Source organism: Allobosea psychrotolerans, from assembly GCF_002917105.1.
In the GTDB taxonomy this organism is placed as follows: domain Bacteria; phylum Pseudomonadota; class Alphaproteobacteria; order Rhizobiales; family Beijerinckiaceae; genus Allobosea; species Allobosea psychrotolerans.
Genome location: NZ_PQFZ01000012.1, coordinates 1 through 113,735, shown reverse-complemented (window position 1 = coordinate 113,735; position 113,735 = coordinate 1). Strand labels below are relative to the sequence as shown.

The 113,735-nt window shown below is 66.5% G+C and carries 105 protein-coding genes and 2 tRNA genes (1 of these 107 running past the window's edge); 54 read left to right on the top strand and 53 right to left on the bottom strand.

All coding sequences use genetic code 11. From position 1 onward, the window contains the following. Both CYD53_RS19550 and CYD53_RS19545 read left to right on the top strand, forming a co-directional pair. Positions 1–1,076, top strand: partial view of an acetyl-CoA C-acetyltransferase gene (locus tag CYD53_RS19550; RefSeq protein WP_103719746.1) — the 3' portion only. Its footprint begins 97 nt before the window's first position; the window shows 1,076 of its 1,173 coding nt (coding positions 98–1,173); its start codon lies off the left edge, out of view; its stop codon occupies positions 1,074–1,076. Between the two features lie 228 nt (positions 1,077–1,304). Next, the gene (locus CYD53_RS19545; RefSeq protein ID WP_103719745.1) at positions 1,305–2,081 is read left to right on the top strand and encodes a DUF1499 domain-containing protein; all 777 of its coding nucleotides are present in this window, start codon (positions 1,305–1,307) and stop codon (positions 2,079–2,081) included. A 167-nt stretch (positions 2,082–2,248) separates the two neighbouring features. Here CYD53_RS19545 and CYD53_RS19540 read toward each other — a convergent pair whose 3' ends face one another. After that, the gene (locus tag CYD53_RS19540) at positions 2,249–3,163 is read right to left on the bottom strand and encodes an MBL fold metallo-hydrolase (protein ID WP_103719744.1); all 915 of its coding nucleotides are present in this window, start codon (positions 3,161–3,163) and stop codon (positions 2,249–2,251) included. Between the two features lie 147 nt (positions 3,164–3,310). On the opposite strand from CYD53_RS19540, the gene CYD53_RS19535 reads away from it, so the two are divergent. Next, the gene (locus tag CYD53_RS19535; protein ID WP_103719808.1) at positions 3,311–3,928 is read left to right on the top strand and encodes a biotin transporter BioY; all 618 of its coding nucleotides are present in this window, start codon (positions 3,311–3,313) and stop codon (positions 3,926–3,928) included. Positions 3,929–4,013: 85 nt separating this feature from the next. Here the strand turns inward: CYD53_RS19535 and CYD53_RS30375 are convergent, their stop codons facing one another. Together CYD53_RS30375 and CYD53_RS19530 are read right to left on the bottom strand one after the other, a co-directional pair. Beyond that, positions 4,014–4,151, bottom strand: coding sequence for a hypothetical protein (locus CYD53_RS30375; RefSeq protein WP_181011943.1), 138 nt, complete (start codon positions 4,149–4,151; stop codon positions 4,014–4,016). A 183-nt stretch (positions 4,152–4,334) separates the two neighbouring features. After that, positions 4,335–4,411 (bottom strand) — tRNA-Pro (locus tag CYD53_RS19530). Between the two features lie 147 nt (positions 4,412–4,558). On the opposite strand from CYD53_RS19530, the gene CYD53_RS19525 reads away from it, so the two are divergent. Then, positions 4,559–4,633, top strand: a tRNA-Gln gene (locus CYD53_RS19525). Between the two features lie 34 nt (positions 4,634–4,667). Here CYD53_RS19525 and CYD53_RS19520 read toward each other — a convergent pair. Then, positions 4,668–6,095, bottom strand: coding sequence for an ATP-binding protein (locus CYD53_RS19520; protein WP_103719743.1), 1,428 nt, complete (start codon positions 6,093–6,095; stop codon positions 4,668–4,670). A 5-nt stretch (positions 6,096–6,100) separates the two neighbouring features. Then, positions 6,101–6,865 carry a response regulator gene (locus CYD53_RS19515; protein WP_103719742.1) on the bottom strand — a complete coding sequence of 255 codons (765 nt, stop codon included), beginning with the start codon at positions 6,863–6,865 and terminating at the stop codon, positions 6,101–6,103. A gap of 285 nt (positions 6,866–7,150) precedes the next feature. Between CYD53_RS19515 and CYD53_RS19510 the strand changes: the two genes are divergently transcribed. From CYD53_RS19510 to CYD53_RS19490, 5 genes are all read left to right on the top strand, one after another. Then, a complete protein-coding gene (locus tag CYD53_RS19510; RefSeq protein WP_103719741.1) occupies positions 7,151–7,396 on the top strand; it encodes a hypothetical protein in 246 nt (81 codons plus the stop codon). An 11-nt stretch (positions 7,397–7,407) separates the two neighbouring features. Further along, entirely contained in the window at positions 7,408–8,874 is a 1,467-nt protein-coding gene (locus CYD53_RS19505; protein WP_245928336.1) for a TolC family protein, read from the top strand. 134 nt (positions 8,875–9,008) lie between these two features. Continuing rightward, positions 9,009–10,463, top strand: coding sequence for a multicopper oxidase family protein (locus CYD53_RS19500; protein WP_103719739.1), 1,455 nt, complete (start codon positions 9,009–9,011; stop codon positions 10,461–10,463). 27 nt (positions 10,464–10,490) lie between these two features. Beyond that, entirely contained in the window at positions 10,491–10,985 is a 495-nt protein-coding gene (locus tag CYD53_RS19495; RefSeq protein ID WP_103719738.1) for a cupredoxin domain-containing protein, read from the top strand. 32 nt (positions 10,986–11,017) lie between these two features. After that, on the top strand, positions 11,018–11,311 hold the full coding sequence (locus CYD53_RS19490) for a copper-binding protein (protein ID WP_103719807.1): 294 nt from the start codon (positions 11,018–11,020) through the stop codon (positions 11,309–11,311). A gap of 267 nt (positions 11,312–11,578) precedes the next feature. Here the strand turns inward: CYD53_RS19490 and cueR are convergent, their stop codons facing one another. The 4 genes from cueR to CYD53_RS19470 form a co-directional block, all read right to left on the bottom strand. After that, positions 11,579–12,061, bottom strand: coding sequence for a Cu(I)-responsive transcriptional regulator (gene cueR, locus CYD53_RS19485; RefSeq protein WP_103719737.1), 483 nt, complete (start codon positions 12,059–12,061; stop codon positions 11,579–11,581). Positions 12,062–12,093: 32 nt separating this feature from the next. Continuing rightward, the gene (locus CYD53_RS19480; protein ID WP_103719736.1) at positions 12,094–14,634 is read right to left on the bottom strand and encodes a heavy metal translocating P-type ATPase; all 2,541 of its coding nucleotides are present in this window, start codon (positions 14,632–14,634) and stop codon (positions 12,094–12,096) included. A gap of 184 nt (positions 14,635–14,818) precedes the next feature. Beyond that, the gene (locus tag CYD53_RS19475; RefSeq protein WP_103719735.1) at positions 14,819–15,466 is read right to left on the bottom strand and encodes a hypothetical protein; all 648 of its coding nucleotides are present in this window, start codon (positions 15,464–15,466) and stop codon (positions 14,819–14,821) included. An 88-nt stretch (positions 15,467–15,554) separates the two neighbouring features. Next, positions 15,555–15,845, bottom strand: a complete 291-nt coding sequence (locus CYD53_RS19470) for a metal-sensing transcriptional repressor (protein ID WP_092174564.1) — start codon at positions 15,843–15,845, stop codon at positions 15,555–15,557. A gap of 133 nt (positions 15,846–15,978) precedes the next feature. Here CYD53_RS19470 and CYD53_RS19465 point away from each other — a divergent pair, with 133 nt between their 5' ends. Then, positions 15,979–16,536 (top strand): GNAT family N-acetyltransferase, encoded by a 558-nt coding sequence (locus CYD53_RS19465; protein WP_181011942.1) that lies wholly within the window; start codon positions 15,979–15,981, stop codon positions 16,534–16,536. Between the two features lie 141 nt (positions 16,537–16,677). After that, a complete protein-coding gene (locus tag CYD53_RS19460; RefSeq protein ID WP_103719733.1) occupies positions 16,678–17,868 on the top strand; it encodes a nickel/cobalt efflux protein RcnA in 1,191 nt (396 codons plus the stop codon). 317 nt (positions 17,869–18,185) lie between these two features. Here CYD53_RS19460 and CYD53_RS19455 read toward each other — a convergent pair whose 3' ends face one another. The 18 genes from CYD53_RS19455 to CYD53_RS19370 form a co-directional block, all read right to left on the bottom strand. After that, positions 18,186–19,226, bottom strand: a complete 1,041-nt coding sequence (locus CYD53_RS19455) for an ABC transporter ATP-binding protein (RefSeq protein ID WP_103719732.1) — start codon at positions 19,224–19,226, stop codon at positions 18,186–18,188. Further along, on the bottom strand, positions 19,223–20,272 hold the full coding sequence (locus tag CYD53_RS19450) for an ABC transporter ATP-binding protein (RefSeq protein WP_103719806.1): 1,050 nt from the start codon (positions 20,270–20,272) through the stop codon (positions 19,223–19,225). The genes CYD53_RS19455 and CYD53_RS19450 overlap by 4 nt, the downstream gene beginning before the upstream one ends. 26 nt (positions 20,273–20,298) lie before the next feature. Beyond that, positions 20,299–21,201: an ABC transporter permease gene (locus tag CYD53_RS19445; protein WP_425428323.1), complete on the bottom strand. Its 903-nt coding sequence runs from the start codon at positions 21,199–21,201 to the stop codon at positions 20,299–20,301. After that, positions 21,194–22,141 carry an ABC transporter permease gene (locus CYD53_RS19440; RefSeq protein WP_103719731.1) on the bottom strand — a complete coding sequence of 316 codons (948 nt, stop codon included), beginning with the start codon at positions 22,139–22,141 and terminating at the stop codon, positions 21,194–21,196. Before CYD53_RS19440 ends, CYD53_RS19445 begins: the two co-directional genes overlap by 8 nt. Positions 22,142–22,289: 148 nt before the next feature. Beyond that, positions 22,290–23,795, bottom strand: coding sequence for an ABC transporter substrate-binding protein (locus tag CYD53_RS19435; RefSeq protein WP_103719730.1), 1,506 nt, complete (start codon positions 23,793–23,795; stop codon positions 22,290–22,292). 293 nt (positions 23,796–24,088) lie between these two features. Further along, positions 24,089–24,361, bottom strand: a complete 273-nt coding sequence (locus tag CYD53_RS19430; protein ID WP_092174549.1) for a heavy-metal-associated domain-containing protein — start codon at positions 24,359–24,361, stop codon at positions 24,089–24,091. 64 nt (positions 24,362–24,425) lie between these two features. After that, a complete protein-coding gene (locus CYD53_RS19425; RefSeq protein WP_342751716.1) occupies positions 24,426–27,395 on the bottom strand; it encodes a heavy metal translocating P-type ATPase in 2,970 nt (989 codons plus the stop codon). Between the two features lie 156 nt (positions 27,396–27,551). After that, a complete protein-coding gene (locus tag CYD53_RS19420; protein WP_103719803.1) occupies positions 27,552–28,583 on the bottom strand; it encodes an L-idonate 5-dehydrogenase in 1,032 nt (343 codons plus the stop codon). 14 nt (positions 28,584–28,597) lie between these two features. Further along, positions 28,598–29,785: an ABC transporter ATP-binding protein gene (locus CYD53_RS19415; protein ID WP_103719729.1), complete on the bottom strand. Its 1,188-nt coding sequence runs from the start codon at positions 29,783–29,785 to the stop codon at positions 28,598–28,600. 13 nt (positions 29,786–29,798) lie between these two features. After that, positions 29,799–30,626 (bottom strand): carbohydrate ABC transporter permease, encoded by an 828-nt coding sequence (locus tag CYD53_RS19410; RefSeq protein WP_103719728.1) that lies wholly within the window; start codon positions 30,624–30,626, stop codon positions 29,799–29,801. Further along, the gene (locus CYD53_RS19405) at positions 30,626–31,576 is read right to left on the bottom strand and encodes a carbohydrate ABC transporter permease (RefSeq protein WP_245928334.1); all 951 of its coding nucleotides are present in this window, start codon (positions 31,574–31,576) and stop codon (positions 30,626–30,628) included. Before CYD53_RS19405 ends, CYD53_RS19410 begins: the two co-directional genes overlap by 1 nt. Positions 31,577–31,580: 4 nt before the next feature. Next, the gene (locus tag CYD53_RS19400; protein ID WP_103719727.1) at positions 31,581–32,813 is read right to left on the bottom strand and encodes an ABC transporter substrate-binding protein; all 1,233 of its coding nucleotides are present in this window, start codon (positions 32,811–32,813) and stop codon (positions 31,581–31,583) included. A gap of 433 nt (positions 32,814–33,246) precedes the next feature. Further along, positions 33,247–33,978 carry an amino acid ABC transporter ATP-binding protein gene (locus CYD53_RS19395; protein WP_103719726.1) on the bottom strand — a complete coding sequence of 244 codons (732 nt, stop codon included), beginning with the start codon at positions 33,976–33,978 and terminating at the stop codon, positions 33,247–33,249. Beyond that, entirely contained in the window at positions 33,959–34,612 is a 654-nt protein-coding gene (locus tag CYD53_RS19390; RefSeq protein ID WP_103719801.1) for an amino acid ABC transporter permease, read from the bottom strand. Before CYD53_RS19390 ends, CYD53_RS19395 begins: the two co-directional genes overlap by 20 nt. Continuing rightward, complete coding sequence (locus tag CYD53_RS19385) at positions 34,612–35,271, bottom strand: amino acid ABC transporter permease (protein ID WP_103719800.1); 660 nt, start codon at positions 35,269–35,271, stop codon at positions 34,612–34,614. The genes CYD53_RS19390 and CYD53_RS19385 overlap by 1 nt, the downstream gene beginning before the upstream one ends. A 223-nt stretch (positions 35,272–35,494) precedes the next feature. Beyond that, positions 35,495–36,298, bottom strand: coding sequence for a transporter substrate-binding domain-containing protein (locus CYD53_RS19380; RefSeq protein ID WP_103719725.1), 804 nt, complete (start codon positions 36,296–36,298; stop codon positions 35,495–35,497). Positions 36,299–36,395: 97 nt separating this feature from the next. Further along, complete coding sequence (locus CYD53_RS19375) at positions 36,396–37,376, bottom strand: 2-hydroxyacid dehydrogenase (protein ID WP_103719724.1); 981 nt, start codon at positions 37,374–37,376, stop codon at positions 36,396–36,398. 41 nt (positions 37,377–37,417) lie between these two features. Then, positions 37,418–38,179, bottom strand: a complete 762-nt coding sequence (locus CYD53_RS19370; protein ID WP_103719723.1) for a GntR family transcriptional regulator — start codon at positions 38,177–38,179, stop codon at positions 37,418–37,420. Between the two features lie 208 nt (positions 38,180–38,387). On the opposite strand from CYD53_RS19370, the gene CYD53_RS19365 reads away from it, so the two are divergent. Together CYD53_RS19365 and CYD53_RS19360 are read left to right on the top strand one after the other, a co-directional pair. After that, entirely contained in the window at positions 38,388–39,587 is a 1,200-nt protein-coding gene (locus CYD53_RS19365; RefSeq protein ID WP_092174519.1) for a mandelate racemase/muconate lactonizing enzyme family protein, read from the top strand. 10 nt (positions 39,588–39,597) lie between these two features. Beyond that, positions 39,598–40,365, top strand: coding sequence for an SDR family oxidoreductase (locus CYD53_RS19360; protein ID WP_103719722.1), 768 nt, complete (start codon positions 39,598–39,600; stop codon positions 40,363–40,365). A 7-nt stretch (positions 40,366–40,372) separates the two neighbouring features. Here the strand turns inward: CYD53_RS19360 and CYD53_RS19355 are convergent, their stop codons facing one another. Then, positions 40,373–40,912 (bottom strand): MarR family winged helix-turn-helix transcriptional regulator, encoded by a 540-nt coding sequence (locus CYD53_RS19355; RefSeq protein WP_103719721.1) that lies wholly within the window; start codon positions 40,910–40,912, stop codon positions 40,373–40,375. A gap of 236 nt (positions 40,913–41,148) precedes the next feature. Here CYD53_RS19355 and CYD53_RS19350 point away from each other — a divergent pair, with 236 nt between their 5' ends. Genes CYD53_RS19350 through CYD53_RS19315 form a run of 8 tightly spaced genes read left to right on the top strand, consistent with a single transcriptional unit; the run spans position 41,149 to position 48,723 of the window. After that, positions 41,149–42,174: an ABC transporter substrate-binding protein gene (locus CYD53_RS19350; RefSeq protein WP_103719720.1), complete on the top strand. Its 1,026-nt coding sequence runs from the start codon at positions 41,149–41,151 to the stop codon at positions 42,172–42,174. A gap of 28 nt (positions 42,175–42,202) precedes the next feature. Then, positions 42,203–43,285: an ABC transporter ATP-binding protein gene (locus CYD53_RS19345; protein ID WP_103719719.1), complete on the top strand. Its 1,083-nt coding sequence runs from the start codon at positions 42,203–42,205 to the stop codon at positions 43,283–43,285. Next, the gene (locus CYD53_RS19340; RefSeq protein ID WP_210202378.1) at positions 43,282–44,133 is read left to right on the top strand and encodes an ABC transporter permease; all 852 of its coding nucleotides are present in this window, start codon (positions 43,282–43,284) and stop codon (positions 44,131–44,133) included. The genes CYD53_RS19345 and CYD53_RS19340 overlap by 4 nt, the downstream gene beginning before the upstream one ends. After that, the gene (locus tag CYD53_RS19335; protein ID WP_245928332.1) at positions 44,130–44,933 is read left to right on the top strand and encodes an ABC transporter permease; all 804 of its coding nucleotides are present in this window, start codon (positions 44,130–44,132) and stop codon (positions 44,931–44,933) included. The genes CYD53_RS19340 and CYD53_RS19335 overlap by 4 nt, the downstream gene beginning before the upstream one ends. An 18-nt stretch (positions 44,934–44,951) precedes the next feature. After that, the gene (locus CYD53_RS19330; RefSeq protein WP_103719716.1) at positions 44,952–45,785 is read left to right on the top strand and encodes a polysaccharide deacetylase family protein; all 834 of its coding nucleotides are present in this window, start codon (positions 44,952–44,954) and stop codon (positions 45,783–45,785) included. Beyond that, positions 45,782–46,543 (top strand): SDR family NAD(P)-dependent oxidoreductase, encoded by a 762-nt coding sequence (locus tag CYD53_RS19325; RefSeq protein ID WP_103719715.1) that lies wholly within the window; start codon positions 45,782–45,784, stop codon positions 46,541–46,543. Before CYD53_RS19330 ends, CYD53_RS19325 begins: the two co-directional genes overlap by 4 nt. A gap of 10 nt (positions 46,544–46,553) precedes the next feature. Beyond that, positions 46,554–47,312 (top strand): SDR family NAD(P)-dependent oxidoreductase, encoded by a 759-nt coding sequence (locus CYD53_RS19320; protein ID WP_103719799.1) that lies wholly within the window; start codon positions 46,554–46,556, stop codon positions 47,310–47,312. A gap of 13 nt (positions 47,313–47,325) precedes the next feature. After that, positions 47,326–48,723, top strand: a complete 1,398-nt coding sequence (locus tag CYD53_RS19315) for an amidase (protein WP_103719714.1) — start codon at positions 47,326–47,328, stop codon at positions 48,721–48,723. Here the strand turns inward: CYD53_RS19315 and CYD53_RS19310 are convergent. The 5 genes from CYD53_RS19310 to CYD53_RS19285 form a co-directional block, all read right to left on the bottom strand. Beyond that, positions 48,720–49,610: an ABC transporter permease gene (locus CYD53_RS19310; RefSeq protein ID WP_103719713.1), complete on the bottom strand. Its 891-nt coding sequence runs from the start codon at positions 49,608–49,610 to the stop codon at positions 48,720–48,722. The genes CYD53_RS19315 and CYD53_RS19310 overlap by 4 nt on opposite strands. Before the next feature lie 193 nt (positions 49,611–49,803). Beyond that, the gene (locus tag CYD53_RS19300; protein ID WP_210202377.1) at positions 49,804–50,691 is read right to left on the bottom strand and encodes an ABC transporter permease; all 888 of its coding nucleotides are present in this window, start codon (positions 50,689–50,691) and stop codon (positions 49,804–49,806) included. A gap of 192 nt (positions 50,692–50,883) precedes the next feature. Beyond that, the gene (locus tag CYD53_RS19295) at positions 50,884–52,176 is read right to left on the bottom strand and encodes an ABC transporter substrate-binding protein (protein ID WP_103719710.1); all 1,293 of its coding nucleotides are present in this window, start codon (positions 52,174–52,176) and stop codon (positions 50,884–50,886) included. A 41-nt stretch (positions 52,177–52,217) separates the two neighbouring features. Continuing rightward, the gene (locus CYD53_RS19290) at positions 52,218–53,228 is read right to left on the bottom strand and encodes an ABC transporter ATP-binding protein (protein WP_103719709.1); all 1,011 of its coding nucleotides are present in this window, start codon (positions 53,226–53,228) and stop codon (positions 52,218–52,220) included. A gap of 186 nt (positions 53,229–53,414) precedes the next feature. Continuing rightward, positions 53,415–54,845 (bottom strand): aldehyde dehydrogenase family protein, encoded by a 1,431-nt coding sequence (locus CYD53_RS19285; RefSeq protein ID WP_103719708.1) that lies wholly within the window; start codon positions 54,843–54,845, stop codon positions 53,415–53,417. 101 nt (positions 54,846–54,946) lie between these two features. Between CYD53_RS19285 and CYD53_RS19280 the strand changes: the two genes are divergently transcribed. The 6 genes from CYD53_RS19280 to CYD53_RS19255 all read left to right on the top strand — a co-directional run bounded on the left by CYD53_RS19280 (position 54,947) and on the right by CYD53_RS19255 (position 60,486). Further along, complete coding sequence (locus CYD53_RS19280; RefSeq protein WP_103719707.1) at positions 54,947–55,852, top strand: LysR family transcriptional regulator; 906 nt, start codon at positions 54,947–54,949, stop codon at positions 55,850–55,852. A gap of 203 nt (positions 55,853–56,055) precedes the next feature. Next, positions 56,056–56,910, top strand: coding sequence for a transporter substrate-binding domain-containing protein (locus CYD53_RS19275; protein WP_103719706.1), 855 nt, complete (start codon positions 56,056–56,058; stop codon positions 56,908–56,910). 212 nt (positions 56,911–57,122) lie between these two features. Then, positions 57,123–57,785: an amino acid ABC transporter permease gene (locus CYD53_RS19270; RefSeq protein ID WP_092174481.1), complete on the top strand. Its 663-nt coding sequence runs from the start codon at positions 57,123–57,125 to the stop codon at positions 57,783–57,785. Between the two features lie 9 nt (positions 57,786–57,794). After that, on the top strand, positions 57,795–58,607 hold the full coding sequence (locus CYD53_RS19265) for an amino acid ABC transporter ATP-binding protein (protein ID WP_103719705.1): 813 nt from the start codon (positions 57,795–57,797) through the stop codon (positions 58,605–58,607). Beyond that, on the top strand, positions 58,607–59,362 hold the full coding sequence (locus CYD53_RS19260) for an SDR family NAD(P)-dependent oxidoreductase (protein WP_103719704.1): 756 nt from the start codon (positions 58,607–58,609) through the stop codon (positions 59,360–59,362). The genes CYD53_RS19265 and CYD53_RS19260 overlap by 1 nt, the downstream gene beginning before the upstream one ends. Next, positions 59,359–60,486, top strand: coding sequence for an enolase C-terminal domain-like protein (locus CYD53_RS19255; protein WP_103719703.1), 1,128 nt, complete (start codon positions 59,359–59,361; stop codon positions 60,484–60,486). The genes CYD53_RS19260 and CYD53_RS19255 overlap by 4 nt, the downstream gene beginning before the upstream one ends. Positions 60,487–60,727: 241 nt before the next feature. Here CYD53_RS19255 and CYD53_RS19250 read toward each other — a convergent pair whose 3' ends face one another. From CYD53_RS19250 to CYD53_RS19210, 9 genes are all read right to left on the bottom strand, one after another. Further along, entirely contained in the window at positions 60,728–61,069 is a 342-nt protein-coding gene (locus CYD53_RS19250) for a DHCW motif cupin fold protein (RefSeq protein ID WP_069689482.1), read from the bottom strand. A gap of 60 nt (positions 61,070–61,129) precedes the next feature. Then, on the bottom strand, positions 61,130–61,873 hold the full coding sequence (locus CYD53_RS19245) for a transporter substrate-binding domain-containing protein (RefSeq protein ID WP_210202376.1): 744 nt from the start codon (positions 61,871–61,873) through the stop codon (positions 61,130–61,132). A gap of 146 nt (positions 61,874–62,019) precedes the next feature. Continuing rightward, positions 62,020–62,988 carry an ABC transporter ATP-binding protein gene (locus CYD53_RS19240; protein ID WP_103719702.1) on the bottom strand — a complete coding sequence of 323 codons (969 nt, stop codon included), beginning with the start codon at positions 62,986–62,988 and terminating at the stop codon, positions 62,020–62,022. Further along, positions 62,981–63,967 carry an ABC transporter ATP-binding protein gene (locus CYD53_RS19235; RefSeq protein ID WP_103719701.1) on the bottom strand — a complete coding sequence of 329 codons (987 nt, stop codon included), beginning with the start codon at positions 63,965–63,967 and terminating at the stop codon, positions 62,981–62,983. The genes CYD53_RS19240 and CYD53_RS19235 overlap by 8 nt, the downstream gene beginning before the upstream one ends. Further along, a complete protein-coding gene (locus CYD53_RS19230) occupies positions 63,964–65,469 on the bottom strand; it encodes an amidohydrolase family protein (protein ID WP_245928330.1) in 1,506 nt (501 codons plus the stop codon). Before CYD53_RS19230 ends, CYD53_RS19235 begins: the two co-directional genes overlap by 4 nt. Then, on the bottom strand, positions 65,466–66,662 hold the full coding sequence (locus tag CYD53_RS19225) for an amidohydrolase family protein (RefSeq protein ID WP_103719700.1): 1,197 nt from the start codon (positions 66,660–66,662) through the stop codon (positions 65,466–65,468). The genes CYD53_RS19230 and CYD53_RS19225 overlap by 4 nt, the downstream gene beginning before the upstream one ends. A 25-nt stretch (positions 66,663–66,687) precedes the next feature. Beyond that, positions 66,688–67,638 carry an ABC transporter permease gene (locus CYD53_RS19220; protein WP_103719699.1) on the bottom strand — a complete coding sequence of 317 codons (951 nt, stop codon included), beginning with the start codon at positions 67,636–67,638 and terminating at the stop codon, positions 66,688–66,690. Then, a complete protein-coding gene (locus CYD53_RS19215) occupies positions 67,628–68,620 on the bottom strand; it encodes an ABC transporter permease (protein ID WP_103719698.1) in 993 nt (330 codons plus the stop codon). Before CYD53_RS19215 ends, CYD53_RS19220 begins: the two co-directional genes overlap by 11 nt. Positions 68,621–68,792: 172 nt before the next feature. Continuing rightward, entirely contained in the window at positions 68,793–70,361 is a 1,569-nt protein-coding gene (locus CYD53_RS19210) for an ABC transporter substrate-binding protein (RefSeq protein WP_103719697.1), read from the bottom strand. Between the two features lie 255 nt (positions 70,362–70,616). Here CYD53_RS19210 and CYD53_RS19205 point away from each other — a divergent pair, with 255 nt between their 5' ends. The 12 genes from CYD53_RS19205 to CYD53_RS19150 all read left to right on the top strand — a co-directional run bounded on the left by CYD53_RS19205 (position 70,617) and on the right by CYD53_RS19150 (position 83,587). Continuing rightward, positions 70,617–71,324 (top strand): GntR family transcriptional regulator, encoded by a 708-nt coding sequence (locus CYD53_RS19205; protein WP_103719696.1) that lies wholly within the window; start codon positions 70,617–70,619, stop codon positions 71,322–71,324. After that, positions 71,321–72,019 carry a flavin reductase family protein gene (locus CYD53_RS19200; protein WP_245928329.1) on the top strand — a complete coding sequence of 233 codons (699 nt, stop codon included), beginning with the start codon at positions 71,321–71,323 and terminating at the stop codon, positions 72,017–72,019. The genes CYD53_RS19205 and CYD53_RS19200 overlap by 4 nt, the downstream gene beginning before the upstream one ends. 101 nt (positions 72,020–72,120) lie before the next feature. Further along, positions 72,121–73,017, top strand: a complete 897-nt coding sequence (locus tag CYD53_RS19195) for a LysR family transcriptional regulator (protein WP_103719695.1) — start codon at positions 72,121–72,123, stop codon at positions 73,015–73,017. 206 nt (positions 73,018–73,223) lie between these two features. Beyond that, on the top strand, positions 73,224–74,030 hold the full coding sequence (locus CYD53_RS19190) for a carbon-nitrogen hydrolase family protein (RefSeq protein ID WP_092174447.1): 807 nt from the start codon (positions 73,224–73,226) through the stop codon (positions 74,028–74,030). Between the two features lie 14 nt (positions 74,031–74,044). Further along, a complete protein-coding gene (locus tag CYD53_RS19185; protein WP_103719694.1) occupies positions 74,045–74,713 on the top strand; it encodes an RraA family protein in 669 nt (222 codons plus the stop codon). Positions 74,714–74,784: 71 nt separating this feature from the next. Continuing rightward, entirely contained in the window at positions 74,785–75,831 is a 1,047-nt protein-coding gene (locus tag CYD53_RS19180; RefSeq protein WP_103719693.1) for an ABC transporter substrate-binding protein, read from the top strand. 23 nt (positions 75,832–75,854) lie between these two features. Next, positions 75,855–76,952 (top strand): ABC transporter ATP-binding protein, encoded by a 1,098-nt coding sequence (locus CYD53_RS19175; protein WP_103719795.1) that lies wholly within the window; start codon positions 75,855–75,857, stop codon positions 76,950–76,952. Next, complete coding sequence (locus CYD53_RS19170; RefSeq protein ID WP_425428320.1) at positions 76,949–77,833, top strand: ABC transporter permease; 885 nt, start codon at positions 76,949–76,951, stop codon at positions 77,831–77,833. The genes CYD53_RS19175 and CYD53_RS19170 overlap by 4 nt, the downstream gene beginning before the upstream one ends. 12 nt (positions 77,834–77,845) lie before the next feature. After that, positions 77,846–78,640 (top strand): ABC transporter permease, encoded by a 795-nt coding sequence (locus CYD53_RS19165; RefSeq protein WP_103719692.1) that lies wholly within the window; start codon positions 77,846–77,848, stop codon positions 78,638–78,640. Positions 78,641–78,798: 158 nt separating this feature from the next. After that, positions 78,799–80,847: a hydantoinase/oxoprolinase family protein gene (locus CYD53_RS19160; RefSeq protein WP_103719691.1), complete on the top strand. Its 2,049-nt coding sequence runs from the start codon at positions 78,799–78,801 to the stop codon at positions 80,845–80,847. Between the two features lie 11 nt (positions 80,848–80,858). Further along, entirely contained in the window at positions 80,859–82,559 is a 1,701-nt protein-coding gene (locus tag CYD53_RS19155) for a hydantoinase B/oxoprolinase family protein (RefSeq protein WP_103719690.1), read from the top strand. Continuing rightward, the gene (locus CYD53_RS19150) at positions 82,556–83,587 is read left to right on the top strand and encodes an Ldh family oxidoreductase (RefSeq protein WP_103719689.1); all 1,032 of its coding nucleotides are present in this window, start codon (positions 82,556–82,558) and stop codon (positions 83,585–83,587) included. The genes CYD53_RS19155 and CYD53_RS19150 overlap by 4 nt, the downstream gene beginning before the upstream one ends. Before the next feature lie 41 nt (positions 83,588–83,628). Here CYD53_RS19150 and CYD53_RS19145 read toward each other — a convergent pair whose 3' ends face one another. Continuing rightward, positions 83,629–84,309 (bottom strand): GntR family transcriptional regulator, encoded by a 681-nt coding sequence (locus tag CYD53_RS19145; protein WP_103719793.1) that lies wholly within the window; start codon positions 84,307–84,309, stop codon positions 83,629–83,631. Positions 84,310–84,572: 263 nt separating this feature from the next. On the opposite strand from CYD53_RS19145, the gene CYD53_RS19140 reads away from it, so the two are divergent. From CYD53_RS19140 to CYD53_RS19090, 11 genes are all read left to right on the top strand, one after another. After that, positions 84,573–86,105 (top strand): ABC transporter substrate-binding protein, encoded by a 1,533-nt coding sequence (locus CYD53_RS19140; RefSeq protein ID WP_103719688.1) that lies wholly within the window; start codon positions 84,573–84,575, stop codon positions 86,103–86,105. Continuing rightward, positions 86,102–87,058: an ABC transporter permease gene (locus tag CYD53_RS19135; protein ID WP_103719687.1), complete on the top strand. Its 957-nt coding sequence runs from the start codon at positions 86,102–86,104 to the stop codon at positions 87,056–87,058. The genes CYD53_RS19140 and CYD53_RS19135 overlap by 4 nt, the downstream gene beginning before the upstream one ends. Beyond that, positions 87,055–87,858 carry an ABC transporter permease gene (locus CYD53_RS19130; RefSeq protein ID WP_103719686.1) on the top strand — a complete coding sequence of 268 codons (804 nt, stop codon included), beginning with the start codon at positions 87,055–87,057 and terminating at the stop codon, positions 87,856–87,858. The genes CYD53_RS19135 and CYD53_RS19130 overlap by 4 nt, the downstream gene beginning before the upstream one ends. A 47-nt stretch (positions 87,859–87,905) precedes the next feature. Beyond that, positions 87,906–88,730, top strand: a complete 825-nt coding sequence (locus tag CYD53_RS19125) for a creatininase family protein (protein ID WP_069689461.1) — start codon at positions 87,906–87,908, stop codon at positions 88,728–88,730. Positions 88,731–88,801: 71 nt separating this feature from the next. Next, positions 88,802–89,860 carry an extracellular solute-binding protein gene (locus tag CYD53_RS19120; RefSeq protein ID WP_103719685.1) on the top strand — a complete coding sequence of 353 codons (1,059 nt, stop codon included), beginning with the start codon at positions 88,802–88,804 and terminating at the stop codon, positions 89,858–89,860. A gap of 13 nt (positions 89,861–89,873) precedes the next feature. Continuing rightward, on the top strand, positions 89,874–90,929 hold the full coding sequence (locus tag CYD53_RS19115; RefSeq protein WP_103719684.1) for an ABC transporter ATP-binding protein: 1,056 nt from the start codon (positions 89,874–89,876) through the stop codon (positions 90,927–90,929). Next, positions 90,926–91,768, top strand: coding sequence for an ABC transporter permease (locus CYD53_RS19110; protein ID WP_103719683.1), 843 nt, complete (start codon positions 90,926–90,928; stop codon positions 91,766–91,768). The genes CYD53_RS19115 and CYD53_RS19110 overlap by 4 nt, the downstream gene beginning before the upstream one ends. Continuing rightward, entirely contained in the window at positions 91,765–92,553 is a 789-nt protein-coding gene (locus tag CYD53_RS19105) for an ABC transporter permease (RefSeq protein WP_103719682.1), read from the top strand. Before CYD53_RS19110 ends, CYD53_RS19105 begins: the two co-directional genes overlap by 4 nt. Positions 92,554–92,562: 9 nt before the next feature. After that, complete coding sequence (locus CYD53_RS19100) at positions 92,563–93,243, top strand: RraA family protein (protein ID WP_103719681.1); 681 nt, start codon at positions 92,563–92,565, stop codon at positions 93,241–93,243. Positions 93,244–93,327: 84 nt separating this feature from the next. Continuing rightward, a complete protein-coding gene (ggt, locus tag CYD53_RS19095; protein WP_103719792.1) occupies positions 93,328–94,929 on the top strand; it encodes a gamma-glutamyltransferase in 1,602 nt (533 codons plus the stop codon). Positions 94,930–94,954: 25 nt separating this feature from the next. After that, positions 94,955–95,920, top strand: coding sequence for a 2-hydroxyacid dehydrogenase (locus CYD53_RS19090; RefSeq protein ID WP_103719680.1), 966 nt, complete (start codon positions 94,955–94,957; stop codon positions 95,918–95,920). Between the two features lie 153 nt (positions 95,921–96,073). Here the strand turns inward: CYD53_RS19090 and CYD53_RS19085 are convergent, their stop codons facing one another. From CYD53_RS19085 to CYD53_RS19075, 3 genes are all read right to left on the bottom strand, one after another. Continuing rightward, a complete protein-coding gene (locus tag CYD53_RS19085) occupies positions 96,074–99,256 on the bottom strand; it encodes an efflux RND transporter permease subunit (protein ID WP_103719679.1) in 3,183 nt (1,060 codons plus the stop codon). Positions 99,257–99,346: 90 nt separating this feature from the next. Beyond that, positions 99,347–100,552, bottom strand: coding sequence for an efflux RND transporter periplasmic adaptor subunit (locus tag CYD53_RS19080; RefSeq protein ID WP_103719678.1), 1,206 nt, complete (start codon positions 100,550–100,552; stop codon positions 99,347–99,349). A gap of 52 nt (positions 100,553–100,604) precedes the next feature. Continuing rightward, positions 100,605–101,441: an alpha/beta hydrolase gene (locus CYD53_RS19075; protein WP_103719677.1), complete on the bottom strand. Its 837-nt coding sequence runs from the start codon at positions 101,439–101,441 to the stop codon at positions 100,605–100,607. A gap of 124 nt (positions 101,442–101,565) precedes the next feature. Between CYD53_RS19075 and CYD53_RS19070 the strand changes: the two genes are divergently transcribed. Then, entirely contained in the window at positions 101,566–102,516 is a 951-nt protein-coding gene (locus CYD53_RS19070) for a LysR family transcriptional regulator (protein WP_103719676.1), read from the top strand. 131 nt (positions 102,517–102,647) lie between these two features. On the opposite strand, the gene CYD53_RS19065 is transcribed toward CYD53_RS19070, so the two are convergent. The 4 genes from CYD53_RS19065 to CYD53_RS19050 all read right to left on the bottom strand — a co-directional run bounded on the left by CYD53_RS19065 (position 102,648) and on the right by CYD53_RS19050 (position 106,109). After that, the gene (locus CYD53_RS19065) at positions 102,648–103,340 is read right to left on the bottom strand and encodes an SDR family NAD(P)-dependent oxidoreductase (RefSeq protein ID WP_103719675.1); all 693 of its coding nucleotides are present in this window, start codon (positions 103,338–103,340) and stop codon (positions 102,648–102,650) included. A 30-nt stretch (positions 103,341–103,370) separates the two neighbouring features. Further along, positions 103,371–104,687, bottom strand: coding sequence for an MFS transporter (locus tag CYD53_RS19060; protein ID WP_103719674.1), 1,317 nt, complete (start codon positions 104,685–104,687; stop codon positions 103,371–103,373). 45 nt (positions 104,688–104,732) lie between these two features. Then, complete coding sequence (locus CYD53_RS19055; RefSeq protein ID WP_103719673.1) at positions 104,733–105,131, bottom strand: MarR family winged helix-turn-helix transcriptional regulator; 399 nt, start codon at positions 105,129–105,131, stop codon at positions 104,733–104,735. A 243-nt stretch (positions 105,132–105,374) separates the two neighbouring features. Next, a complete protein-coding gene (locus CYD53_RS19050) occupies positions 105,375–106,109 on the bottom strand; it encodes a metallophosphoesterase family protein (protein ID WP_103719672.1) in 735 nt (244 codons plus the stop codon). A 148-nt stretch (positions 106,110–106,257) separates the two neighbouring features. On the opposite strand from CYD53_RS19050, the gene CYD53_RS19045 reads away from it, so the two are divergent. The 3 genes from CYD53_RS19045 to CYD53_RS19035 all read left to right on the top strand — a co-directional run bounded on the left by CYD53_RS19045 (position 106,258) and on the right by CYD53_RS19035 (position 111,297). Then, entirely contained in the window at positions 106,258–107,160 is a 903-nt protein-coding gene (locus CYD53_RS19045) for a LysR family transcriptional regulator (RefSeq protein WP_103719671.1), read from the top strand. A gap of 100 nt (positions 107,161–107,260) precedes the next feature. Next, on the top strand, positions 107,261–109,312 hold the full coding sequence (locus tag CYD53_RS19040; protein WP_103719670.1) for a hydantoinase/oxoprolinase family protein: 2,052 nt from the start codon (positions 107,261–107,263) through the stop codon (positions 109,310–109,312). Positions 109,313–109,314: 2 nt separating this feature from the next. After that, positions 109,315–111,297, top strand: a complete 1,983-nt coding sequence (locus CYD53_RS19035) for a hydantoinase B/oxoprolinase family protein (RefSeq protein WP_103719669.1) — start codon at positions 109,315–109,317, stop codon at positions 111,295–111,297. A gap of 163 nt (positions 111,298–111,460) precedes the next feature. On the opposite strand, the gene CYD53_RS19030 is transcribed toward CYD53_RS19035, so the two are convergent. From CYD53_RS19030 to CYD53_RS19020, 3 genes are all read right to left on the bottom strand, one after another. Then, positions 111,461–112,564 carry an NAD(P)/FAD-dependent oxidoreductase gene (locus CYD53_RS19030; protein WP_103719668.1) on the bottom strand — a complete coding sequence of 368 codons (1,104 nt, stop codon included), beginning with the start codon at positions 112,562–112,564 and terminating at the stop codon, positions 111,461–111,463. Between the two features lie 29 nt (positions 112,565–112,593). After that, positions 112,594–113,322 carry an MOSC domain-containing protein gene (locus tag CYD53_RS19025; protein WP_103719667.1) on the bottom strand — a complete coding sequence of 243 codons (729 nt, stop codon included), beginning with the start codon at positions 113,320–113,322 and terminating at the stop codon, positions 112,594–112,596. Further along, the coding region (locus CYD53_RS19020; protein ID WP_146055955.1) for an ABC transporter permease at positions 113,319–113,735 on the bottom strand (417 nt) is incomplete at its 5' end. The genes CYD53_RS19020 and CYD53_RS19025, both read right to left, overlap by 4 nt.

Sequence of the window (113,735 nt, the reverse complement as noted above, 5' to 3'; positions counted from 1 at the left end):
TCCTCGACGCGCTGATCGCCCGCACAGGCGCCGATCCGGCGCTGGTCGAGGATGTGATCATGGGTTGCGTCGGCCAGGTCGGCGAGCAATCGACCAATATCGCGCGCGGCGCCGTGCTCGCCTCGCGCCTGCCCGAAAGCGTGCCGGGCGTCTCGATCGACCGGCAATGCGGCTCCTCGCAGCAGGCCCTGCATTTCGCCGCAGCCACCGTGATGTCGGGCCAGATGGATGTGGTGATCGCAGCCGGCGTCGAATGCATGACGCGGGTGCCGATGACGCTCTCCTCCGAATTTCTCGCCAAGGCGGGCTATGGCGAGGCCAAGAGCCCGCGACAGCAGGCGCGCTATCCCGACATCGTCTTCAGCCAGTTCACCGGCGCGGAAATGGTCGCGCAGAAGCACGGCTTCAGCAAGGACGCGCTCGACGCCTTCGGCTTCCAGAGCCAGCAAAAGGCGATCGCGGCGACCCAGGCCGGGTTGTTCGCCAGGGAGATCGTGCCGATCGAGGTCACCCTCCCCGATGGCAGCCGCGACACGCATGCGATCGACGAAGGCATCCGCTTCGACGTGACGCTGGAAGGCGTGAGATCGGTCAAGCTGATCCAGGACGGCGGGCGGCTCAGCGCCGCGACCGCGAGCCAGATCTGCGATGGGGCCTCGGGCGTGATGGTGGTCAATGAGCGCGGCCTGAAGGCGCTCGGCATCGCGCCGCTCGCGCGCATCCACACGATGACCGTCTCGGGCGGCGACCCGGTGATCATGCTGGAGGAGCCGCTCTTCGCCACCGACAAGGCGCTGAAGCGCTCCGGACTGCGCATCGACGAGATCGACCTCTACGAGGTCAACGAGGCCTTCGCCTCGATCCCGATGGCCTGGCTCAAGCACGTTGGCGCCGACCCCGACAGGCTCAATGTCAATGGCGGCGCGATCGCGCTCGGCCATCCGCTCGGCGCATCCGGCACGAAATTGATGACGACGCTGGTGCATGCGCTGCATCAGCGCGGCAAGCGCTACGGCCTCCAGACCATGTGCGAGGGCGGCGGCCTGGCGAACGTCACCATCATCGAGCGGCTCTGATCACGTTTGGAACCTCCAGCCCTCATCCTGAGGAGCAGCCTTCAGGCTGCGTCTCGAAGGATGCTCCAGCTTGCACGGGAGCCTCCTGGAGCATCCTTCGAGACGCCATTCCCAGAGGAATGGCTCCTCAGGATGAGGGCTCGCGGAGGTGCCAAACGGACTCTAGCCGGCGGACGGAGAATCATCGCCGGCCTTGCCTTCCGGCCGCCGTAGCGTCACCTAAAGGCGATGCATCGCCGTCTCGTCTTCGAGGAGCCTGTCTCGCGCGCCGCGCTGTGGAGCCGGCGGCTGGCCTGGTTCTCGCTCGCGGTCCTGCTGCTGGCGGTGCTGGTGTTCCGGGCGGGCGAGCCGAGCCTGCAGGGGCTCGCTCCGATTGCCGGCGCCTATGGCTTCGTGCTGCTCGCGCTGCTCCTGTCGGTCCTGGCCTTCATCCGCATCTGGCAGTCCGGCCATCGCGGCGTCGGCATGGCGGCGCAGGCTTTCGCCCTCGCCCTCCTGCTGCTCGTGCCGGCGGGCTATGTCGGCTTCGAGCTCGTCACGCTGCCGGCCCTGAACGACATCTCGACCGATATCGACGACCCGCCCGCCTTCAGCCGCTCGCGCGTCGCGCTCGATGCGCGCAAGGGCCGGGTGCCGCCCGATGTTTCGCCCGAGCAGCGGCGGGCCCAGCGCCAGGCCTATCCCAAGACCTTGCCGATCATCCTGGAGGTGCCGGCGGAGATGGCTTTCGACATCGCCCGGCGCGCGGCGCTCAACCGTGGCTGGCAGGTGCTCGAATCGGCGCGGCCGGGCGGGCGCAGCGGAGCCGGCCGCATCGAGGCGGTGGCGCGCACGCGCCTGCTGCGCTTCTCCGACGACATCAGCATCCGGGTGCGCCCCCGGGCCGATGGCAGCCGGATCGATATCCGCTCGGCCTCGCGCCTCGGCACGCATGATCTCGGCGCCAATGCCGCGCGCATCGCGGCCTTCGCCGAAGAGGTCGAGCTGCTGGTCGAGACCCGCTAGAGTCGCTTTGGAACCTCCAGCCCTCATCCTGAGGAGCAGCCTTCAGGCTGCGTCTCGAAGGATGTCCAGCTGGTTCCGGAACCATCTGGAACACCCTTCGAGACGCCATTCCCGCGGGAATGGCTCCTCAGAATGAGGGCTCGCGCGTTTCCAAACAGGCTCTGAACTCAGATTCGCCGGTAGCGGCTCGTCAGCAGCGGCAGGGCGTCGTCGCAGGAGACGGTGCCGCGCAGGACGAGATCCTCCAGCTGCGCCAGCACCGACAAGCCGGCCGCCCCGTGCAAGGCCGGGGCGAGGCCCTGATAGATCGCCGGCACCATCTCGGCGATGCGCTCGTCGCCCACGCTCAATCGGCTGAGGATCGCCGCCTCGCGCTGGCGGCGATGCTGCACCAGGCCGCGCAGGAGGCGTTGCGGCTCCATGACAGGGCCGCCATGGCCGGGCCAGTAGAGCCGGTGCTCCATGCCGCGTAGTTTCTCGATCGAAGCCATATAGGCCGCCATCGAGCCGTCGGGCGGGGCGACGATGCTCGTCGACCAGGCCATGACATGGTCGCCCGAGAACAGGCTCTCCTCCTCGGCAAGGGTGAAGGCGACATGGTTGGCGGTATGGCCGGGCGTATCGACCGCCGTCAGCGTCCAGCCCGGCCCGGAGACATGGTCGCCATCGCGCATCAGCAGCTCGGGCGCGTAAGCGCGGTCAGCCGCGGCATCGAGCGGGTTCGTCTCGCCCAGCGCCAATTCGCGCGCCGCGCGATGCGGGCCGCAGCCGACAATGCGCGCACCCGTCGCGGCCTTGACGGCGGGGACGGCGGGAGAATGGTCGCGATGGGTGTGGGTGACGACGATGTCGGTCACGGTCTCGCCGGCGACCGCCGCGAGCAGCCGCGCGACATGGGCGGGATCGTCGGGCCCCGGATCGATGATCGCGACCCGGCCGCGCCCGACGATATAGGTGCAGGTGCCGGTGAAGGTCATCGGCCCGCCATTGCCGGCGATGACGCGCCGGACCAGTGGCGAGAGCTCCGCGATCTCGCCCGGCGCGGTCGTGGCCGTCCTGTCGAATTCGATCTCGTCGCTCATGCCGCTGACTCTGCCTCGCCTTGCGATCCGGGCTGCCCATGCGCGCAACGTCCGCGCGCTTGTGAGGCTTTGCCGCATTTCCTATAGACGGGAAAGATGGTCGCGCGGCGCGGCCCTGCTGAACAGGATCCAACGCGGATGGCAGACATGCTCCCCCTTCAAGCTCCCACCCTCGTCAATGCGGCGCTCCCGGCGGTCTCGGGTCCGCGCGCCACGATCGCCCGCAACATCGCGCTCGCCGTCGCCGGCAGCCTGCTGCTGGTGCTCGCCGCCAAGATCAAGGTGCCGTTCTGGCCGGTGCCGATGACGCTGCAGACGCTGGCGGTGCTGGGCCTGGGCGCGGCCTATGGCTCGCGGCTCGGCGCCGCGACGGTTGCTCTCTACATCGCCTATGGCCTGGCCGGCCTGCCGGTCTTCACCAATACGCCCCCGGTCGCGGCGGGCCCGCTCTACCTGATGGGGCCGACCGGCGGCTTCCTCATCGGCTTCGTTCTGGCGGCGGCCGTCGCAGGCTGGGCTGCGGCGCGCGGCGCCTCCCTGACCCGTCTCGTCCTCGGCCTGCTCACGGCCGAGGCGCTGATGCTGGGCCTGGGCTGCCTGTGGCTGGCGCTCGGCGCGCAGATGGCTGGCGGCGCCACAGGCGTCGGTTTCGCCAAGGCGTTCGCCTTCGGCGTTCAGCCCTTCCTGCTCGGCGATGCGCTCAAGGTCGCGCTGGCGGCCTGTTTTGTCGGCACCGGCTGGTCGATGCTCCAGCGTCGCGGCTGAACCGCACGTAGCAACGCAATGCGAAGGCCGGGGGAAACCCCGGCCTTTTTTCATGTCGTGATGTCGAGGATCTGATCCGGAGCGCTCAACCGGCCGGGCGCGAATCGCCGCAGCTCTTGGGCATGTTGAACGGCCGCAACGGCTCGCCGCATTTGTCGCAGGCTGCCAGCATGGTCGCCAGGCCGAGAATGCCGATGATCTGGAAGAGACGCTTACGCTTCATGATGTCGAGACCGCTGCTGAATTGGCCCGCAGCCTACAGGGCCTGAACGCGCTTCGCCATCGCGGAAATGCGCGTAGGCCACTTCGGCGGCCGTGCGGTGCCGGACGTGACAGGAAAAGCTCGATGTTGCCTGGATCACTGTCGGGGCGCGCCGATCGGGATGCGCTAACCCCTTGAAACCAATGGTCGGAGTGGCAGGATTTGAACCTGCGACCCCCTCGTCCCGAACGAGGTGCTCTACCAGGCTGAGCCACACTCCGATCAACTGGTGCCGGGCTTATAGCCAGCGTGGAGCGCGGGCGCAACAGCATCAGAGGCATTGTGATGCCGATTTCTGCAAAGAGATATTCTGCGGCCCCGCGAATGGTTGCGCGCGGCTGCGCCGCGTTCTAGAAGGCGCGGCACGTTGGGGCGTCGCCAAGTGGTAAGGCAGCGGTTTTTGGTACCGCCATTCGGAGGTTCGAATCCTCCCGCCCCAGCCAATTCCCCGCAAAACCTCCAAATCGGTCGCCGAAGTCAAACTGATCGCGATTCAGTGGCGGCTCCGGATGGCGCAGGGCGATCCTGCGCCGCATCAGCCGCCACGCGCGTGGAAAAATCCAGTTTCGGCAGGGTGATCGTTACCCGCAGGCCGCCTTCGGGGCGATTCGCCAATGTGATCTCGCCACCATGCGAGGCGATGACGGCGCGGGCGATCGTCAGGCCCAGCCCGGAGCCACCGGTTTCGCGGCCGCGCGATTCCTCCAATCGCACGAAGGGCTGGAAGACGCGCTCCATCTGCGCCTCGGGAATGCCGGGGCCGTCATCCTCGAACGTGATCGTGAACCGGGTCGGCGTCTCCGCGATCACGACGACGGCGCTGTCGCCGTATTTCACCGCATTGCCGACGATGTTCCAGAAGGCCCGCTTCAGGGCGAGCAAGCGGCCGAGCACGCGGCCATGGGCGCGCGCATCGAGCGTGATCCGGCGGCCCTGATCGGCCTCGTCATCGACGATGGTTTCCAGCACCGAGACGATGTCGATCGGGCGGGCAGCCTCGCTCGTGTCACCACCGCGCAGGAATTCCAGCGTCGAGTCGATCATCCCCTCCATCTCGGAAAGGTCGGCGTCGACGAGATCGCGCGTCGCCTCGTCCTCGAGCAATTCGGAGCGCAGGCGCAAACGCGTGATCGGCGTGCGCAGATCATGCGAGACGGCGGCGAGCGCCTGGGTGCGCTCGGCGACGAGGCGCTGAATGCGCTCGCGCATGGTGTTGAAGGCACGCGCGGCGCGACGGACCTCGGCCGGACCGGATTCATCGAGCGGCTGAGGCCTCTGGTCGAGGCTGAAGCGCTCGGCCGCGATGGCGAGATCGCGCAAGGGCCGCGTCGCCCAGCGCAGCAGCAGCACGGCGACGACGATGATGCCGATGCCGAGGCAGATCATGACGGTCATCAGCCCGTCATCGCCATGCTGCGCCGCGCCTGCCGTCGACGAGAAATTCACCCAGGAGCCATCCTCGAGCCGGACCGAGACCAGCATCATGTGGCGATAGGCCTCGGCCTCGCCCGAACGGAGCGCGCCGTCATCGGCGAAGCCAAGGCGGAAGGATTCGGCTGCGAGATCAGGCACGAGCTCCTTGAGCCGGGCTTCCATCGCCTTCGTGCGCTCGGTCGCCGGCGCCGTGCCCAGAACGAGGCTGACCTTGCTCCAATGCACCTCGAGGCTCGCGCTCGACAGGTCATGGGCGACGCGGTCGCGCTCCGGCTCCTGCGGAATGCTGGCGATGGCGCGCTTGATCGAAACGATGCGCTCGGCGAGGCCGCGCGCGCTCTGCTGCGTCGCCTGGCTCTCGACGCCGATATGATAGGCCCAGTAGCCGGCGAGATGGAAAGCCAGCAGCGCCACGACAAGGACCAGGATGGCCCGGCTCGCCACCGTGTCGGGCAGACCCCGTTTCAGCATGTTCCTCACGCCGGCTGCCCTGCGCGCGACCTGACATCGGGCGTGAAGATATAGCCCGCTCCCCTGACCGTCTTGATCAACTGGCCGCCCTGGGCGTCGGCTTCCAGCTTGCGGCGCAAGCGGCTGATCTGGACGTCGATCGTCCGGTCGAAAGGATCGTCGCTGGTCCTGGCCTTGGCGTATTGCATCAGAACCTCGCGCGAGAGCACGCGGTTGGCATGCTCGACGAAGACGACGAGCAGGTCGAATTCGCCTGTTGAGAGATCGACCAGCGTGCCCGAGGGCGAGACCAGTTCGCGGCGACGCAGATCGACGCTCCAGCCGTCGAAGACCACGAACTGGCTGACTTGGCCGGCATCCGCCTTGCGCGTCGCCCGGGCGCGACGCAGCACGGCGCGCACCCGCGCCAGCAATTCGCGCGGGCTGAACGGCTTGGTGACGTAGTCATCCGCACCGACCTCCAGGCCCAGGATGCGGTCGCTCTCCTCGCTGCGGGCGGTCAGCATCACGATCGGCACCTGCGAGGTGGCGCGGATATCGCCGCAGAGTTCGATGCCGGAACGACCCGGCAGCATCAGATCGAGAATGACGAGATCGATCGCCGTATGCGCCAGGATTTCAAGCATCACGCGGCCATCCGGCGCGCCCGTCACCTGATAGCCGTGACGCTGCAGGAAGCGCGCGACCAGCAGGCGGATCTGCGGGTCGTCATCCACCACCAGGACATGGCCGTGGTCGTCGGCCGCTGCTGTGACGGGTGTCTGATCCAAATCCGGCTATCCCTGCCCTGGCGTCAGCTTCGCATGATCCGCCGGAAGCGAAGAGCTCCCGGCCTCACTTGCAGGATAGCGCTACTCGGCACCGCGCGCGCGGCCGGCATCGCAACAATTTGTAACGGACGCGGGCCGGGGCCGGTTGCTACCCAGAGCCATCGACGCTCAGGACATGCCACCCCGCGATGCGCCCGAGAGCCGGATGATTTCGGATGGGATCACAGAGTGACCCCATCCGAAATCTGAATCCGTCTCTCAATCTTAAGAGTGAGAGCAGGATCAATGCGAAAAACCGGTGCCCACTTTTTCGCTTCCTGCTCCGGACTGCTCCTCATCACTTCGCTCGGACTGGCGCTCGGCGCCTGCTCGGCGGCGCCTGTTCCGGCCTATCTGGCGCGCCCGGCCGATCCCGATATCCGCGTTCCGGCACTGGCCTATCAGAGCGTCAGTGCCGGGTCGGCCACGCTGCGTCCGGCAGAGCCCAAGGACTGGCGCGAACTGAACCGTCAGGTCGGTCCGCGACCATGACGAGAACCGCCTTGCCCATCCCTGCCCCCACCCATGCGAACCGGATTTCCCGCCTCGCCTTGCTGGCCGGCATCGCCGCCCTGCTCGGCGGCTGCGCCAGCTTCTCGCCCGATGGCGGCGTCGGTACGGCGCAAACGATCGCCTTTTCCGAATTGAACAAGGATGTCGTCAAGATCGGTGACGACGCCTCCGCCGGCAGCGCCAAGGCGCGGGTCGACAAGCTTATGAAGGCGCCATTGACGGCTGACAGCGCCGTCCAGATCGCGCTGCTCAACAATCGCGGCCTGCAAGCCGCCTTCAACGAACTCGGCATCGCCGAGGCGCAGATGGTCGCGGCCAGCCTGCCGCCCAATCCGCGCTTCGGCATCTCCAAGCTTTCCGGACGGTTCGAGATCGAGATCGAGCGCCAGGTCGCGGGAAGCCTGCTCGCGCTCGCCACCTTGCCGGCGCGGGCGGAGATCGCGCGTGATCGCTTTGGCGCAGCCCAATTGCGCGCGGCCGAGGCCGTGCTGAAGCTCGCCGCCGAGACGCGGCGGCAATATTATCGCGCTGTCGCAGCCAATGCCCAGGCAGCCTTCTTCCAGGAGGCCAAGGCCTCGTCCGATGCGGCCTCCGAATTGTTCAAACGGCTCGGCGAATCCGGCGGCATCAACAAGCTCAACCAGGCCCGCGAATTCGCCTTCGACGCCGAACTCGGCGCACAGCTCGCGCAAGCCAGGCTGCAGCAGCGCCAGGAGCGCGAACGGCTGGTGCGCCAGCTCGGCCTCTGGGGCGATGACCTCAGGTTCAAGCTGCCCGGAACCTTGCCGGCCCTGCCGCCGCTGAAGACCGTCAAGGCTGTTGAGGCCGAGGCGCTGCGCAAGCGCATCGATGTGCAGGTCGCGCGTGCGGAACTCGATCTCCTCGCCAAGTCGCTGGGATTGACGCAGGCGACCCGCTTCGTCAACGACATCGATCTTCTGGGGCGACGCACCTATGATCGCGGCCGCAGCGTCCTGGCCGATGGCGATGTCGAGCGCGAGGCCAAGCGCAGCCGCACGCTGGAGCTCGAAATCGAGATCCCGCTCTATGATTTCGGCCAGTCGCGCGTCGTCCAGGCCGAGCAGACCTATATGCAGGCCGCCAACAAGCTCGCCGAGAAAGCGGTCAATGTCCGCTCCGAGGCGCGCGAGGCCTACACCGCCTATCGCGGCTCCCATGAGATCGCCCGGCAGTACCAGAGCAATGTGCTGCCCTTGCGCAAGATCATCCAGGACGAGGCGCTGCTGCAGTATAATGGCATGCTGATCGACGTAACCCAGCTCATCGTCGATGCACGCGGCCGCATCCTCTCCAATGTCGCTGCGATCAACGCCCGGCGCGATGTCTGGATCGCGCATACCGACTTCAAGCACGCGATCATCGGCGGCGGGCTCGGCGCAGGCGGCGGCGCCGTCGTCGCCTCGGCCGGCGGCGGCGGCGATGCGCCGGCACACTGACCCTAGAGCCGGATCCGATCAGGTCGGAACGACCTGATCGGTGAATCCGTCTCTCATCAAGAAGTTAGAGCAGGATCAATGCGAAAAACCGGTTCCCACTTTTTCGCATCCTGCTCTAGCGATAGGACATCGACATGACCGCATTGTCACGCAGGGGGTTCATCGGCTCGTCGGGCCTCGTCCTCGCCGGCGCGGCCGCCGTCTCCGGGCGAACCGCCTTCGCCGCGGTGCCGGAAGCGCCGACCATGGCGGAAGCCTCGACGCAGGCGCCGCTCGTCCCGACATCGGGGCCGGACTACCAGCCGGTCGCGACGCTGAACGGCTGGACCTTGCCCTGGCGGATGAAGGAGGGCTGGAAGGAGTTCCATCTCGTCGCCGAGCCGGTCGAGCGCGAGCTGGCGCCCGGCATGAAGGCCTTCCTCTGGGGCTATAACGGCCAGTCGCCGGGACCGACGATCGAGGCGGTCGAGGGCGACAAGGTCCGCATCTTCGTCACCAACAAGCTGCCGGAGAACACCACCGTCCACTGGCACGGCCAGCGCCTGCCCAATGGCATGGACGGCGTCGGCGGCTTGACGCAGCCGCATATCCCGCCCGGCAAGACCTTCGTCTACGAGTTCGAGCTCCGGCGCTCGGGCACCTATATGTACCACCCCCATTCCGACGAGATGGTGCAGATGGCGATGGGCATGATGGGCTTCTTCGTGGTGCATCCGAAGGACCCGGCCTTCCGCCGCGTCGACCGCGACTTCGTCTTCCTGCTCAACGCCTTCGACATCGAGCCCGGCTCCTATGTGCCGAAGGTCAACACCATGCTCGATTTCAACCTGTGGTGCTGGAACAGCCGGGTCTTTCCCGGCATCGACCCTTTCGTCGTCGGCCTCAACGACAAGGTCCGCATCCGCTTCGGCAACCTGACCATGACCAACCACCCGGTCCATATGCATGGCTACGAGTTCAAGGTCTCCTGCACCGATGGCGGCTGGGTCGATCCTGCCGCCGCCTGGCCAGAAGTTTCGGTCGATTGCGCGGTCGGCCAGATGCGTGCCTTCGACTTCGTCGCCGACGAGCCCGGCGACTGGGCCATCCATTGCCACAAATCGCACCATACGATGAACGCCATGGGCCATTCGGTGAAGACCTATATCGGCGTCGGCAAGAAGGACCTGGCCAAGCGGATCGCCAAGATCGCGCCCGGCTACATGCCGATGGGCTCGAACGGCATGGGCGAGATGGGCGGCATGGAAATGCCGCTGCCCGACAACACCTTGCCGATGATGACCGGCTTCGCCCAGTTCGGCCCGGTCGAGATGGGCGGCATGTTCTCGGTGGTGAAGGTGCGCGAGGGGCTGGCGAAGGGCGACTACAAGGACCCCGGTTCGTACAAGAACCCGCAAGGCACCGTCGCCTATGAATATAGGGGCGCAGGCCTGACCGAGGCGCCGCGCGCGCAGCCGCTCGACGCCAAGGCCGTACCCGGCGCCAAGGTCGAGCCGGCGGAGTGGCGGGTCAAGGATCCGCGCAAGCCCAGGCTCGGCCCGGATGGCAAGCCGCTGTCCGCTGCAAAGAACCCGCATTCCAACCACTGACCCGAACCGCCGGACAGGAGCGAACGCATGAAGCCGATGATGCCGATACCGAAACTGGCCGCGCTGGCCCTGCTGCTCTCGGCCGGAGCGGCTCTGGCTGGTCCAGGCGCTGCCGGCCACGGCCATGGTCATGGCGACGAGGCCGCCTATGGCAAGCCCGGCGACCCGAAGAAGCCCGCCCGCCTCATCCAGATCTCGATGGGCGAGCGGGACGGCAAGATGCAGTTCATTCCCGACAAGATCGAGGTGCGCCGCGGCGAGCAGGTCAAATTCCAGCTGCGCAACAATGGCGAACTCGACCATGAACTCGTGCTGGCGACGCTCGAGGAGAATCTGAAGCACGCCATCGAGATGCAGAAGAACCCCGACATGGAGCATGACGACCCCAACGCCAAGCGCCTCGCGCCGAAGAAGACCGGCGAGATCGTCTGGCAGTTCACCAAGGCCGGCGAGTTCGATTTCTCCTGCCTGATCCCCGGTCATCGCGAGGCCGGCATGACCGGCAAGGTCGTCGTCAAGTGACGACTGCTGTTCCGAAACCAACCATGGAGACCATGATGCGCAGACTTCTCACGATCGCCTTCGTCAGCCTCGGCCTTGCCGGGGCGGCGCTTGCGCAGGACGCTCCGCTGGTGAGCGCGACGGTCAAGAAGGTCGATACCGCCCAGGGCAAGATCACCCTCGATCACGGCCCGATCAAGAACCTCGACATGGACGGCATGACGATGGTGTTCAAGGCCGCCGATCCCGCCATGCTCAAGGATGTGAAGGCCGGCCAGAAGGTGATGTTCAGCGCCGACCGGGTCAATGGCCAGATCACGGTGACGAAGCTGCAGAAGGCGAAGTAATACCAACGGGCTTTGGCGGGGACTCCGCCGTCATTCCGGGGCGATCCGAAGGATCGAAGAGGCGTCGCGGCTGTGGCGAAAGGCGCGGGGAACCCTTCTCCTGCATCGAAGTCGGGTATACCCGACTTCGATGCAGGAGAGGGTTCTCTGTCGAGGCTCCATCGCCATTCAAAATGAGAGAGGGTTCCCCGCGCCCGGCCGAAACACCGCAGCGCACAGTCGCGCTCGGGCGCTCGGGCAAGGGCTCGCGGAGTTTCCAAATAGTCCCTAGGCAGGCAGCGTCGCATCCTCGTGGCAGGCGCAGTCGGCTTCTTGCCGCGCCTTGCGCTTGGGCTTGCCGGGCACTGGCGCGAGCGACGCGGCCGGGTCGGCGAGATCGGCAAGGATCGGGCAGTCGGGGCGGCCGTCGCCATGGCAGGTCCGGGCGAGATGCGAGAGCGTGCGCGCCATCGCCTGGAGCTCGGCGATCTTGGTTTCAAGATCCTGGACATGCTTCATCGCGACGCTTTTCACATCGGCGCTGGCGCGGCTCTTGTCGCGCCAGAGCGCCAGCAGTTCGCGCACCTCCTCGATCGAGAAGCCCAGATTCCGCGCCCGCTTGACGAAGCGCAGCGCATGCACGTCCTCATTGGCATAGACGCGGTAATTGGCCTGGGTGCGGATCGGCGCCGTGATCAGCCCGATGCTCTCGTAATAGCGGATCATCTTGGCGGTCACATTCGAGGCCTTGGCGGCTTGTCCGATGTTCATGGCCCGTCTCCTTGCTATCCAAACCTCAAGCGTCACTCGGCCGGCGCGAGTTTCGCTGCGGTGTTTTGCAGCGGCGCCGCGGCTGCGCCACTGCCGAAGCGCCTCAGCCGCAGCGCGTTGGTCAGCACGCTGACGCTCGACAGCGCCATGGCAAAGCCTGCGAACATCGGCGACATCAGGATGCCGAAGGCCGGATAGAGCGCGCCGGCGGCGACCGGGATCAGCACGATGTTGTAGCCGAAGGCCCAGGCCAGATTCTGGCGGATATTGGCGATCGTCGCCTGCGACAGGGCGATCGCCTTGGCGACGCCGTTGAGATCGCCCGACATCAGCACGACATCGGCGCTCTCGATGGCGATGTCGGTCCCCGTGCCGATGGCAAGGCCGACATCGGCCTGGGCCAATGCAGGCGCGTCATTGATGCCGTCGCCGACGAAGGCGACCTTGGCGCCGCCGGCCTGGAGGGTCTTGACGACCTCGGACTTGCCGGTCGGCAGGACTTCCGCCACGACCTCGTCGATGCCGAGCCGTGTGGCGATGGCGTTGGCCGTGCCCTTGTTGTCACCGGTGATCATCACGACGCGCAGGCCGAGCGCGTGCAGCGCGGCGATGGCTGCGGGCGTGGTCTCCTTGATCGGATCGGCGACGGCGATGATCGCGGCGAGCTCGCCGTCGATCGCGGCATAGAGCGGCGTCTTGCCGGCGGCGGCCAATCGCCCGGCCTGATCGGCGAAGGCTGCGAGATCCAGGCCCAGGCGGCGCATCAGGCGGTCGGCGCCGACCTCGACCGCCCGGCCCTCGACCTTGGCCTTGACGCCGAAGCCGGGCTCGGCGGCGAACTCCGCCGGCTCCGCCAGCGCGAACCCGCGCAAACGAGCCGCTGCGACGATCGCCTCGGCGACCGGATGCTCGGAGCGCGCCTCGACCGAAGCGACCAGGCGCAGCACCTCGTCCTCCGCGAAGCCCGGCGCGACCGAAAGGTCGGTCAGTTCGGGCCGCCCCTTGGTCAGCGTGCCGGTCTTGTCCAGCGCCACGATCCTGGCGTCCTTCAGCGATTGCAGCGCCTCGCCCTGGCGGAACAGGATGCCGAGTTCGGCTCCCTTGCCGGTGCCGACCATGATCGAGGTCGGCGTCGCCAGCCCCATCGCACAGGGGCAGGCGATGATCAGGACCGCGACCGCGTTGACCAGTGCGAAGGCGAAAGCGGGACTTGGACCGAAAGCCAGCCAGGCGGCGAAGGTCAGCAGCGCCAATGCGATAACGGCGGGCACGAACCACATCGTCACCTTGTCGACGAGCGCCTGGATCGGCAGCTTCGAGCCCTGCGCGGCCTCGACGGTGCGCACGATCTGGGCGAGCAGCGTGTCGGCACCGACCTTGCGCGCAATGAAGCGGAACGCGCCGGTGCCGTTCACGGTGCCGCCGGTCACCGTCGCGCCCGGCTCCTTGCGCGCCGGGATCGGCTCGCCGGTGATCATCGCCTCATCGACATAGGAGAGGCCCTCGAGGACCTCGCCATCGACCGGAATACGCTCGCCCGGCCGCACGATGACGACGTCGCCCGGCACCACGGTCTCGATCGCGACATCGATCTCGGCGCCATCGCGCAGCACGCGGGCGGATTTCGCCTGCAGCGACATCAGGCGGCGAATGGCCTCGCTGGTCTGGCCCTTGGCGCGCGCCTCGAACCAGCGCCCGGTCAGGATCAGCGTGACGATGACCGCGCCGGCCTCGAAATAGGTGTAGTCCGTGCCGTCAGGCAGCCAGTCCGGCGCGAAGGTCGCCACGGTCGAGTAGAGATAGGCTGCACTGGTACCCAGCATCACCAGCGAGTTCATGTCGGGCGCGCCGCGCAGCAGCGCCGGCCAACCCTTGCGCAGGAAGCGCAGGCCCGGGCCGAACTGCACGAAGCTCGCGAGCAGGAACGAGATCACCTTGATGTTGAACTCGCCGACCTTCCCCGCCAGAAAATGATGCAGCGTCTCCGAGAGATGCATCCCCATCTCGAAGACGAGCAGTGGCAGGGTGGCGATGGCCGCCGCGATGACGGCACGACGCAGGCCCGTCTGCTCGATCTCACGCGCCTGGCGCTCGCGATCGGCCATGTCGATGCCGGCCTGGATCGGCTCGGCGGCATAGCCGGCGGCCGTCGCCGCAGCCGCGAGCCGGGAGGCGATGTCGGCTCCCCCCAGCACGCGCACGGAAGCCCGTTCGGTCGCCAGATTGACATTGGCATCGAGCACGCCGGGCACGGCCTTCAGCGCCTTCTCGACACGGCCGACGCAGGAGGCGCAGCTCATGCCGGCGACGCTCAGCTCGACCGTGTTCTCGGACGGCTCGTAGCCGGCCTTGCGGATGGCCGCGCCAATAGCTGCCGGATCGACCTTCGCCGAGGACAGGATGACATGGGCCCGTTCGGTCGCGAGATTGACCGCGACCGACTCCACGCCCTCCACGGCCGCGACCGCGCGCTCGACCCGGCCGACACAGGAGGCGCAGCTCATGCCGCCGACAGGAATGTCGAGCTGCGCGCTGCGCCCAGCCGTGGTCTTCAGAACCGTGTCAGTCGCCATGACGTCACTCCAGACTTATCTGGCGAGAGATATGCTCCTTCCCATAATGGGAAGGTCAAGAGCCTCTCGCCAGCCTAGAGCAGGATGCGAAAAAGTGGGCACCGGTTTTTCGCCTTGACCCTGCTCTCCCCCTTAGATGAGAGCCGGATGCCGCAGGCGCATGCGCGGTCGAGGTTTCGCCGCCTCAGGCTGCGCTGACGATTGGGAAACCGCGGATCTGCTCGCCGACTTCGCTCTTGATGGTCAGGCGCGCATGCGTCGCATCCTTGATCTTGCCGCTGGCGATCAGGGTCGCGGGCGCCTGGCCCGGCTCGGTCGTGAGGTTGCGGATCTGGTAGTCCTCGGCGCGCGGGCCGATCGCCTGCACGACCACGCTCTCAGCCGGAGGCGGCGCGACGACGGCCCCGCCTTTCAGGAAACTGATCTCCCAGCGCGTCTCGTCCAGGCGCTTGACCTCGACATCGAGCCCGCCATCGAGGGAGACCAGCGCGCCGCCCTGGCTGCCTAGCTTCGGCGGCAGCACTGCTGCGCCGGGCAGGAGCGACTCGCGGGTATGGAAATGCGTGCCGTGAACCACGCGCATGCGGACGCGATAGGCGCCTTCGACATGGCCGCTCGCCAGCACCGAGGAGGCGTTTCCGCTGGCCGAGATCGCGAGCGGATGAATCCGGCCCTGGGTGTCGATCGCATCGACTTCGACCTCGTTCAGCGGCGGCGCCTTGTAATCGGGCACGCCGGCCTCGCTGAAGACGATTTCCCACTGCCCGGCATCGCGCGCGACGATGTCCACCATCTGACCGTGGCCCATATGGATCGATGCTGGCTGCGACATGTTCGGTCTCCGCTTCATTCGCGCCGGCAGGCCCATCCCGCCGGCTTGGCTATCGCTCCGCGCCAGGGGCGTCGGAGGAATCGGGGCGTCAGAGGAATTTCGTGACCGCCTTGAACTCCTTCAGGAGCTCGCGCGCATCTGTGGGGATGTGGCCGGCCGCCTCTTCCAGGCAGTGGTCGATATGCTCCTGGATCAGGATCTTGCGCGCATTGGCGATGGCGTTTTCGACGGCCTGCAATTGCTGCGCGATCTCCAGACAGGAGCGCACATTCACCACCATCTCGATCGTCGAGCGCAGATGGCCCTCGGCCCGCTTCAACCGGGTGATGATCTCCGGATGGCGGTGATGGTGGATTTTTTCGTGCGGTTCGTTTTTCATATTGATCCTATCCCCCTGGAGGGGTTATAGCCAATCACAACGGCTGGCAAGTGGAAGCTGGATTCAAGCTCTCGCGAGCCTCAGCTGAAAGGCCAGCGCTCTCGCTGGCATGGCTTGAGCTGGATTGATGTCGATGACCGATGCTCCTCATGGCTTGACGCTCGCTTTGCTGCCCGACGAATCCGGCGAGCAGCATAAGGCCGCGCGCCAGTTCTGCCTCGACGTGATCAAGGAATTCTACGGCTTCGACTATCGGGCCGACTGGCATGCCGACCTCGACTCGCTGACGCTGGGGCCGGAGCAATCCTGGTTCAGCGCGCGCAACCGTGGCGCATTCTGGACATTGAGCGCCCCGGACGGGTCGCTGGTTGCGGCGGCCGGCCTGTATTGCCTGACATGGAAGCCGAAGCTGGCCGCAGCCTTCGCGGCGCGTTATCCTGACCCGGAACAGGTCACGCAGCTCGTTCGCGTCTATATCCGCAAGGACCAGCGCGGCCGCCAGATCGGACGCTGGCTCAACGCGCTCGCAGAAGCCGAAGCCAGGCGCCTGGGCTTTGCGACCCTCTATTTGCACGCCAGCGCCGACACGGCGGCGACGATCGGCTTCTGGCGGGGACGCGGTTATGCCGAGATCGCCAGCGACGAGGCCACAACCCATTTCGACAAGAGCTTGTCGAACACAGCAGCTTGATCGGGCAAGCGCCGGCACAGGTCCAGGCGCCTCCCCGGGATCAAGAAGACGAGGACAGGAGGCCAGGAGCCCTCGACCAGAGCCGGTTGGACCGGCCGGTGCGGCGGCGCAGCATCTTGTCCGGATCTGAGGAGCACTGTCGTGCCGTCATTCACCGAACTGCTGGCCCAGGGGGCCAGCAACGCCTGGCTGTTCATCCCGAGCGCGATCCTGCTCGGCGCGCTTCACGGCCTCGAACCCGGCCATTCCAAGACGATGATGGCGGCTTTCATCGTCGCCGTGCGCGGCACCGTGTTCCAGGCCGTGCTGCTCGGGCTCGCCGCGACCTTCTCGCACACGCTGGTTGTCTGGGGAGTGGCTCTGGGCGGCATGTACATCTTCAAGGGCCTCGATCCAGAGACCACGGAGCCCTATTTCCAGCTCGCCTCGGCGGTCATCATCATCGGCATCGCCTCCTGGATGTTCTGGCGAACCTGGCAGGACCAGCAGCGCGCCAAGCAATATGCGCGCGAGGTCGAGGCCTATGAAAAGAACAAGGCCAAGACCGCGCTGTCGCACCGCGTCGATACCGGCCACGGCTTCATGTCGCTGGAGATCCCGCCGGAGAAGCCGGCGCATTTCCGCCTGACCGTCATCAGCGGTGACAAATGGGCCGGCGAATACGTCAAGATCACCACCGAGCGACCCGACGGCACGAGCCAGGTCTTCAGCTTCCTCGACCGCGACGGCTATATGGAATCGGCCGAGACGATCGCCGAACCCTATGATTTCATGGTGCGGCTGAGCCTCGACCATGGCGACCACGAGCATGATTACGACGTCTCGTTCCTCCAGGGCATGGCGGGCGCCGATCCCCTGCACAGCCAGCAGAAGGGCCTCGCCGTCGCCACCGACGGCTATATGGACGCGCATGAGCTCTCCCATGCCAACGACATCCGCAAGCGCTTCACCAATCGCGAGGTGACGACCTGGCAGATCGTCATGTTCGGTTTGACCGGAGGCCTGATCCCCTGCCCGGCTGCGATCACGGTCCTGCTGCTCTGCGTCCAGATCAAGCAGTTCACCCTCGGCGCGGTTCTCGTGCTGTGCTTCTCGATCGGGCTTGCGATCACGCTGGTGACGGTCGGGGCGGTTGCCGCGATCAGCGTCCGGCAGGCGACGAAGCGGGTGAGCTGGCTCTCGACGGTGGCCGGCCGCGCGCCGTATTTCTCCAGCGCGCTGATCGTCCTCGTCGGGCTCTATACCGGCTATCACGGCTGGACGGGACTGCAGGCGCAGCATCAAGCTCCGGCCGCGCAAAGCACGCCAGCCGCCCAGCCTAAGGCAGGCTGAGCGACGCCAGACCGAGCGACGCATTGCATCAGGGGAGCGTCCAGGACGCTCTCCTGATTTTTATCTGGGCCAATACCAACGGCCTTTGATTCCGACTTATGGCTGAGGTTTTGTCGTCATTCCGGGGCGATCCGAAGGATCGAGCCCGGAACCCAGAACCGATGCCGCCGCTTGAAAAGGCGCGGGGAGCCAGCTCGCTTCACGACGACACGCATCGGTTCTGGGTTCCGGGCCCATGGCTGCGCCATGTCCCGGAATGACGGCAGTGAATAACGCCAGCGCTCAGCGCTCAAGGCCGTCAGTATAAGATCACCCGGTCAGGAAGCGGACGCAGCCGCCCGCTGTGCGATATGGCAGCGCACCAGGTACCCGTCCCCGAGCGGAACCAGGTCCGGCGGCTGCGCGTGGCACATCGGCTCGGCCTGGGGGCAGCGCCCATGGAAGCGGCAGCCATGCGGCGGGTTGATCGGGCTCGGCGGCTCCCCGCCCAGCGCGGCGGCGCCATAAAGCCCGTTCTCCTCCAGCATCGAGGCTGCGATCAGGGCCTTGGTGTAGGGGTGGCGGGGCCGCTCGAAAAGCTCGTCGCGCGGCGCCATCTCGACGATCTGGCCGAGATACATCACCGCGATCCGGTCGCAGAGATAGCGCACGACCCGCAGGTCATGCGAGATCATCAGCAGGGTCAGCGAGAAGCGTTTCCTGAGATCGAGCAGCAGGTTCAGGATCTGCGTCCGCATCGAGGCGTCGAGCGCCGAGGTCGGCTCGTCGCAGACCAGAAAGCGCGGCTTCAGGATCAGCGCGCGCGCGATCACGACGCGTTGGAGCTGTCCGCCGGAACACTCGCCGGGTACGCGGTCGTAGAAGCTCTCGTCGAGCCCGACCTCGCGCAGCATCTCCAGCACCATGGCCCGGCGCTGGCCGCGATCGCCCATGCCATGCGCGCTCAGCGGCGCATCGAGGCTGTGGCCGAGCCGCATGCGCGGATCGAGCGCTCCGAACGGATCCTGGAAGACGAGCTGCGCCAACTTCCTGAAATCGAGCAATTCATGGCCGCGCAGCTGCGCCACATCCTTCCCGGCGATCCTGATCGAGCCGCTGTCGGCACCGGTCATCCGAACCAGCAGCCGGGCAATCGTGCTCTTGCCGCAACCGGATTCGCCGACGAGGCCGAGCACCTCGCCCTCGGGAATCGACAGCGAGACATGATCGACCGAATTGACCACGCGCCGGCCGCCCGGCCCCCAGCCGGCGACAGGATAGGTCTTCACGAGATCGTCCACGACCACGAAGTGTGGCGGCTCCCGGTGCAAAGCCCCTTCCCCCTTCGGTGAAGCTTGAGCAAACGATGTCGCGCTCATGCCCTGTGCTCCACGACAGGCATCGCCGGAGCGGCATTGACGTTCCAGCAGCGCGCCTTGTGCTGGCCGCTGCAGCATTGCAGGCTCGGCTCGGCGCTGCAGCAGGCATGCGCGTGCTCGGACGTTGCCGCGACGCTGCAGCGAGGCTGGAAGCGGCAGCCGCTGGCGATGTCGCGTGCCGAGGCTCCGCCACCGGGGATCGAGATCAGCGCGCCGGTCTCGTCCCGCTGCAACAGGGAGCAGCGGATCAGCGCCTTGGTATAGGGGTGACGCGGGGCGTTCAGGACCTCGCGCGTCGGTCCTTCCTCGACGAGGCGTCCGGCATACATCACTGCGACCCGCTCCGAGAGCGCGGCCACCACGGCAAGATCATGCGTGATCAGAAGCACCGCCATGTCGCGCTTGCGGCGCTGCTCGTCGAGCAGGCGCAGGATCTGGGCCTGGACGGTGACGTCGAGCGCCGTGGTCGGCTCGTCGGCGATGAGCAAATCGGGATCGGCGCTGAGCGCGGCCGCGATCATCACGCGTTGCGCCATGCCGCCGGAAAGCTCATGCGCGTAGCAGCGCAGCCGCGTCTCCGGCGCAGGAATGCCGACCTCGCGGAAGAGCGCGACGACCCGCTCCAGCGCGGCCTCGCGGCTGAGACCGCGATGGATGCGCAGGCTTTCGGCGACCTGATCGCCGACGCGGCAGGTCGGATCGAGCATGGCAAGCGGCTGCTGGAAGATCATGCCGATGCGGCCGCCGCGCAGCGCATTGAGGGCGGCGGGCCGCATCGCGCCGACATCGTCGCCACCGAAGTGGACCGAGCCGCCCGTGATCGCAGCCGAGGGCGGCAGCAGCCGCAGCACCGACAAGGCGGTGAGGCTCTTGCCCGAACCGGATTCGCCGACGAGCGCCACGACCTCGCCGCGCCTGATCTCGAGGTCGAGGCCGTCGATGACGGGGCGGGTACCTGTCCCGATCCTGACCCGCAGCCCCTCGATCGCCAGCAGCGGCTCGACGCCGGGCGCAGCCACAGGCTGAAGATTCACGGCTGGACGCATCTCGGTCCCGATGGCGGCTGGTGCGATCATGCCTGGTCTCCCGCCGTCTTGCGCTTGGTCTCCAGGCCCTGGCCGATCCAGGTCACGCTGAGCGCGGTCAGGAAGATCGCGAGCCCCGGACAGATGACGAGCAGCGGCGCGCGCTCGAGATAGGGTTGGGAGCTCGCCATCATCGCCGCCCAGTCGGCATGGGGCGGCTGGACGCCGAGCCCGATGAATGACAGGCCGCCGACGGTGATGAGCTTGTGGCCGAAGCGCAGGAACCCCATCGCAGCCAAAGGCCGGATCGCATTGGGGATGATGTGGCGCAAGATGATGAAGCGGCGCGAGCAGCCCAGGATCTCGGCCGCCCGGATATAGGACTTGGCATTGATCTCGATGGCGAGCCCGCGCGCCAGCCGGGCGAAGGGCGTCCAGCTTACCACCGTCAGCGCCACGATCAGCGTGCCATAGCCCGGCCCCATCAGCGCGATCAGGAAGATCGCCACGACGACATCGGGAAAGGAGATCAAGAGATCGACGATCCGCATCGTCATCTCGTCGACGAGGCCGCCCTGGCGCGCGCTGATCACCCCGATCACCGTGCCGATCACCGCCGACAGGACCAGGGTCACAGCTGCGATGATGATGGCGAAATGGCCGCCGACCAGGAGGCGGCTGAGCTGGTCGCGGCCGAGATGGTCGGTGCCCAGCCAATGCCGGCTGCTCGGCCCCTGCAAGCGCTGCAGCAGGCTCTGTGCGGCAGGATCATAGGGCGTCAGCCAATGCGCGCAGCAGAGCAGCAGCAAGACGATGGCGAACATCACCACGCCGGCGGAGAAGACCCAGTGCCGCTGGCGCGCGAAGCCCAGCGCGCGGCGCATGATGGAGGGGCGCGAGGTAGCCCTGTTCGCGACCTCGAAGAGCGGTGCGGCCATGGCGTCAGGCATGCGCATGGGCCATCCTCACCATCGGATTGAGCACCGCATAGAGAATGTCGGCGAGCGTATTGATCAGCACCGACAAGGCAACGATCGCGACGAAACTCGCCTGCAGCACCGGAACGTCCTTGTTGATCACCGCCTCATAGATCAACCGGCCCATGCCGGGGATGGCGAAGATGACCTCGACCACGACCGAGCCACCCAGCAAGCCGGCAAGCCAGAGCGCGAACAATGTGACCACAGGAATGGCACCGTTGCGCACGCCATGGCGCAGCACCGTCTGCGTCATGCCCAGGCCCCGGCTGCGCGCCGCGGTGATGTAGGGCGCTTGCAGCACGTCGATCATCGCCGCGCGCGTCACGCGGGTGAAATAGGCCAAGGGCCGCAACGCCAGCACCAGTGCCGGGAGCACCAGCGACGACATGCCGTCCCAGCCGGCCGAGGGCAGCCAGCCGAGATAGAGCGCAAACACCAGGATGCCCATTGGCGCCATCCAGTATTCGGGGATCGCGACCAGCGTCTGGGTGATGAAGGTCGCGGCGGTGTCGATGGGCCCGCCCGGCCTCGTCGCCGCCGCCGTGCCCAGCGGCACCGCGATGACGATGGCGATGCCTAGCGCCGACATTGCAAGCGTGATCGAGACGAGCAGCGCGCGGCCGATCTGGTCGATCACCGGAGCGCGGCTGGTGTAGGAATAGCCGAAATCGCCATGCAGCGCCGCGTTGAGCCAGCCGAGATACTGCGCGAGCAAGGAGCGATCGAGCCCAAGCTGATGGCGCAGCGCCTCGACCGCGGCCTGGTCAACCTGGAAATCCGCCACGCGCGAGCGCAGGACCAGCACGGCCGGGTCACCGTCGCTGAGATAGGGGATCAGAAAGGCGAAGACCGACACCACCAGCAATGTCAGCAGGAGAACGGCCAGTCGGCGGGTAACGAAGAGCCACATGGCAGGTTCCTCTCCGCAGCGATGCTAAAAGTCCGGAGCATTGCTCCTGCGAAAAACCGGTGCCCGGCTTTTCGCGCGATGCCCTAGTGTTTGCAGCGGAGGCGTCCGCGAGAATCGCAAACGCCTCCAGCCTTGGCGAAGCGGCAGCTCACTCGAGTGCGAGTTCGGGCGTCAGCGTATACTGATACAGCGGATGGATCTTATAGTTGCGGACCTTCGTGCTGTAGGCGTCGTTGGCGGCCTCGTGGATGACGAAGATGTTCACCGCGTCGTTCTGCAAATCCTGAGCCAGTTCCGCATAAACGGCATAGCGCTTGGCGGGGTCGGCCTCGCCGGCGACCTTGGCGAGCTTTTCGTCGAACTTGGCGTTGCAGTAATGCGACAGGTTGTATCCGCCGCCGCAACCATAGTCCGATTGCAGATATCCCGCAGGATCGGCGACATCGACCAAGTGGCTGCGCGAGAGCAGCGCCAGGTCATACTTGCCCGCGATCATATCAGGCTCCAGCGCCTTGTATTCGGCGACGCGGATATTGGCCTTGACGCCGATCGCATTGAACTGGTCCTGGAGGATCGCCGCGAGATCCTTGAACTCGATCTTCTCGACATAGGCGAAGAGATCGAGCGTCAGCGAGCCCGGTTTGATGCCGGCTTCTGCCAGGAGGGCCTGCGCCTTCTTGGGATCATAGGCGGCAGGCTTGGCGCCCTTGGGAGCCCAGGGCTCGGCCGGTGCGAAGGGGCCGACAGCGGGCTGCACCGAGCCTTCATAGACGCTGGCCGCGATGCCCTGGAGATCGAGCGCCATCTGCAGGGCCCGGCGGACCTTGGGATTGTCGAGCGGCGCCTTCTTGGTGTTGATCAGCAAGGTGCTGGTGCGCGGCGTGGCGATGGTCTCGATCTTGAGGCCTGCGGTCGACTTCAGGGTAGCCAGCGTCGAGGCCGGGACCGCCCCGCCGACATGGGCCTCGCCGGTGCGCACCTGCGTGGCGCGGACATTGGCGTCAGGGATGAACTTGATCTCGACCTCCGCCAGCTTGACCGCCCCGCCCCAGTATTTGTCGTTGCGCTTCAGCGACATGCCTTGCTGGCCGTTGACGCGCGTGATGACGAAGGGGCCGGTGCAGGTGCCGACAGGGTCGATCTTGCCGTCCTTGTAGGCCGCCGGCGAGAGGATGCCGGTATTGGCCGCAGCCAACCGCAGCGGCGTCAGCACGGAGGCGACGGGCGTGGTCACGCGCACCGTATCCTCGTTGATCGCCTCGACCGACTTGATCAGCTTGGGCGAGAACGCGCGGGCCGGCGCGGTGACCTTGAGCACCGCATTGAGCGCGGCAGCGGCGTTTGCCGCCGTCAGCGGCTGGCCGTCCTGAAAGCTGACGCCCTTGCGCAGCGTGAAGTCCCAGGCGTCGGGAGCGGTTTGCGTCCACGAGGTCGCGAGCGCAGGTTTCAGCTTGCCGTCGAAATCGATGCGCGTCAGCATTTCCAGGCAGCCCGCCTTGGACAGCACGTTGGCGTCGTCGGTTTCGAGCGCGAAGCCGGCGCGCGGCGGGAAATTCTCGGCGATGACGAATTTGCCGCCGCTCTGCGCGAAAGCCGCACCCGCAACGCCCAGAGTGTAGAGGAAGGATGCAACAAGCCCTACTCGCGTGATCATGCTGACGACTCCGTTGTTGTTCGCTGTTCCCGTCTCGCCGACTTGCTCTCGCGATATCGAAGGAGCGCCCGCAAAGGTCGCCCGCCGAGTCTGCGATGCAGTCGATCTGATATGTTATAACATTAACGTACGATAGCTCTCCCGCATGTCTTGCCGGGCCGGCCCGCTCGTTTTCGTGGACGGCTCAGTCGTGCGAGCCGTCCGCCTTGTCGCAATTCGAAGCCCAGCCAGGGGCCCCGTATTGTATGGAATTTCCCGCCGACGCCCGAGATTCAGGCAGCGCCTGGCGGATTTCAGGCAGAAGCGCCTGCCAGCAGCGGCGTATAGCCGGCCTTGGTCACAATCGCCTGGATCGCGGCGCTGTCGCTGGCGCCAGTGATGGTGACACGCTTGGAGGCCGGGTCGGCGGTGACGGAGGAACCCGGCAGCGCCTGCTCGATCGCGCCCTTGATCGTGCCGGCGCAGTGGCCGCAGGTCATGTCGTCGACGAGGAGGATCACCGCCTGATCCGGCGTCGCGCCGGTCTCAGTCTTGGTGGGGGCGGCATGCTGGCTGCACGAACACATGAGAAGCGTCCTTTGTGGTTTGGCTGATGGTGAGATCAGGCTGCGCCTTGCCCTGATGGGAAGGTCAAGCGTGTTCCGGCGAAAAATTTCGGTTGGTGGGCGCCGCAGCCTGGGGGCTGTCCTCGCCCTTGAAGAAACCCAGCAACCTCAGCGCGTTGAGCGTGACCAGAACCGTCGCCCCCGTATCCGCCAGGACCGCGATCCAGAGCCCGGTCGCGCCGATGATCGTGGTGACGAGGAAGAGCAGCTTCAACCCGAGCGCGATGACGATGTTCTGGCGGATATTGGCCATGGTCGCGCGCGACAGCCGGATCAGCCTGACGACATCGCCGACGCGGCTCTTCAGCAAGGCGGCATCCGCGGCCTCGATGGCGACATCCGTGCCCGAGCCCATGGCGATGCCGGCATCGGCCGCGGCGAGCGCCGGCGCGTCGTTGATGCCGTCGCCGACCATCACGACATGCCCCGCCTGCCGCAAGGCGCGCACGGCCTCGACCTTTGCCTCGGGCATCATCTCCGCCTGGACCTCGATGCCGAGCTGCCCGCCGATGGCCTCGCCGGTGCGACGATTGTCGCCGGTCAGCATGACCGCGCGCAGGCCGAGCGCCTTGAGCTCCGCGATTGCGGAGCGGGCGTCCGGACGCGGCTCGTCGCGCAGGGCGATCAGGCCGGCGACGCTCTCGCCCTCGAGCACGACCACGACGGTCTTGCCCTGGGCCTCCAACGCCGCGATCCGCTCGGCCATCTCGGTGGGCAGCACCGCCCGCTCGCTCGCGAAGCGCGGCGCGCCGATGAAGATCGGGGTTTCACCCAAGAGCGCTTCCATGCCCTTGCCGGGGATAGCGCGCGTGGCCGAGACCACGAGCCTGGCAGCCCGGTCGTCCTGCGCTCGCGCCACGATGGCCTCCGCCAGCGGGTGGCTGGACTCGCGCTCGACCGCGCCGGCCAAAGCCAGCAGGCGGCCGGCATTGGCAGCGCCCGGCACGATGTCGGTCACGACCGGTCGGCCCCAGGTCAGCGTGCCCGTCTTGTCGAAGGCGACGATCTGGGTGCGGGCCAGCGTCTCGACCACAGCGCCGCCCTTGACCAGCAGGCCTCGCCTGGCCGCCATCGACAGGCTGGAAGCGATCGCAGCCGGCACCGAGATGACCAGCGCGCAGGGGCAGCCGATCAGCAGCAGCGTCAGGCCGCGATAGATCCAGACCGACCACTCCGCACCGGCGAACAGCGGCGGCAACACGGCGACGAGCAGCGACAGGCCGACGATGCAAGGCATATAGATGCGCGAGAAGCGGTCGATGAAGCGCTCGGTCGGAGCCTTGGCGTCCTGCGCCTCCTCGACCAGCGCCACGATACGGGCGATGGTGTTGTCCTCCGGCGCACGCTCGACCTTGATGCGCAGCGCCGCTTCCTGGTTGATCGAGCCGGCGAAGATCGCAGCGCCCGGCTCCTTGCCCTTGGGCACGGATTCGCCGGTGATCGGCGATTCATCGACGCTGGAGAAACCAGCGACCACGCTGCCATCGGCAGGGACACGGTCGCCCGGCCGCACCAGCGCGATCTGCCCGATCCGCAGCGAGGCGGCGGCGACCTCGCGCACGCTGCCGCCCTCATCGAGCAAAGCCGTCTTGGGCACCAGCGCCGCAAGCGCGCGAATGCCGGAGCGCGCCTTGTTGGCGGCAACGCCTTCGAGCACCTCGCCGACGGCGAAGAGGAAGACGACGACGGCCGCCTCCTCGATCGCCCCGATGAAGAGCGCGCCGGCGGCGGCGATCGTCATCAGCATCTCAATGGTGAAGGGAGCACCGGCAAGCGCGGCCATCACGGCCCGCTTGGCGATCGGCGCGACGGCAATCACCGTCGCGAGCGCGAAGACCGCGAAGGAGGCCTGCGGGAAAACCAGACCAACGGCATAGGCAGCGGCCAGAAGCAGGCCGGCCGTGATCGCCACCCTGCCCTTCGACGTGGTCCACCAGCGGCGCGGCCCCTCGGGAGGCGCAACCGGAGCGGCCTCGCTTACGGTCGAGGGCATGGTGAGCAGCGTCGGCTTGTAGCCGAGCCGGTTAAGCTGGGAATCGATCGCCGCGACCCCGGCGCCGTCCGCGGCGAGGCGCAAGGACAAGGTCTCGTTGGTGATCGAGATCTTCAGGTCGCTGACGCCCGGCATCTTTTCCAGAGCCGTCCGGATGGTCGCGGCGCAGCTGCCGCAATCCATGCCGGCGACTTTCCAGCTCAGCGCATCGACCGCGACGACTTCGGCAACCCGATTTTCCGAGGAGCCGGCATGGGCGGCCCTGGCCGGTTGAGCGTGATCGTGGTGATGGTCGTGATCATGCCCGCAAGCAGAATGGTCATGCGCATGCTGCTCGGCGGGCTTGCGAGCCGGCGCAGCATGGTCGTGGCCGCAGCCACACTCGTCCACGGCAGCTGGCGCGGGCGCATGGCTGTGAGCCTTGTGGTCATGCGCGTCGTGATCATGCCCGCAAGCGGAGTGGTCGTGAGCATGCTGTTCAGCAGGCTTTGGAGCCGGCGCGGCATGGTCATGGCCGCAACCGCACTCGTCCACGGCAGCTGGCGCGGGCGCATGGCCAAGAGCGTCGTGATCATGAGCCTTGTGGTCATGAGCGTCATGGTTATGGCCACAAGCGGAGTGGTCGTGAGCATGCTGTTCGGCATGCTTCTGAACCGGCGCAGCGTGGTCATGGCCGCAAGCCGAGTGGTCGTGATGCTCATGGCCAGCATGGTCGTGGCTGCGAACCTCTGCCGGCTTTGCCTTCGCGGCCTGCAATGTCGGCCCGAAGCCCAGCCGCTTCACGCGCGCCTCGATGGCGTCCGCAGTCGTGGTTCCCTCCGCCAAAGCCAGGCTCAGCGTCTCCTTGGTCACGGAAATCTTGATGTCGGAGACGCCCGGCAGCTTTTCGAGCGCCGTCCGGATGGTCGAGGCGCAGCTGCCGCAATCCATGCCATCGACCTTCCAGGTGACGGATTTCGACTGCGATTCCAGTCCCTTGAGGGCTTCCGCGGGCAGCGTCATCAGAGATCTCCTTGACCAGTGATGACGAGCTTAATTGCTCTAGTCACTAGAGGTTCAAGGGGTATTTTGCAGGCTATGCGGGATTTTCTTCGATCGGGAGACGGCGCGATCGCAGGCCCGACTTGAGGCCAACGACCGCTCCATTGCGAGATTGGATCAGAACGCCAACTGCACCTTCATCGCGCGCGAGCGGTCGGCGGCGAGCTCGAAAGCCTCAACCGCCCGCTCGAACGGCAAGGTGGCGCTGATCAGCGGCTTCAGATCGACGAGACCGTTGCTCATCAGATCGACGGCGAGCTGGAACTCTGCGTCAAAGCGGAAGGTGCCGTGCAGGCGCAGTTCCTTGGCGACGATAAGGTTCATCGGCAGGGTCATGTCGCCGCCGAGACCGACCTGCACGATGACGCCGCCAGGACGCATGGCATCGAGAGCGCCGGCCAAGGCGCGGCCATTGCCCGAGGCTTCGAACAGGACGTCGAAGCTGCCCTTGTCGGCGCCATAGGCCGCGAGCGCCTCAGGCTGCGCCGCGATGTTGACGGCCTGCGTGGCACCAAGTGCCCGGGCCGTCACTAGCGGCGCATCCGCAACATCGGTCGCGTGGATCTGGGCCGCTCCACCCAGGCGCGCGACCACGATGCAGAGCGCGCCGATCGGCCCGCAGCCCGTCACCAGCACGCGCTTGCCGAGCAGCGGCCCCGCCTGCTTGCCGGCATGGAGGCAGACGGCGAAGGGCTCGGCCATTGCGGCTTCGCCCATGCTGACAGTGTCGCCGATCGGCACCGCCTGATAGGCGTTGACGGTCAGGCTTTGCCGGAAGCCGCCCTGGGCATGGGGAAAGCGCATCGCACTGCCGATGAACTGCATGTTGAGGCATTCATGGCGCATGCCTTCATGGCAATAGCGGCAGGCATTGCAGGGCTGGCTCGGATTGACCGCGACGCGCATGCCGGGAACGAGATGCGAGACACCCTCGCCGATCTCCTCGATCACGCCGGCGATCTCGTGCCCGAGCGCCATCGGCTGCTTGATCCGCACCGTGCCGAAGCCGCCATGCTGGTAGTAATGCAGATCCGACCCGCAGATGCCGCCGGCAGCGATGCGGATGCGCACTTGGCCGACTTGGGGCGCAACGACGGCTATATCCTCGATCCTGAGATCGCGCGGGGCGTGAATGATGACGCCTTTCATCGGGATGGCCTCCTTCAAGCCGCCAAAGCGAGGCCGGCGCGCAACCGCTCGCCCGTGCTGCGGGAGAACAGCACGGCCTCGGACAGATCCGGCACCACCGAGACCGGATCGCCCGCCTTGAGCTCGCTATACCCTTGCGTGGTGATCATGATCTCGCCTGGCACCGCGCCCTCCTCGTCATGGGCGGTCGCCGCATGGCTCAGCTTGACGGCGACGACCGATTCCGCACCGACATGCTCGACGAGGCTGACCGTGCCGGTGAGCTGGCCCTGCCCGCCGGGTGCAGCCAGCGTCAGCGCGTTGGGCCGGATGCCGAGCAGGACCGGGTCGCGCCCGGCTCCGCGGGCGGCCGCAGCCAAGGCATGCGGCAAGGGCAAGCTCACCTCGCCGAGCATGATCATGCCGCCTTCGATGCGGCCCTCGATCAGGTTCATCGGCGGGGTGCCGATGAAGCGCGCGACATAGGTATTGGCGGGCGAGGTGTAGATCTCGCGCGGCGTGCCGAATTGCTGGATCACGCCGTCGCGCATCAGGGCGATACGCGTGCCCATGGTCATGGCCTCGACCTGATCATGCGTCACATAGACGAAGGTGCCGCCGACGCGCTGGTGCAGCCGCGTGATTTCCGCCCGCATCGCCGAGCGCAGCTTGGCGTCGAGATTGGAGAGCGGCTCGTCCATCAGGAAGACCTCGGGCTGGCGCACCATGGCGCGCCCCAGCGCGACGCGCTGGCGCTGCCCACCCGAGAGCGTGCGCGGGTAGCGGTCGAGCATCTCCGTCAGGGACAGCGTCCGCGCCGTCTTCTCGACGAGTTCGCTGACGGCCGGCGAGCGCTCGATGCGGCGCTTGGCAAGCCCGCCCAGGAGCGGGATGTGGAACCACCATTTGAACTGCCGCATGATCAGCGGGAAGGCGATGTTCCGCCGCACCGTCATATGCGGATAGAGCGCATAGGACTGGAAGACGAAGGCCATGTCGCGGGCGCTGGGCGGCAATTGGTCGACGCGCCGACCGCCGACATGGATTTCACCGCTGGTTGCGGTCTCCAGTCCAGCCAGCATGCGCAGCAGCGTGGACTTGCCGCAGCCGGAGGGCCCAAGCAGCACAAGGAACTCGCCGTCCTCGACCTTCATGTCGATGTCGGAGATCGCGACCTTGTTGCCGAAATGCTTGGCGACGTGGTTGAGCGTGATCGAGGCCATTTATGTTTCTTTCTCAGCCCTTGACGCTGCCGGCGGTCATGCCGGCGACGACATAGCGCTGGACCATCAGGTAAAAGGCGACGGCCGGCAGCGTGTACATCACGCCGATGGCCATGACGGTGTGGATCGGGGTCGAAAGCTCGCCGACGAAGCTGGCGAGGCCGACCGAAGCGGTGCGCAGCTCCTGGCTCAGCACCAGCGTCTGCGCGAAGACGTACTCGTTCCAGCCGTGGAAGAATGCGATCACCGATGCCGCGGCAAGCGTCGGCGCCACCACCGGCAGGACGATGCCGAGCACGATGTCGATGCGCGAGCAGCCGTCGATGCGCGCCGCTTCCTCGATCTCCAGCGGCACGCCGTCGATCGCGCCCTTCAGAATCCAGGTGATGACCGGGACGGTGAAGGCGGCATTGGCGAGGATCAGCCCGCCGAGCGTGTCGAGCAGCAGGAGCTTGGCGAAGATCGCGTAGAGCGGCACCACCAGCATCGCCTCCGGCAGCATCTGCGTGGCGAACAGCACGAAGCCAAGCAGGCCCTTGCCGCGGAATGTGAAGCGCGACAGCGCATAGGCCGGCAGGATCGCCAGCAGGATCGACAATACCATTGTCCCGACCGCGACGATGGCGCTGTTCTTCAGCCAGAGCAGCACGCCCGTCTTGGCAAAGGTCTCGGCGTAGTTGAACGCCTGGCTCGGATCGGGGAGCATCTGCGGCCGGTCGGCGAAGAGGTTCGCCGACGAGGTCAGCGAGGTGACCACCATCCAGTAGATCGGGAACAGCGCGGCGCTGAGCAGCACCATGATCAGCGCCATGCGCACGGCGTGGGAGGCGGGCGTTTTCATCAGCGGCGCCCCTGCGCGCGCTCGGTGCGCTGCGTGTACCAGAAGTAGACGAAGGTCACGACGAGGGCGATCGTGAGACCGATCATGCCGACCGCAGCGGCCTCGCCGAGCTCGCGGGTGACGAAGCCGCGCGTATAGAGTTCGATGACGAGCGTCTTGGTCGCGCCGATCGGCCCGCCCTGCGTCATCACCCAGATCAGGTCGAAGCGGCGCAGCGACCAGATCGTGACGAAGAGCGCGAGCAGCGCGACGGTCGGCTGGATCGTCGGCCAGACGGCGACCTTGAAGACGCTGAGCCGGTCCGCCCCGTCCATCGTCGCCGCTTCCCGCACCTCCTCCGAGACGCCCTGCAGAGCCGCGAGCAGCACGACCGAAGCGAAGGGAAAGATCTGCCAGACCGTGGTGAACAGGATCGCCGGCAGGGCGAGCTTGGGATTGTCGAGCCAGCTCTCATAGCCGATCTCGAAGTCCATCAGCTTCAGGACGTGGTTGAAGATGCCGTACTGCGCGTTGAGCATCCAGGCGAAGATGGTGGCGACGGCCACGGGCGGCGCCGCCCAGGGCACGGTGACGAGGGCTCGCGCCAGCCCGCGCCCGCGGAACGGCCGGTCGAGCAGCAGCGCCGCACCGAGACCCAGCGCGATCGCGCAGACGACGCAGGCGAGCGTATAGAGCGCCGTGATCCAGAGCACCGAGGCGAAATCGCTGGAGGTTGCGAGGTCGCGATAATTGCGCAGGCCGACATAACGGGCATCCTGCGGCGCCAGCAGCGAGGTCTGGGTGAAGCTGAGCACGAATTCGCTCAGCAGCGGATAGCCCTGGAACACCGCCAGATAAAGCGCGACCGGCGCGATGAAGAGATAAGGCGTCCAGCGGTTCTCCCGGTCTCGCCCCCCGCTTCGCGGGGAGCGGCCGGCCATCGCCGTGCCGAGCTTGGCGGCGTCGGTCATGGCTTCACTGCCGCTCGATGCGCTTCAGCGCCAGCGACTGCGCCTCGTCCAGCGTCTTCTGGACATCGGCGTTGCCGACCAGGATCTTCAGCACCTGCTCGACGACAACCTGCTGGATTTCCAGCGTCTTGGTCTCGAAGCCGAGCACGAGTTGCGGCAGCGCGTAGGGTGTCTGCGCATCGTAGACGCCGAGCCACGGCGAACGCTCCAGATCCGCCTTCGGCCGCTCGACCGGGGTCGCGACGCTCGCGGCGCCGAGGATACCCTGCAGCTCGGACTGCGCGGCCTGCTGCAGCATCCAGTTGATGAAGACGCCGCAGGCTTTCTTGTTCTTGGTGTTGGCGTTGACCGACAATGCGGTCAGGATCAGGCCCTGCTGGCGGTTCGGGAAGGGCGAAGGGGCGGCCGCGAACTTCAGGTTCGGGTTCTGCGCGGCGAAGATGCCGGCGACGCCGCCATTGTCGATGTTCATGGCGATCTTGCCTTCCCAGAACATGCGCCGATAGGTCGCCGCATCGGCGCCCTTCGGGATCACGCCGGCATCGTAGACCTGCTTGTAAGCGGTGATGGCCTCGACGACCTTGGGGCTGTTGAGGGTGAGCTGCTTGCCGTCGGCCCAGTTGCCGCCGAAGCCGTAGACGTAGTTCGTCAGGTCCTGCCAGAAGCCGGAACGCTCGGGCATCGTCGCGCGGAAGGCATAGCCGAACTGGCCCTTGCCCGTCGCCTCCTTCGCCGCGGCGAGGAACTCGGGGAAGGTCTTCGGCGGCTCGCCGCCCTTGAGCAGCGCCGGGTTGTAGATGAGCTGGTAGTTGGCCAGCTCGAACACGACGCCGTAGCGCTTGCCCTCGACGTTGAGGAACTTGTCCGGCGCCTGGAAGGTGTACTTGCTCGCATCGACGATGTCGTCGATCGGCAGGATCCGCTTGGCGGGGAGGGCCGCGAAGAAGTCAGTCTGGTCGAAGCGCACGAGGTCCGGCCCGCCACCGCCGCCCATCTGCGTGAAGACGGTATTGGCGAGCTGGGAGAACGGGATCGCGACCGGCTGGACCTCGACCTTGTCCTGCGAGGCGTTGAACTTCTCGATCCAGGCCTTCAGCTTGTCGCCGCGGCCGGCTTCCGCGAAGGTCGCGGCCGCGAAGGTCACGGTCTCCTTGGCCTGCGCGAAGCTGCGCGTCGCGTTCAGGACTGCGGCGCCCGAAGCGGCCTGCAGCAATGTGCGTCTCGAAATCCCAGTCATGGCGTTCCTCCGATAGGCCCCGCAGGGCGAAAGCGCCCGGTTTTCCGGGTCGCGATGGTTGAAGCAGCTCGCTCAGCCGCGGATATTTTGTCTCTCGCCACGTCAAACGGCATTCCAAATGCCGCTGCCCGCCAGATCCATGGCTTCCAGCCGGGATGACAGGCCGCATCTCCAGCCGGCGAAGGTGGGAAGGAGCGCTCGCTCCCCTCGGTGCCCCTGAATTCTCTGCGGGACATGCCGCCTGACTTTCCTCCGCTCCGGAACTTCTTAAGCCTGGTTCCGTCGCGAGCGATGATAGACATATCGTGATATTTTACAATATGAGCCACCCCACCATCATCGCGAAGTGCAGAGCCACGCAGCAATCCAGAGCGCCGTGCCCGGCGTCTCCCTGGATCGCTTCCCTTCGTTCCCGATGACGCTCGAAAACGCCCTAATGCGCGCCGGCGCTGACGAAGTTGCGCAGCTCCGGCGTCTGCGGATCCGCGAACAACGTCTTCGACGGCCCGCTTTCCCAGATCTTGCCCTGGTGCATGAACACCGTCGTGCTCGCCACGGTGCGGGCGAAATTCATTTCATGCGTCACCAGCAGCATGGTCATGCCGCCCTTGGCGAGCTTCTCCATCACCAGCAGCACCTCGCCCGTCAGCTCCGGGTCGAGCGCCGAGGTGACCTCGTCGAACAGCATCACCTTCGGGCGCATCGCCAGCGAACGGGCGATGGCGACGCGCTGCTGCTGCCCGCCCGAGAGATTGTCGGGATAGCTGTCGAACTTCTCGGAGAGGCCGACCTGCGCCAGCACGTCGCGCGCCAGCGTCGTCGCCTCGGCCGTCGAGACGCCCTGGGTGATGCGCGGCGAGAGCATGATGTTCTGCCCGACAGTCAGATGCGGAAAGAGGTTGTAGCTCTGGAAGACGATGCCGACATCCTTGCGCAATTCGCGCAGGCGCTTGGGATCCTGGTCGACGGTATGGCCGGCGACCTCGATGCGGCCGGCCTGGAAGACCTCGAGCCCGTTGATGCAGCGCAGCAGCGTGCTCTTGCCCGAGCCGGAGCGGCCGATGATCGCAACGACCTGGCCTGTGTCGACGTTGAGCGAGACGCCCTTCAGGACCTCGAGCGCGCCGAATTTCTTGTAGACGTCGTCAATGACTACGGCTGGCATTCATCACCTTTTCGAGATGGCGGCTGAGCCTGGAAAGCGGGAAGCAGATGGCGAAGTAGATCGCTCCCACCAGGGTGAAGATCTGGAAGGCCTGATAGGTCGCATTGTTGACCAGCATGCCGGCGCGCATCAGGTCGACGAAGCCGACGACCTGGACGATCGAGGTGTTCTTCACGAGCTGGACGAGGAAGCCGACCGTCGGTGGCAGCGAGATGCGCGCGGCCTGGGGCAGGATGATGTAGCGGTATTGCTGGCCGCGCGTCAGCGCCAGCGAGGCCGATGCCTCCCATTGCTGGCGCGGCACGGATTCGATCGAGCCACGCCAGATCTCGGCGAGATAGGCGGAGACGTAGATCGCGAGCGAGGCGGAGGCCGCGAAGAAGGGCGGCAATTCGATGCCGATTGCCGAGAGCCCGTAATAGCTCATGAACAGCACCATGAGCACGGGGATGGACTGGATCACCAGGATGTAGCCGGCAGCAAAACGGCGCAGCAGCTTCACCCGCGACAGCCGCATGATGGCAAGAACGCCGCCGAAGATGCCGCCGATGATGAAGGCGATGGCGGTGAGCGCGATCGTCCAGCTCGCGGCGCGGAGGATGAAATAGGCCTCAGGCCAACCGAAGGTCTGCATCAGGCGGCCTCCCCATGCGCTTCGGCGACACGGGCAAGCCCGGAGACCTGGGGGAAGATCCTGCGGCCGAGCCAGTTCAGGAAGAGCTTCAGCGAGAGCGCCAGCACGAGGTAGATCACGGTGACGATGATGTAGGTCTCGAAGCTGCGGAACGTGTCCTGCTCGATGATCGCGGCCGTACCCGAAAGCTCCTGCACCGAGACGAAGGAGCAGATGCTGGAGGCCAGCATCATCAGCACGAACTGGCTCGACAGCGCCGGCCAGACGCGGGCGAAGGCGGGCTGCAGCACGACATATTGGAAGACCTGGCGCCGGCTCATCGCCAGGGCGAGCCCGGCCTCGATCTGCGATTTGTGGATCGAGTCGACGCCGGCGCGGATGATCTCGGTCGCGTAGGCGGCAAGATTGAGCGTCATCGCCAGCATGGAGGCCTCGAGGCCGTTCATGCGGATGCCGATCTGGGGCAAACCGAAGAAGATCATGAAGAGCTGCACCAGGAAGGGCGTGTTGCGCATCAACTCGACATAGGCGTCGACGATGTAGCCGGCCCAGCTGCCTGCGAGACTGCGCAGCGCGCTCATCAGCGTCGCCAGCACGAGGCCGAGCGCGATCGCGACGAAGGACAGCGCGATGGTGAGCATGACCCCGTTCAGGATCATGGGCCATTTGGAAATGACGTCTTGGAAGAGCAACCGCGCGCTCCTTCGGCAGCGATCACGCCGCAATCGGACAAAATCATCCGATGGCGGAAAGCGTGACCGTCAGGAAAAATGGAGCATGGCCTGTGCGAAAACCGGTTCCCGTTTTTCGCGCCGTGCTCCCGAGGTCGAGCTATTCCGGCGCGCTACGCGAGGCAGCGCGCCGATACTCGGATCAAGCGGATCAGAAGGTCGGGAGCGCCGGCAGCGGGCCGCCGACCCACTTCTGCGAGATCGCGTCGAGCTCGCCGTTCTGCTTGACGTAGTAGATGAAGTTGTTGAGCCACTGACGCAGCTCATAGGCGTCCTTGCGCATGGTCATCGAGTTGGGCTGCATGCCGAAGACGAACTTCAGCTCGGTCTCGGTCTCGCCGCGCGCCTTCATGGCCGCGTTGGCCTGGGCGTCGGGACCGGCGATCGCCTCGACCTGGCCGGAGAACAGCGCCTGCATGGTGGTGGCGTCGTCCTCGAAGCGCAGGATGGTGAGGTTCAACTCCTTCTCACGGCTGGTGAATTCGCGCTCGACGCTCGAGCCGCGGTTGACGCCGACCTTCTTGCCCTTGAGGTCGTTCCAGGTCTTGATGACGACGTTCTTCTTGGCGTAGATGCCGGTCTGGAAGGCGCTGTAGGGGATCGAGAACATCACCGCCTTGGCGCGCTCGGGCGTCGGCGCCAACGTGGCGACGAGGAAGTCGACCTTGTTGGCTTCCAGTGCCGGAATGCGGGCCGGCGGGGTCAGCTGCACCATCTCGACCTTGACGCCGAGATATTTGCCGATCAGCGCGATGACATCGGCATCATAGCCGACCGCATTGCCCTGTGAGTCGACGGAGCCATAGGGCGGGGCGCCGATCAGCACGCCGATCTTGACCGAGCCGCGCTTGATGATGTCGGTGATCGTCTGGGCCGAGGCCTGGCTCGCCGCCAGCATGCCGGCGCCGAACGCGAGCAGCGTCCCGGCGACCTTGAGATGTTTCATCAGGTTCATTGGTTGCGTTTCCTTGGGCTTCGCGGATGGGTTTGCTTTTTTGCCCCGGCTTCGTTCGGCCGGTTGCCTGATCGTCAGGTCGCGGAACGTCCTTCTCTCACGACATTCCTGCTCTCACGACATTCTCGAGCGAGGAGCCGGAGAAGCACCGCTTGATGTTGTCAGCCATGGTCTGCTGGCGACGGCGGATGGTTCCGCTGGTCCAGCCGGACATGTGCGGCGTCATTAAAACGTTTGAAAGCTCGTGGAAAGGTTGTTTCGACGGCAAGGTTTCGGCCTGGTCCGGGCCGGGATACTGATACCAAGTGTCGATGATCGCGCCGCCGATCCGACCGCCCTTGAGCGCCTCGAACAGCGCCGTCTCATCGATGGTCGGCCCCCGCCCGACATTGACGATGACAGCGTCAGGCTTCATCGCGGCGAAGGCTGCGGCCCCGACGATGCCCCTGGTCTCCTCGGTCAGCGGCACCGAGACGATGATGGCGTCGGCCGAGCCCCAGAAGGCGTCGAGCCGGTCGAGCGTGAAGGCGCGATCGACGAGATCCGAGGTCGGCACGGCGCTGCGGTTGGCGACGTGGACCTGCATCTCGAAGGCCTTGGCGCGCCTTGCGATCGCCTTGCCGATATGGCCGAAGCCGAGCAGGCCAATGGTCTTGCCCGCGATCTCGCCATGGACCCGCTCGGGAGAGCCGGCCCAATAGGCCCAGTCGCCCCGGCGCAGACGCTGGTCGGCATCGGCGAGCGGAATGCTGCGGGCGAGCAACGCGCTCATCACATATTCGGCGATCGCCTGCTCATGGCCGAAGCAGTTGCAGACGCTCGCCGAGGCCGGGAGCAGACCGAGATCGACCGCATCATAGCCGGCGCCGGGCACATGGAAGAGCTTCAATCGCGCCGGAACCGGCAGGCTGGCGCCGAACTTCGTGCCGATGATGACATCGGCATCGGCATAAGCGCGCTGATCGGCGCCGACGCCGAGGACATCCGGCAGGATGCGGATATCGGCCTGCGGGCCGACGAGATCGGCGAAACCGCTGCTGAAGGAGGCGGCGTTCTCGCCGTGAAAGATGATGCGCATGGGCGGACAGGACTTTTCGCGGTTGAAGGGCTTCTTGCGGTTCAGGCGCCGAGCAGGGGCTCGATGCTGCAATCCAGGAGAGAAGGGTCGATACGGCTCTCCATCTCGTCGAACATGCCGTCGACGAAGGCGATCAGCGCATCCGAGGCCGCGACCGCGCGGTCGACATGCTTGGTGGCGACGGCGTTGAGCACGGCGAGATGGTGGTCGATCGTGCCGTCGAGATTGGTCTTCTCGGCCATATAGCTGTGATGGATGAAGCCGATGCGGCGGAAGATGGTGTGGAGCGGCCGCAACGTGTGCTCCAGGAAGGGCTCGCCGGCGGCGGCCAGCACCATCTGGTCGATGCGGCGGTCGAGCGTGTTGAACTCGGCCAGCGTCAAGCCATCGCGCTTCTCGCGCAGCAAACGCTCCATATGCAGCATCTGGTTGCGGTGCGAAGGTCCGGCACGCTCGGCGGCAAGCCTGATGACGAAGCGCTCGATATCGCGGCGCAGATGCAACAGCACGCGCTCGCGGGCGAGATCGATCGGCGCGATCTGCAGGCCGTGACGCGGGCGGATGATGATCAGCGTGTCGGCGGCGAGACGGTTCACCGCGTGATGGACCGGCGTCCGTCCGAAACCGGTCATGTCCTGGAGATCCTGCATGGCAAGGAAGCGCCCGGGCGCAAGCTCGCACTTCACCAGCAATTCCTCGATGCGGTGATAGGCCAGTTCGAACAGATTGACGCGGTTGCGGCGCGGCGGAGCGCCCGCTTCTCCCACCTCGACCAGGGCCGGCCGGCTCGCGCGCTTGGCCATCTCGCATCTCCTCCGCCGTGGAGCTCGTTCGTGCGGCTCCATCTTGGCATCGACCATAAACATGTTGTGATATTTTACAAGCGCTCCTATGGTCGCCCTGCTTTGACCTGATGCCTCCGCCTGGAGCTATGGTCGACACGACAATCAACCAAGGCGTTCCCCGGCGCGCAAGCCGGCGAAGAACGCCAGTCGCCATGGGAGGCAGGCCTTGAAGATCACCGCCATCGAAACGCTGCGGACGGAAGAGTTCGCCAATGTCCTGTGGGTGCGCGTGCATACCGATGCCGGCGTGATCGGGCTCGGCGAGACGTTCTACGGTGCCGGCGCGGTCGAATCCCATTTGCACGACACGCTTGCCATGCGCCTGCTCGGCAAGAACCCGCTGCATATCGAGGCGCTGCATCGCGAGATGTCGAACCTGCCGATGGCGCAGGCCTCGACTGGCGTCGAATCGCGGGCGACCTCGGCGGTCGACATCGCGCTCTGGGACGTCTTCGGCAAGGTCTGCGGCCAGCCTGTGCACCAGATGCTCGGCGGCCTCTGCCGCGACAAGCAGCGCATCTACAACACCTGCGCCGGCTACAAATATGTCCGCTCGCACAACATCAAGCCGGTCTCGACCTGGAACCTCGGCGAAACCTCCGGCCCCTATGAGGATCTCGACGGCTTCATGAACCGCGCCGATGCGGTGGCCGAGAGCCTGCTGGAAAGCGGCATCACGGCGATGAAGATCTGGCCGTTCGACCCGCCGGCGATCGAGAACCAGGGCCTCTACATCACGCCCGCGCAGATGCGGAAGGCGGTCGAGCCCTTCGAGAAGATCCGCAAGGCCGTCGGCGACAAGATCGAGATCATGGTCGAGTTCCACTCGCTCTGGAACCTGCCGACCGCGATCAAGATCGCCCGCGAGCTCGAGCAGTACAGCCCGACCTGGTACGAGGATCCGATCCGGATGAACTCGCCGCAGGCGCTGGCCGAATACGCCCGCTCGACGACGGTCTCGGTCTGCGCCAGCGAGACCCTGGGCTCGCGCTTCCCCTATAAGGACATGCTCGACCGCGATGCCATGCACATCGTCATGGCCGATCTGTGCTGGACCGGCGGCCTGACCGAGGGGCGCAAGATCGCGGCGATGGCGGAAACCTATCACCGCCCCTTCGCGCCGCATGACTGCATCGGCCCGGTCGGCTTCATCGCCGCCATCCACGCCTCCTTCAGCCAGCCCAACACGCTGATCCAGGAATCGGTGCGCGCCTTCTACACCGGCTGGTACAATGAGCTCGTCACCACCATGCCGGTGATCAAGGACGGCTATGTCCTGCCGATGGAAGGTCCGGGGCTGGGCGTCGAACTCCTGCCCGCCGTCTTCGAGCGTTCGGACCTCACCGTCCGCCGCACCAGCCTCTGATGGGGCCCAGATGAGCAATCCCCTCTTCGACCTCACCGGTAAGACCGCTCTCGTCACTGGCTCGTCGCGCGGGCTCGGTCGCGCCATGGCGGAAGGGCTGGCCGTCGCCGGCGCCCGCATCCTGATCAACGGCACGGATCCGGTTCGTGTAGCGGAAACCGTGGCGGAGTTTCGTACGCTCGGCCATCAGGCCGAACCGGCCCCCTTCAATGTCACCGACGAGGCCGAAATCCTGCGCGCCTTCGAGGTCTTCGACACAGCGGGCATCGCGATCGACATCCTCGTCAACAATGCCGGCATCCAGTTCCGCAAGCCGATGGTCGAGATCGCCACGGCCGACTGGCAGCGCGTGATCGACACCAACCTGACCTCGGCCTTCATGATCGGGCGCGAGGCGGCCAAGCGGATGATCGCACGCGGCCACGGCAAGGTCATCAATATCGGCTCGCTGACCAGCGAGCTCGCCCGCGCCACGGTCGCGCCCTATACGGTCGCCAAGGGCGGCATCAAGATGCTGACCAGGGCCATGGCGGCGGAATGGGCCGAGCACGGCATCCAGGCCAATGCGATCGGGCCCGGCTACATGATCACCGACATGAACCAGGCATTGATCGACAATCCGAGCTTCGACGCCTGGGTCAAGGGCCGCACGCCGGCCAGGCGCTGGGGCAAGCCCGGAGAGCTTGTCGGCACCGCCGTGTTCCTGGCCTCCGATGCCTCGAACTATGTCAACGGCCAGATCATCTATGTCGATGGCGGGATGTCGTCGGTCCTCTAGTTAGAGGCTATGGCGCGCCGAGCATCATCTGTCCGAGCGCGCGGGCGGTCGCGCTCTGCTCCTCCGGCGAGAGCGCGCTGAGCAATCTGCGCTCCGTCTCGGCATGGTCGCGCATCGCCGGCTCGACCAGCCGGCGGCCCGCTTCGGTCAATTCGACGATGACGCCGCGCCCATCGGTCTCGTCGGCCATGCGGCGGATATGGCCGGCCTTCTCGAGCTTGCGCAGCAGGTTCGACAAGCCGCCCGAGGTCAGGATCAGCGAGTCGAGCAGGGCCTTGGGCGACATCCGATAGGGCGCTCCCTCGACGCGCAAGGTCGCGAGCACGGCGAAGGCGGGATATTTCAGGCGGTGCTTGGCCAGCGTGCGGTTGACCGCCGTCAGGAAGACCTCGTGCAGATGCAGCAGGCGGCCGACCACGGCCTTGCCGGAACAGTCGATCTCGGGGAACTCGCGGCGCCAGCGCTGCATGCCCGCGCCGACGCGATCGTTCTCCCAGAGCGCAACCGGCTCTTCGGTCTCGATGCGTCGCTGGGCGTCGTTGCGCATGCCGATCCTCCTGATCCTGCCTCCAGATCCCGCCCTTCCGACCATGCTACGCGTCGCGCCGCAAGGGCGATTGCAAGGGCTTGAGGCACCCAGAGTATCTTTCATTTATCTTTCTTGAAAGATAAATTGAGCCATGCCATGCTCCCCCTGGAATGGCGGGCGAAAGGCCCTGCCCTTCGCGCCGAGAAGCCGCGGAACAGCGGTTGGCGCCACGCAACAGACGGGGACCTGCAACCATGCGCCACAAGTTCTGCTTCGCGACCGCCACCGCCATCCTCTGCGCCGGCTTCTCGCTCTCCGCCCGGGCCGAGGAGCTCGTCGTCGGTTCCTTCGGCGGGTCCTTCGCCGACAACGTCAAGGCCTGCCATGTCGCCGCCTTCGAGAAGGCGACGGGGGCCACCGTCTCGCTCAAGCTCGGCAATTCATCGCAATTCGCCGCCGCGATCCGCGCGACCGCCGGCAAGCCCGATATGGACATCGTCTATATCGACAATTCGCTGGCCGCCCAGACCCAGGGCGAGAAGCTCAACGAGATCATCGACCGCAAGAAGCTCAAGAACGCCGGCGACGTCATCGCCTCGGCCTGGGGCAAGGACGACGCCTATGTCGTCGCCATGGTGAGCGCGACCGCGCTCGTCTACAATCCAAAGCTGGTCAAGACGCCGCCGACCTCCTGGCTCGACCTCGCCGACCCGGCCTATGCAGGCAAATATGCGATCGGCGACATCAGCGGCACGTCGGGCCTGCACTACCTGCTGGCGCTGAACAAGCTCAAGGGCGGTACGCTGGAGAACATCGATCCCGGCATCGAGGCGATCAAGCCGATCGCGAAGGGCTCGGCCGTGCTCTACACCCAGGCCGACCAGTTGCTCTCCTTGTTCGAGCGCGAAGAGATCGCGATCGCGCCCTGGTATCCCGACCGCGCCGGCGTCGCCATCGACAAGGGCCTGTCGCTCGCCGTCGCCTATCCCAAAGAGGGCGCCGTCGGCATCCTGCCGGCCGTGATCATCCCCAAGGGCACGGCCAAATCGGAGCTGGCGCATAAATTCCTCGACCAGATCCTTTCGGCCGAAGGCCAGGGCTGCTTCTCCGAACGAGCCTATATCGGCGCGGTCAACACCAAGGTGAAGCTCTCCGACAAGCTCCGGAAGATCGTCCCCAATGGCGAGAGCCTGGAGAAGGCCTGGTTCATCGATCCCGAAATCATCGCCAAGAACAGCGCCAACTGGACCCGCCGCTGGCAGCGCGAGGTGGCGCGCTGAGCTTGGCGCGGACAGAGGGGAGCAGCCGGTGAGCGCGCTGAGCTTCGAGCGGCTGGGCAAGTCCTATGGCGAGGCCGAGGTCGTCAGGGAGGTCTCCCTGACGATCGCGGAGGGCGAGTTCGTCTCGCTGCTGGGACCCTCCGGCTGCGGCAAGACCACGATCCTGCGCATGGTCGCAGGGCTTGTCGCACCGAGCCGCGGCCGCATCCTGATCGGCTCCGACGACGTCACGACGCTGCCGCCCAACAAGCGCGGCCTGGGGCTCGTCTTCCAGTCCTACGCGCTGTTTCCCCATCTCACCGTCTTCGAGAACGTCGCTTTCGGTCTGCGCCGCCGCAAGGTCTCCGGCGCGGAGCTCGAGCGGCGGGTCAAGGAAGCCCTCGCCCGCGTCAGGCTGGACGCCTATGGCGAGCGTTTTCCGCGCCAGCTCTCGGGCGGCCAGCAGCAGCGCGTCGCGATTGCACGCGCCATCGCGCCGCAGCCGCGCGTGCTGCTCTTCGACGAGCCCCTCTCCAATCTCGACGCGCAATTGCGCGACGAGATGCAGATCGAATTGAAGCGGCTGCAGCGCGGGCTCGGCATCACCACACTCTTCGTCACCCATGACCAGGGCGAAGCCCTGTCCATGTCGGACCGCGTCTGCGTGATGGCCAAGGGCGTGATGCAGCAATTCGCGACGCCGGAGGACATCTATCACCGGCCCGCCACCAGCTTCGTCGCGAGCTTCATCGGCAAGCCGAACCGGCTCCAGGGTATGGTCGCAACACGCGAGGGCCAGGGCGGCAGCCTGCGGCTCGGAACCGGCCTCACCCTGCAGGCGGCCCATATCGACGCAGCCCTCGGCGCCAAGGTCGATGTGGTCATTCGCCAGGAGGCGATCCGGCTGCGCAGCGGCCAGCCCGAGCCTGATGAGCTGGCCGGCACGATCGCGCTGCGCTCCTTCAGCGGCGCGCGCGTGCAATATGTCGTCAGGCTCGCTGAGGGCGTCGAGCTGATCGCCGAGACCCCATCCAGCGGCCCGGATTCGGCGCTCGACCCGGGCACGCCGGTGTCACTTGTGATCGATGCGGGCTCCGTCTTCGCGATGGCCTCAGAAGGAGCGGCCGCGTGATCGCGCCCCGGCACGGGTTGATGCTGCTGGCGCCGCTCGCGCTGGTGCTGGCGGGCTTCTTCCTGCTGCCCGTGCTGATGATGCTGCCGACGAGCTTTCGCGAATATGCGCCGGGAACGGGCATCGCGCCGGGCATCTGGACGCTCGAAAACTACACCCGCATCGTCACCGATGATTACTATCGCGAGGTGATCTGGCGCACGCTGGGGCTCGGGCTCTTCGTCACGCTCGCCTGCCTGCTGCTCGGCTACCCCCTCGCCTTCCTGATCGCGCGCGGGCCGGAGCGCTGGCGGGTGCCGCTGATCCTGCTCGTGATCTTCCCGATGATGCTCAACCTGGTGGTGCGCTCCTTCGGCTGGATCGCGCTGCTTTCCAATCGCGGGCTCGTCAACAACCTGCTGATCCAGCTCGGGCTGATCGCCACGCCGTTGAAGCTGATGTTCAACCTGACCGGGCTGATGATCGGGCTGACCCATATCTACCTGCCCTTCATGGTGCTGATGCTGGTCGCGGCGATCCGCAACGTGCCACGCGATGTCGAGGCGGCCGCCGCGACGCTGGGCTCCAGCCGCCTGCACGTCTTCGCCGCGGTGACACTGCCGCTCTCGGCGCCGGGCATCCTTGCCGGCTCGATCCTGGTCTTCGTGCTGACGATCAGCGCCTTGGTGACGCCGCGCATGCTGGGCGGCCCGACCTACAAGGTCATGGCGACGCTGATCTATGACGAGTACATGCAGCTTCTCGACTGGCCGAGCGGCTCGGCGCTCTCCTTCGCGCTCACCGCAATGGCGATCGGCGTGATCTGGCTCTCGAGCCGGCTGACCAAGCGCTGGGCGGGCATGGCATGATGGGCGCGAGCGACAGCGACGACCGTCCGGGCTCGGCCGTGACCATGGCGGCCCTCGCCGTCATCGTCTTCCTGCAGGTTCCGGTGATCGTCGTCGTGCTGGCCGCCTTCAGCACGACCTCCTATCTCACCATCCCGCCGCAAGGGCTGACGCTCGCCTGGTTCGGCAAGGTGCTGAGCGATCCGAGCTATCTCTCGGCAATCCGGATGAGCCTGATCCTGGCTTGCGGCTCGACGGCGATCTCGCTCCTGCTCGGGGTCGCGGCCGCCTATGCGCTGTTCCGCAAGGCGCTACCGGGATCGGAGGCGATCACCTCCGTGCTGATGGCGCCGCTCGTCCTGCCGGCGGTCGTGATCGGCGTCGCGCTGCTGCAATATTACAGCCTGACCGGCCTGCGCGGCAGCCTGTTCGGCCTGTTGATGGCCCATGTGGTCATCACCGTGCCCTATATCGTGCGCTCGGCGCTGGCGAGCCTTTCGGGCCTCGACCTCGCGGTCGAGGAGGCCGCGCGCGTGCTCGGCGCGAATGGCGTCGAGGCCTTCCGGCTCGTGACCTTGCCGCTGATCCTGCCGGGCCTCGTGGCCGGCGCGCTCTTCGCCTTCATCACCTCGCTCGACAATGTCCCGGTGACGATCTTCCTGATCAGCGCCAACCAGACGACGCTGCCGGTGCTGATCTTCTCCTCGGTCGAGATGGGGATCGATCCCAGCGTCGCGGCCGTCTCGACGCTGCTCATCGCCGCCACCGGCATCATCCTGCTCATTGCCGAGCGCCGCTTCGGCTTCCACCGCTTCGTCTGAACACGGGTTGAAAAGACCATGCCTCTCACCAGCAAGGGTTTCCCGCTCTTCCTGACCTTCGATCTCGATGCCGAGACGATGTGGACCGGGCGCGACCCGGCCTATGCCAACCGCCCGATCCTGATGTCGCAGGGCGCCTATGGCTGGAAGGTCGGCACCGGCCGCGTGCTCGACCTGCTCGATCGCTACGGCGTCAAGGCGACCTTCTTCGTGCCCGGGCTGATCATCGACCAGCGCGAGGGGCTGATCGAGGAAATCCTGAAGCGAGGCCATGAGCTCGCCCATCACAGCTACAGCCACAAATGGATTTTGAGCCTCACGCCCGAGGAGGAGCGCGAGGAGATGGAGAAGGCGTTCCAGTCGATCCTGCGCGTCAGCGGCAAAGCTCCGCGCGGCTGGCGCTCGCCGGCCGCCGAGATCAGCCCGATCACCATGCCGATGCTGGTCGAATACGGCTTCGACTACTCCTCCAACTTCTTCGACGACGACTCGCCCTATCTGCATGAGGTCGAGGGCAAGCAGACCAGGATCGTCGAACTGCCGTTCCGCTGGGTGCTCGATGACGCGCCCTTCTTCCAATATTCGATCGTGCTGCCCGGCCGCACCATGCAGGCCCCCTCCGCGCTGCTCGAAGCCTGGAAGAGCGAGTTCGACGTGCTCTATGCCGAGGACCGGATGATGATGATCGGCATGCATCCCGAAATGATCGGCCAGCCCTCGCGAATCAAGGTGCTGGAGGGGCTGATCGAGCATGCGCTGAAGCACAAGGATGTCTGGATCGGGCGCTGCGACCAAATGGTCGACGATATGCGGCCCGGTCTCGAGAAGGCCCGGGCGGAGGCCAGGCGATGAGCGGCGCGCTCGCCGGCCGGCGCATCCTGATCACCGGCGCCGCCAAGGGCATCGGGCTTGCGACGACGGAGCGCTTCATCGGCGAAGGCGCGCGCATTGCGGCGCTCGACCGGGACGAGGCGGCACTCGTGGCTCTGGCCGGACGTTTCGACCGCGGGCAACTCCATCCGGCCAAGGCCGATGTCGCCGATCCGGCTTCGGTAGCGGCTGTCGTGGCTGAGAGCGCTGCTGCTCTCGGCGGGCTCGACGGCATCGTCAATGCCGCCGGCATCGATCTCGTCGCCGCGATCGAGGCGATGGCGCACGCCGACTGGAGCCGTGTGCTTGCCGTCAACCTGACCGGGCCGATGCTGGTGATGCAGGCGGCTTACCCTCATCTCAAGGCGGCCGGCGGCGGCACCATCGTCAACGTCTCCTCGGGCGCCGGCCTCTCGCCATTGAAGCACCGCACCGCCTATTGCGCCTCAAAGGCCGGTCTGCAGATGGCGTCCAAGGCGCTCGCCATGGAAGCGGCGGAATTCGGCATTCGCGTCAACACGGTCTGCCCCGGCGCCGTCGAGACCGAATTGTTCCGCTCCGGCATCGATGCATCGCCCGATCCGCAGGTGGCCTATGAGACCGTGCGCGCCCGCTACGCGCTCCAGCGCATCGCCGCGCCCGACGAGATCGCCGCCGCGATCCTGTGGCTGACCTCAGCTGAATCCTCCTACGTCACCGGCACCGCGATCGCCGTCGATGGCGGTCGCACGTTTCATTGAGGATCAAGCCATGACCGCCAGCGCAGGCCGCTTCTCCGGCAAGGTCGTGGCGATCACCGGCGCCGCCCATGGCATCGGCGCAGCCACCGCCCGGCGCTTCCTCGCTGAAGGCGCGCGCGTCGCCGTGATCGACCGCGAAAGCGAGGGTTTCGCGGAGAGCTTTAAGGGCGGCCCGAACGAGCGGTTGCTGACCACGGCGGGCGACTGCACCGACGCCGCCGTGCTCGCCGATTTCCATGCGCGCACGGTCTCCGGCTTCGGGCCGGTCGACATCCTGTTCAACAATGTCGGCCAGAGCGGGCGCGAGCGCGCGGCACAGTTCCATGAATCCGAGGAGGAGGTCTGGCGCTTCGTGCTGGAGGTCTCGCTCTTCACTGCGATGCGGATGTCCCGCCTCGTCGCGCCGGCGATGCGCGAGCGCGGCGGGCGGATCGTCAACATGTCGAGCGACGCGGCCTTCGTCGGCGATGCTGGCCTCGCCGATTATGCCGCTGCCAAGATGGGGATCATCGGCTTTACCCGCGCCCTGGCGCGGGAACTTGCGCCCCATCGCGTCACGGTCAACGCGGTGGCGCCCGGCGCGATCCGCACCCGCGCCCATGACCGGCTGACACCGGCCGTGATCGAAAAGATCAAGGCGACGACGCCGGCCGGCTTCATCGCCGAGCCAGAGGATGTCGCGGGCTGCGTCGCCTTCCTCGCCAGCGAGGACGCCCGCTATGTCACCGGCCAGACGCTGCTGATCGATGGCGGCCGCTGGATGATCTAGGGGGAGCACGAACATGACCGCCATCGCCGATCTGTCCGCCATCAGGCTCGCCGCCGCTGTCCGTGCACGCGAGGTGTCGCCCGTGGAGGCTGTCGATGCGGCGCTCGCCCGTATCGAGGAGCGCCGGGAGCTCAACGCCTTCATGGCGATTTGTGCCGAGCGGGCGCGCAGCGAGGCCAGGGCGGCCGAGGCTGCGATCATGAACGGCACGCCGCTCGGCGCGCTCCACGGCGTTCCCTTCTCCATCAAGGACCTGACCAATTCGGAAGGCGTCGCCACCACACAGGGCTCCGCGCTGTTCGCCGGTACGGTGCCGTCCTCGGATGCTGTCGCAGTCGCCCGGGCGCGGGCTGCAGGCGCGATCCTGATCGGCAAGACGACGACGCCGGAATTCGGGCACAAGCCTTTCACCGAGGGGCCCTTCTTCGGCCGCACGCTCAACCCCTGGAGCCACGCCCACACCTGCGGCGGCTCATCGGGCGGCGCAGCGGTCGCGGTTGCGGCCGGGATGGGGCCGCTGGCGCTCGGCTCCGATGGCGGCGGCTCGATCCGGATTCCGGCAGCCTGCTGCGGCGTCGTCGGCCTCAAGGCGACACTCGGCGCGATCCCGAACCTGCAGGCGCCCGATCTGTTCGGAGCCAACTCCTATGTCGGTCCGATGGCACGCGACGTCGCGGATACCCAGCTGATGTTCGAGGTGCTGGTCGGGCCCGACCGGCGCGACCCTTACGGCCAGGTCCAGGCCTTGCCGCGCCGCATGCTGGGCGAGGCCGAGCGCCCGCGCATCGGCTTCCTGCTGCGCTGCGGCAATGTTCTCGATCCGGAGGTCGAGCGTTCCGTTCTCGCTGCGATGAAGCAGGCCGAGGCGCTTGGCATGATCGTCGAGCCGATCGAGCTCGATCTCGTCTCGCTGGAGCCGCATTTCCTGGTGCTGCTGCGCTCGCTGCTGCTGGCCCGTCTGGGCGGCCATGCGGCGCGCTCACCCGAAAAACTCGACCCGACGCTGATCGCCACGATCGAGGCCGGGCGCGCCTATAGCACCACCGATCTCTGCGAGGCGCAGTTCGCTCGCACGAGCTGCTTCTCGCAAATCCAGGCGATTCTGTCCCGCTTCGACCTTATCGCCTCGCCGACGCTGTCGGCGCCGGCCCTGCCGGTCGGGCTCGATCCGCTCGGCCGCATCGCAATCGCGGGGCGGGACGCCGGCACGATCCGCGGCGCCTGGTATCCCTATACCTTCCCGTTCAATCTGACGGGGCATCCGGCCCTATCGATGCCCTGCGGTCTCTCCGGGGCCGGCCTGCCGATCGGCCTGCAACTCGTCGGGCGCTGGCATGAGGACGGCTATCTGCTCGCTATCGCCGCGCGGCTGGAAACGGCGCTCGGCTTTGCGGCACGCCGGCCAGGCTAGACCATGCCCTTGCCGGCATCCGAGCCGCGCCGCGCCTGGCGCGCCCGCAGGCTCAGGATCGTAGCGAGCGCCAAGCCGATCACCAGGAACGAGACGCCGGTGGTGACGGTGCCGAGCGCGTAGATCTCCGGCGTCGTCACCGTCGAGGTCAGCGCCTGGAGTTCGAGCGGCAAGGTGTTCTTCTCGCCGATGGCCTGCGAGGAGCGCGCGATCTCGTCCCAGGACAGGGTGAAGCCGAAGAGCCCGACGCCGATCAGCGAGGGCAGGATCACCGGCAGGATGACATGCCGGAAGGTCTGCCAGGGCGTAGCACCAAGATCGCGCGCCGCCTCCTCCAACCGGCCGTCGAAGCGGTTGAAGATCGCGAACATGATCAAGAGGCCGAAAGGCAAGGCCCAGGTCAGATGCGCGCCGAGGCCGGAGCTGAAGATGCCCATGGCGGTGGCGTAGCCTTCGGCGATGAAACCCGGCGCATAGGCCTTCACCGCCTCGTCGAAGAGGCGAAATTGAAGGGCGATGCCAAGCGAGGTCACGATCGAGGGCACGATCAGGCTGGCGATGGTGACGTAGAACAGCAGGTTCTGGCCCTTGAAGCGCTTGCGGAAGGCAAGCCCCGCCAGAACCGAGAAGGCCATGGTGATCAGCATCACCGTCAGTCCGAGCTGGAGCGAGCGCCAGAAGGCCGATTTGATGTCGACGATGCCGCCGCCGCTCCAGAGCTTGCCGAACCAGTGCAGCGAGACCCCGTTCATCGGGAAGGTCATGCCGCCGGTCGGCCCCTGGAAGGAAAGCACGAAGATCGCGATCATCGGCCCGTAGAGGAACAGCACGAACAGCCCGAAGAAGGCGGCGAGCCAGTAGAAGGAGGCGGGACGGCCCTCGCCCATGGCTAGAGCTCAAGCGGCCGGTTGAAAACGTCCTCAGCCCTCATCCTGAGGAGGCTGCGTAAGCAGCCGTCTCGAAGGATGGTCGAGGAGGCTCCGAAACCATCTGGAGCATCCTTCGAGACGCGCTCCTGCGGAGCGCTCCTCAGGATGAGGGCTGAGGTATTCAAACAGCTCCCCTTGGCAAGCATGCTGCTCAAAGCTCCTTGCGGATGTCGACGAAGCGGTTCAGCGCCGTGATGATCAGGAGCGTGATCGCCAGCAGGATCACCGCATTGGCGGCCGCAGGCGGGAATTGCAGCGCATTCAATCGCGTCTCGATGATCTTGCCGGCCGAGGCGATCTGCTGGCCGCCCATCACGCCGACGGTGATGAAATCGCCCATCACGATGGTGACGACGAAGATCGAACCGATGACGATGCCGGGCTTGGCGAGCGGGATGACCACGTTCCAGAGCGTCTGCCAGCTGCTGGCGCCGGCGTCATAGGCGGCCTCGAGCAGGCGCTTGTCGATGCGCGCCATCGAATTGAAGATCGGGATCACCATGAAGAAGGTGAACAGGTGCACGAAGGCGAGCACCACCGAGAATTGCGAGAACAGGAGCCACTCGATCGGCTGATTGATCAGGCCCGCATTCATCAGCGCGCTGTTGACCAGCCCGTTGCGGCCGAGCAGCGGCACCCAGGAGATCATCCGGATGACGTTGGAGGTCCAGAAGGGAATCGTGCAGACGAGCGCCAGCGTCATCTGCATCGTCACGGACTGGACGTGGAAGGCGAGAAAATAGGCGATGGTGAAGCCGATCACCAGCGTGATCGCCCAGACGATCAGGCAGAACTTCACCGTCGAGAGGTAGGTCTTCAGGATGGTGCAGAGTTCCGGCAGCTGATCGTAGCAGCCCTCGAAGGTCTCGACATAGGAGCGCGTCGTGAAGCCCGGGATGATCGAATAATCGTTGTAGTCCCAGAACGAGACCATCACGACGAAGAGCAAGGGAATGACGAAGAACAGCGCGAAGACGCCGGCGAAGGGCAAGGCCTGAAGCCAGGCCGGCGGCGCGTAGGCGGTTTTCGTCGCTGGCATTTCGGTCCGTTTCGTCCTGGCTTTACGAGCCCTCATCCTGAGGAGCCGCGCAGCGGCGTCTCGAAGGATGTTCCAGTTTGCGGTGGCAACGCCCTCTGGAGCATCCTTCGAGACGCAGGCTACGCCTGCTCCTCAGGATGAGGGTTGAGGAAGAGAGCGCCCCGCCAGATGCGGGGCGCAGCAGCGTTCACATCACGCCGCGATGAACTCGTTCCACTTGCGGACCATGTAGTCGTTCTCGTCCATCACTGCGTTCCAGCAGGCGACATTGCCCATGCGGTCGTCATAGGAGCCGCCATCGCGCGTGGCGCCGGCCTTCTCCAACAGCGAGCCGTCGGGCGCCTTGATGTCCTTCTCTGCCGGCTTGCCCTCCATCCAATAGGCCCATTCATAGGGCTCCATATTGGCCTTGGCGGTGGAGAGGACGGCGGAATAATAGCCCTGCCGGTTGAGATAGGCGCCGGCCCAGCCGGAGAGGAACCAGTTGACGAACTCATAGGCGAGCTCGGCCTTGCGGCCCGTGACCGATTTCGACAGGCAGAAGCCCGAGGCCCAGGAGCGATAGCCCTCCTTCAGCGGCTGGAAGGTGCAGGCGATGCCCTTGGTGCGCACCGCCGTGACGGCCGGCGACCACATCGACTGGATCACCGTCTCGCCCGAGGCCATCAGGTTGACGCTCTCGTTGAAGTCCTTCCAGAAGGCGCGGAACTGGCCGCTCTTCTTCGCTTCGGTCAGGACCTTCATGGTCAGGTCGATCTCGGCGCGGGTCATGTTGCCCTTGTCGGGATATTTGTAGAGGCCGGCCGCCTCGACCACCATCGCCGCATCCATGATGCCGATCGAGGGGATGTTGAGGATCGAGGCCTTGCCCTTGAATTCCGGGTTCAGGAGCTCCTTCCAGCTCTCGATCGGGCGCTTGATCAGGTCGGGACGGATGCCGAGCGTGTCGGCGTTGTAGACGGTCGGGATCAGCGTCACCCATTGCGTCACGCCAGAGGCGAACTTGGTCGAGTTCGCGCCCTCGACGAACATCACCTTCTTGGGCGCGGTGCCCTGGTCGCCGATGACCTTGCCATTGGGCAGCTGGCCCTTGGTGAAGACCGGCGTGATGTTGTCGAACTCCTTGATCTTGCGGGCGTCCATGCCGAGGATGTTGCCCGACGGCACGAGCTTCTTCAGGCTGAAATATTCGGTGTCGAGCACGTCGAAGGAGTTAGGCTGGGTGATGACGCGCTTGGTCACGTCGTCGGTCGTCGCCGAGATGTATTCGATGGTGATGCCGGTATCGGCCTTGACCTTCTTGGTGATGTCATCGGCCTGGTTCACGGCCGTGCCGAGATAGCGCAGCACCTTGGGCTCTTGCGACCAGACCGCGGGGAAGCCGGTGATCGCGCCCGAACCGGCGGCGACGCCAGCAGCAGCGCCGGCGCCCTTCAGCAGCGTGCGCCGCGAGACGCCTTTCATATCCTTCGTCGTCCTACCCATCACTCTCTCCTCCTCATCGATCTTGCTCGCCGGTCTCGTTGTCAGGCGGCGGCGCCGAGCCGGTGAATGTCGGCCTCGTTCCAGCTTACGGCGACGGTATCGCCGGGGTTGAACGGCTCGGCGTCGAAGGCGGCTTCGCTCAGATTGGCGGTCAACTCCGCGGCGAAATCCGCCGCCAGGCCGATCTGGACATAGGAGCCCTGGTATTCGACATCGCTGACCACCGCGGTACGGGCTGCACCATTCACGGCCTTGGTCAGGCGCAGCTTGTCGGTGCGGATCGCGATCGCGCCACCGGCATCGGCGACGATGTTGTGGCCGCCGATGAAGCGGGCGATGAAGGCGGTCGCCGGCGCGTTGAAGACCTCGCGCGGCGTGCCGGCCTGCTCGATCAGGCCCTGGTTCATCACCACCATGAGATCGGCCAGCGCCATCGCCTCGTCCTCGCCATGGGTGACGTGGATGAAGGTGATGCCAAGCTCCTTCTGCAGCTTCTTCAGTTCGGCACGCATCTTGATGCGCAGGAACGGATCGAGCGCCGAAAGCGGCTCGTCGAGCAGCAGGATCTGCGGCTTGGTGATCAGGGCGCGGGCGAGCGCGACGCGCTGCTGCTGGCCGCCCGAAAGCTGCGCCGGCAGGCGCTCGGCATAGCGCTCCATCGCGACAAGTTCGAGCAGGCGCATCGCCTCCGCCCGGCGCTGCGCCTTCGCGACGCCACGCATCTTTAGGGAGAAGGCGACGTTGTCGACGCAGGAGAGATGCGGAAACAGCGCATAGCTCTGGAACATCATCGCCGTGCCGCGCCTGGCCGGCGGCAGATCGGTGACATTGGTCGGGCCCAGGATGATGTCGCCCTCGCTCACCGCCTCATGGCCGGCGATCATCCGCAAGGTCGAGGACTTGCCGCAGCCGGACGGGCCGAGCAGGCAGCAATAGGTGCCGGCCTTGACGCGCAGATTGATCGCGTCGACCGCAACCGTCGCGCCATAGCGCTTGGTGACCTGAACGAGTTCGAGATCGGAACCGCGCAATCCTGCCTCCTGGTTGGGCATGGGCCCTACAAGGGGCGTGCCAAGGCCAGGACGACGAGAGGATGCGGTGCGAATTGGCCGCCGCCGCATAAAAGCGGCCTAGAATGCCCACAGATTAGGCATTTGCTTATGGAATGGCGGGCCGCGCTTGTTGAGCGGCCCGTCTGTTCAACCTGCTTTCTTGTCTTTGCGGCGATCGCGACAGGATCAGGCGGCGACGAGTGCTCCCAGGACCGTTTTCGGCTCAAGATAGCCTTCAAGGCCGAAGGCGCCGTGCTCGCGCCCGATGCCGGACTGCTTGAACCCACCGAATGGCGCCAGCGGTTCGTGGTGCAGGCCATTGATCAGGACACGCCCGGCGTTGAGCCGCGAGGCGACGGCACGCGCTCGCGCGACGTCGGCGGAGATGACGCAGGCCTGGAGCCCGTAAACCGTGTCGTTGGCGATCGCCACCGCCTCCTCCTCGTCGCGATAGGTGATGATCGAGAGCACAGGCCCGAAGATCTCCTCGCGCGCGATCGTCATGCCGTTATGGACGCCGCTGAACACGGTCGGTTTGACGAAATAGCCGGCCTCGAGCCCTTCGGGCTTGCCTTCGCCACCGATCAGCAGGCGCGCGCCCTCTTCCAACCCGATGCGGATATAGCGCTGCACCCGCTCCCATTGTCGCTGGCTCACCATCGGGCCGATCGCGGTCGCCGGGTCGCGCGGATCCCCGGCCCTGGTCGCGTCGACCGCCTTCCGAGCCAACGCCTCCACCTCCTGAAGCCTGGTTTGCGGCACGAGAATGCGCGTACCGGCGAGGCAGGCCTGCCCGCTATTGACGAAGCCGGCGGCGATCGCGAGCGGCACGGCGATGGCAAGATCGGCATCCTCGAGGACGAGCGTCGGCGACTTTCCGCCCAGCTCCAGCGTCACGCGCTTCATCGTCTCGGCCCCGGCGCGCATGATCGCCTTGCCCACGGCGGTCGAGCCGGTGAAGGAGATCTTGGCGATGTCGGGATGCGCGCTGAGTTCCGCGCCGACGATATCGCCGCGCCCGTTGACGATATTGAAGACGCCGGGCGGCAGTCCCGCCGCGTGCAGAGCCTCGCAAACGACCTGCGTCTGGATCGCGCTCATCTCGCTCGGCTTGATCACGGCGGTGCAGCCCGCCGCGATCGCGGTTGCGAGCTTGTTGCAGATGAAGCCCGCATTGGCGTTCCAGGGCGTGATCAATCCGACGACGCCGACGGGCTCCATCACCACCTCGGCCGCGCCGATCCGGCGAAGCAGCGAGATATCCTTCAGCGTGCTCGCGGCATCGAGAAAGGACTGCGCGGCGTATTTCGCGCCCCAGGAAGCCCGCGCAACCGGCGCGCCATATTCCTCGATCGTCGCCTGCGTGATCGCGTCGAGCCTGGCCATGACCGCCTCGTGCAGGCGCTTCAGCATGGCGATCCGCTCAGCCTTGCTGGTGCGAGACATCGCCGGAAAGGCCCGCCTGGCCGCGGCGATGGCGCGCTGCGTGTCCTCGACATCGCCAAGGCGGACGCGGCCGATGACCGTGCCGGTCGCGGGATTGAACAGGTCGAACAGTTCTTTGCCATGCGGAGCGACAAAGGCGCCGTCGATATAGACCGTGTCGATGATGCGCATGGAGATCTCCAGGGTTCGGCGATGACCGCCTGGAGATAGGAGACTATGATTGGTCGGATAAGCCGCATAAATTTGCACGACATCATGAGAGAATCGAAACAATGTCGCGAAGCGCCCTCAGCGATTTCGAGGCCGTCATCGCCCTGGCGCGGCATGGCCGCTTTCGCGCCGCCGCGACCGAACTCGGCATGTCGCCTTCCGCGCTCAGCCATGCCATCGCCGCGGTCGAGGCACGCCTGGCCTTGCGGCTCTTCAACCGTACGACACGCAGCGTCTCGCTGACGGCGGCCGGCGAGCAGCTCGTCAATCGGATCTCACCCGCCCTGGCAGAGATCCGCGACGCCGTCGACGCCGCCAACAGCCATCGCGAGACGCCGATAGGCACGCTGCGCCTCAACAGCTCGGTCGGCGCGGCACGCCAGATCATGCAGCCGATCGTGTTCGAGTATCTGCGCCGGTATCCGCAGATGAAGATCGACCTCGTCACCGAGGACAAGCTCGTCGACATCGTGGTCGACGGCTTCGACGCCGGCATCCGCCTGGTCGAGGCGCTGCCGCGGGACATGATCGCCGTGCCCTTGGGTCCGGAGCAGCGCATGGTCGTGGTCGCCTCGCCGGCCTATCTCGCTGAGAACCCGCCGCCACGCTCGCCGGCCGACCTCCTCGCGCATCGCTGCATCCGCAGTCGCATGGGAAGCGGCGCAATCTGGCGCTGGGAGTTCGAACGGCGCGGAGAACGGGTCGTCGTCGACGTGCAGGGGCCCCTCACGCTCGATGAGACGGGCCTGATGCTGGAGGCAGCGCGCGCCGGATTCGGCCTGAGCTATCTCGGCGAGTGGAGCGTCGCCGCCGATCTCGCATCCGGGCGGCTTCTGCGCGTGCTCGACGACTGGACGCCGCCCTTCCCCGGCCTGTGCCTGTACTATCCGGGGCGTCGCCATGTCCCAGTGGGGCTTCGTGCACTGATCGATCTCATCAAGGAGAGGCGAGCGCATCCTCCTGGTTGAAAATCCGCGACGTGGCCGCGCAGCAGGATCCGGCGACCATCTTCCACCCCGGACTGGCCGCCATTTTGCTAAGCTGGCCGCAGTCGAGGTTTCGCCTCGCTTTGCAAAATGCCGCTTGATCATGACGGTCTTCCGGCGGACTAAAGCGGAGGCTGCGGCGAGCAAGCCGCAAGCGACCTGATTATCTGGAAGAGGGGATCACCATGGTTTCGCGCAGGGATATCGCCACGGCCATTGGCGCCGCGGCCGTCGGGGTAGCGGCTGCCGGCATCGTCTCGCCGGCTGCGGCCCAGGCGCCGGCAGCCGGAGGCGAGACCGCCTTCGAACGCATCCGCCGGACCAAGAAGCTGCGCATCGGTGCGGTGGCGGGAGCGGCCCCCTATTACAACAAGGATATCGCGACCGGTCAGTGGGGCGGCTTCTATATCGACCTGTCGAAGGCGCTGGCCGAGGAGCTCGAAGTCGAACTCGAGATCCTCGAGACGACCTGGGGCAATTCCGTCCTCGACCTGCAGGCGAACAAGATCGACATCTTCTTCGGCCTCAACCCGACGCCCAAGCGCGCCCTGGTGATCGATTTCTCGGTGCCGGTGTTCAACAACGCCTTCACGATGATCACCAAGAAGGGCCTGGGCAAGAAGACCTGGGACGATTTCAACAATCCCGCCCTCAAGATCACGGTCGATGCCGGCTCCTCTCAGGACCAGGTCGCGACACGACTCTGCTCGAAGGCGCAGATCTCGCGCTTCAAGAGCGTCGACGACGCAGCTGCCGCCATCATGACCGGCCGCGCCGACGCGCAATGCATCGTGATGATGCTGTCGCTGACCATGCTCAAGAAGAACCCGGCGCTCGGCGAACTCGTGGTGCCGACCCCTGTCTTCGCCACGACCTCGAATGCCGGCTTCCGCCGCGAGGCCGACCAGACCTGGCCCAAATATGTCAACACCTGGCTCGAGTTCAATCGCGGGCTCGGCCTGATCCGCAGCGTGATCATCAAGAACATGGAGTCGGTCGGCATCACCGAAGCCGACATGCCCGCCGGCGTCCAGCTCTAAGGGCGGCGCGCCCGGCCTTGCCCGGCAAGGCATCCAACCGAACCGAAGCGTCGTCCCGGGCGTAGCGAAGCGAAGACCCGGGACCCATGCGAGCCCATCCCGCCGAGGCTCAGGCATGGATCCCGGGTCGAGCTGCGGTCGCCCGGGATGACGGCGCGGTTCTCCGGATAGCGTGACATCCGTCACGGTCATCGTTCTTCCTGGACCTCGCCATGTATCAATGGGATTTCGGCTCGCTCTGGAGCTATCGCTGGCTGTTCCTGAACGGCTTGTGGGTCACGGTCGGCTTCACCGTCGCCATCGTCGTGCTCGGGCTGCTCATCGGGCTTGTCGGAGCGCTTGCGAAACTCTCTCCCTTCGCCCCGCTGCGCTGGCTCGCTCTCGCCTATATCGAGGTCTTCCGCTGCACGCCCGTGCTGGTGCAACTGGTCTGGTTCTACTACGCCCTGCCGATCCTCAGCGGCATCGAGATCTCGGCCGTCACGGCCTCGATCCTGGCGCTCTCGCTCTATGGCGGCTCGTTCTATGCCGAGATCATCCGCGGCGGCATCGTCTCGATCGACCCCGGCCAGCCGGAAGCCGCGGCCGCGCTGGGCATGACCCCGTTCCAGTCGATGCGCCGGATCATCCTGCCCCAGGCGCTGAAGCGCATGATCCCGCCGCTGATGAACCAGTCGATCATCCAGTTCAAGAACACCTCGCTGGTCTCGGTCCTGGCAGTGCCGGACCTGCTCTATCAGGGCCAGATCGCGGCGCATGACAGCTATCGGCCGCTGGAGGTCTACAGCGCCGTGGCGATCGCCTATTTCGTGCTTCTCTTCCCGCTCACGATCATCGTGCGCCAGGGCGAGAAGAAGCTGTCCACCAGCGATTGAGGCCAGGCGATGGACACCGCACCCAAGATCGAGACGCCCAAGATCGAGGTCACTGCGCTGCGCAAGCAGTTCGGCGAGCTCGTCGTCCTCAAGGACATCAACCTGAAGGTCGCAGCCGGCAGCGTGGTGGCGCTGATCGGCCCGTCCGGCTCGGGCAAATCGACCCTGCTGCGCTGCATCAACCTGCTGGTGACGCCCGATGGCGGCCGCGTGCGGGTCGGAGAGGACAGCTTCGCCTTCGGGGCCGGCAGCAAGCCACCCGGGACCCGCGAACTGGCCCGCTTCCGCACCAATACCGGCATGGTGTTCCAGCACTTCAACCTGTTTCCGCATATGACGGCGCTCGGCAATGTCATGGAAGCGCCGATCACCGTCCGCGGGAAGCCCAAGGCGCAGGCGCGCGAGCAGGCGCTGGCGCTGCTTGCCAAGGTCGGGCTCGCCGACAAGGTCGATGAATATCCCAGCCGCCTGTCGGGCGGGCAGAAGCAGCGCGTTGCGATTGCACGCGCGCTCGCCATGGAGCCGGAGGTGATGCTGTTCGACGAGGCGACCTCGGCGCTCGACCCCGAGCTCGTCGGCGAGGTCCTGGGCGTGATGCAGAAGCTGGCCGCGGAAGGCATGACGATGGTGATCGTCACCCATGAGATCGCCTTCGCCCGCGAGGTCGCGGACCGCGTCATCTTCATGCGCGACGGCGTGGTCGTCGAGGAAGGACCGGCGCGGCAAGTGATCGACGCGCCGCGCGAACCGGCGACGCAGGCCTTCCTCGGCCATTTCCATCGCGGCGGCGCGGCTCAAGCCCCGGCCGAAAAGGCGCTGTGATGCCCAGCCTCGATCGTGTCTATCTCGTCACCGGCGCGGCGAGCGGAATCGGCCGGGCGACCGCGCAGCTGCTGGCCGGACCCGGTATCGGCCTCATCATACATACCGGCACCAATCGCACCGGTCTCGACGCCGTCGCCGAGACGGCGCGCACCGCCGGAGCCAAGGTCGAGACCATCCTTGGCGACATGGCCGCGCAGGCGACCTGCGATCAGATCGTGGCGCTCGCAGCCGATGGTTTTGGGAAACTCGACGGCCTGATCGCGGTCGCCGGCCATGCCCGCAGGGCCGGCATCATGGATCTGCCCGAGAGCGAGATCGGGCAGGCAATGGACGAATCCGTCGCCGCCCTCATGCGGATGGCCCGCGCAGCACGCCCGCTGCTGCAGGCCAGTGGCAGCGGCCGGATCGTCGCCACCTCGTCCTTCGTCGCCCACGCCCTGCGCACCGATCTCCAGCCCTTCGCCGCGACCGCTGTGAGCCGCGCCGCGCTGGAGACGGTGGTGAAGCTGATGGCGCATGAACTCGCCACTGATGCCATCACCGTCAACGCCGTCGCGCCCGGGTTGATCCGCAAGGACGAAGGCAGGGGCAGCAAGCTCAGCCTGGAGGCGATTGCCCGCATGGAAGCGATCATTCCGCTCGGGCGGCGCGGCCAGCCCGAGGAGGTCGCGCAGGTCATCGCCTTCCTCGCCTCGCCGGCTGCGTCCTATGTCACCGGCCAGATCATACACGTCAATGGAGGGCTCGCATGAGCGGAGCTGTCGTCGAGCGCATCAGGCTCTTCTTCATCGAAAGCCCGATCAAGATGGCCCGGCTCCAGGGCGTCGGGAACGTCAAGGGCACGGTCAAGCGCGTCCTCGTCGAGTTGACCGCAAGCGACGGCGTGGTGGGTTGGGGCGAAGCCGCTCCCTGGGAGGTCTTCACGGGCACGGCGGAAGCCGCGCTGGCGGCGATCGACGTCTATCTGCGCCCGGTGCTGATCGGCCGCCCCGTCAAGCGCGTGCGCGAGACCATGGCCTTGCTCGACCGTGCGCTCGTCGGCCATGCCGAAGCCAAGGTCGCAATCGAGATGGCGCTTCTGGACATCGTCGGCAAGGCCTCGGGCCTTTCCGTCGCCGACCTGCTCGGCGGGCGGGTGCGCGACACGATCCCGCTCTCCTTCTCGATCGCCGATCCGGATTTCGCCGCCGATCTCGAGCGGATGCGCGCCATGGTCCCGGCCGGCAACGTGATCTACAAGGTCAAGACCGGCGTGAAGCCGCATAAGGAGGATCTCGCCCATCTCGAAGCGATGCGCTCCGAATTCGGCGACGCCATCGACCTCCGGCTCGACTACAATCAGGCGCTGCAGCCTTTCGGCGCGATCAAGATCCTGCGCGATGTCGACGCGTTCGCGCCGACCTTCATCGAGCAGCCGGTTCCGCGCGACAATCTCGACGCGATGGCCGCCTTCGTCGCAGCGTTGGACACGCCGATCCTGGCCGATGAAAGCTGTTTCGACGCCCGCGATCTCAATGAGGTGATCCGCCTCAAGGCCGCGAATGCAATCTCGGTCAAGCTGATGAAGGCGGGCGGCCTCCTCAAGGCGCAGGCCATCATGGCGATCGCCGATCAGGCCGGGTTGCCGGGCTATGGCGGCACGCTCTGGGAGGGCGGCATCGGACTTGCCGCCGGCACCCAGCTCATCGCCGCGACGCCCGGCATCTCGCTCGGCTGCGAATTCTACATGCCCCACCATGTCCTGACCGAGGACGTGCTGGAGGAGCGCGTCGCCAACCGCAATGGGCATGTCGTGGTGCCGGACGGACCGGGACTCGGTATCCGCGTCAGCGAAGCCTCGGTGCGGGCCAATGCACGCATCCTGGCCGAGCGCTGAGGCTTTTCATACTGGCGGCCTTCAGCGCTGACCGATGGTGTTATTCTCCGCCGTCATTCCGGAGCACGCCGAAGGCGTGAGCCCGGAACCCAGAACCGATGCACGTCGTCGTGAAGCGAGCCGGCGCCCCGTGCCTTCTCAAGCAGCGGCATCGGTTCTGGGTTCCGGGCTCGATCCTTCGGATCGCCCCGGAATGACGGCTGAGCCTCAGCCGTAAGCGGGGGAACAAAGGCCGTTGGTATCAGTCGACGATGAAGAGCTTGGCGCCCTTGGTCGTGCGCGAGCGATGCGCTTCGGCGCCGTCGGCGACCTGATAGCTCATGCCCGGCGTCAGCACCGAGACGCGGCCATCCTCCAGCGTCGTCTCCAGCTCGCCTTCGAGGCAGAGGATGACGTGGCCCTTGCTGCACCAGTGGTCGGCGACATAGCCCGGCGAATATTCGACGATGCGGACGCGGATCTGATTGTCCTGCGGCCCGAAGAAACGCGTGCGCCAGGTCGCCTCGCCCTCCTCGCCGGCATGGCGGGTCGGCTCGACCTGCGACCAGTCGACCGTGGAAAAGGCGATCTCGGACATCTTCATGGAGGTGGCTTTCTCTTGGACGTGGCTTGCGCTTCAGGTTGAAGGCGGATGCGGCATAGCTCAGGCGACGCTGAGGCCTTCGACGCCGTGCTTGCGGATGAGGTCAGCAATGAAGCCCGAACTTCTGGCGGCCTCGACGAATTTCGTGAGATAGGGGACCGCATCGCCCGTCGCCTTGGGAACGCCGATCGCCTGCTGAACCGCCATGAACCGGCCATCGAGGATGCGTGTACCGGGTGCCCGCGCCACATCGCTGTTGAGCCGCGGCCGCAGGCCTGCGAGCGCATCGAGCTTCTTGTCGCTGAAATCCGCCAATGCCTCGTCCATCGTCGTCGAGCGCACCAGCTCGGCATGGGCGATGTTGCGATCGAGCCAGAGGCCATAGGCGGTGCGGCCAGTGACGGCGATCCGGACGCCTGCCGCATCGACCTCGGCCGGGCTCCGGAAACGCGATTCCACTGGCACGAGATAGGTCGCCTCGATCGCGGCATAGGCCGGCGTGAAGCTGATCACCTCCGCGCGCTGCGGCTCGGCCCCGATCAGGCCGATATCCCATTCGTCGCGCCCTGCGGCATCGGCCAGCAGGCCCGGCGATTCATAGGGCACATAGCGCAGTGCGACGCCAAGCGTGTCGGCAATCGCGCGGGCCATGTCGGGCGAGACGCCGGCAGGGCCGCCATCAGGCGTGCGGCTCGATACCAGCAGGAAATTCGACAGGTTGATGCCGGCGCGCAGCACGCCACCGGGCGCCAGACGCTCGCGCAGCTCTGCCGGCATCGTGCCGATATCGGGGCGGAATGACATGGCGGCGTCCTTTGTCGTGACAGAGCCTTGCGCGAATGCCGCGTAAGGATGCCGCACTGCCAGACACCGGACTACACGATATCCCGGGGCTCGCGCAGCTGCCTGGCGCGCATCCCGGCTATGAGCGTCGCCTCAAGACGCCGCGATCAGCCGAAATGGCAAGCCAGCGCACCAGCCGCCACAGTGCGCAACGGGGGCCGTTCGACCCGACAGATATCGGCCGCCATGGCGCAGCGCGGATGGAAGGCGCAGCCGGGCGGCGGCGCGATCGGGCTCGGCACCTCGCCCGACATCGGCCGGCGCGCGCGATTGGGCTTCTCGACATCGGGAATCGTCTCGAGCAGCAGCCGCGTATAGGGGTGGCGCGGATTGCCGAAGACCTCATCCGCCGGCCCCGTCTCGACGAAGCGACCGAGATACATGATCGCGAGCTGGTCCGACATGTGCCGCACGACCGAGAGGTTGTGGCTGATGAAGAGATAGGTCAGCCCGAACTCCTTCTGGAGTCTGACCATCAGGTTGAGGATCTGCGCCTGCACGGAGACGTCGAGCGCCGAGGTCGGTTCGTCGCAGACCAGGAAATCGGCCTCGGTCGCAAGCGCACGCGCAATCGAGATGCGCTGGCGCTGGCCGCCGGAAAAGGCATGCGGATAGCGGGAAGCATCGGTACGCGACAGGCCGACGATCTCCAGGAGGTCGCCGACGCGCTGCGTGATCGCCGCCTCGTCCTGACGCAGCTTCAATTCACGGATCGGCTCGGCGATGATGTCGCCGACGCGCCAGCGCGGGTTCAGCGAGGCGTAAGGGTCCTGGAAGATCATCTGCACGCGCGGCGGGCCGATCGTGCCGTCGATGCGGGTGATATCGGAGAAATGCAGCGCACCTTCGGTCGGCCGCTGCAGGCCCACCACCATGCGCGCCAGCGTCGATTTCCCGCAGCCGGATTCACCGACGATGCTGAAGGTCGTGCCGCGCTCGACCGTGAAGGAGACGGTCTCGACCGCGCGCAGGATACGGCGCGGCTCGCGCGTCAGCAGGCGCGACAAAGCCGGAGCCGAGACGTCGAAACGGCAGGAGGCATTGGAAACGGTGAGGATGGGGCCGCTCTCACGCATGCGCCGGCTCCATCAGCGGGAAATGGCAGGCGGCGGCATGGGCCGAGACCGGCAGGCCGGGCTTGTGCTCGCGGCAGAACCCGCTTGCGAACCGGCAGCGGGGATTGAAGGAACAGCCGTCCGGAATGGCGTTCAGGCGCGGCATTGCGCCGTCGATCTGGTTGAGGACGGCGTTGCGGGTGTGGACGCTCGGGATCGAGGCCATCAGCCCTGCGGTATAGGGGTGATGCGGCCGGCGCGTGACCTCCGCGACCGGGCCGATCTCGACGATGCGCCCGGCATACATCACCGCGACCCGGTCGGCCGTCTCGGCGATGACGCCCATATCATGCGTCACCAGCATGATCGCCGTGCCGTGCTCGCGGCAAAGGCGCTTCAAGAGCGTCGTGATCTGCGCCTGGATCGAGACGTCGAGCGCCGTGGTCGGTTCGTCAGCGATGATCAGCTTCGGCTCGGCGCAGAGCGCGAGCGCGATCACCACGCGCTGGCGCATGCCGCCGGAAAACTGGTGCGGATACTGGTCGATGCGCGTTTCGGCGGCAGGGATGCCGACCTCCTTCAGGAGATCGAGCGCGCGCTTGCGCGCCTGCGCCTTGCCGACCGGGAGATGCGTCAGGATCGTCTCGACAAGCTGGTCGCCGACGGTCAGCAGCGGATGCAGCGAGGTCAGCGGATCCTGGAAGATCGCGCCGATCTGGCGGCCGCGCAGCTTGCGCATCGGCTCCGGCGGGAGATTGTCGATGCGCAGCCCGTCAAGATGGATCGAGCCGCCGCTGATGCGTCCCGGCGGATCGAGCAGGCCGATCACCGCCGTTCCGGTCAGGGATTTGCCCGCGCCGGATTCGCCGACCACGCCAAGGATTTCGCCGGGCGCGATGTCGAAGGAGACGCCGTCCAGCGCCGTCAACGGGCCAAGGCGGCCATCGAAGACGATGCGGAGATCCCGCACCGAGAGCAGCGGCGAAGCGACGGCGCTCATATCCCCACTCCCGCGCGTTCGACCGGATAGCTCGAGGAGAAGATCTCGCTGGCGGCTGGGTGACCATGGGTGCGCTGCGGATAGCGCGCCATCACGCCTTCGAACTGCGTCTGAGCACGGAGCTTGTCCGCCGCCTCATCGACACCCGGGATCACGCGCTCCTCCATCACGAAGCGTCCGTCGATGATCACGGTCGCGAAATCGCGGCCATGACCGGCGAGCAGCATGGTCTGGATGGGGTCGATGACCTGGCCGAGATGCGGGCGGTCGAGATCGAAGACGGTGATGTCGGCGCGCGCTCCCGGCTGCAGCCGGCCGAGATCGGGACGGCCCAGCGCCTCGGCCCCGCCGATCGTCGCCGCGTCGTAATAGTCCTCACTGCGCACCGCATGGACGCTGCCGGCCATGGTGCGGGCCAGGATCATGCCGACCTGCAGGTTCATGATCATGTCGGGCGGGCTCGTATCCGTGCCCATGGCGAGCTTCACCCCCATCTCGCGATAGCGGCCGAAATGGTCGATGGCGTTGCCGTGCCGGCCTGAGACCAGCGGGCAGTGCACGATCGTGGCGCCGGCATCGCGAATGATCTCGAGGTCGCGGCCGGGGCGTTCGACATGACGGCTGCCCGAGACATAGGTGCCGTGCGGCAGCAGCGAACGCTGGTCGAGGAAGCCGAGGCTCCGCAGCCATTCCGGCGGGCTCATACCGTGCTGGGCCAGGACGAGGTCGTACTCGATCTTCGATTGGCAGCAATGCAGGCGCACCGGGACCTTCAGGGCACGCCCGGCAGCTGCCGTGCGACGCAGCAACTCGGCCGTCGACGTCTCGATCCGGTCGGGCGCCAGCATGGTGCGGATCAGCCCGCCGGCCGCGCCTTCGTTGCGCTCGCAGAAATCGATCGCGGCCTCGAGTTCGGCCAGCCCGCGCGGCTCGTCGTAATGCGTGGTGATGCGGCCATCGGCCTCGACCAATTGATTGCCGGTGCGATAGGCCGGGCCGAGATAGGTGCGCAGGCCAAGCCCGGCAGCTGCTTCCGCCGCATCCTGGAACTCCTCGGGCGTCTCGCCCCAGGCGCGGTAGAACAATGAGGCGATCGGCAGCGCGGTGGTGATGCCGTTGCGGATCAGCGTGGCGAAGGCGTGCTTCTTCTGGAAAGCCAGCTCCTCGCGCGAATACATCTCATAGGGGCCGGCTTCGAGATAGGAGCGCGGCCAGACGCGACCCTTCTTCCAGGCCGGCTGGTTGTCATAGGCCAGGATCGTGGTGTCGAGATCCGAGAGCGCATCGCAATCGACGAAGCCCGGCCCGATCAGCGCATTGCCGTAGTCGATACGGCTGGAAGCCTCGCCGGGAAAACCATGGCCGACGAAGACGATCTCGCCATCCTCGAAGACGATCTCGCCATTCTCATAGAGGCGATGGCGCCCCTGCGCGTGGCCGACGAGCCAGCGCGCGGTGAGCAGGATGCGCCCTTCCGGGCGTTTGGCGGCGCGCAGGCTCACGGCGCGGTCCTGATCGAGACGCCGTCGCGCGCGACGACCTTGCCGCACTTGACGACGCGGCGCCTGGGTGAGCGGGTGACGATCGCTTCCGCGACAGTCTCGCCCGGCAGGATCACGACATCGGCGTTGCTGCCCTCAGTCAGCCCGTAGCCTTCGATCTCCATCACCTTGGCGCCCTCGCTGGTGCAGACGTCGAGCGCCATCCTGAGTTCGTCGTCGCGGCGGAAATTGTTGCGCAGGCCGACGAACATGGCGCGCTCCAGCATGTCGGCATTGCCATAGGGGCCCCAGGTGTCGCGGATGCCGTCATTGCCGGAGCAGACGCGCACGCCGGCTTCGATCAGCTTGCGCACCGGCGGGGCCGGGCGGCTGGCGGGCGCCGTCGTCATGATGGCGATATCGAGTTCGGCGAGCTCAGCGGTCAGCGGATCGACCAGCGCGGCATCGACACCGAGGCAGAAGGCGTGGCTGACCGTGACCTTGCCCTTCATGCCAAGCGCACGCGTCCGCTCGACGATCAGGTCGAAGGAGAACAGCCCCATTTCGCCGGGCTCGTGCAGGTGGATGTCGAGCGGCCTGCCGTATTTCTGGCAGAGCGCGAACACGGCATCGAGATGGCCCTTGGGATCGCGGTCGATGGCGCAAGGGTCGAGCCCGCCGACGATCTCGCAGCCGGCCTTCATCGCCTGGTCCATCAGCTCCAGCGTGCCCGGCCGGCGCAGCAGGCCCGATTGCGGGAAAGCGACGAGCTCGATGTCGACGATGTCGCGATACTCGTCGCGGGTGCGCATAACGCCTTCGACGCCCCACATCCCATGCTCGGTATCGACATCGACATGGCTGCGGATATGGGTCGAGCCCATCAGCGAGGACTGGATGCTCTGCCGGGCCGACTGGCGATAGGGGTCGATGTTCAGGCGCTTCTTGTTCTCGCGCTCGTTGTCGATCTTGTCGAGGAGCCTGGGGCCGACCTCGTTCTTGTACCAGGGCAGGCCCCAGAGGCTCTTGTCGAGATGGGTATGCGCCTCAATGAGGCCGGGGATGACGATCTCGCTGCGACCGTCCTCGACCGGCACACCGGCAGGGGCCTCGATACCCTGCGCGACCCGCGTGATGCGGCCATTCTCGATCAGGATATCGGTGGTGGCGCCGGCATAGGGTCGGACATTGCGGAGCAGGAGTGAGGCGGTCATCGCAGGCGTTCCTCGTCTTGTCTTGTCAGCGAAGTTTCGGGTTCAGCGCGTCGCGCAGCCAGTCGCCCAGCAGGTTGACCGAGAGCACGATCAATCCGAGCTGGAGCGATGGGAAGACGACCAGCCACCAGGAGCCGGAAAAGAGATACTGGTTGCCGATGCGGATCAGCGTGCCCAGCGAGGGCTGGGTGATCGGCATGCCGACGCCCAGAAAGGAGAGCGTCGCCTCCGACAGGATGGCGAGGCCGAGATTCAGCGTTGCCGCCACCATCACCGGGGTGAGCGTGTTGGGCAGGATATGGCGGGCCATGATGCGTGTCGCCGCGACCTTGATGATGCGGGCGGCGAGCACGTATTCCTTGCGCCGCTCGACCATGGTCGAGGCGCGGACCGTGCGGGCATATTGCACCCAGTTGGTCAGCGAGATCGAGACGACGAGCACGACGGCGGCGAAGGGCTCGCGCAGCGCCGGCGGCAGAAGCTCCCGGAAAATGGCGCTGACCAGGATCGCCATCAGCAGCGTCGGGATCGAGAGCACTGTATCGCCGAGCCGCATCAGCAGGTTGTCGATGCGCCCGCCATAATAGCCGGAGACCAGTCCGATGCTGACGCCGAGCGCCATCGAGACGATGACGGCGGCGAGCCCGATGATCAGCGAGACGCGCGTGCCGTAGAGGATGGCCGAGAGCACGTCGCGCCCCTGCGGATCGGTGCCGAGCAGGAAAGGCCACTCGCCATCCCTGGCCCAGATCGGCGGGATCTCGGCCTTGTCGATGAAGATCTGCGAGAGGTCGTACGGATTCTGGACTGCGATCAGCGGGGCCAGCAACGCCGTGGCGATCAGCAGGGCGAGCACGATCGCCGAGAGCCAGGCCGCCGGCGTGCGCCGGAAACTCCAGCCGATATCGCTGTCGAGGAAGCGCCGCAGGCGGCCGGGTTTTGCGGCATCCAGGGCCTTTGCAGACTCAACGGGCATTGGCGGCTCCCGAGATCGCATCCTCGCGCAGGCGCGGATCGACATAGGCGTAGAGCAGGTCGACCAGCGTGTTCAGTGAGACGAAGATGAAGGAGACCACGATCAGATAGGCCGCCATCACCGGGATATCGACGAAGGTCACGGCCTGGACGAAGAGCAGGCCCATGCCCGGCCACTGGAACACCGTCTCGGTCACCAGCGCGAAGGCGATCAGATTGCCGATCTGCAGCCCCGTCACGGTGATCACCGGCATCAGGCAATTGCGCAAGGCGTGGCGGAAGTGGACGGCGCGCAGCGTCAGCCCGCGCGCCCGGGCGAAGCGGATGAAGTCAGTGCGCATCGTCTCCAGCATCTCGGCCCGGACCAATCGCATCACCAGCGTGATCTGGAAGAGCGACAGCGTGATGCCGGGCAGGATCAGCGCCAACCGGCCGGAGGGCGTGAGAAAGCCCGTGCTCCACCAGCCGATCTGCACGACCTGGCCGCGCCCGAAGGCCGGCAGCCATTGCAGCGTCACCGAAAACAGCAGGATGAACAGGATGCCGAGTGCAAAGCTCGGCAGCGAGACGCCGAGCACGGAGATGAATTGCAGGGATTTGGCGAGCCAGCTGTCGCGCTTGATGGCGGTGTAGACGCCCAGCGGAATCCCGACCGCGAGCGAGAGAAACGTCGCCACCAGCACCAGCTCGAAGGTCGCGGGGAAGCGCTCGGAGATCAGCGTGAAGACCTCCTGCTGGTTGCGGTAGGAGATGCCGAAATCACCGTGCAGCGCATTGCCGACGAAGGTCGCGAACTGCAGGACGAAGCCCTTGTCGAGCCCGAGCCTGATCCGCAATTCGTCGCGCTGCGCCTGGCTCGCCTGCTCGTTCAGCATCAGTTCGACGGGATCGCCGACGAAGCGGAAGATCAGGAAGGCGAGGAAGGCGACCGCAAGCATGACGCCGGCCGCGTTCAGGAGGCGTTTGAAGAGGAAGGCCGGCATCGTCGTTCTGCTCCCTAAGCTCCGAGACACCTTCCGTCATTCCGGGGCTTCGCCCAGCGAAGAACCCGGAACCCACGACTGGGTGCCGCGAGCACAAGCGACGATTGCAGCCGCTCGCCCGGTCGTGGGTTCCGGGTTCGCGCCTTGGGCGCGCCCCGGAATGACAGCGACCTCACTTCATCGTCGTCAGCCACAGCCTCGGCTTGTTGTCGGACGCCTGCACGGTGGCTGCCACGGTGTTGCGCATCGCCCAGGCCATCGGCTGCTGGTGCAGCGGGATGAAGAGATGCTCGGCCTTGGCGATCTTCAGCGCCTCCATCATCATCGGAATGCGCTTGCCGTTGTCGAGCTCGACGCCGGCCTTGTCGATCAAGGCATCGATGCGCGGATCGCCCCAATTGCCCCAGTTGAACACGCCGCCCGAACCGCTCTTCGAGCGCATCACCTGGATCAGGATCGAATAGGCGTCGATCATCGGCTCATTGGCCCAGCCGAAGGAGATCACGTCGAACTCGCCCTTGACGCGCTTGGGCGTCTGCTGGCTGCGCGGGCCGAGGCTCAGATTGGGCCGCAAGCCGGCGCGCGACCACATGGAGGCGACCGCCTGGCAGAACTCCTCTTCATTGACGAGACCGTCGCTCTGGCAGTTCATCTGGAAGGAGAAGCCGTTGGGATAGCCCGCCGCCGCCAGCAGCTTCTTGGCGCCATCGAGGTCGAAGGGCAGGCGCACATCCTGCGAGGGCTCATAGCCTGGAATGGCCGGAGCGATCAGGGCGCCGGTGTTGCGCGACAGGCCACGCATGGCGCGCTTCTGGACGGCGTCGATGTCGATGGCGCGATAGAGCGCCTCGCGGACGCGAATATCCTTGAGCGGGTTCTTATCCTTCACATCGCTCTCGAACAGCGTGTCCTTGAGATTGAGCGCGAAGATCACGGTGCGCAGTTCATTGGTCTGCAGCACCTTGACCTCGGGCGAGGCCGAGAGGCGCGGCAGATCCTGCAAGGGCGCGACATTGGTGAAGTCGATCTCGCCCGAGAGCAGCGCCGCGACACGGGTCGAGGCCGAGGCGATCGGCAGGAACTCGATCGTGTCGATGTTGTGCTGAGGCTTGTCCCACCAGTTCGGGTTCTTGGCGTAGACGGTCTTGGCATCGGCGCGGCGGCTCTCGACGATGAAGGGGCCGGTGCCATTGGCATTGTCGGTGGCATAGCCCTTTACGCCCTTGCCGGAATCGGTCGGCAGCAGCGAATTGTTGGCGACGAGCCAGGCCTTGTTGAAGATGAAGATGTTGGTGAGGTCGTTGAGCAGCAGCGGGTAAGGGCCGTTGACCTCGATATCGACGGTGTAGTCGTCGATCTTCGTCGCCGATTTATAGGCCGGCAGATTGCCCTTGAGCGGCGAGTCGGGATGCGTGACCCGCTCCAGCGAAGCGACGACGTCGTCGGCCGTGAACGGGTTGCCGTTGTGGAACTTCACGCCCTGACGGAGCTTGAAGCGCCAGACCGTCGGCGAGACCGTCTCCCAGGACTCCGCCAATGCCGGCTCGATCTTGAGATCGCCGGTGTAGCGCACCAGCCCCTCATAGACATGGTTCAGCACCGAGAGCGTGAAGGTGTCGCCATAGGAATAGGGGTCGAGTGAGGCGATCTCGCGCGCCGCGCCCCATTTCAGCGTCTTCGCCTCGGCCGCGCCGGTCAGCGCGAAGGCGGCAATGGCCGCCAGCATCCAAGCTCTCTTCATCGAAACTCTCCCTTTCGATGAGCCCGCTGCGCGTCTTCGGCGCTCGCCCGGCCCGCCACCCTCGTCGATGCCGCATTATCAGCCATGCTGACATTTTTTGCGGCAATTCGTGTGCGATTAATCATCAATCTTGCATACGATTGCAATATCGTATTGTATGCGATTATTGAAGACAAGCGAAAAACTGGAGCGGAGCCGAATCCCGTGACATGGAGTGAGCCTCAGAGGGCTGAACCAGGACAGAAACGGGCGACGATGACCGATTCCCGCCAACCCGGATTGCGCGCGCAATCGGTATACAGAGCGCTCCGGCGCGCCATCATCGAGCAGGCGCTGAAGCCCGGCATGAAGCTGCCGGAGGATTCGATCGGCGAGCAGCTCGGGGTCAGCCGCACCCTGGTGCGCGAGGCCTTCGGCCGCCTGGCCGTCGAAGGCCTGGTCGAGCTCAAGCCCAATCGCGGCGCCTCGGTGGCCTATCCGACCCTGGAGGAGGCGCGCGACGTCTTCGACGTGCGCCGGGGGCTCGAGCGCCTCGTCGCCGAGAACCTCGCCGGGCGGCTCACCGCCGCGCAAGCCGCCGAGCTCGAGGACCATGTCCGGCAAGAGGACAAGGCGCATGGCCAGGATGGGCCGGAATCGATCCGGCTCGCCGGCGAGTTCCACATCAAGCTCGCCGAGATGACCGGCAACGCCCTGCTGCTGCGCTATGTCCAGGAGGTCTCCTCGCGCTGCTCGCTGATCCTGGCGATCTATGGCCGGCCGCACTCCTCGGAATGCGCAGTCTCGGAGCACCGCCAGTTGATCGAGGCCTTGCGGGCGGGCGATGGCGCACGCGCCGCCCAGCTGATGGACCATCATCTCCAGGCCGTGGTGACGCGGGCCCTGCTGACGCCGCGCGCCGAGCGCGACATCCGCGACCTGCTCGCCCCCTATGCCCTCAGCGAAGGACTGAACCCGCCGTGACCGAGCTGTCGACAGAGCCAAAGCCCATCGAGGCGGCCGCGCCGGTCGTCACCTTCGATTTCGCGAAGCTTTCGCCGCGCGAGCGCTACAAGCTGCTGATCGGTGCGGTCGTGCCGCGCCCGATCGCGCTGGTGACCACGGTCGATGCGCAAGGCGTCGTCAACGCCGCGCCGTTCTCCTTCTTCAACTGCCTCTCGGCCGATCCGGCGATCCTGGCGCTCGGCGTCGAATACCGGCCGACCGGCGGGCAGAAGGACACCGGTCGCAATGTCCGCGAGACGCTCGCCTTCACCGTCAACATCGTCTCCGATGCACTGGTCGAGGGCATGAACATCTGCGCCGTGCCGTTCGAGCCCGGCACCGACGAGCTGGCTCAGGCCGGCCTTACCGCCATGCCCGGCGTCAAAGTGCCCTGCCCCTGGATCGGCCAGGCGCCGGCAGCCTTCGAATGCCGCCACCACACCACGCTGGGCATCGGCAATTCGCGCGAGATCATCCTGGGCGAGGTCGTCTATGCGCATTTCCGCGCCGATACGATCGATGCCGAGAAGCTCTATGTCGACCCTGCCGCGCTCGACGCCGTGGGTCGCATGGGCGGCCATGGCTATGCGACGACGCGCGACTATTTCGACCTGCCGACCATGTCGACCGCGACCTGGCAGTCCGATCCCGCCGCGGCGAACCGGCGGCGCTAGCCGTCGGCGCCAACTGGTCCTTCACGGCGAGGGGCAAACGGGGCTAAGTCAGGGCGGGCGGCGCAGGCTCGCGCCGCGCCCTCTCGCGAAGCGGCTCCGATTTGAACCTCAAATTTCTCGAAACCTTCGTCTGGGTCGCGCGATTGCGGAATTTTTCGGTCGCGGCCGACAAGCTCTGCACGACCCAGGCCGCCGTCTCGAACCGGATCGCCACCTTGGAGCGCGAGCTCGGCGTGCGCCTGTTCGAGCGCGACCTGCGCACGGTCAGCCTGACCTCGCACGGCCAGCGCGCCTTGCCCCAGGCCGAGGCGATCGTGCGCATGGTCGGCGAATTGGAGCGGCTGATCGCCGATACCGGGCAGATGCGCGGCACCGTCATGATCGGGGCGATCGACTCGATCGTCTATGCCTGGCTGCCGCGACTGATCGAACGGGTGAAGGTGGCTTACCCCAATGTCACGATCGATCTGAACGTCGACACCAGCCTCAACCTCGCTCGCCTGATCCAGGACGGTCAGATCGATCTCGGCCTGATCATGGGCCCCGTCGTGGCGCCCCATATCCGCAATATCGAGCTGTGCGTCTTCGACTGCCTCTGGATCGGCTCGCCGCGCCTTGCCTTGAAACCGGGCCGGCTCGCCATCGCCGATTTCGCTGACTACCCGATCTTCGCCTATTCCAAGGGCTCGCAGCCGCATCAATCCGTGCTGCGCGCGATCGAGCTTGCTGGACTCGATGCGGGGGCGGTGCGCGTCTTCAACTCCAACTCGCTGGCCACGATCACACGCTTGATCCGCGACGGCGTCGGTGTCGCCGTGCTGCCGCAGGTCGTGGTGCAGGAGTTCCTCGACAACGGCGAGCTGCGTGTGCTCGATGTCGACGCCAAGCTGCCGCCGCTGCATCTCCACGCCGTCTTCGCCGACAATCCCGGCAACGTTCTGCCCGCACTGATCGCCGACATGGCGGTGGAGATCGCAGCCACGCAGCCTCCCGCCTGACGGCGTCGCCCTGCCCGCAAATGCGGCAGGCGCCGACCATGCCGGTCTCATAAGCAATTCTTGTCGAGGCGAACAAGAATTTCGCGTTTGCCGCGCCTGTCCGCGTTTGGTCTGCTGCGAGACGGCCGCAACGGAGCATGACGTCGCCCGGCAACCGGGCTTCCCCGTCACGCGTCGTGCTCAAGGTCTTTGCAGGGAGAACGCCGGTGAAAGTCTCGCTCGTCCAGATGAACTCGCAGGATGACAAATCTGCGAACCTCAAAATGGCCAAGGCGCTGATCGAGAAGGTCGTCGCCGAGGAGAACCCCGATCTCGTCGTGCTGCCGGAATACTATGCCTTCCTCGACGGCAGCCCGGAGGCGATGCGCAACAGCGCCGAGACCTTCCCCAATGGCGAGAGCTACCGCCTGATGTCGGGCCTGGCCGAAAAGCACGGCATCACGCTGCATGCCGGCAGCGTCTGCGAGCGCGACGGCGACGACTATTTCAACGCCACGATCGTGTTCGGGCCGGACGGAAAGCAGATCGCGCATTACCGCAAGATCCATCTGTTCGACGTCGATGCCCCCGGCGGCGTCAGCTACCGTGAATCCAACATGGTTTCGCGCGGCAAGGACATCGTCACCTACAAGGTGGACGACACCACCGTCGGCTGCGCGATCTGCTACGACATCCGCTTCCCCGAGCTCTTCCGCAAATTGCGCGACGCCGGCGCCGACATCATCGTCCTGCCCGCCGCCTTCACGCTGATGACCGGCAAGGACCATTGGGAACTGCTGGCAAGGGCGCGCGCCTGCGAGACCCAGACCTGGTTCCTGGCGACCGGCCAGACCGGCACCCACGCCCAGGGCAAGAACGCCTGCTACGGCCATTCCATGGTGATCAACCCCTGGGGCCATATCGCAGCGCAGGCCTCCGACGGCGTCGGCACGACCAGTGCAAGGCTCGATTTCGATTACACGGCCAAGGTCCGCGCGGCCGTGCCGGTCGCCAATCACCACGTCGTCGCCTGAGCGGAAAGCCCATCATGTTCATCGTCAATCCCATGCCGGCGCAGATCTCCGCCGACCTCGTCGCCCTGCTCGAGCAATGCGAGGTCGCGACCATCGGCCATGTCCTGCATTCCGGCTTCGTCGATCGTGAAATCCGCGCGGTCCTGCCGACCAAGCGCGTCGCCGGCACCGCCGTCACCATCCGCATCCCGCACGCGGACTCGACTGCGCTGCACTACCTGACCAAGATGGTGCGGCCGGGCGATGTCGTCGTCATCGACCGCTGCGGCGACACCAAGCATGCCTGCTGGGGCGGCGTCGTGACCCATTCCATGAAACTCGCGGGCGTGACGGCGGGCGTGATCGACGGTCCGGCAACCGACTTCTCCGAGATCGTCAAGACCGACATGCCGATGTGGTGCCGCGGTCCCTCGCCGATCACCACCAAGATCCTCGGCACGGAGGGGGCGATCAACGTGCCGGTCAGCGTCGGCGGCCAGACGATCGAGCCCGGCGATGCCGTGCTTTGCGATGAAAGCGGCGTCGTCGTGCTCAAGGCCGCCACCGCCGAAGCCTATGCCCGCCGCGCGATCGAGATGCAGCAGCAGGAACTCGTGCTGCTGGAGCGCCTGCGCAAGGGCGAGAAACTGCCCGACATCTCCGGCGCAACCGCCATGGTGGAGGGCAAACTCGCCAAGGCCTGAGGGCCGAACCGACTGAACGGCCTGACGACGGGCGGATAACCGCCCGCGCATCACAAGAGAGGGGATTTCGCATGCAGACTTCGACCAAATTCGCCATTGCCGCCGCCATCGCGGCGGGGCTTTCGTCCCATTCCGCCATGGCCCAGCAGACCGTGACGCTGATGGCCTATTCCGGCCTGTTCCAGGAGCGCTACACCAAGGCGGTGGTCGAGCCGTTCATGAAGGCCAATCCCGGCATCAAGATCGAATATTTCCCGATGCCGAACTCGGCCCAGATGCTGGGCAATCTGCGCGCCCAGAAGGCCGCGCCGCAGGCCGACGTCGCGATCATGGACGTCTCGGTCTCGAAGGCCGCGACCGACGAGAAGCTGCTGGTCAAGATCGACGAGAAGACCAGCCCCAACGTCGCCGACCTGTTCTCCGCCGCGCGCATCGCCGATGTCGACGGCGTCGCAGTGACCTTCGACAACCTGGTGATGCTTTACAATTCCGACGTCGTGAAAGAGGCGCCCACGAGCTGGATGGATCTCGCCGACAAGAAATACGCCGGCAAGGTCGCGATCCCCGGCATGCCCGATATCCAGGGCCTTTCGCTCGTCCTGATCCTGGAGAAGGCGCGCGGCGGCTACAACCATATCCGCAGCGTCGACAAGGGCATCGCGGCAATGGGCGAGATCGCGCCCAACGTCCAGACCTGGGAGCCCAAGCCGGAGGTCTATCCGGTGATCATCTCCGGACAGGCGGTTATCGGAGCCGGCTGGAACGCGCGCGCCCAAGTCAATGCCGACAGCTCCAACGGCAAGCTCAAGGCCGTGCTGCCGCAGGAAGGCAGCGTCTTCCAGATCAACACGATCAACCATGTCGCCGGCGGGCCGGGCAAGGAGGCCACCGCCAAGTTCATCGATTACGCGCTCAGCCCCGAGGCACAGAAGGCCTTCACCGAGAGCATGTTCTACGCTCCCACCAACGCCAAGGCGCTGATCTCGGAGGCGGCGATCGCCCGCACCGCCGTCAAGTCGATGGACAAGGTCATTCCGGTCGACTGGATCGCTCTCGCCAAGGTCCGCGAGCCGATCATGGACCAGTGGCGCCGCAAGGTGATCCCGCTGAGCCGCTGATCGAACCGAAGGATCGCACGATCATGACCGACCGCATCACCGCCGCGGCCGCCGGCCAGGCCGGCGAGGGCTTCCTCTCGCTCAAGGGGCTGACCAAGCGTTATGGCGGCTTTGCGGCGGTCGATAATCTCGATCTCGAGGTTCCCAAGGGCGAGCTCGTCGCCTTCCTCGGCCCATCCGGCTGCGGCAAGACGACCTCGCTCAGGATGATCGCCGGCCTGGTGCCGGCGACATCGGGCCGCATCGTCGTCGGCGGGCAGGACCTGACCGAGGTCCCGACGCATCGCCGCGACATGGGCCTCGTCTTCCAGAGCTATGCGCTGTTTCCGCATATGAGCGTGGCCAGGAACGTCGCCTTCGGGCTGGAGATGCGCAAGGTCGGCAAGGACGAGATCGCCAGGCGCGTGAAGGAGGCGATCGCGCTCGTGCATCTCTCCGGCAAGGAAGAGCATCGACCGGGCCAGCTTTCGGGCGGACAGCAGCAGCGCGTGGCGCTGGCGCGCGCGCTCGTCGTGCGCCCCTCGATCCTGCTGCTCGACGAGCCGCTCTCCAATCTCGACGCGAAATTGCGCGACGAGATGCGCAACGAAATCCGCGACATCCAGAAGCGGCTCGGCATCACCGCGATCTTCGTGACGCATGATCAGGTCGAGGCCTTGACCATGTGCGACAAGGTCGTGGTCATGAATCAGGGCCGGCTCGAACAGGTCGGCACCCCGGTCGATCTCTACGAGACGCCGAGGACCGCCTTCGTCGCCGGCTTCGTCGGCCGCAGCAACCGGCTGAAGGCGACCGCCCGGGACGGCGTGGCCGAATTCGCCGGCGAAAGCTTCGCCGCGCAAGCCGGCCTCTCCGGTCCCGTCGAGATCATGGTCCGCCCGCACCGCGTCGCGCTGTCGGCAGCGGGCGCGGATGTGACGGCCGGCGACCACCGCGTTTCCGGCATCGTCGCGCGCACCATCTTCGCAGGCGACATCCTGCAATATGATGTCGACGTCGCCGGGCAGATCGTCTCGGTCGAGCTTGCGACGCGCGGCGGCGAGACCGTGCTGCAGCCGGGCGCCGCCGTGAGCCTGTCCTGGCGCCGGCAGGACGTCTTCGTCTACGGAGCCGCGGCGTGAGCGCGGCTGCCGCCATCGCGGCCCCTGCGCCGGTCTCGGACACGCGCCGCAGCGGCCTTGCGCTGGTCGTCCTGCTGATCGCGCCGATCGCGCTGGTCAATGCGCTCGGCTTCCTCGTGCCGGTGCTGAATCTGGCGCGGATGTCGTTCTATGAGGTCGAGCCGACCGGCGCGATGCGCGAGGTCTACACGCTCGCGACCTGGCTCACCGTCTTCCAGGACACGTTCTACGCCGAATTGATCCTGAACAGCATCACGGTCAGCCTCGGCATCACGCTTCTGACCCTGGTCTGCTCCTATCCGATCGCGCTTTATCTGCACCGCTCCAGCGGCACCTGGCGGACCATCCTGCTGGTGCTGGTGATCTCGCCCTTGCTGACCTCGGCGGTGGTGCGCACCTATGGCTGGATCGCGATCCTCTCCGATAGCGGGCTCGTCAACAATGCGCTCTCCGCCATCGGCATCGCGCCGCTGCGGTTGATGTTCAACAAGACCGGCGTCGTCATCGGCCTCACCGAGATCCTGATGCCCTATATGATCCTGGCGCTGCTCGCCGGCTTCGGCCGGCTCGATCCGCGCATCGAGGAAGCCGCCTCCACATTGGGCGCGCCGCCCTTCACGATCTTCCGCCGCATCATCCTGCCCTTGACGCTGCCGGGCATCGCGCTCGGCTGCCTGCTCTGCTTCGTGCTCGCGGTCTCCTCCTTCATCACGCCGAAGCTGCTTGGCGGCGGGCGCGTCTTCCTGCTCGCCACCGAGATCTACGACCAGGCGATCGTGACGCTGAACTGGCCGCTGGCCGCCACGCTCTCGATCCTGGTGCTCGTCATCTTCGGCGGCGCGCTCGTGCTCTACACCCGCGCCCTGCGCGCGATCATGTGAGGGAGGCTGATCATGGATGAACGTCCCGTCTCGCTCGCCCTGAAGCTCATGGCGCTCACGATGTTCGTGTTCCTGCTGGCGCCACTGATCGTCGTCGTGCCGATCTCGTTTTCCGGCGACAGCTACATGATGTTCCCGCCTTCGAGCTGGAGCCTGAAATGGTACCCGGCGATCTTCACTGATGGGAAGATGACCTCGGCCTTCTGGACGAGCCTGCTGCTCGCCTTCGTGGTGACGGTGCTGAGCCTGCTGATCGGACTGCCGGCGGCCTATGCGCTGGTGCGGCTCAAGCCCCGCGGCGCGGAAGCGATGAGCGCCCTGTTCACCGCGCCGCTGCTGCTGCCCACCATCGTGCTCGGCCTCGCCATCCTGATCGTGTTCTCGCGCTATGGCCTGCTCGCGACCTTCCAGGGGCTGGTCGCCGCCCATCTCGTGGTGACTTTGCCCTATGCGATCCGGGTGCTGGCGACCGCGCTTGCGACCCTGCCGATCCCGATCGAGGAGGCGGCGGCGACGCTTGGCGCATCGCCCTTCACCGTGTTCCGCCGCATCACCCTGCCGATGATGAAATCGGGGCTGATCGGCACGACGGCGCTGTGCTTCCTGGTCTCCTTCGACGAGGTCGTGCTGTCGCTGTTCATGACCGGCCCGCGCATCTCGACGCTGCCGGTGGCGATGTATCACCATGTCGAGCAGCAGGCCGACCCGCTGGTCGCGTCGCTCTCGGTCCTGCTCGTCATCCTCACCCTGCTCGTCGTGCTCGTGGTCGACCGGACCTCCGGCCTCGCCAAGACCTTCGTGAAGTGACGCGCAAATGAGCTTCGAACACATGCAGACCGCGCGACCAGGGAGGCCAGATGGTCCCCATTTCCGCTGAGACGGGCCGCTAGAGCGGCCGAACCGAACGCCATTTCCAAGACATGACCTGCTCGCCCTGGCGAGCGGGAACACCGGAGCTTTGCCTCATGCAGCAAGATATCCGCATCGCCGTCGACATCGGCGGAACCTTCACCGACATCGAGATCCTCGATGCAAGCTCCGGCGCGATCCACCAGATCAAGACGCCGAGCACGCCGGCCGATCCCTCGATCGGCCTGTTGACCGGCATCCGCCAGGCCTCCGAGCGCTTCGGCTTTCCGATGCAGGCGGTGCAATACCTGCTGCACGGCACGACGATCGCGACCAACGCCGTGCTCGAACGCAAATTGCCATTGGGCGCCATCGTCACCACGGCGGGCTTCGAGGACGTCATGCAGATCGGCCGGCATGGCCGCACCGATATCTATGCGATCACGCTCGCCCAGCCCGAGCCGCTGGTCGCGCGCCGCTTCTGCTTCGGCGTGACCGAACGTGTCAACGCAGCCGGCGAAGTCACCGTGCCGCTCGACGAGGACGGCGTGCGCCGCATCGCGATCGAGCTCGCCAGGGCCGAGGTGAAGTCGGTCGCGGTCTGCCTGCTGCACGCCTATGCCAACCCAGCTCATGAGCGCCGCATCGGCGCGCTTCTCGGCGAGTTGCTGCCGGATGTGGCAGTCACGCTCGCCTGCGACATCTCGCCGGAAATCCGCGAATATGAACGCATGTCGACGACGGCGCTCAACGCGATGCTGGTGCCGATTGTGCAGCGTTACACCGACCGGCTCGCCGGACGGCTCAAGGAGGAGATCCCCGAGGCCCAGGTCTATCTCGTGCAGTCGAATGGCGGCGTCTCCGGCCTTGCCAAGGCCGGGCGCGAGCCGGCGCGACTGCTGCTCTCAGGTCCCAGCGGCGGGGCAGCCGCGGCCAGGCGGCTCTCGGTCGAGCTCGGCGAGCCCAATCTCGTCGCCGTCGACATGGGCGGCACCTCCTTCGACGTCTCGGTCGTCCATGACGGCGAGATCTCGATGGTCAATGAAGGCGAGGTCGATGGCCTGCCGGTGCGCCTGCCGATGATCGAGATGCGCACCATCGGCGCCGGTGGCGGCTCGATCGCCTGGGTCGATGACGGCAATCGCCTGCGCATCGGCCCGCATTCGGCCGGCGCCGATCCGGGCCCAGCCTGCTACGGCAAAGGCGGCACCCGCCTGACCGTGACCGACGCCAACCTGTTGCTCGGCCGCCTCGACGGGGCGAGCTTCATGGGCGGAGCGATGCCGCTCGACCGCGAGGCCGCGCGCAAGGCGGCGCAGGAGATCGCCACCAGGCTCGAGCTCTCGATCGATCAGGTCGCGGCCGGCGTCATCGATGTCGCGAATTCAGCGCTCGCGACCGCGACGCGGCTCTCGCTCTTCGAGAAGGGCATGGATCCCGAGGATTTCGCGCTGCTCTCCTTCGGCGGCGCCGGCGGGGTACATGCCTGCGAGGTCGCCGAAGAGCTCGGCATGAACCGCGTGATCTTCCCGGCTCATGCCTCGACGCTCTCGGCCTGGGGCATTCTCTGGTCCGACATCGCCCATGATCTCAGCGCCACGCAGATCGGGCTCTTTTCCGAGCTCGCGCCGTCGCTCAGCGACAAGGCGAAGCGCCTCATCGCCGAGGCGCAGGCGCTGCTGGCCGAGGATGGTGTCGCCCCCGAAGCGCAGCGCTTCGAATGGGCCGTCGACCTGCGCTATGCCGGCCAGGCCTTCGATCTGCGCGTGCCTTTGGACGGAGCGGATTTCTCAGCCGCCGGCGTCGCCAAGGCCACTGCCGCCTTCCACGAGCTGCACCGCCAGCGCTTCTCCTATGACGAGCCGCAGGTCGCGGTCGAGATCGTGGCGCTCAGGCTGAAGGCGGTCGGCGGGTTGGCGAAACCCGTGCCCGCGCGCGGCGGCGTTCATCAAACCGAGGCCTCGACCCGCAGCCGGCCCGTCCATGGCCGCCACGGCGCGGCCGCGACGCCGGTCTGGGACCGTGATGCGATCAGCGCCAGCCAGCCCCTCGCCGGCCCCGCCATCGTCGAGGAACCCTATACCTCGGTCTATCTGCCAGCCGGCTGGACGATCCTCACCCACGCATCGGGCGCGCTGGTCGCCGACCGCAGCGCCAGCCATTGAGGTCTGAAATCATGAGCGATCTTCAATACGGCATCGACCCGATCCGCCTCGAAGTGATCCGCAATGCGCTCGTCGCGGCGTCCGAAGAGATGAGCATCACGATCTGGCGCACCAGCCGCTCGACCGTAGTGCGCGAGATCCTCGATTTCTCGACCGCCGTCTTCGACGCGCAGGGCAACAACATCGCCCAATCCGCGCGCATTCCGGTCCATCTCAACTCGATGTCGGACTGCCTGCGCACGATCCTCGACCGCTTCATCCCGTTGGAGCAGTGGAATGACGGCGACGTCATCGTCACCAATGATCCCTATTCCGGCGGCCAGCACCTGCCCGATATCCAGACCTTCCGGCCGGTCTTCGTCGATGGCAGGCGCGTCGCCATCGTCGGCACGCTCTGCCACCATGTCGATGTCGGCGGCGGCGCGGCCGGCAGCTATTATGCGGGCGCGACCGAAATCTTCCATGAAGGCATCCGCATCCCGCCGCTCAGGCTCGTCGACAGGGGCGTGCTGAACAGCGGCGTCTTCGAGATGCTGCTGCACAATGTCCGCCAGCCCGACGAGACCCGCGGCGACCTCAACGCCCAGATCGCCGCACTCGGCATCGGCGAGCGCGCGGTCGCACGCATGGCGAAGAAATATGGCTCAGACCCACTCGCTGCGGCGATGGCAGCGATCCTCGACGGCTCGGAGCGGATGATGCGGGCCGCGCTGACGGCGCTGCCGGATGGCGAGGCCTCTTTCGTCGAACTGGTCGATGATGACGGCCAGTCGGACGAACCGATCCGCCTCCAGGTCAAGATCACCAAGACGGGCGAGACGATCGCACTCGACTTCGCCGGCTCCAGCCCCCAGGTCCGCGGCCCCGTCAACAACACGCCGGCGATGACCTGCTCGGCGGTGTATTATGCGCTGCTCGCAGCGCTGGGGGGCGACATCCCCGCCAATTCCGGCTGCTACCGCGCCGTAACCGTGACACTGCCCGAAGGCAGCGTCGTCAATGCCGCCTTCCCCGCGCCGGTCGCGGGTCGCATGGTCGTCAACCACCGCATCGCGACAGCCGTGTTCGGCGCGCTGGCGCAGATCGTGCCCGAGCGCATCCCGGCGGCCTATTATGCGATTTCCTATGTCTACGCGCTGCAGACGACCAACCCGGCCGGCAAGCGCCAGGTCTATTTCGACATCGAGGTCGGCGGCTGGGGCGGCCATGCCAGGGGCGACGGCGCCAGCGCCCTGTCCTGCGGTCTGCACAACAACACCAATGCGCCGATCGAGATGGTCGAGGCGAAATATCCGGTGACCTTTACGAAATATGGGCTGATCCCGGATTCCGGCGGCGCCGGCCAGTTCCGCGGCGGCCTGGGCCTGGTGCGCGAATGGCGGCTCGATGCGGCGGAAGGCTCGCTCTCGACCAATTTCGAGCGCTTCCGGCACGCGCCCTATGGCATCCAGGGCGGCGAGCCCGGCTCGCTCAGCCGCACCACGGTGACCCGCGCCGACGGCTCGCAGCTCTCCTTGCGCTCGAAAGTCTCCGGCATTCCGCTGACGGCCGGCGACATCGTCACCATCGAGACCTCCGGCGGCGGCGGCTTCGGCGACCCGCGGAAGCGTGACCCGCAGCGCCTCGCCAAGGATCTCGCCGACGGCATGGTCAGCCCGCAACAGGCAGCCGCGCTCTACGGCGCCGAGATCGAGACGGGAGCCGCGGCATGAGCGCTCATCAGCCAGCGGACGGCGTTCCGCTCAGCCTCGCGCAGGTCGAGACGCTAACGCGGCGGGCCTTGCTCGCCTGCGGCGTCGACCCGCGCAACGAAGCTGCGATCACGGCCTCCGTGGTCGCGGCCGAGGCCGAGGGCATCCACAGCCATGGCCTTGCCCGGCTGCCGACCTATTGCGAGCATGCCAGGGTCGGCAAGATCGACGGCCGGGCAAGACCGGTGCTCGACAGCCCCAAGCCCGGCCTGGTCCGCGTCGACGCCAAGGGCGGCTTCGCCCATCCGGCGATCGATTTCGGTTTGCCGGCGCTGTGCGAGGCGGCGAAAGCCCAGGGCATCGCGGCGCTGGCAGTGACCAATTCCTATAATTGCGGCGTCGTCGGCTACCATGTCGAGCGCATCGCCAGGGAGGGCCTGCTGGCGCTCGGCTTCGTCAATGCACCGGCCTCGATCGCGCCGATGGGCGGCACCAGGCCGGTCTTCGGCACCAACCCGATCGCCATCGCCGTGCCCCGTGCCGGCCGCGATCCGCTCGTGCTCGATCAATCCTCGAGCGTCGTCGCCAAGAGCGAGATCGTCGTGCATCAGCAGCGCGGCGAGCCGATCCCACTCGGCTGGGCGCTCGACAAAGACGGCAACCCGACGACGGATCCTAAGGCGGCGCTGGCGGGCGGCACCATGGTGCCGGCAGGAGGCTACAAGGGCGCGGGGCTTGCCCTCATCGTCGAGATCTTCGCCGCCTGGCTGACCGGCGCCAATCTCTCGATCGACGCCTCCTCCTTCGCCGACAATCTCGGCGGCTCGCCGCGTACGGGCCAATGCTTCATCGCGATCGATTTCGGGGCGCTGACGGAGGACGGCGCATCGGACCGGCTGGAGCGCCTGTTTAGCGCAATCACCGGGCAGGAGGGCGCGCGGCTCCCCGGCGAGAGGCGCCATGGCGCACGCCGGCGCAGCGCGCGCGATGGCGTCGTGATCTCGCGCAAGCTGTTCGAGACGATCGAGGCCTATGCGGGAGCGGCCTGAACATGCTCCAGCCGCATCGGTCTCCAACGCCGCAGCACGCCTCAGTCGCCCTCGCCCAACCCATAACCCGGCAGGCGCGAGACGACGCCGACGATCGGGCGCAGATGCTGCTCCAGCACCGCGCGCGCCTGCGCCTCGTCGCCCGCCTGCAAGGCTGTGAGCAAGGCGCGATGCTCGATCCGGATGCGATCGACCCGGTTGGGGTCGACACTCATCGCCGTCATCGCGACACGCTGCTGCCGCGAGCCGAGCGACTGATAAAGCTCGGACAACACCTCGTTGCCGAGCGCGCCGACCATGGTGAAATGGAAGCGCCGGTTGAGCTCGACGCGCGGGAAATGATCGTTGTTGGGAATCGCATCCATCTGATCCAGGATCGTCGCCATCTCGACCGGGACGGGAATCTTCTGCTGGCAGATTCGGGCGACGGCATAGCCTTCGATCATGCGCCTGGTCTCGTAGAGGTCGACAAGCTCCTGCGCCGTCACCTGCCGGACGAGCGCGCCCCGGCGCGGCAGCAGGTCGATGAAGCGCTCGGCCTCCAATCGGTGAAACGCCTCGCGGACGGGCGTGCGCGACACCTTCATCGCGGACGAGATCTGCTCCTCCTCGATGAAGGAGCCGCCGGCAAAATGCCCGCGCAGGATCTCTTCCCGGACATAGAGATAGACCCGCTCCCGAGCGGGCTTCGCGATCGACGGCTGCGCCTGGCGCGGCTTCATGGTTCCATCCGTTTGCAGCATGCGGCCGCGCCTCATAGCGAGCGAGGTCGTAGACATCAAAACATCCGCCACGTATACATGAGGCATCATGAAATTGCACGACGAGCGGAAAGACCGAATGGAGGCTTGCGCGCAGCCTGGACTGGCGCAGGATGCGCCAGCTCGGGCCGCCGGGCGCAGGGCACCATGATGGCGCTTTTCTTGCTCAGCGCGGCGACGCCCGAAACCGGCGCCGAATGCGGCCCGAAGCAAAGGATCAGCGCATGACGATCTCCCGCCGCACCGTCCTTGGAGCAGGCCTCGCAGCGCCGCTGCTGGCATCGCCTCTGCTCTCCCGGCCTGCGGCGGCGCAGCGCGCCAACGGCATTCTGCGCTTCGGCCTCTCGGCCTTTCCGCCGAACCTCCAGCCCTGGGTCTCGACCGGCGCATCGGCCGGCACGGTCAAGATGCTGACGCATCGCAGCCTGGTCACCTATGACAGCAAGGGCGAATTGCGCGGCGAATTGGCGGAATCCTGGGCGATCGACGGCAGCGGCGCCTGGGTCTTCAAGCTGCGCCAGGGCTGCCTGTTCCATAATGGCGAGCCGGTCACCGCCGAGGACGTGAAGTGGTCGATCGAGCAGATCGCCGGCGAGAAATCGACCGCCTATATGCGCTCCCAGTTCCAGGGCATCGAGCGGGTCGAAATCCCCGACCCGCGCAGCATCCGCATCGTCACCAAGGAACCCCAGGCGACGCTGCCGACCTGGTTTGCCAACTACAACACCTTCATCATCTGGCGAAACTCGACGGCCAATGAGCCGATCGGCGCCGGCCCCTTCCGGCTCGCCGGGCAGGAGCGCGGCAGCTCGCTCAGCCTCGTGGCCTTCGACAAGTTCTACAAGCCCGGCTTCCCCAAGCTGAAGGGCATCAAGTTCATCGTCTATGCCGACGAGAACCTGCGCAACGCCGCGCTGCAGTCCGGCGATGTCGACATGATCGAATATGTGCCGTGGCAGTCGATGGCCGCGGTCGAGGCCGATCAGCGCCTCAAGCTCGATACTGTCGAAGGGCCGTTCATGGACGTGCTCTTCAACGGTACGAAGCCGCCCTTCAACGATGCGCGCGTGCGCCGCGCCGTCGCCCACGCGATCAAGCGCGAGGATATCGTCAAGGTCGCCTTTTTCGGCCGCGGCAAGCCGCTCGAAGGCCTGCCGATCGTCGAGGGCACGCCCTGGTACGACAAGGAGCTGGCGCATGGCTGGAACTACGACCCCGCCCGGGCCAAGGCGCTGCTGACCGAGGCGGGCTATGCCAATGGCTTCCAGACCACGCTGCTCTCGACCGCGCAGTTCGGCATGCACAAGGACACCGCCGAGGTCGCGCAGCAGCATCTGGCGGCGATCGGCATCCAGTGCGAATTGCAGCTGCCGGACTGGTCGACCCGTGTCTCCAGAGGCTCGCGCGGCCAGTACGACATGGCGATCCACGGCGTCTCCGCCGACAACAACGACCCGGACGGGCTGACCGTGGTGCTCGACACCTCGCTCTCGCCGACCCATGGCCGCTCCTTCAAGGTCGACGCGCCGCGCACCGTCGCCGCCCTGGCGAAGGGCCGCGCCGAATTCGACCAGGCCAAGCGCGTCGCGATCTACAAGGAGATGCAGCGCGCCGCATTGGAGGAAGTGCCGCTCGTCGGTCTTGCCTGGCGCGAGCAGGGCTATGGCATGGACAAGGGCGTCAAGGGCTTCACCAACCTGCCTGGCGCGCTGACGACGTCGTCCGGCGGCATGCTCGAAGAGACCTTCTTCGGATGAGCGCTGTCTGGTTCGCACACCGCATCCTGATCGCGCTGGTCCTGGCCTGGATCGTCGCGACGATCGTCTTCATGGCGCTGCACATGGTGCCGGGAGATCCCGCCGAGCTCCTGCTTTCGACCGGCGGCACCTCGCCCGACCCCGCGACCGTCGCGGAACTGCGCGAGAAGCTCGGGCTCAACCAGCCCATCCTGGTGCAATATGGCAGCTTTCTCGGCGGCTTGCTCAGGGGCGATCTCGGCACTTCGCTCGTCGACGATTATCCGGTGCTGAGCGAGATCGCGCTCAGGCTGCCGCGCACGCTGGAGCTGATCTTCGCCGGGACGCTGCTTGCGATCGCGATCGGCGTGCCGGCCGGCGTCTATGCGGCGCTGCATCGCGGCGGCCGGTTCGACCGGATCGCGTCGGGCGTCACCGCCCTGCTGCTGGCGATACCGGTCTTCGTGGTCGGCACGCTGCTCGTGCTGCTGTTCGCGCAGACCCTGCGCCTGATGCCGGCCGGTGGTTTCACGCCGCTGACGCAGGACCCCGTCCTGCATCTAAAGCTCCTGACCTTGCCGGCGATCGCCATCGGCAAGGGGCTGGCCGCCGTGCTGTTCAGGATGACGCGGGCCTCGATGCTCGACGCGCTGGCCAATGACTATGTCCGCACCGCACGCGCCAAGGGCCTCGCGCCCGTACGCGTGCTCTTCGTCCATGTGCTGCGCAACGCGCTGAACCCGGTCGTCACCGTGCTCGGCCTGCAGATGGGCACCTTGCTGGGGGGCACCGTTCTGGTCGAATATGTCTTCAACTGGCCAGGCCTCTCGACGCCGCTGCTGCGCGCGGTCGAGGCGCGCGACTACCCGATGGTGGTCGGCATCGTCCTGACGATCTCGGTGCTGTTCCTGCTGATCAACCTGATCGTGGAGCTGATCCACGCCGCCCTCGATCCCCGGGTCAGCGCACCATGAAGCGTCTCTGGTTCCCCGGCGCCTTCGTCGCGCTGATCATCCTCATCGCCATCGCCGCGCCCGTGCTCGGCCTGCCCGATCCGGTGCGGCAGGACATCGCCCGGCGACTGGCGGGACCGACCGCGACCTCCTGGCTCGGCCGCGACGAATTCGGCCGCGACGTGCTCTCCCGCCTGATCTGGGGCGCCCGCACCAGCCTGGGCGTCGCCTTCGCTTCGGCGCTGACGGCGGGCCTGATCGGCGTCGTGCTCGGCCTGATCGGCGGCTGGTCGCGCGGCACCGCGGCCTTCCTGTCGGTGCGCAGCATGGACATCATCCTGTGCTTCCCGCCGGTGCTGCTGGCGCTGCTCGTGGTGACCTTGCTCGGACCGGGCGCGGCGACGCTGATCCTCGTCCTCTCCGTGCTGTATCTGCCCGGCTTCGCGCGCGTGACCTATTCCGAAGTGCTCTCGGTGCGCGGGCGCGACTATGTCGAGGCGACGCGCGCGCTCGGCGGGCGCACCTGGTACATCCTGCTGCGCACGGTGCTGCCCAATATCGCCGGGCCGATCCTGGTGCAGTTGTCGCTGGCGGTCGCCGCCGCCGTGGTGCTCGAGAGCGGCCTGTCCTTCCTGGGTCTCGGCGTTGTGCCGCCGGCTCCGTCCTGGGGCCTGATGATCCGGGGCGCGCGCGCCACCATGGAGCAGGCGCCGCTGCTCCTGGTCTGGCCCTGCGCCGCGCTGACGCTGACGATCCTCGCCATGAACCTGCTCTGCGACGCGCTGCGCGACGCTGTCGATCCACGCACGTCGGGACGCTGACCCGCCGCGATCTCTTTACCACCAGCCTCGACACAGGAACCCGACCCATGGCTGCAAAGACCGATCCGCTCGTCCATATGGGCACGATCTCCGGCGGAGAAGCCCGCGAGATCCTGAAGACCAATCCGGTGATCCTGCTGCCGATGGGCAGCCATGAGGATCAGGGCCCGCATGCGCCGATGGGGGATTATCTGCTGGCCGAGAAGATCGCCGAGCTCGCCGCCATCCGCGCCACCAAGGCCGGCACGCGCACGCTCGTCGCCCCGGTCCTGCCCTTCGGCGGCGCCGACTGGTTCGGCTCGATGACCGGCGGCATCGCCATCTCGCAGGCGACACTGACCACCGTCATCGCCGAGATGGTCGACTCACTGCATCGCAATGGCCTGACCCGCATCATCGTCATCAACGGCCATGGCGGCAATGTCGGGCCGATCGGCGAGGTCGCGCGCGAGCTCTATCTGCGCGAGCAGATCGTACTGCCGAGCCTCTATCTCTGGCGCATCGGCTACGGCCTGCTGCCCTCGATCGTCGGCGCCGAGAAGGCAGCCGCCGTCTCCGGCCATGGCGCCGACCCGCTGACCTCGATCGGCCTGCATCTCTTCCCCGAACTGATCCGCAAGGATTTGATCCCGGAGGGCAAGCCGCTGAAGCGCGACCCCATCCTCGACCTGCCCTTCACGGGACTCGGCACCGCCAGCTTCGAGGGCGCGGAAGTCGCGATGCCCAACGAATATGACGAGGTCTACAATCTTGGCGTCGCCAAGGGCGATCCTAAGCTGTGCTCGGCCGAGACCGGCGCTGCATTGACCGAGAAGCTGACCGAGATCTGCGCCCGCTTCATCGCGCATTTCGCCAGCAAGATCGAAGCCTGAGCTTCCGTTTCCGCTGAGGACCGGCGGCGCATCGGCGCCGCCGGCCAATAATCCCCGCAGGAGGTCTCCCCATGCCGACACGGCGTCTCGTCATCCAGGCCGGCCTTGCCAGCATCGCCGCCCCCGCTATCGTCCGGGCGCAGGGCCTCAGCGGCTCGATCACGCTGATGTCCTATAGCGGCATCTTCCAGGACAACTACACCAAGACCGTGATCGAGCCGTTCCAGCAGGCCTTTCCCGGCATCAAGGTGAACTTCGCGCCCGGCGGCACCTCGGCCCAGATGGTCGGCAGCGTGCGCGCCCAGAAGGCCGACCCGCAGATCGACGTCGCGATCATGGACGTGACGACCTCGAGCATCGGCAACAGCGAGGGCCTGTTCGAGAAGCTGACGCCGGCGGAATTCCCGGTGCTGAACGAGCTCCTGCCCGAGGCACGGGCGGCTGGCGGCGAATACGGCCCGGCCGTGACCTTCGACCATCTCGTGCTGGTCTACGACACCCAGAACCTCAAGCCTCCGCTCGCGACGCTCGCCGATCTCTGGCGGCCCGACCTCAAGGGCCAGCTCGCGATCTCCGCTCCGCCCAATATCCAGGGCCTGGCGCTGACCGCGATGGTCGAGAAGATGACCGGCGGCGACTATCGCAAATCGATCGACAATGCGATCAAGAAGCTGCGCGAACTCGCGCCGTCCGTGAACACCTTCGAGCCCAATCCCGACGGCTACTCGCTGATCCTCAACGGCGTAGTGAAGGTCGCCACCGGCTGGAATGCGCGCTCGCAGCTCTATGCCGACCAGACCGGCGGCAAGATCGGGGCCTTGTTGCCGCCGGAGGGCTCGGTTTTCCAGATCAATACGATCAACCTGACCGCCGGCTCGAAGAACCGCGCGGCCGCGGCGGCTTTCGTCAACTACGCCCTGTCGCAAGCCGCGCAGAAGGCCTTCACCGAGCGGATGTTCTACGCGCCGACCAACGCCCAGGCCGCGATCGACCCCAAGGCCATCGCCCGCACCGCCGCCGCGCCGGACAGCCGCGCCCGCATGATCGGGCTCGACTGGAACGACGTGCTCAAGGTGCGCGACCAGTGGAACAACCGCTGGCGGCGCGAGGTGATCGCGGCGGCACGGTGAGCAGAACCACCCGATGAGCTATCTCGAACTCTCCGGCCTCCAGAAGCGCTATCGCGATTCCGTCGCTGTCGACGATGTCTCGCTCTCCGTCGAGCAAGGGGAGGCCGTCGCGCTGCTCGGCCCCTCCGGCTGCGGCAAGACCACGACCTTGCGCATGCTGGCGGGGTTGGTCGATCCCGATCGCGGCGCGATCCTCCTCGACGATACCGAGATCACGCGGCTGCCGGCGCATCGGCGCAATATGGGCTATGTCTTCCAGTCCTATGCGCTGTTCCCGCATCTGACCGTCGCGCGCAATGTCGGCTTCGGGCTGGAGGAGCGCGGCATCGCCAAGGCGGAGATCGCGCGGCAGGTCACGGAAGCACTGGCACTGGTACGGCTGGCGGGCCTCGACGGGCGGCGGCCGCGCGAGCTCTCGGGCGGGCAGCAGCAGCGCGTGGCGCTGGCGCGCGCCTTGGTGATCCGGCCCGCCGTGCTCCTGCTCGACGAATCGCTCTCCAATCTCGACGCCAAGCTGCGCGACACGATGCGCCACGAGATCCGCTCGATTCAACGCTCGCTCGGAATCACCACCCTGTTCGTCACCCATGACCAGGTCGAGGCCTTGACGATGTGCGACCGGATCGCGGTGATGGATCGCGGGCGGATCGCGCAGATCGGTTCGCCCGAGGATATCTATGAGCGCCCGGCGACCCGCTTCGTCGCCGAATTCGTCGGCCGCGCCAATGCGCTGCCGGCGACGCGCGACGCGGAAGGCCGCGCCGTGCTCTGGGGCCAGGCTCTGCCGGTCAAGGCTCCGGCAAGAGGCGCGTTCGACCTGTTCGTCCGGCCGCAACGCATGCGGATCGTCCCTGTCTCCGAACCCGTCGCGGATGGCATGGCGCGCGTCACCGGCCGCGTGCTGCGCAGCGTCTTCGTTGGCGACCATGTCGAGGTCCTGTTCGAGGGGGCGGGCGGACAACTCACGATCGAAACGCAGTCGGGCACGGCTGCCTTGCCGGAGGGCACCGAGGTCGCGGTGATCTGGCAGGCGCGGGACACCTTGCCCTTCGCCCGCGAGACGCCATGACCGGCACGGCGCGCCTGAAGCTGCTGGTCCTGCCCGCGGCGCTGTTCGTGCTCGCGGTCTATGCCTGGCCGACGCTCGGCCTGTTTCGGAATGCCTTCAATGAGACCGGCCCGACCGGGGCAATGATCGAGGCCTGGTCGCTGAAAACCTCGCAGGAGGTCTTCAGCGACGGCTTCACCTTCGAATTGACGCTGAATTCGCTCTGGCTCTCGCTCAGCGCGACGCTGATCGCGCTGATGCTGTCCTACCCGGTCGCGCTGTTCCTGTTCCGCACCACTTCGCGCTTTCGCGGGCTGCTCGCCGTGATCGCGATCATGCCGATGCTGATCTCGGGCGTGGTGCGCGTCTTCGGTTGGCTCGCGATCCTGGGCGATCGCGGCCTCGTCAACACGCTGGCCCAGTCGCTCGGCCTGATCTCGACGCCGATCAAGCTCGTCTTCAACTGGACCGGCGTCACCATCGGCCTGGCCGAGAGCATCATGCCTTACATGATCCTGGCTCTGCTCGCCGGCTTCGGCCAGCTCGACCGCACGCTCGAAGAGGCCTCGCGCAGCCTGGGCGCCTCTCCGGCACGCACCTTCTGGCGCGTGACGCTGCCGCTCAGCCTGCCGGCGCTGGCGCTGGCGGCTGGGCTGGGCTTCGTGCTCTCGATGTCGGCCTATATCACGCCGAAGCTGCTCGGCGGCGGGCGCGTCTTCGTGCTGGCGACGGAGATCTTCGAGCAGGCGACGACCAACACCAATTGGCCGGTGGCCTCGGTGCTGGCGATCTACACGCTCCTGCTTCTGCTCCTGCTGCTCGTCGCCTCCAACATCGCCGCAAAGGGATTGCAGCGATGAACGGCGCCGGACGCGTTCTCTCCAGCCTGGCCGCCATCGTCTATGTGCTGATCCTGGCGCCGATCGCGATCGTGGTGGCGCTTGCTTTTTCCGCCGACAGTTTCATCCTGTTCCCGCCCTCCGGCTATTCGCTGCGCTGGTTCAACCAGCTCGCGCATAATGAGCCGCTGCTGAACGCGTTGTGGCTCAGCGTGCAGATCGCCTGCGTGGTCACGCTGCTCTCGCTGGCGCTCGGCGTGCCCGCGGCGCTGGCGCTGAACAAGGGGCAGTTCCGCTGGCGCGGCGCATTGACCAATTTCTTCCTCGCGCCGCTGCTGCTGCCGACCCTGATCACGGGCCTTGCGCTGCTCCTGTTCTTCACGCCCCTGCGCTTGACCGCGACCCTGCCCGGCCTCGTGCTCGGCCACATGACCGTGACCGTGCCCTTCGTGATCCGAATGATGACGACGGCCTTCTCGACCTTGCCCGACGATATCGAGGCCGCCGCCGCGACGCTTGGCGCAAAGCCCTGGCGCGTCGTCTGGCGCGTGACGCTGCCGCTGGCGACGCCGGGGCTGATCGCCTGCGCCTGCCTGTCCTTCCTCTTGTCCTTCGACGAAACGGTGATCTCGCTGTTCCTGTCGGGGCCGCGTGCCGCGACCTTGCCGGTCGAGATGGTGCGCTATGTCGAGGGCCGCACCGACCCGCTGGTCGCAGCCCTGTCCGTCTTGCTGATCGTTGCGACGCTGATCGTCGTCGTCATCGTGGAACGTCTTGTCGGCGTCGCGCGCGCCGTTGGAAAATAGGAGACCATCATGCCCGATTACCGCATCGCCCCCATGCCCGAGCAGCTGCCGGCCGCGCTCGTCGAGAAGCTCCAGAGGGTCGAAACCGCGACCGTCGGCCATTCCCAGCATTGGGGCTTCATGGATCGCGGCATCCAGCCGCTGCTGCGCGGCAAGCGCATTGCCGGCGCCGCCGTGACGCTCGCCATCCCCGGCCAGGATTCGACGCTGCTGCACCATACGCTCGGCCTGCTCAGGCCCGGCGACATCCTCGTCGTCGACCGGCTCGGCGACGACAAACATGCCTGCTGGGGCGGCGGCGTCACGGTCGCGGCCAAGGCCGCGGGCGCGATCGGCGGCATCGTCGACGGGCCCTGCACCGACCTGACCGAGATCGAGGACAGCGATTTCCCGATGTGGTGCCGGGGCATGTCGCCGATCACGACGCGGCTCTACAATCTCGGCGGCACGCTGAACCTGCCGATCTCCTGCGGCAATGTTCCGGTCAAGGCCGGCGACGTCATCCTGGCCGATGAATCGGGCGTGCTCGTGCTGCCGCGCGACGAGGCCGAGGCGATCGCCGACGCCGCTCTCGCCCGGCAGGAGCGCGGCGAGCGCAGCCAGGACCGCGTCAAGGCCGGCGAAAAGCTCGGCGATCTCTCCGGCGCGACCAAGATGGTGCTCGACGCCATCGCCGCGGCGAAAGGCTGAGGCGACATCGTGACCTCCTCTCCCCCCGCCCCGCGCATCGCGACCTTCGCCTGCGAGAAGAAGCCCGCCACCGGCTCGCGCGGCATGGTGGTGACGAACCATCCGCTCGCTTCGGCAGCCGGCTCGCAGATGCTGCTGGCCGGCGGCAATGCCGTCGATGCCGCCGTCGCCTCGCTCTTCGCGCTCACCGTCGTCGAGCCGATGATGGTCGGCATCCTCGGCGGCGGCGTCGCGCATATCCGCATGGCCGATGGCCGCCATGTCGTGCTCGACGGGCTCTCGACCGCGCCGCTCAAGGCGAGCGCCGAAATGTATGACTGCCTCTCCGACGAGGTCGGCCGGCAGCGCGACGTGCGCGACCGGCTCAACGTCGTCGGGCCGAAGGCGGTCGCGGTTCCCGGTGCGCTCGCCGGCTGGTGCGAGGCCCTGGCGCGCTTCGGCACGCTCTCGCTCGAGGAGGTGCTGCAGCCGGCGATTGGACTGGCCGAACGCGGCTTCGTCACGACGCCCTATCTCTCCAACTGCATCAGCGACAATGTCGCCGATCTCGCGCGCGATCCCGGTCTTTCGGCGCTGCTGCTGGTGGGAGACAAGGCGATAGAGCCCGGCACGCGGCTCATTCAGGCGGACTACGCCAGGAGCCTGCGCCTGATCGCCAGGCAGGGTCCGGCTGCGCTCTATGACGGTCCGCTCGGCAAGGCGCTGACGGATTTCATGGCGGCGAATGACGGGCTGATCGAGCAGGCGGACCTTGCCGCCTACAAGGTCGCGACACGCGAGCCGGTGCGCGGCTCCTATCGCGGCTACGAGATCGTCGGCCCGCCGCCGCCCTCCTCCTCGGGCGTGCACATCGTGCAGATGCTCAACATCCTCGAGGGCTACGACATCGGCTCGCTCGGCTTCGGCTCGGCGGATTCAGTGCATCTGCTGGCTGAAGCTCTGAAGATCGCCTTCGCCGATCGTGCCGTGGCCACCGCCGACCCCGCCTTCATCAAGGTCCCGGTCGAGCGCCTGATCGACAAGGCCTATGCGAGCGAGCGGCGCGCGCTGATCGCGATGGACAAGGCCAAGAGCTGGAGCGCCGGGCTCTCGGGCGGCGAATCCGCCGACACGACCCATGTCACGGTCGCCGATGCCCAGGGCAATGTCGTCACCTCGACCCAGACGATCAATGGCCTGTTCGGCGCGTGCACGCAGATCCCCGGCACGGGGATGCTGACCAACAACTACATGTTCAATTTCGACCCGCATCCCGGCCGCGCCTTGTCGATCGCGCCCGGCAAGCGCGTCTTCACCTCGATGGCGCCGATGATGGCGCTACGCGACGGCAAGCTCGCCTTCGCGCTCGGCTTGCCCGGAGCGCTGCGCATCTTCCCCTCGGCGCTACAGGCGATCGTCAACCTGATCGACCATGGCATGAGCCTGCAGGAGGCGGTCGAGGCGCCGCGCATCTGGACCGAGGGTGGCGCGCTGGAATTGGAGGCCGCGATCCCCGACAGCGTCGCCGACGCGCTCACGGCGCGCGGCCACAGGATCACCCGCATGCCGCGCATCGCCGGCGGCATGAACGCCATCTCCTTCAACCCCGACGGCACGCTGACGGGCGCCGCCTGCTGGCGCGCCGACGGCACCCCCGTCGCGATCTCCGGCGGGCTCGCCCGCGCCGGCGTGCGCTTCACCATCTGACCCTTCTGCGACCGGACCCCCGACCATGCCCGAAACCATCGTTCTGCTCGACATGACGTCTCCCGACCGCGCCGAGAAGCTGCGCGCGCTGCTGCCGCCCGGTTTCGTGCTGACCCACGGCACGGCGCGCGGCGACGAGCACATGAAGCAGATCATCGCCGAGGCCGACTACGCCATCTCCGGCCAGGTCGGTGTTTCCGCCGATGTGCTGCGCGCGGCGAAGAAGCTGAAACTGCTGCATAAATGGGGCGTCGGCGTCGATAATATCGACGTCGCCGCGGCGAAGGAGCTCGGCATCAAGGTCGCCCGCACCACTGGCAGCAATGCCGTGCCGGTCGCCGAATTCACGCTCGGACTGATGATCTCGGCGCTGCGCTATATCGGCTACGGCCATGCCGAATTGAAGAAGGGGCGTTGGGCCACCGGACAGCTGCCGGGCGAGACCTTCATGCTCTCGGGCAAGACGGTCGGCATCGTCGGGTTTGGCGCCATCGGCAAGAATGTCGCCAAGCTGCTCAAGGGGTTCGGCTGCACCATCCTCTATTCCAAGCGCCAGCCGCTCAGCGCCGCCGAGGAAGCCGCGCTCGGCGTGAAGCATGCCACGATGGCCGAGCTCCTGGCCCAGTCCGACGTCGTCTCGCTGCATTGCCCGCTGACGCCGGAGACCACCAATCTGATCGACAAGGCCGCGTTGGCCGCGATGAAGAAGACCGCCGTGCTGGTCAATGTCGCGCGCGGCGGCGTCGTCAACGAGGCCGATCTGGTCGTGGCGCTGCGCGCCAAGGTCATCGCCGGCGCGGCGATGGATGTCTACTCGGTCGAACCGCTGCCGGCGGAGAGCGAGTTGCTGACGCTCGACAACATCGTCGTGACGCCGCATCTCGCCGCCATGGCCGCCGATAACTTCGCGCCGACGGTGACCCGGATGTTCGCCAATATGGCCCATGTCTCGCGCGGCGAGCCGGTGCCGCCGCTCGATCTCGTCGTCTGAAACGAAGCATCGCCGGAGCGGGAAACGCTCCGGCGATGCTGTCTTTCAAGAGCGTTTTCGAGCGAAGTGGACACCGGTTCGCGTGAAGAAAACGCGTTGAAGCAAAGAGCCGAGCGGCTTCCGATCCAGTTTGATCGGAAGCCGCTCCGGACTTCAGGCTGCCTCAGCCAGCCTCTGGGCCGGCGGGTGATCGACCTGCTTCAGCGGCTTGTTGCCCGTCAGCTTGCGCATCAGCACGTAGAACACCGGCGTCAGGAAGATGCCGAAGGCGGTGACGCCGATCATGCCGGCGAAGACCGCGACGCCCATGGCGTGGCGCATCTCGGCGCCCGCCCCGGTCGACGTCACCAGCGGCACCACGCCCATGATGAAGGCGAGCGAGGTCATCAGGATCGGCCGCAGGCGCAGGCGGCTCGCCTCGATCGCAGCCGCGACCGGCGTCCTGCCCTCGAACTCCAGTTCGCGGGCAAATTCGACGATCAGGATGGCGTTCTTGGCGGATAGTCCGACCAGGACGACGAGGCCGATCTGGGTGAAGACATTGTTGTCGCCGCCCGTGTACCAGACGCCGGTCATCGCCGCGAGCAGGCCCATCGGGATGATCATGATGATCGCGATCGGCAGGGTCAGGCTCTCATACTGGGCCGCCAGCACCAGGAAGACGAGCAGGATCGCCAGCGGGAAGACCAGCACGGCGGAGTTGCCCGCCAGGATCTCCTGATAGGTCAGCTCGGTCCACTCGAAGGCGAAGCCCTTGGGCAGCGTCTCCTTGGCAATGCGCTCGGCCGCGGCCTGGGCCTGACCGGAGGAGTAGCCCGGGGCGGCGCCGGCATTGATGTCGGCGCTGAGGAAGCCGTTATAACGCATGGCGCGTTCCGGCCCGGTGTCGTTGCGCACGTTCAGCACGGCGTTGAGCGGCACCATCTCACCCGTTTTCGAGCGGACCTTCAGCTTGCCGATATCCTCGGCATAGGCGCGGAAAGGTGCATCGGCCTGGACGCGCACGGTGTAGGTGCGGCCGAACTTGTTGAAGTCGTTGACATAGGACGAGCCGAGATAGATCTGCAGCGTCTCGAAGACATCGGTCACGGCAACGCCGAGCTGGCGCGCCTTGGTGCGGTCGATATCGGCATAGAGCTGCGGGACATTGACCTGGAAGCTCGAGAACATGCCCGCAAGCTCCGGCGCCGTCGCGGCCTTGGCCATGAAGGCCTTGGTCGCCTCGTCCAGCGCCTTGTAGCCCAGCCCGGCACGATCCTCGATCTGCAGCTTGAAGCCGCCGATGGTGCCGAGACCCTGGACGGGTGGCGGCGGGAACATGGCAATGAACGCTTCCTTGATGCCGGCAAACTCCTTGTTGAGCTGCATGGCGATGGCGGCGCCATTGAGATCGGGCGTCTTGCGCTGGTCGAAGGACTTCAGCCCGACGAAGACGATGCCGGCATTCGAGGAATTGGTGAAGCCGTTGATCGAGAGGCCGGGAAAGGAGATCGCGTTCTCGACGCCTGGATGCTTCAGGGCGATCTCGTCCATGCGGCGGATGACGTCCTCCGTGCGGTCGAGCGTGGCGGCGTCGGGCAGCTGCGCGAAGCCGACGAGATACTGCTTGTCCTGGCCGGGCACAAAGCCGCCGGGGATGGTGCGGAACAGGCCGACGGTCAGCGCAACCAGGCCGACATAGGCCACCATCATCACCGTCTTGCGGCCGAGAATGCGCTTCACGCCGCTGCCATAGGCCTGCGAGGAGCGGTTGAAGAAGCGGTTGAAGCCGCGGAAGAACCAGCCGAAGACGCCGTCCATGGCGCGGGTCAGCAGGTCCTTGGGCGCATGGTGCGAGCGCAGCAGCAGCGCGGCGAGCGCCGGCGACAGCGTCAGCGAGTTCACCGCCGAGATCACCGTCGAGATCGCGATGGTGAGCGCGAACTGGCGGTAGAACTGGCCGGTCAGGCCGCTGATGAAGGCCAGCGGCACGAAAACCGCAACGAGCACCAATGCGATCGCGATGATCGGGCCGGAGACCTCGCGCATCGCCTTATAGGTCGCCTCGCGCGGCTCCAGGCCGCCCTCGATGTTGCGCTCGACATTCTCGACCACGACGATGGCGTCGTCGACGACGATGCCGATCGCCAGCACCAGGCCGAAGAGGCTCAGCGCATTGATCGAGAAGCCGAAGAGATACATCACCGCGAAGGTGCCGATGACCGAGATCGGCACGGCGACGAGCGGGATGATCGAGGCCCGCCAGGTCTGCAGGAAGACGATGACGACGAGCACGACGAGTGCGATCGCCTCCAGCAGCGTATGGACGACGGCCTCGATCGAGGCCCGCACGAACTGGGTGGTGTCGTAGACGATCGAGTAGTCCACGCCCTCCGGCATGTTCTGCTTGATCTCCTGCATCACCTCCCGGACGCGGTCGGCGATGGCGATGGCGTTCGAGTTCGGAGCCTGGAAGACCGGGACCGCGACGGCCGACTTGCCGTTGAGCAGTGAGCGCAGCGCGTATTCGGCCGCACCGAGCTCGATGCGGGCGACGTCGCGCAAGCGGGTCACGGCGCCCGACGCGCTGGTCTTGATGATGATGTCGCCGAACTCCTCCTCGCTCTGGAGGCGGCCCTGCGCGTTGACCGAAAGCTGCAGGTCGAGCCCCGGCGCGTTCGGGGAGGAACCGATGACGCCGGCGGCGGCCTGGACGTTCTGGGCGCGGATCTCGTTGACGACGTCGCTGGGCGAAAGGCCGTGCTCGGCCATCCTCTGCGGATCGAGCCAGACGCGCAGCGAATAATCGCCGGAGCCGAAGAGCTGGACCTGGCCGACGCCGTCGATGCGCGCCAGCCGGTCCTTGACGTTGAGGACGGCGTAGTTGCGCAGATAGGTCATGTCGTAGCGGCCGTTCGGCGAGGTGATATGGACCACCATCGTCAGATCGGGCGAGCTCTTGATCGTGGTCACGCCGAGGCGGCGGACCTCTTCCGGCAGCCGCGGCTCGGCCTGGCTGACGCGGTTCTGGACGAGCTGCTGGGCCTTGTCGGGGTCGGTGCCGAGCTTGAAGGTGACGTTCAGCGTCATCACGCCATCGGTCGTCGCCTGGCTCGACATGTAGAGCATGCCTTCGACGCCGTTGATCTGCTCCTCGATCGGCGTGGCGACGGTCTCGGCGATGACGCGCGGGTTGGCGCCGGGATACTGCGCGCGCACCACGATGGTCGGCGGCACGACCTCGGGATATTCCGAGATCGGCAGGACCCGCAGCGAGAGCAGGCCTGCGACGAGGATCAGCACGGAGAGGACGCCGGCGAAGATCGGCCGGTCGATGAAGAATTTGGACAGGTTCATGGCACGCCCCCCTTTGGAGCGGATGTCTTTGAGACGAAACGCGTCGTCGTCCCGGGCGACCCGGGACGACGTGGCGTGTGTGTGCGCGGTTTAACGTTGCGCGAGTTCGGTCTTGGCCGCGCGCAGTTCGGACTTTTCGGCCATCGGTACGGATTCGGGTGCAACCGTCGCTCCCGGCCGGATGCGCTGCAGGCCATTGACGATGATCCGCTCGCCGGCCTTCAGGCCGCTGGTGACGATGCGCAGCCCGTCATTCGACGCGCCGAGCGTGACCTCGCGCCAGGCCGCCTTGCTGTCGGCGCCGACGACGAAGACGAACTTCTTGTTCTGGTCTGTGCCGACGGCGCGCTCATTGATGACCAGCGCGGGCTCGGAGCGGGCCTGCCCCATCTGGACCCGGACGAACTGACCCGGCATCAGCTTGCCGCCGGGATTGTCGAGCACGGCGCGCGCGCGCACCGTGCCGCTGGCGGCGTCGATGCCGTTGTCGACGAAACGGAGCTTGCCGGTGAAGCTCGCGCCTTCGCTGGTCGCGGTCGTGAGCCTGACCGGGATCTGTTCGAGCGAGCGATTGCCCTCCGGCAGCGAGGCCAGAGCGTCGAGCACCGTCTTCTCGTCGGCATTGAAGGCGGCATAGATCGGATCGACCGAGAGCAGCGTCGTCATCAGCGGCGCGCTGGCGCCGGCCGCGACGAGATTGCCGATGGTGACGTCGAGCCGGCCGATGCGGCCGCTGATCGGCGCGCGGATCTGGGTGTAGTCGAGGTTGAGCCGCGCGGTCTGCTGGGCGGCCTGGGCGGCGCGCAGATTGGCCTGCGCCTCGCGCAGCGCATTGAAGCGCGTGTCGAGATCCTTCTGCGAGACGTTGCGGCTCGCCATCAATTGCTGGCCGCGCTCATTCTCGCCGGCTGCCAGCGCGACGCGGGCCTCTGCCGCCAGCACCTGCGCCTGCGTCCGCTCGAATTCGGCGAGATAGGGCGCCTGGTCGATGCTGATCAGCAGGTCGCCCTGCTTGACGAGGCTGCCCTCGCGGAAATGCACGGCCTCGATCACGCCGGAGACGCGCGAGCGTACCTCGACGCGCTCGATCGCCTCCAGCCGGCCGGAGAACTCGGCCCAGGCGACGAGATCGCGCTGCTCCACGGTCGCGACCGAAACCGGCGTCGCCGGGGGGGCGGCAGGCGGGGTGTCGCCCTGCGCGTGATTGACGGTAGCATTGACGATGATGACGGCGGCGAGCGAAGCGCTGGCGGCAAGGCCGCCCAAAAGGCGACGACGGGTCGTTCCCTGAATCATGGGTCCATTCCTTCCAAGAGATAGGCGATGAAAATTGCTGCCGGCGGCGCGCCTAGGGCGGCGCGGTCAGGGCATAGAATTCAGCGACATGGTTGCATGCCAGAGAGAGGCAGGAGCCTTCCTCGGGAGCGCCGGCATAGGCATCCGGCCATTGCGTCGGGCCAGTCTGCACATGGTGGCGGACCGTCACACCCGCTTCCTGCAACCGCGCTGCATAATGCGCGGCTTCGTCCCGCAGCGGATCGTCCTGCGACGAGATCAGCAGCGCAGGCGCGAGGCCCGCCAGCCGCGAGGCGTTGAGCGGGGCCGCGTAAGGGTGGGCCGCCTTGTCCGGCGTGCCGAGATAATCGGCCCAGCCATCGGCCCAGCGGCAGCCGACCGGTCCAGCCTCGGCCGTCCGCAGCGAATAGGTGCCGAGGCAGGCATCGAGCATCGGCGAGAACAGGATCTGACCGGCGAGCTCCGGCCCACGACGATCACGCGCCATCAAGGCAAGCGCAGCGGCAAGGTTGCCGCCGGCCTCCTCGCCCGCCACATAGAGCGGCGCAAGTTTAGAAGCCCAGCGGGCACGACCCTTGGCGAGCGTCTGGAGCGCGGCATAGGCGGTCTCGAGCGCCTCGGGAAAGCGGTGGCCGGGCGCCAGCGGATAATCGATCGACATGACGACAGCCCCGGCCTCGGCCAGCGCCGTCGCAACCGCCTCGCCCTCGGCCAGCGAACCGCTGCTGAAGGAACCGCCATGGAGATGCAGGACCAGCCCGGCCTCGGGCTCGATCTCGGCCGGGGCATAGAGCCGGGCGGCGAGCGAGCCCTGCGCAGCCGCAATCGTCTCCTGACGCCAGAAGACGGCGCGCCGGGTACGAAGTTGCGGAAGAGTCGAGATGGACATGGGGTCGCCGGTTGGTGTTGCAGTGCAGCGTGATTTAAGTGATGCTCATGGAGCAATAAATGGCATATTTGCTCATTCATTATTTCTATAGGGAAACAATGATGGAGTCGCCGAGGAGGATGGGATGGACCAGCTCAACGCCATGCGCGCCTTCGTCCGGGTCGTCGAAGCCGGCACCTTCACGCGCGCCGCCGATCTGCTCGACATGCCCAAGCCCACCGTGACGAAACAGATCCAGCAGCTGGAGGCGCATCTGCGCGCCAAGCTGCTCAACCGCACGACCCGGCGCGTGACCGTGACGATGGACGGTGCCGCCTATTACGAGCGCGCCTTGCGCGTGCTGAGCGAAATCGACGAGCTCGATTCCAGCATGGCGCTGTCGCAGGCCCGGCCGAGCGGGCGGTTGCGGGTGGATTGCAGCACCTCGCTGGCGATGGCGGTTCTGATACCCGCATTGCCCGGCTTCCATGCGCGCTACCCGGAGATCCAGCTCGATCTCGGCCTGAGCGACCGCCCGGCCGACCTCGTCGCCGAAAATCTCGACTGCGCCATCCGCGCCGGCGAGATCCAGGATCAGAGCCTGATCGCACGGCGCATCGGGGAGATGTACCTGATCACCTGCGCCGCACCCGACTACATCGCCCGACATGGCACCCCGCGCCATCCCAGCGAGCTCGAGGCCGACCACTACATCGTCGGCTACCGCAGCGCCGGCACCAGCCGCACCGTGCCCTTTACCTATGTCGACGCCAAGGAGAGCATCGAGATCAGGGGGCGCTACATCGTTTCGCTCAACGAGGGCGCCGGCTATGTCGCCTCGGCAGTGGCGGGGCTCGGCGTCATCCAGGCGCCGAGCTTCATGGTGCAGGAGCATGTTACGGCGGGGCGGCTCGTGCCGCTGCTCTCGGGCTGGTGCTCGGCGCCCAAGCCGTTGCACATCGTCTATCCGCCGAACCGCCATCTCAGCAACAAGGTGCGCGTCTTCGTCGACTGGCTGGCCGAGCTTTTCGGCAAGAACGACCTGATCCAGCGCAAATCCAGCCTGCCGCATAGCAAGGCCGCCGCGGCCGGCTAAAGCGTTTTCCCGTTCGACTCGACCGTCATTGCGAGCGCAGCGAAGCAATCCAGGGGCCGTCGAGCGAGCCCTTCTGGATTGCTTCGCTGCGCTCGCAATGACGGGACGGGTTGCGCAAAAGCGAGCCGGCCTCAGAAGGTCTCGGCCCATGGCCTGAGGTCGACCTCCATCGTCCAGGCATTCCTAGGCTGGCGCAGCACATCGAGATAGCTCTGCGCGATGGCGTCAGGATCGAGCGTATTGTCTGAGGCATCCGGCCGCTTGGCGCTGCGCACGCCGCCATCGATGACGAAATGCGCGACATGGATGCCTTTCGGGCCGAGCTCGCGCGCCGCACTCTGGGCAAGGCCGCGCAGGGCGAATTTGCCCATGGCGAACGGCGCCGAGCGGGCGAACCCCTTGATTCCCGCTGTCGCCCCGGTGAGCAGGATCGCGCCCCGCTCCCGCGGCAACATCCGCTGTGCCGCCTGCTGCACGACCAGGAAGGCGCCCAAGGCATTGACCGACAGCGATTGCGCCACCATGGCCGGATCGAGCTCGGCAAGCGGCCCGCGCACGGCCATGCTGGCATTGTAGATCACGATATCGGGCTCGCCGAGCCCGGCCTCGACCTCCTGGAAAAGCCGCGCGACGCCGGCCTGGTCCGAGGCGTCCGCCGCGAAGACCGAAGCGCCGGTCTCCGCCGCCAAGGCCGCGAGCTTCTCGACATGGCGCGCGGCCAGTGCGACCTGCACGCCATTGGCCGAGAGCTTGCGGGCGAGCGAGGCGCTGATGCCGGGGCCGGCCCCGACGATCAGCGCGGTACGATAGGGAAGGCTCGTCATGGACTGGCTCCTGCGACAGGTTCGGTGAGATCAGGCCGCGACGGGCTTCAGCCGCGGCATCGCCGTGCCCCGCAGCGTCACCACGAAGGCGGCAGCAAACAGGCAAAGCGCCCCGGCGATGAAGAAGGCCGGCAGATAGCTCTGATAGACCGTCCGGCTGAAACCCGCGCCATAGGCGGCGAAGGCCGCACCGATCTGGTGCCCGGCAAAGATCCAGCCGAAGACCAGATTGGACTTCTCGCCGAAGCGGTCGGCCGCGATCTTGATCGTCGGTGGCACGGTCGCGACCCAGTCCAGCCCATAGAAGACGGCAAAGAGCGACAGACCGTAAAAGGAGAAATCGGTGAAGGGCAGATAGAGCAGCGAAAGCCCGCGCAGGCCGTAATACCAGAACAGCAGCCAGCGGCTGTCATAGCGGTCCGAGAGCCAGCCCGAACCGACCGTGCCGACGAAATCGAAGACGCCGATCATCGCGAGCACGCCGGCCGCCGTCACCGCCGCCATGCCGTAATCGCCGCATAGCGAGACGAAATGGGTCTGGACGAGGCCGTTGGTGCTGGCGCCGCAGACGAAGAAGGTGCCGAACAGGACCCAGAAGGTGTGCGTGCGCGAAGCGTCCCTGAGCGCCACCAGCGGCGACATCAGCATCGCGCCGAAACTCGCAGCCTGAGCCGGGGCCGGCACGATTGCGTCAGTGCCATAGGGGGCGAGCCCGATATCGGAGGGGCGATCGCGCATCAAGGTGAGCACGGCGACGACCGCGACGACCAGCATCGCCAGGACGAAGACGAGCGCACTGCGCCAGCCGACCTGCTCGGTCAGGCTCGCCAGCAATGGCAGGAAGACGAGCTGGCCTGTCGCCGTGCTTGCCGTCAGTAGGCCGAGCACGAGACCGCGCCGCTGCGAGAACCAGCGCGTCGCGACCGTCGCGCCGAGCACCATGGCGGTGAGCCCGGTGCCGAGACCGACGACGATGCCCCAGAGCAGCACAAGGTGCCAAAGCTGCGTCATGAAGAAGGAGCCGAGGATGCCGCTGCCGATCAGCGTGAGCGCGACGGTCGCGACCCTGCGCACGCCGAAGCGGTTCATGAAGGCGGCCGCAAACGGCCCCATCAAGCCAAACAGCATCAGGCGGACCGCCAGGGCCGAGGAGATGTCGGAGGTCGCCCAGCCGAATTCGCGCTGCAGCGGGGTGATCAATACGCCGGGCGCGCCAACCGCGCCGGCCGTCACCAGCATGGTCAGAAAGGTCACGGCCGCGACGACCCAGCCATAATGGATTCCGCGTCGCGCCAGCAACCTCGCGAGCGCCGAGGTCGGGGTCAAACTATCGGCGAAGGACGCCATGGCAGTCTCCTGTTGTGGGCATATACCCGTAAATTGTCGAGAAAATCAGATCCGATTCAGGATCTCGCGCAGTTCCTGCGTGGCCTTGACGCCCATTCGCGCTTCCAGGGCCGCTTGCGCGGCCTCCCAAAGCGGCGCGGCCTCCTGCAGAACCCGACGCCCCGCCTCGGTCAGCATCACCGTCGCCTCGCGCCGATCCTTGCCGCTGCCGAGCTTCACCAAACCCATCCGCTCGAGCACGCGGACATTGCGCCCGATCGTCGAACGATCGAGCTCCATCCGCCGGCCGAGCTCGGTCAGGATGACGGGCTCCAGACGCGCGATCGAGCGCAGCAAGCTGAACTGGGCGATATTGATGCCCAAGGGCGCCATCGCCTCGTCATAGAATGCCGCCATCCGCCGGGTGGCGGATCTCAAGACGGTGCAATAGCAATCAACCTTCATGATACGGGTATATGCCCCTATCAAGAGGATGGCAAGCCCCCCGGCACGCCGGGCCTGCGAGGGGCGTGGCCCGGCGCCTCGGAGTCCGTTTGGAAACACCAGCCCTCATCCTGAGGAGCTGCGTAGCAGCGTCTCGAAGGATGCTCCAGCCTGCACGGGAGCCTTCTGAAGCATCCTTCGAGACGCCATTCCCAGGGGAATGGCTCCTCAGGATGAGGGCTCGCGGAGGCTCCAAACGGTTTCTTAGCTCATCCAGCCCTTGAGCAGGGCCTGCGCCCAGTCCTCGCGGCCATTCGCCCGTGCGCGGCGGGCGGCGGCGGCCCAGTCATAGGCAATCGCCTCGAACGCGACCTCGACCTTGTCGCCCTCCCCGGTCAGGACGGCGAAACGGGCATGGGGCGAGCCGCTTTCCGAGACATGGGCGGGCGCGTCGGGATCGTCATAGGCCGGGCAGCCGACACTGCCGGGGTTGACGATGGTGGCGCCGCTCCCCAGCCGCAGCAGACGCGGCAGATGGCTGTGGGCGCAAAGGATCAGTCGCGAGGCATTGCCTTCCAGTCTGGCTTCGACCTCCGCCAGGGATGCCGGCAGCAGGCGGCCCGCCACGACGCTCTCGAGCAGATAGGTGTTGTCGTCCTGCGGGCTGGCATGGATGCACAATGCGCCTGCAACGGACAGGCTGACGGGCAGCGCAAGCAGCCAATCGCGCGCCTCCTGATCGAGCTGCGACCAGGCATAGGCGTCGGACAAGCCGAGGCCCGCAGCGCTTGGCGCGCCGAGCACCCGGTCGTGGTTGCCGCGGACATGGTGAAAACCGCTCTTGCGCAGCAGCGCAACGGTCTCGGCCGGCCAGAGCGGACTCGACGCGCAATCGCCGAGATTGACGACCGCATCGAGCTCCAGGCTGGCGAGCCGCTCCATCACGGCCTCCAGGGCCGGGAGATTGCCGTGAACATCCGCGATGACGCCAAGCCGCATGTCGGGACCAGCCTTTCCCTATCGATGAGCGCCCCGATTCACACGGGAGCCCTTGCAGGCTAATCGCTCTCGGGAGATCCTGCACGAGCGATTCATCCAATCCTGATGCGAGGCTCGTGCTATAAGGCCTCATTATGGAATGAGGCGGATGCGCGCGCGGCAACTCGAAGTCTTTCGCATGGTGATGCGCTGCGGCACGCTGACCAGCGCGGCCGAGGCGCTCAACGTTTCGCAGCCGGCTTTGAGCCAGATCCTGCTGCACACCGAGGACGAGCTCGGCTTCAAGCTGTTCCTGCGGGTCAAGGGCCGATTGATCCCGACGCCCGAGGCGGAGGAACTCTACCCGGAAGTCGACCGGCTGTTCAGCGATCTCGAAGGGTTGAGGCAGCGTGCCGGCGACCTGCGCCAGGGCAAATCCGGCGTGGTGCGGCTCGCGGCTTCGGCGCCGCCCTCGCTCGCCCTGGTGCCGGAAGCCTTGCGCCATTTCCGGGCGGCCCATGCCGATATCCGCATCCTGTCCTATGTCGTGCCGGCCGAGGTGATCGTGGCGATGCTGGATCGCGGCCAGGCCGGCCTCGGCATCGCGATGACCGACCAGTCGATTCCCCTGATCGACACGGAGATCATCGGCCACACCCGGATCGTCTGCGTGCTGCCCTCGACCCACCCTCTCGCATCCCGCGAGGCGATCGGCCCGGCCGATCTGCGTGGCGAAACGCTGATCTCCTATCGGGCGGAATCCCTTCCCGGGCAGTTGCTGCGGGCGGCGCTGGGGCGCGAGGGCGTCAGCTTCCAACCGGAGATGGAAATCGACGTCTCGATCATCGCGCTCGCCTTCGTGCAGCAGGGACTCGGCATTGCGATCGTAGACGGGCTTTTGCCCTGGCACAGTTTTCCGGGGCTCGTCACCCGCCCCTTCCGGCCGAATGTCGCCTTGCCGCTCTGCCTGCTGACGAGTTCGCGCCGGCCGCTTTCGCGCAATCACGAATTGCTGCGGGCGCATCTGCGCAGCGCCTGCAAAACCCTCGGCCTCGAACGGCACGAACCTTGATTCCATAAGCCAGGCTTATCCACCTGTCGCATTTTGCTCTTGGACGCCGCCGCCCCCTGCCCTCAGATTGCCAGCTGCATTCTCGCGAGCGGACGGATTCATGAGCTGGCGTATCGGCGTCGACATCGGCGGCACCTTCATCGATTTCTGCGCAATGGAGACCGGCACCAACCGGTTCGAGACCATCAAGGTCCTGACCACGCCGAACGAGCCCGGCAAGGAACTGCTCGACGGCCTGAGCCTCCTGCAGGAACGCCATGGCGTGGCGCCCGAGGAGGTCATCTCCTTCGTCCACGGCACCACGGTCGGCATCAACACCATCATCCAGCGCAAGGGCAGCCGGCTCGCCCTGATCACCACCGCCGGCTTCGAGGACGTGATCGAGCTCGCCCGGCTGCGCATGCCGGAGATGTATTCGCTGTTCTGCGCCAGGCCCGAGCAATTGATCCCGCGCGACCTGATCCATGGCGTCAGGCAGCGCCAGCTCGCCAATGGCGCGATCGCCGAGGAGCTCGACCGCGAGGCGCTGGCCGATGTCATCGCGACAATCCGCAGCAAGGGCGTGGACGGCGTCGTCATCTCCTTCCTGCACGCCTATCGCAATCCCGCTCATGAGGCACAGGCCAAGGCGCTGATCGCGGAGCTTGCGCCGGAACTCTTCGTCTTCACCTCCAGCGAGGTCTGGCCGGTGATCCGCGAATATGAGCGCAGCACGACCGCGATCCTGAACGGCTATGTCCATCCGCGCGTCGCGGGCTATCTCGGCGCGCTCGAGGCAGCTCTCGCCTCACGCGGCGTACCCGCCGGACCGATGCTGACCAAATCCAATGGCGGGCTGATGACTGCAGAGACCGGCAAGCGCGCCTGCGTCAACATGCTGCTCTCGGGCACGGCGTCCGGCGTCATCGGCGCGGCCTATCTCGCCGAGCAGGCCGGCATCGCCAATGTGCTGACGCTCGATATCGGCGGCACCAGCGCCGACCTCGCCTTGATCATCGACGGCAAGCCGCAATTCGGCACCGGCGAGACCGTCGGCGACTTCCCGCTCTTCGTGCCCAGCGTCTCCGTGACATCCATCGGCAGCGGCGGCGGCTCGATCGCCTGGGCCGACGCCTTCGGCGTGCTCAAAGTCGGGCCGGAAAGCGCCGGCTCGACGCCGGGCCCGGCCTGCTATGGCCGCGGCGGCACGCGCGCGACCGTCACCGACGCGATGGCCACCTGCGGTTTCCTCGGCCATACGCCGATCGCCTATGACCAGATCGGCATGCGGCGCGACCGCGCCGAGGCCGTCATCGGCGAGCTCGCCGGGCTCCTGGGCCTCGCCTCGCAAGCGACGGCGGAGGCGATCATCGCGGTTGCGGTCTCGGAGATGTTCGTCGAGGTCAACAAGCTCGTCGCGCGCTATGGCGTCGATCTGCGCGAATTCACATTGATGCCGTTTGGCGGCGCCGGCCCGATGCTGGGCTGCTTCCTGGCGCGCGAGCTCGGCATCCCCCATGTGATGGTGCCGCAACGGCCAGGCGTGGTCAGCGCGCTCGGCGGCCTGATCGCCGATGTGAAGGGCGACTTCATCCAGACGATCTTCGCGCCCTCTGCAGCGGAATCCTTGCCGCGTCTCAGGGAAGCGCTTCTCCGGCTCAAGGCCGACGGCTCCGCCTGGATCAGGGACGAGCAGGGCTTCACCGGCCAGGTCATCGAGACCCTCTCGGCCGATATGCGCTATCACGGCCAGTCCTTCGAGATCGAGGTGCCGCTCGCCGAGCCCTGGCTGGCGGAGGGCGACATTGCCGCGATCAATGCTGCCTTCCACCGCCAGCATCTGGCGATCTACGATTTCAACGACGAGGCCGGCGAGGTCCAGATCGTCAATCTGCGCCTCGTCGTCAGCGGAACGACCGAGCGGCCAGGCCTTACCCCCGTGCCGGAGACCGCAGCCGGGGCGGCCGTGCCTGAGCGGTTGATCCCGGTCTGGCTCGACGGGGCAAACCAGGAGGTTGCGCTCTATCACCGCAACGCGCTGCGCCACGGCCACGACTTTTCCGGCCCCGCCATCGTGGCGCAGGACGACACCACCATCTGCATTCCCGCCGGCTTCGAGGCCCATGTCGATGGCTGGCTGAACCTTCACCTCACCTTGCGGACGGAGGCTTGAGCATGGTCGACAAGGTGACATTGCAGGTTCTGGCGAACCATTGCCGGGCCGCGGCCGAGAACATGGCCTACACGCTCTACCGCACGGCGCACTCGACCTTCGTCAAGGAGACCGAGGACTTCACCGTGATGGTGATGGACAGGACCGGCCGCGTCGTCGCGGTGCCGATGGATCTGGGCGCGACCTGGTATCCGGGCATGAACTACAACCGCGCCATCGACCTCGTCGACGAATACCGGCCAGGCGACATCGCCTTCACCAACGACCCCTATAGCGGCTATCTCGCGACGCACGCCCCCGACACGCATCTCTGGAAGCCGATCTTCCACGAGGGTGAGATCGTCTGCTTCGTCGGCGGCCATGTCCACAACACCGATATGGGCGGCGCGGTGCCGGCCAGCCTGTCGCGCTCGCTGACCGAGATCCACCAGGAAGGCATCCGTTTCCCGCCGATGACATTGATGCGCGATGGCGTCTTCGACGAGAAGGTGCTGCGCATCATGATGATGAATGTGCGCAAGCCCGACCTCAACATGGGCGACCTCAAGGCGCTGGCCGGCGCGCTCAACACCGGCGAGCGCAAGATCCAGGCGATGATCGCGAAGTTCGGCGCCAAGGGCTTCATGGAGGGGTTGGACGGGCTGATGGACTATGCCGAGCACCAGGCCCGCGAGATCCTGCGCTCGATCCCCGACGGCGAGTACTTCTTCTCCGACTATGCCGATGAGGACAGCGTCGACGGCAATCCCTGCCGGCTCGCGCTGACGCTGACGATCAAGGGTGACGAGGCGGTGCTCGATTTCACCGGCTCCGACCCGCAGCTCGGCTCCTCGCTCAACGTCCCCACCGGCAGCGACCCGCGCCACACCTTGCTGCTCGTGGGCGTCTATTACGTGCTCTACACGCTCAATCCGCAGCTCCTGCTCAACTCCGGCCTGACACGCCCCTTCACCTGCATCGCGCCCGAGGGCACGGTGCTGAACCCATCCTTCCCGGCGGCGGTGGGCATGCGCAGCCTGACCTGCGGGCGGGTGCGCAGCCTGATCTTCGGCGCCTTCAGCCTCGCCATCCCCGAGCGCATGCCGGCGGCGCCGGCGGGCTCGAGCTCGATCGTCAATGTGATGACGACCGACGAAAAGACGCATCGCAGCATCATCGCCGCGATCAATCCGGTGGTCGGCGGCGGCGGCGGCATGCCGCATCGCGACGGCCCCAACGGCTCGGGCGCCGACGCCGCCTATCTCAAGAACACGCCGATCGAGATCACCGAGACGGAGGTGCCGATCCAGTTCGTCCGCTATGGGCTGCTGCCCGATTCCGGCGGCGCCGGGCGCTGGCGCGGCGGGCTTGCGACCGTGATGGAGTTCAAGGTCTTCGCGCCCAACACCCGCATCACCGCGCGCAACCGCGACCGCTCGATCTTCCGGCCCTGGGGCACGCTGGGCGGGCTTTCGGCCGAGCCCTCGAACTTCATCATCAACCCCGGTGCCGCCAATGAACGCGTGCTCGGCAACACCGACATCGCCGTCACCGAGCCCGGCGACATCATCCATATCCATTCGCCGGGCGGCGGCGGGCGCGGGTCGCCGCTGGAGCGGGAGCCCGAGCGCGTGCTGCTCGACGTCGCGCGCGGCTATGTCAGCGTGGCGGCGGCGAAAGACCGCTATGGCGTGGTGATCCGGGACGGAGCGGTCGATGCCGAGGCGACGGCAGCACGCAGGGCTGAGATGAAACAGAACGCCCATGGCGGGCATTTCCATTTCGGCCCGGAGCGCGACGCCTTCGAGAGCGTCTGGCATGCCCGCAACTACGCGGCCCTGACTCGCCTGCTCGCGGCCCTGCCGGTGCATTGGCGCTTCTTCACCAAGACGAAGATCTTTGCGGCGATGCGCGAAGCCGGCCCGCAAGCCGACGTCACGAGCGCTTTCGGCAGCGTCCGGCGCGACTATCCGCAGGTACCGGAGATCGCGCTCGCGGCGGAGTAAGGCCGGGCTGACTGAAAACCATGCGCCGTCATTCCGGGCAAGCGAAGCGAAGAGCAACCCGGAATCCATCGTAAAGCGCAGCACCCTCCGATGGATTCCGGATCGGCGCCGCTGCGCGGCTTGTCCGGGATGACGGCGTGAAGGCACACGCTGTTGCGTACACTCAATACCCCGCCGCCCAATGGGCAAGATCGCTTGCGCTCTGCTCACCCGCGAACATGCCCAGGATGCGCTCGCCGAGGAGCGGGCCGAACTTGAACATCTGGCCGTCGCAGTTGGTGACGACGAGGCCGCGCCCGGTCTGCACCACTTCGAAGCGCCGAGAAGCGTCGAGCACGTAGTAGCCGACCTGAATGCGCGTCGGCCTATAGGCCTCGAAGTCGCGGAAGTAAGGCTTGAAGGCGCCGAGAATGGCACGGCTCTCGCTCTCCAGATCCGAGCCGAAGCCGTCCGTCTCGGGGCGCGCCAAGCGGCGATGCGCGGAATAGCCGATCTTGAGGCCGGCGCCGCGACGATCGGGCAGCGTATAGCCGGTGTGGTCGCCGATCGCGGCGATCGCTGGAGCCTCGCGCCAGGATTGCTCGTACTGCGCCGGCGGCTCGACATAGCAGAGCCCCTGCCGATAGACCGAGGCCTTGCCATAGCGCTCCGGCAGCAGCGCCGGCAGCCAGGCCCCGGCCGCAACCAGAAGCAGATCGCCAGCGACTTCGGACGCGTCGGCGCGGACAGCGATGCCGGTCTCCAGATCGACCCGCGCGACGCGGCAATCATGCTCGATGATCCCGCCATGGTCGCGCACCCATTGCGCCAGCTCGGTCACGATACGGCCGGCAAAGAGCGGTCCGCCGGGGAAGGAGACCACGCCCCAGGCATGGGCGGGCAAGCTCAGATGCGGGCAGAGTGCCTCGACACCGTCGCGGGAGAGCACCTCATGGGGCAGCCCGACAGCCTTGAAAGTGTCGAGGGTCTTCTGCGCGTAGTCGCCGGCCTCCAACGAAATCGCGATTGCGCCCGTATTCTCGAAATGCGCGGTACCAAGATCCGACCAGAGCCGGTCCCAGGCCGAAAAGGCCTCGGTGACCATGCGCGTGTAGCCCGCGGCCGAACCATAGGGGTAGCGGATCATGCGGTGGTTATCGAAGGAGGCTGCCTGCGGGTTGGGCGCCGGCCCCTGCTCCAGAACGATGACGTCATGGCCGCGCTTGAGGGCGGCGCGAGCGACCGACAGGCCGACGATGCCGGCCCCGATGATGACGATACGGCTCATGGTTGGATATCCTCGGCAGCGTGGCGCCTTCAGGCGCTGGCAGGAGCAACCGTCACGGTGTCTCCGGGCTTGATCTCGCCGGGGACCAGGACGTCGCAGTAGATTCCGAAATTGCGGTTGTGACGCTTCACCACCGTGCGCAAGAGCTCGACATCGAGCGGGATACCGTCCTGCGCGATGGTGATGAAGCCGCAGCGCCCGCAGGGGATGCTGCCCTTCAGCACGACATCGCCGATGCGGATCTCGCGGCCGAGCCAGCCATTCTCCGGGATCGGGTCCTCCCCGTCCGGCCAATCGACGACGATGTTGGGCCGGAAGCGGCGCTCGTCGACGATGCTGCCCGGCATCTCGCGCTCCAGGCTTCGCATCGCGGCCGTGCTCAGGAGATGGATCGGCGCATGCTCGTAGCGCGGCCGAAAGCCCTCCTGCCCGCGCCGGACGAACGGCTTCAGCTGCGCCGGGAAGCCGAAGAGCGAGGATAGTCTCTCGATGACCACCGCATCGTCCGGCTTTGCCCAAGTGCTTCCGTCAGCCGAGATGGCAGCACCATCCAGAGCGGTCCAGCGGGCATAGCCGCGGGGGACTTCGATGAAATGCTTCTCGCGGCCGGGCGAGGCGATGCGCTCGCTGGACGCATCGACGACACCCCAGAGCCGATCGCCGACGACGCCGGACGCATCGAGCGGGGCGATTTCCAGCCGCTCGCCCGCCATCGAACTGACCGGATAGCGCCAAAGCGCCGCAACGCTGCCACTCATGGCAGGTCGAGGCGCGGATCGAGCGCGTCGCGCAAGCCGTCGCCGACGAAGTTGAAGCTGGTCACGGCGAGCGTGATCGCGGCTCCCGGCAGGATCGCGAGCCAGGGCGCGCTGGTGAGGTAGCTCTGGGCGCCCTCCAGCATGTTGCCCCAGCTCGGCGTCGGCGGCTGGATGCCGTAGCCGAGGAAGGAGATATAGCTCTCGGCCAGGATCGCATGGGCGACGTTCAGCGTCGCGGCGACGACGATCGGCGCCACCGCGTTGGGCAGCAATTCGCGAAACATGATGCGCGCATTGCTGGACCCCATAGAGACCGCGGCCACGGCGAAATCGCGCGTGCGCAGCGAGCGCATCTGCGCCTCGACGACGCGCGCCACCTCCATCCAGGAGGTCATCGCGATCAGCATCACGAT

Bases quoted from the DNA above. Each gene is read 5' to 3' on its own strand.
- CYD53_RS19545 (WP_103719745.1), top strand. From the start codon at position 1,305: ATGCATCGCCGTCTCGTCTTCGAGGAGCCTGTCTCGCGCGCCGCGCTG.
- CYD53_RS19540 (WP_103719744.1), bottom strand. From the start codon at position 3,163: ATGAGCGACGAGATCGAATTCGACAGGACGGCCACGACCGCGCCGGGC.
- CYD53_RS19535 (WP_103719808.1), top strand. From the start codon at position 3,311: ATGCTCCCCCTTCAAGCTCCCACCCTCGTCAATGCGGCGCTCCCGGCG.
- CYD53_RS30375 (WP_181011943.1), bottom strand. From the start codon at position 4,151: ATGAAGCGTAAGCGTCTCTTCCAGATCATCGGCATTCTCGGCCTGGCG.
- CYD53_RS19520 (WP_103719743.1), bottom strand. From the start codon at position 6,095: ATGCTGAAACGGGGTCTGCCCGACACGGTGGCGAGCCGGGCCATCCTG.
- CYD53_RS19510 (WP_103719741.1), top strand. From the start codon at position 7,151: ATGCGAAAAACCGGTGCCCACTTTTTCGCTTCCTGCTCCGGACTGCTC.
- CYD53_RS19500 (WP_103719739.1), top strand. From the start codon at position 9,009: ATGACCGCATTGTCACGCAGGGGGTTCATCGGCTCGTCGGGCCTCGTC.
- CYD53_RS19495 (WP_103719738.1), top strand. From the start codon at position 10,491: ATGAAGCCGATGATGCCGATACCGAAACTGGCCGCGCTGGCCCTGCTG.
- CYD53_RS19490 (WP_103719807.1), top strand. From the start codon at position 11,018: ATGATGCGCAGACTTCTCACGATCGCCTTCGTCAGCCTCGGCCTTGCC.
- cueR (WP_103719737.1), bottom strand. From the start codon at position 12,061: ATGAACATCGGACAAGCCGCCAAGGCCTCGAATGTGACCGCCAAGATG.
- CYD53_RS19480 (WP_103719736.1), bottom strand. From the start codon at position 14,634: ATGGCGACTGACACGGTTCTGAAGACCACGGCTGGGCGCAGCGCGCAG.
- CYD53_RS19475 (WP_103719735.1), bottom strand. From the start codon at position 15,466: ATGTCGCAGCCAGCATCGATCCATATGGGCCACGGTCAGATGGTGGAC.
- CYD53_RS19470 (WP_092174564.1), bottom strand. From the start codon at position 15,845: ATGAAAAACGAACCGCACGAAAAAATCCACCATCACCGCCATCCGGAG.
- CYD53_RS19465 (WP_181011942.1), top strand. From the start codon at position 15,979: ATGACCGATGCTCCTCATGGCTTGACGCTCGCTTTGCTGCCCGACGAA.
- CYD53_RS19455 (WP_103719732.1), bottom strand. From the start codon at position 19,226: ATGAGCGCGACATCGTTTGCTCAAGCTTCACCGAAGGGGGAAGGGGCT.
- CYD53_RS19450 (WP_103719806.1), bottom strand. From the start codon at position 20,272: ATGCGTCCAGCCGTGAATCTTCAGCCTGTGGCTGCGCCCGGCGTCGAG.
- CYD53_RS19445 (WP_425428323.1), bottom strand. From the start codon at position 21,201: ATGCCTGACGCCATGGCCGCACCGCTCTTCGAGGTCGCGAACAGGGCT.
- CYD53_RS19440 (WP_103719731.1), bottom strand. From the start codon at position 22,141: ATGTGGCTCTTCGTTACCCGCCGACTGGCCGTTCTCCTGCTGACATTG.
- CYD53_RS19435 (WP_103719730.1), bottom strand. From the start codon at position 23,795: ATGATCACGCGAGTAGGGCTTGTTGCATCCTTCCTCTACACTCTGGGC.
- CYD53_RS19430 (WP_092174549.1), bottom strand. From the start codon at position 24,361: ATGTGTTCGTGCAGCCAGCATGCCGCCCCCACCAAGACTGAGACCGGC.
- CYD53_RS19425 (WP_342751716.1), bottom strand. From the start codon at position 27,395: ATGACGCTGCCCGCGGAAGCCCTCAAGGGACTGGAATCGCAGTCGAAA.
- CYD53_RS19420 (WP_103719803.1), bottom strand. From the start codon at position 28,583: ATGAAAGGCGTCATCATTCACGCCCCGCGCGATCTCAGGATCGAGGAT.
- CYD53_RS19415 (WP_103719729.1), bottom strand. From the start codon at position 29,785: ATGGCCTCGATCACGCTCAACCACGTCGCCAAGCATTTCGGCAACAAG.
- CYD53_RS19410 (WP_103719728.1), bottom strand. From the start codon at position 30,626: ATGAAAACGCCCGCCTCCCACGCCGTGCGCATGGCGCTGATCATGGTG.
- CYD53_RS19405 (WP_245928334.1), bottom strand. From the start codon at position 31,576: ATGACCGACGCCGCCAAGCTCGGCACGGCGATGGCCGGCCGCTCCCCG.
- CYD53_RS19400 (WP_103719727.1), bottom strand. From the start codon at position 32,813: ATGACTGGGATTTCGAGACGCACATTGCTGCAGGCCGCTTCGGGCGCC.
- CYD53_RS19395 (WP_103719726.1), bottom strand. From the start codon at position 33,978: ATGCCAGCCGTAGTCATTGACGACGTCTACAAGAAATTCGGCGCGCTC.
- CYD53_RS19390 (WP_103719801.1), bottom strand. From the start codon at position 34,612: ATGCAGACCTTCGGTTGGCCTGAGGCCTATTTCATCCTCCGCGCCGCG.
- CYD53_RS19385 (WP_103719800.1), bottom strand. From the start codon at position 35,271: ATGATCCTGAACGGGGTCATGCTCACCATCGCGCTGTCCTTCGTCGCG.
- CYD53_RS19380 (WP_103719725.1), bottom strand. From the start codon at position 36,298: ATGAACCTGATGAAACATCTCAAGGTCGCCGGGACGCTGCTCGCGTTC.
- CYD53_RS19375 (WP_103719724.1), bottom strand. From the start codon at position 37,376: ATGCGCATCATCTTTCACGGCGAGAACGCCGCCTCCTTCAGCAGCGGT.
- CYD53_RS19370 (WP_103719723.1), bottom strand. From the start codon at position 38,179: ATGGCCAAGCGCGCGAGCCGGCCGGCCCTGGTCGAGGTGGGAGAAGCG.
- CYD53_RS19360 (WP_103719722.1), top strand. From the start codon at position 39,598: ATGAGCAATCCCCTCTTCGACCTCACCGGTAAGACCGCTCTCGTCACT.
- CYD53_RS19355 (WP_103719721.1), bottom strand. From the start codon at position 40,912: ATGCGCAACGACGCCCAGCGACGCATCGAGACCGAAGAGCCGGTTGCG.
- CYD53_RS19350 (WP_103719720.1), top strand. From the start codon at position 41,149: ATGCGCCACAAGTTCTGCTTCGCGACCGCCACCGCCATCCTCTGCGCC.
- CYD53_RS19335 (WP_245928332.1), top strand. From the start codon at position 44,130: ATGATGGGCGCGAGCGACAGCGACGACCGTCCGGGCTCGGCCGTGACC.
- CYD53_RS19330 (WP_103719716.1), top strand. From the start codon at position 44,952: ATGCCTCTCACCAGCAAGGGTTTCCCGCTCTTCCTGACCTTCGATCTC.
- CYD53_RS19325 (WP_103719715.1), top strand. From the start codon at position 45,782: ATGAGCGGCGCGCTCGCCGGCCGGCGCATCCTGATCACCGGCGCCGCC.
- CYD53_RS19320 (WP_103719799.1), top strand. From the start codon at position 46,554: ATGACCGCCAGCGCAGGCCGCTTCTCCGGCAAGGTCGTGGCGATCACC.
- CYD53_RS19315 (WP_103719714.1), top strand. From the start codon at position 47,326: ATGACCGCCATCGCCGATCTGTCCGCCATCAGGCTCGCCGCCGCTGTC.
- CYD53_RS19310 (WP_103719713.1), bottom strand. From the start codon at position 49,610: ATGGGCGAGGGCCGTCCCGCCTCCTTCTACTGGCTCGCCGCCTTCTTC.
- CYD53_RS19300 (WP_210202377.1), bottom strand. From the start codon at position 50,691: ATGCCAGCGACGAAAACCGCCTACGCGCCGCCGGCCTGGCTTCAGGCC.
- CYD53_RS19295 (WP_103719710.1), bottom strand. From the start codon at position 52,176: ATGGGTAGGACGACGAAGGATATGAAAGGCGTCTCGCGGCGCACGCTG.
- CYD53_RS19290 (WP_103719709.1), bottom strand. From the start codon at position 53,228: ATGCCCAACCAGGAGGCAGGATTGCGCGGTTCCGATCTCGAACTCGTT.
- CYD53_RS19285 (WP_103719708.1), bottom strand. From the start codon at position 54,845: ATGCGCATCATCGACACGGTCTATATCGACGGCGCCTTTGTCGCTCCG.
- CYD53_RS19280 (WP_103719707.1), top strand. From the start codon at position 54,947: ATGTCGCGAAGCGCCCTCAGCGATTTCGAGGCCGTCATCGCCCTGGCG.
- CYD53_RS19275 (WP_103719706.1), top strand. From the start codon at position 56,056: ATGGTTTCGCGCAGGGATATCGCCACGGCCATTGGCGCCGCGGCCGTC.
- CYD53_RS19270 (WP_092174481.1), top strand. From the start codon at position 57,123: ATGTATCAATGGGATTTCGGCTCGCTCTGGAGCTATCGCTGGCTGTTC.
- CYD53_RS19265 (WP_103719705.1), top strand. From the start codon at position 57,795: ATGGACACCGCACCCAAGATCGAGACGCCCAAGATCGAGGTCACTGCG.
- CYD53_RS19260 (WP_103719704.1), top strand. From the start codon at position 58,607: ATGCCCAGCCTCGATCGTGTCTATCTCGTCACCGGCGCGGCGAGCGGA.
- CYD53_RS19255 (WP_103719703.1), top strand. From the start codon at position 59,359: ATGAGCGGAGCTGTCGTCGAGCGCATCAGGCTCTTCTTCATCGAAAGC.
- CYD53_RS19250 (WP_069689482.1), bottom strand. From the start codon at position 61,069: ATGAAGATGTCCGAGATCGCCTTTTCCACGGTCGACTGGTCGCAGGTC.
- CYD53_RS19245 (WP_210202376.1), bottom strand. From the start codon at position 61,873: ATGTCATTCCGCCCCGATATCGGCACGATGCCGGCAGAGCTGCGCGAG.
- CYD53_RS19240 (WP_103719702.1), bottom strand. From the start codon at position 62,988: ATGCGTGAGAGCGGCCCCATCCTCACCGTTTCCAATGCCTCCTGCCGT.
- CYD53_RS19235 (WP_103719701.1), bottom strand. From the start codon at position 63,967: ATGAGCGCCGTCGCTTCGCCGCTGCTCTCGGTGCGGGATCTCCGCATC.
- CYD53_RS19225 (WP_103719700.1), bottom strand. From the start codon at position 66,662: ATGACCGCCTCACTCCTGCTCCGCAATGTCCGACCCTATGCCGGCGCC.
- CYD53_RS19220 (WP_103719699.1), bottom strand. From the start codon at position 67,638: ATGCCCGTTGAGTCTGCAAAGGCCCTGGATGCCGCAAAACCCGGCCGC.
- CYD53_RS19215 (WP_103719698.1), bottom strand. From the start codon at position 68,620: ATGCCGGCCTTCCTCTTCAAACGCCTCCTGAACGCGGCCGGCGTCATG.
- CYD53_RS19210 (WP_103719697.1), bottom strand. From the start codon at position 70,361: ATGAAGAGAGCTTGGATGCTGGCGGCCATTGCCGCCTTCGCGCTGACC.
- CYD53_RS19205 (WP_103719696.1), top strand. From the start codon at position 70,617: ATGACCGATTCCCGCCAACCCGGATTGCGCGCGCAATCGGTATACAGA.
- CYD53_RS19185 (WP_103719694.1), top strand. From the start codon at position 74,045: ATGTTCATCGTCAATCCCATGCCGGCGCAGATCTCCGCCGACCTCGTC.
- CYD53_RS19180 (WP_103719693.1), top strand. From the start codon at position 74,785: ATGCAGACTTCGACCAAATTCGCCATTGCCGCCGCCATCGCGGCGGGG.
- CYD53_RS19175 (WP_103719795.1), top strand. From the start codon at position 75,855: ATGACCGACCGCATCACCGCCGCGGCCGCCGGCCAGGCCGGCGAGGGC.
- CYD53_RS19165 (WP_103719692.1), top strand. From the start codon at position 77,846: ATGGATGAACGTCCCGTCTCGCTCGCCCTGAAGCTCATGGCGCTCACG.
- CYD53_RS19160 (WP_103719691.1), top strand. From the start codon at position 78,799: ATGCAGCAAGATATCCGCATCGCCGTCGACATCGGCGGAACCTTCACC.
- CYD53_RS19155 (WP_103719690.1), top strand. From the start codon at position 80,859: ATGAGCGATCTTCAATACGGCATCGACCCGATCCGCCTCGAAGTGATC.
- CYD53_RS19150 (WP_103719689.1), top strand. From the start codon at position 82,556: ATGAGCGCTCATCAGCCAGCGGACGGCGTTCCGCTCAGCCTCGCGCAG.
- CYD53_RS19145 (WP_103719793.1), bottom strand. From the start codon at position 84,309: ATGAAGCCGCGCCAGGCGCAGCCGTCGATCGCGAAGCCCGCTCGGGAG.
- CYD53_RS19140 (WP_103719688.1), top strand. From the start codon at position 84,573: ATGACGATCTCCCGCCGCACCGTCCTTGGAGCAGGCCTCGCAGCGCCG.
- CYD53_RS19135 (WP_103719687.1), top strand. From the start codon at position 86,102: ATGAGCGCTGTCTGGTTCGCACACCGCATCCTGATCGCGCTGGTCCTG.
- CYD53_RS19130 (WP_103719686.1), top strand. From the start codon at position 87,055: ATGAAGCGTCTCTGGTTCCCCGGCGCCTTCGTCGCGCTGATCATCCTC.
- CYD53_RS19125 (WP_069689461.1), top strand. From the start codon at position 87,906: ATGGCTGCAAAGACCGATCCGCTCGTCCATATGGGCACGATCTCCGGC.
- CYD53_RS19120 (WP_103719685.1), top strand. From the start codon at position 88,802: ATGCCGACACGGCGTCTCGTCATCCAGGCCGGCCTTGCCAGCATCGCC.
- CYD53_RS19115 (WP_103719684.1), top strand. From the start codon at position 89,874: ATGAGCTATCTCGAACTCTCCGGCCTCCAGAAGCGCTATCGCGATTCC.
- CYD53_RS19110 (WP_103719683.1), top strand. From the start codon at position 90,926: ATGACCGGCACGGCGCGCCTGAAGCTGCTGGTCCTGCCCGCGGCGCTG.
- CYD53_RS19105 (WP_103719682.1), top strand. From the start codon at position 91,765: ATGAACGGCGCCGGACGCGTTCTCTCCAGCCTGGCCGCCATCGTCTAT.
- CYD53_RS19100 (WP_103719681.1), top strand. From the start codon at position 92,563: ATGCCCGATTACCGCATCGCCCCCATGCCCGAGCAGCTGCCGGCCGCG.
- ggt (WP_103719792.1), top strand. From the start codon at position 93,328: ATGGTGGTGACGAACCATCCGCTCGCTTCGGCAGCCGGCTCGCAGATG.
- CYD53_RS19090 (WP_103719680.1), top strand. From the start codon at position 94,955: ATGCCCGAAACCATCGTTCTGCTCGACATGACGTCTCCCGACCGCGCC.
- CYD53_RS19085 (WP_103719679.1), bottom strand. From the start codon at position 99,256: ATGAACCTGTCCAAATTCTTCATCGACCGGCCGATCTTCGCCGGCGTC.
- CYD53_RS19080 (WP_103719678.1), bottom strand. From the start codon at position 100,552: ATGATTCAGGGAACGACCCGTCGTCGCCTTTTGGGCGGCCTTGCCGCC.
- CYD53_RS19075 (WP_103719677.1), bottom strand. From the start codon at position 101,441: ATGTCCATCTCGACTCTTCCGCAACTTCGTACCCGGCGCGCCGTCTTC.
- CYD53_RS19070 (WP_103719676.1), top strand. From the start codon at position 101,566: ATGGACCAGCTCAACGCCATGCGCGCCTTCGTCCGGGTCGTCGAAGCC.
- CYD53_RS19065 (WP_103719675.1), bottom strand. From the start codon at position 103,340: ATGACGAGCCTTCCCTATCGTACCGCGCTGATCGTCGGGGCCGGCCCC.
- CYD53_RS19060 (WP_103719674.1), bottom strand. From the start codon at position 104,687: ATGGCGTCCTTCGCCGATAGTTTGACCCCGACCTCGGCGCTCGCGAGG.
- CYD53_RS19055 (WP_103719673.1), bottom strand. From the start codon at position 105,131: ATGAAGGTTGATTGCTATTGCACCGTCTTGAGATCCGCCACCCGGCGG.
- CYD53_RS19050 (WP_103719672.1), bottom strand. From the start codon at position 106,109: ATGCGGCTTGGCGTCATCGCGGATGTTCACGGCAATCTCCCGGCCCTG.
- CYD53_RS19045 (WP_103719671.1), top strand. From the start codon at position 106,258: ATGCGCGCGCGGCAACTCGAAGTCTTTCGCATGGTGATGCGCTGCGGC.
- CYD53_RS19040 (WP_103719670.1), top strand. From the start codon at position 107,261: ATGAGCTGGCGTATCGGCGTCGACATCGGCGGCACCTTCATCGATTTC.
- CYD53_RS19035 (WP_103719669.1), top strand. From the start codon at position 109,315: ATGGTCGACAAGGTGACATTGCAGGTTCTGGCGAACCATTGCCGGGCC.
- CYD53_RS19030 (WP_103719668.1), bottom strand. From the start codon at position 112,564: ATGAGCCGTATCGTCATCATCGGGGCCGGCATCGTCGGCCTGTCGGTC.
- CYD53_RS19025 (WP_103719667.1), bottom strand. From the start codon at position 113,322: ATGAGTGGCAGCGTTGCGGCGCTTTGGCGCTATCCGGTCAGTTCGATG.